The following is a 115,343-nucleotide window of genomic DNA, read 5'->3' as shown; positions in this document are numbered from 1 at the left end:
ACTGCCGCCACCGCGGTCAAAGTACGTTTCAACATGAAATATTCCTTACTGAGGGCAATAAGCCATAAATACAACGCTGATTGTAAATAGGCACTTACCAACGCGCCAGCGTTTTACCTTTATTTACTCAGGAAGAAATCACGGTAGAACGGGCTGTCTGATGAATAAATGTGACAAAAATCACACTAACAATGAAATTCGAAAATTATTATTTCATTAAATATTCATGCAGATCACGAATATGGTTAAACTCCTACGGCATATCTCAGGTACTTCGCCTGAGGAACTTCCTTCCAGACAGGTTTCCACAATGACAAATCGCGATCGAATCGGACTTACCTGGATCAGCTTCTTCTCTTATGCGTTGACCGGTGCAGTGGTTATCGTTACCGGTATGGTACTGGAGAATATAGCAGAGTACTTCCAGCTTCCCGTGGCTCAGATGAGCAACACCTTTACATTCCTCAACGCCGGGATCCTGCTGGCGGTATTCCTTAACGCCTGGCTGATGGAAATCGTGCCGCTGAAGCGTCAGCTGATGTTTGGCTTCGTGCTGATGGTTCTGGCGATACTGGGGCTGATGACCAGCCACAGCCTGAGCGTGTTCTCGCTCTGCATGTTCGTGCTGGGCGTGGTGAGCGGTATTACCATGTCGATCGGTACCTTCCTGATCACCCATCTTTATGAAGGACGCCAGCGCGGTTCACGCCTGCTGTTTACCGACTCCTTCTTCAGCATGGCCGGTACTATCTTCCCGATTATCGCTGCCGCTCTGCTGGCGCGTGCGCTGCCGTGGTACTGGGTTTACGTGTGCATCGGCGTGATCTACGTGGCGATCTTTGTTCTGGCGCTGTGCTTTGAATTCCCGGTACTGGGCAAAAAAACGGCCAGCGGCGAGCCGGTCAAAAAAGAAAAATGGGGCGTGGGTGTTGGCTTCCTCGCGGTGGCCGCTCTGTGCTATATCCTCGGCCAGCTGGGCTTTATCGGCTGGGTTCCTCAGTATGCAACCAAAAGCATGGGCATGGATATCGGCCAGGCCGGTAGTCTGGTGGGCAACTTCTGGACCGCCTATATGGTTGGCATGTGGGCGTTCAGCGCCATCCTGCGCTTCTTCGATCCACAGCGTATCGTCACCCTGCTGGCCCTGCTGGCTACCGCGCTGATGTACTGGTTCATCACTACCACCGACGCCTCAATGCTGAAATGGATCATGCTGAGCCTGGGCTTCTTCTCCAGCGCGATCTACACCACCATCATCACCCTGGGTTCCCTGCAGACCAAAGTCTCTTCACCAAAACTGGTGAACTTTATTCTGACCTGCGGCACCGTAGGAACCATGCTGACCTTCGTGGTCACCGGCCCTATCGTGGAAAAAGGCGGCGCTCACGCAGCGCTGGCAACGGCTAACGGCCTGTACGCGGTGGTGTTTGTGATGTGTCTGCTGCTGGGCTTCGTCAGCAAGCACAAGCTGCATGGCCATATGAACTCGCATTAATTCTCGACCTTAATGCAGCTAACAAGCCGGTGCCTGTGCACCGGCTTTTTTTATATGTCATTCCGGTAAATCATCCGTTAACCCCCCTCAATACCCGACCGACTTTCCTCTCACGTTAAAAATCATAAAAGCTATGATTTCATAATGTTATGTAGCTAACATTTTTTCTGCCGCCTACCCACTAATGGGTATTTGCCGGGGGGGATTGATACACATCAATAACCTCGATATCCGAGAGGTTATCGTACGATCAGAATCTTATTAATGAGGCAAAGCATGAGTATCAAACTCGCCATCATTGGCAACGGTATGGTCGGCCACCGCCTGATCGAAGAACTGGTGGAAAAGTCACAGCCCGGACAGTTTGAGATCACTGTCTTTTGCGAAGAACCTCGCGTGGCCTACGACAGGGTCCACCTTTCCGCTTACTTCTCTCACCACACCGCCGAAGAGCTGTCGCTGGTGCGGGAAGGTTACTATCAGAAGCACGGCATCAATATCCTGATTGGTGAACGCGCTATCCTGATTAACCGCGAAGAAAAAGTGATTCACGCCAACAGCGGCCGCCTGGTGCCCTATGACAAGCTGGTGCTGGCTACCGGATCTCGTCCGTGGGTGCCGCCGATCCCCGGCGCGGAAGGTGCAGACTGTTTCGTTTACCGCACAATTGAAGATCTGAACGGCATTGAAGCCTGTGCCCGCCGCAGTAAACGCGGTGCGGTCGTCGGCGGCGGCCTACTGGGCCTGGAAGCCGCTGGCGCACTGAAAAACCTCGGTATTGAAACCCACGTTATCGAATTTGCCCCGGTGCTGATGGCCGAACAGCTCGATCGCATGGGCGGCGAGCAGCTAAGACGTAAAATCGAGAGCATCGGCGTGCAGGTGCATACCGGGAAAAATACCCGGCAGATTGTGCACCATGTTCCGAGAGGTAAAATCCTGCAGTTTGCCGATGACAGCCAGCTTGAGGTCGATTTTATCGTCTTCTCTACCGGCATCCGCCCGCAGGATGCGCTGGCGAAACAGTGCAATCTGGCCACCGGTACGCGCGGTGGCGTGGTGATTAACGACAGCTGCCAGACCAGCGATGCGGATATCTATGCCATCGGCGAATGTGCCTCATGGCGTGAGCATGTCTATGGTCTGGTCGCACCGGGCTATAAAATGGCGCAAATCGCCGCCGACCATCTGTTAGGCGGCAGCAGCCACTTCGAAGGCGCGGACATGAGTGCCAAACTCAAGCTGTTGGGCGTGGACGTGGGCGGTATCGGCGATGCCCACGGTCGGACGCCCGGCGCACGCAGCTACGTTTATCTCGATGAGAGTAAAGAAGTCTATAAACGCCTGATCGTCAGCGCGGATAACAAAATGCTGCTGGGCGCGGTGCTGGTAGGCGACACCAGCGACTATGGCAACCTGCTGCAGCTGACGCTGAATGCGATCGAACTGCCGGCCAATCCGGATGCCCTGATCCTGCCTGAGCACGCCGGAGCAAAACCGTCGATTGGCGTTGAATCGTTACCGGACAGCGCGCAGATCTGCTCCTGCTTTGATGTCACCAAAGGCACAATTGTGCAGGCGGTACAAAATGGCTGCCACAGCGTTGCCGCGCTGAAAGCGGAGACCAAAGCCGGCACCGGCTGCGGCGGCTGTATCCCGCTGATTACTCAGGTGTTGAATGCCGAACTGAGCCGCCAGGGCATCGAGGTAAACCATCATCTGTGCGAACACTTCCCGTGGTCACGCCAGGAGCTGTATCACCTGATCCGCGTCAATAACATCCGGTCGTTTAATCAACTGATTAACAAATATGGCAAAGGCTACGGCTGCGAAGTGTGTAAGCCAACGGTGGGATCGCTGCTGGCATCCTGCTGGAATGAATATGTGCTGAAGCCGGAACATACGCCATTGCAGGACAGTAACGACCTGTTCCTCGGTAATATTCAGAAGGACGGCACCTACTCGATTATCCCTCGCTCGGCGGGTGGCGAGATTACGCCAGAGGGCCTGATGGCGATCGGCAACGTTGCCCGTCAGTACAACCTGTACACCAAAATCACCGGCTCACAGCGTATTGGCCTGTTTGGCGCACAGCAGGACGATCTGCCGGCCATCTGGGAGCAGCTGATTGCCGCCGGGTTTGAAACCGGCCACGCCTACGCCAAAGCGCTACGTATGGCGAAAACCTGCGTGGGCAGCACCTGGTGTCGTTTCGGCGTCGGCGACAGTGTCGGCTTCGGCGTCGAGTTGGAAAATCACTACAAAGGCATCCGTACGCCGCACAAGATGAAATTCGGCGTTTCCGGCTGTACCCGCGAGTGTGCCGAAGCACAGGGTAAAGACGTGGGGATTATCGCCACCGAAAAAGGCTGGAACCTTTACGTCTGTGGTAACGGCGGCATGAAGCCTCGCCATGCCGACCTGCTGGCTGCCGATCTCGACCGCGATACGCTGATGCACTATCTGGACCGCTTTATGATGTTCTATATCCGTACCGCCGATAAGCTTCAGCGCACTTCGGTGTGGCTGGATAATCTGGAAGGCGGTATCGACTATCTGCGGCAGGTGGTGATTCACGACAAACTGGGTATCAACGCGCAGCTGGAAGAAGAAATCAATCGTCTGCGCGCACAGGTGGTTTGCGAGTGGACTGAAACGGTTAATGATGCGCAGCAGCGCGCTCGCTTTGCCCACTTTGTTAACAGCAGCATGCGCGATCCACTGGTGCAGATGGTGCCGGAGCGCGAACAGCATCGTCCTGCTCGGGTGCAGGAACGCATTGAGATTATCCAACTGGAGGAAAATGTATGAGCCAGTGGCAGGAGATTTGCCCGTTGACCAGTATTCTGCCCGCAACCGGCGTTTGCGCGATGGTTGGTAGCCAGCAGATTGCCATTTTCCGCCCGGGTGAAGATGAGCAGGTGTTCGCGTTAAGCAATATCGACCCGTTTGCCCACGCCAGCGTGCTGTCGCGCGGTATCATCGCCGAGCACCAGCAGGAGCTGTGGGTGGCCAGTCCGCTGAAAAAACAGCGTTTCCGTCTGCGCGATGGCCTGTGCATGGAAGATGAAGGCCACTCAGTTCCGAGCTATCCGGCTCGGATCAGTCACGGAATGATTGAGATAAACCTTGCGGCGGAAACCTCCGCCGCCTGACACATCCCTTACCGGCCGCACGCACCTTCGCATGCGGCCATCCTGCCGTTTTCTTTTGTGAGTCTTTATGGATTTTCTTCCTCTGTTCTGTCAGCTGCGTGATAAACCCTGCCTGCTGGTTGGCGGTGGCGACGTCGCCGAGCGTAAAGCCCATCTGCTGTTGGCGAGCGGTGCCCTCCTGCGCGTCTGCGCCCGTGAGTTTTCACCGCAGTTCCAGCTCTGGCAGCAGGCGGGTAAAGCCACGCTGATTACCGATCCGTTTAGCCCGTCGCTGCTGGATGACTGCTGGCTGGTGATTGCCGCCACCGACGATGAGGCGCTGAACCAGCGGGTCAGCCAGAGTGCCGACGCGCGGCGGATGTTCTGCAACGTAGTCGATGCGCCGCAGAGCGCCAGCTGCATTATGCCGTCGATTATCGATCGGTCTCCGCTGATGATCGCCGTCTCTTCCGGCGGGAATGCACCGGTCATGGCCCGGATGCTGCGTGAAAAGCTGGAAGCCCTGCTGCCTCTGCATCTTGGCAGGCTTGCAGCCTGGGGCGGTGCTCAGCGGCAGCGAGTAAAACAGCAGTTCAGCAGCGGGCAGCGCCGCCGCTTCTGGGAAAAACTGTTTAACCACCAGCGGCTGGCGCAGTCGCTGGCCAACGGCGACAGCCAGCAGGTAGAGCGGCTGAGCGAACAGTTATTTAACGAACCGCTGGAGCAGCGGGGCGAAGTGGTGCTGGTCGGCGCTGGTCCGGGTGATGCCGGGCTGCTAACCCTGAAAGGACTGCAACAGATCCAGCAGGCCGACGTGGTGGTTTACGATCGGCTGGTGTCCGATGAGGTGCTGGCCCTGGCGCGGCGCGATGCTGAGCGCATCTTTGTCGGTAAACGCGCGGGGCACCACTGCGTACCCCAGCACGAAATCAACCAGATCCTGCTCCAGCAGGCGCAAAGCGGCAAACGGGTGGTTCGTCTCAAAGGCGGCGACCCGTTTATTTTTGGCCGCGGAGCGGAAGAGCTGGAGGCACTACAGGGGGCCGATATCCCCTTCTCCGTGGTGCCAGGTATCACTGCCGCATCGGGCTGTTCGGCCTACAGCGGCATTCCGCTGACCCACCGTGACTACGCACAGAGCGTACGGCTGGTCACCGGCCACCTGCAGCAAAACGGCGAGCTGGAGTGGCGGCATCTGGCCGCAGAGCGGCAAACCCTGGTCTTTTACATGGGGCTGGCCCAGGCGGCAGAAATACGTCAGCAGCTGATCGCACACGGTATGTCACCGGAGATGCCGGTGGCACTGGTAGAAAACGGCACGTCAACGCGACAGCGTGTGGTCACGGGTTCACTGGCTGAGCTGGCTGAACTGGCTGAAGAAGTGGAAAGCCCGGCGCTGATTATCGTCGGCGAGGTAGTGGCACTGCGCGAGAAGCTGAACTGGTTCTGACAAACAAAAACGGGTGGCGGGAAGCCACCCGTTTTTATATTCAGGATTACGGCTGGGCGACGAAACCGACGGCAGCGTAAACCTTTTTCAGGGTTTCCTGCGCGCGGGCACGGGCTTTCGCCGCACCGTCACGCATAATCTGATCGAGGAAGGCTTCATCGTTGCGATAACGATGATAGCGCTCCTGCAGCTCGCTCAGCATACCGGATACCGCATCCGCTACGGCCCCCTTCAGGTGACCATACATCTGACCGTCGAACTCTTTTTCCAGATCGGAGACGGACTTACCGGTTACGCCCGCCAGAATATCCAGCAGGTTAGAGACACCCGGTTTGTTTTTCACATCGTAACGTACGACAGGTGGCTCATCGCCATCGGTCATCGCACGCTTAATTTTTTTCACCACCGACTTCGGATCTTCCAGCAGGCCGATGACGTTATTACGGTTGTCATCAGATTTGGACATTTTCTTGGTCGGTTCCAGCAGCGACATCACGCGCGCACCTGATTTCGGAATAAAGGGCTCAGGAACCTTGAAGATATCACCGTAGATGGCGTTAAAGCGTGCGGCAACGTCACGGCTCAGCTCCAGATGCTGCTTCTGATCTTCACCCACCGGCACCTGGTTGGTCTGATACAGCAGAATATCTGCCGCCATCAGCACCGGATAATCAAACAGCCCGGCGTTAATGTTTTCTTCATAGCGCGCGGACTTGTCCTTAAACTGGGTCATACGGCTCAGTTCGCCGAAGTAGGTATAGCAGTTAAGGATCCAGCCCAGCTGAGTGTGTTCCGGCACGTGCGACTGCACAAAGATAGTGCTTTTCTGTGGGTCGATCCCACAGGCAAGATATAGCGCCAGCGTATCCAGCGTTGCCTTACGCAGCGCTACGGGGTCCTGGCGTACAGTGATCGCGTGCAGGTCAACGATGCAGTAAACACAGTGATAGTCATCCTGCATCTGTACCCACTGACGCAGCGCTCCCATATAGTTACCGATGGTCAGTTCACCTGAAGGCTGTGCGCCGCTAAATACAATGGGTTTACTCATGTTTCCGTCCTGATAATTACAGCCCTAACGCGGGCATTAAATCGTTAAAGTGATCGAGCGTGATGTCAGGCTGACTGGCGGCCACGGGCTCACCGTAGTTGTAGCCGTAATTCATGCCGATACAGGGACATCCTGCCGCCTGTGCCGCCAGAATATCATTGCGAGAATCCCCTACAAACAGCAACTCACCGGGTAGCAGACCAAATTTTCCCAACACCATAAACAGCGGCGCAGGATGCGGTTTTTTGGCGGCGACGTCATCTCCGCCGATAACCAGCGAGAAGTAGTCCGCTATACCTAAAGACTGCAACAGCGGTGCGACAAACGGCGTCGGTTTATTCGTGACGATCGCCATCGGCAGATTCTGTGCCGCCAGCTTCGCCAGCGTCTCCTGCACATGGGGATAGAGCAGGCTGCCGCTTTCTACGGTGTCGGCATAATGCTTATCAAACAGAATACGCGCTTCACGCAGCGCCTCTTCACGCGGGGCATGGCCCTGCGCCCAGCTCAGGGCGCGCTCGATAAGAATGTCTGCACCGTTACCAATCCAGGTCGCAACACGCTCAACCCCTGCGGCAGGAAGCTGCAGCTCGATTAAAGCTGCATCGACCGCGCTCGCCAGCCCTGGTGCGCTGTCTACCAGCGTACCGTCGAGATCGAATGCCAGTGCGCGAATATCAGTGAAATGAGCCATGGCGGGATTTTTCCAGTTCAGTGCGCATATCGTCGATCACTTTCTTGTAATCGGGATGACCAAAAATTGCTGAACCGGCCACAAACATATCGGCACCGGCCGCTGCAATTTCGCCAATGTTATCGACCTTCACGCCACCATCGACTTCAAGGCGGATATCGTAGCCGCTGTCGTCAATCAGCTTACGAACCTCACGCAGCTTGTTCAGCGTGCCGGGAATAAACGACTGGCCGCCGAAGCCAGGATTTACCGACATCAGCAGAATGATGTCCAGTTTATCCATCACGTACTCAAGAATGCTGAGTGGTGTAGCCGGATTCAGTACCAGGCCCGCTTTACAGCCGTGCTCTTTGATCAGCTGCAGCGTGCGATCGACGTGTTCAGAGGCTTCAGGGTGGAAGGTGATGTAGTTAGCACCCGCTTTGGCAAAATCAGGGATCAGACGATCGACCGGCTTAGCCATCAGATGCACATCGATCGGCGCAGTAATGCCATAATCGCGCAGGGCTTTTAAGACCATCGGTCCCATCGTCAGGTTGGGAACGTAATGATTATCCATCACATCGAAATGTATCACATCACCACCGGCAGCCAGCGCCTTCGCCGTATCTTCACCCAGGCGGGCAAAATCTGCGGCAAGGATTGATGGGGCGATTAAAAACTGTTTCATCCGTTTCTCCCAGGCTAAACCCCTGATAGCCGTGGCGGCAGCCGATGCGACTGCTGCTCGGGCCAAAGGGTCAGATCATTGTTGTTCACCGGCCAGTATAGAGCGCCAGTAATTCACTCACTTTACTCCGCGTGTTGCCACTGCGGCTAATCGAGCGGCGTACCTCAATCTCATGCAGTACCGCTCCCTGATACCAGTTCCGCGTGAGCGGCGTATCATGGTTAGAAATCAGCACCGTAATATTACTGTCCTGCGACAGCGTAGAAGCCAGCTCCGCAAGATGCTGCTGTTCGCGCAGGCTGAAGCTGTTCGTGTGATAAGCCGTAAACTTAGCGGTAGCCGACAAAGGGGCATACGGCGGATCGCAATAGACTACCGAGCCCGTCTTCGCCTTAGCCAGGGTAACATCATAAGATTCACAAACAAAGGTGGCGTTCTGCGCACGTTCGGCAAACCAGAACAACTCGTCTTCAGGGAAATAAGGTTTACGATAGCTGCCAAACGGCACGTTGAATTCGCCGCGCAGGTTATACCGACACAGGCCGTTGTAGCAGTGACGATTAAGATACAGAAACAGCATCGCCCGGCGATACGGGTCCTGGCTGAGGTTGAACTCCTGTCGCCTGGCGTAGTAGACGACTGAGTCATTCGACTCAATTGTAAACAGCTTACGCACATCCTCAACAAAAGCCTGGGGACGCTCCTTGACGATATTGTACAGATTGATCAGGTCGCTATTGATATCAGCAAGGATATAGCTTGGATAGTGGGTGTTAAGGAATACCGATCCGGCACCGACAAACGGCTCGATCAGGCAATCACCTTCTGGCAGATGGCGTCTAATATCGTCAAGCAATGGATACTTGCCGCCTGCCCACTTAAGAAAAGCGCGATTCTTTTTCATGCCGTCGTTAATTTTTTACTCATCAGGCTGTGGCTACACCGACAGCATATCTGCGCTTTAAAAGGTCTGCGTGTCGTCACACACTCACACTTCGTGATTAGCCGGGTTACCCCGGCACGGGATTAATGCCCTGCTTCTTTTTTAACCTGGCTAACCGGTTTTACCCAGGGATTCTGAGCACGTACTTCAGCAGGCAGTGATGCCACTGCGCGTTTCGCATCAGCGGACGTATTATAAGAACCACTCACCAGGACATACCAGGGTTGTCCGTTGCGTGTTGTCTGATACACGTGATAACCGCTCAGGTTCTGTTTTCTCGCCCACGCATTTAGCGTGTCAGATCGCGAGGCACTGCTCAGTTGTAACGTATAGTTACCACCGGGTTTGGCCGCACTGGAAACACTGGTCGGCGTTTGAGCTCGCGGTACAGCACTATGGCTGGCGGTCGCGGAAGGCTTACTCTCCTTAACTACCGGCTTAGCTGCTGAAGGTTTGCTGTGTACGGCAGCAGGTTTATTCTGCGGCACGGCGTTTTGATGCGGAACATTGGCAGTTTTGGTCGCAGCAGGTTTGCTGCCGGAACCCCCAACAGTGGCCTGCCCGGTAGGCAACGAAGACGAGCCGATCCCGGCCTGAGAAGCCGCATCAACCTGCCCCTGCTGATTGTTCAGGGCGTTGTTAAGGTCACCAGGCAGCTCAACCCGCTGTTGATTCTGCGGTGTCTGCAACGGCGCGGCTTCAGTCGGCGTCGATGAAATTTGCGGAGCGCTAAGTTCCTGCGGGGACGACGTTTGACCAGCGGCGTTCGGCTGGCCAGCAGTTTGCCCACTCATGGAAGACGTACCGGAAAGATCGATATTTTTCTCACCACCTGAACTCCCACCGGCAGCAGGCTGCTGAGCCGTCTGGCCGCTCGGTGCATCAGGGGATTTCAGCGCTGAACCAATACCCAGCACCAGGAGCAGCAGCACCAGAATACCCACGCCCATCATCATATGCTGACGTGAAACCGGGACTTTCGGTAGTGAAGACGTTTTGCGCGACCGCGGTGGTCGGCGGTCGCTGGTGTCAGGTTTTAACTCGTCTTCCGGTTTAAACTCGTCCATTTAGCCTCCTCCCATAGAGCGGTTACGCCATTCACGTCCTTTGAAAGGCGATAACTTCAGAATAGCAGCCATCAGGCCGATCTGATAATAACATTATGAGTCAAGGCTTTTGGCAATCCTGAATGGATGCCAGCACCATATCATGAGGTACTCCGCTGCGCACTTCGGCTTTACCGATAGCGAGAGGCAGCACCAGGCGCAGTTTACCTGCCAGCACTTTCTTATCGCGCATCATATGCGGCAGATAGTCTTCAGCAGCCATACTTTCAGGGCCATTGACCGGTAATCCGGCACGCTGCAACAGTGCGATAATACGATCGGTATCAGCCGGGTCGAACTGCCCAAGACGTTCGGCATTTCGTGCCGCCATCACCATTCCGGCAGCGACTGCTTCACCATGTAACCAATTACCGTAACCCATATGCGCTTCAATCGCGTGACCGTAGGTGTGGCCTAAATTCAGCAGCGCCCGCAGCCCGTGTTCATGTTCATCGGCAGCAACCACTTCGGCTTTCAGCTCGCAGCAGCGGCGAATACAGTACGCCATTGCGCTGCCATCCAGTGCCAGTAGCGCATCCAGATTATCTTCCAGCCAGTTGAAGAATTCACCGTCAAGAATGATGCCATATTTGATCACTTCCGCCAGTCCGGAAGAGAGCTCACGTGACGGTAGCGTCTTCAGACAATCCAGATCAACCACCACGGCAGCGGGCTGATAAAACGCCCCAATCATATTCTTGCCCAGCGGGTGGTTAACAGCGGTTTTACCGCCAACGGAAGAGTCTACCTGTGCCAGCAGTGTGGTAGGGACCTGGATAAAACGCACGCCACGCTGATAGCTGGCTGCGGCAAATCCCGTCAGATCGCCAATAACACCACCACCCAGTGCGATGAGGGTCGTATCGCGGCCATGAGGTTTTTCTAACAGTGCGGTGAAGACCTGGTCCATAACGGCCAGACTTTTAAACTGTTCGCCATCGGGCAGGATAACCTGATCGACAACCACGCCAGCCTCTTCAAGGCGCTTACGCATTGCATCAAGGTAAAGAGGGGCCAGCGTTTGGTTTGTCACCAGCATGGCCATATCGCCAGCCTTAAGCGGCCAAAAAGAAGCCGGATCTGCAAACAACCCGGCGGCGATAGTGATGGGGTAGCTACGTTCCCCAAGAGTAACGGTAATCCTCTCCATGACGCTGTATCACCTTTTCTGCTTTGCCCGCAGGCGAACAATCAGAGCATTAATCAGCTCTTTTCCAACATATTGATAATTTGGTTAGCCACCACTTTCGCGCTCTGATCGTCAGTGCGAATTGTCACGTCGGCAATCTCCTCATACATTGGATTGCGTTCGCCAGCTAATGCTTCAAGCACTTCACGGGGTGGAGAATCAACCTGCAACAGTGGGCGCTTTTTGTCGCGCTGTGTCCGTGCCAGCTGCTTCTCGATCGTGGTTTCAAGATAAACGACAACACCGCGAGCAGAAAGACGATTGCGCGTTTCACGAGATTTGACGGAACCGCCACCTGTCGCCAGCACAATGCCCTGCTTTTCAGTGAGTTCATTGATAATTTTTTCTTCGCGATCGCGGAAGCCTTCTTCGCCTTCAACGTCGAAAACCCAGCCTACATCCGCTCCGGTACGTCGCTCAATTTCTTGATCGGAATCGAAAAATTCCATATTGAGTTGCTGAGCCAACTGACGCCCAATAGTGCTTTTGCCGGCACCCATAGGCCCAACCAGAAAGATATTGCGTTTCTCTGCCATTTTTTCGGTATTACTAAGACAATTCGTGGATGATACCCCGCCTAAACCAGACAGGACATGAACTGAAACCTCATGAGCTAAAGTGCGAGAGTCAGACGAAAAATTATCTCAACACTGAAGGGGTTTTGGCAACCGATTAAATTTACCTTGCTCATTGCACGCAGTAATCTGGCACGTTTCAGTCCGCTTCATTTATCAGCCGGATATGGTTGCATCGGCTACGCCGTTTGCGCGCGATAAAAAACGGTTAAAATGTATTCGCTACTTAAGGCCACAGGCCTGATATTCAAAATCGCTAAACCTTGTAAGCTAATTCAGCCCTTGCGTCAAACGCAACCGTAACCAATTCAGGAAAAAACATACTGCCTATGTTTTTTGTCGCAAAAATCCTTAATCACTTCGAATTAGCCGAGGTGTGATGAAGATCACTAATTCTCTCCTTTTCTGCTCCCGTACGCTGTGACGAAACAGTCCACCCAGCAACGGAATTTCCCCCAATAGAGGAACCCGAGTCTGCCCGGTGGCACTCTGCTGCTGGAAAATACCACCCAGCGCCAGCGTCTGCCCGTCCTTTAGCGCCACCTGCGTATCGATTTCCTGTTTATCAATCGTCAGCACCTCGTTTTCGCCGCTGCGCATGGTGCGGCCCGGCACATTCTGGCTGATGTGCAGCTTCAGTAAAATCCGGCCGTTGCCCTGAACCACGGGCGTCACTTCCATCCCAAGCACCGCTTCTTTAAATTCCATGGTCGTTGAACCACTGTTACCGGTAGCCACTTCGTAAGGGATCTCGGTTCCCTGTTTAATGCTGGCCGTTTGCTGATGGGAAGTGAACAGGCGCGGGCTGGCGATAATATCTGCCTGGTGTTCGCGTTCCAGCGCGCTTAATTCCAGATCCAGCAGCCGTCCGTCCAGCTTCGCCAGGGTCAATCCCAGCATACCTGCGGGGCGCGCAACGCCAAGATCCACGCGAAGCTGGCTGGCGCGCAGCGCACCGGCGACCTGCTCTTCGCCATTCAGCCCCCAGTTCACCCCCAGCTCACGCAGGCTCTCTTCGCTGATAGTGACAATCTGTGCAGCGATCTCAACCTGTTCCAGCGGCACGTCCAGCTGCTGCAGCCAGCGGATGGTTTGATCCAGCGCCTTCTGGGTATCGCGAAGTAAAAGCGCATTGGTACGGGTATCTAAGGTCACGCTGCCACGTGCGGTCATCAGCCTGCTGCGCTCATTTTGCAGGCTGGTATTTAACGCAGCAGCATCGGCATATTTGAACATCACAGTCTTCGTATGCAGCGGGCTGTTCAGCTCTGCGGCTTCCCGCTCTGCCTCTGCACGCTGCTGTTTCTCCTGTTCACGCTCTTCCGGGAACACCAGCATCACGTTGCCTTCCCGTTCAATACTGAGCCTGCCCATTTTCATCACCAGCTCCAGTGCCTGCTGCCATGGAACATCGTGCAGCCGCAGCGTCAGCGAACCGTCTACTTCAGGAGCCACCATCAGGTTCAGCTGCTGGTACTCTGCCAGAGCCTGTAATACCTGGCCTATCGGTGCATCTTCAAATGCCAGAGAGATGGGCGCTGCGCCTCTGCACAACCCGCTAATCAGAATCAACACCCACGCTATTTTCCTTAACAAGATGTTCTCCTTTAAATGTCAGCTTCTGCAGTGGCTGGCAGGCCTGTTCATCTGTCAGGGTGATGCCCCGCAGATCGATATGCTTAACCTGCCACCCCGCCCCAGCAGGCCAATCGTTAACGCTGACGTGCAGCCGCTTTCCTGAAAGAGAGATCAGCCAGCCCTCAAAGCGATCCGGCCGCCCGATAATGCCCTGAAGCCGCCAGGGCACCGTAACCGCATTGCCTGCCGGGCAACGCCCCGCACCGGCGGGTAAAAACGGGTCCCTTGCCCCGACATCCATCGCCAGGAGTAAAAACAACAGTGCGCTAAATTTCATAGTGAAGTTGAATCAGCAAATGTAACCGTGGAGATTGCCCCTGTAGCGTCATCAAAGGGATCGTTACCGCTGGTCTCAACGTCATCAGATAGCCGAGAAGATCGGTAAACTGCTGCCAGCGAAGAGAAATCGACAGTTCACCGCCGCGTTCATTCGGTTGCCAGTGTTCAAGCTCCCCGCCGCAGGCTGCCAGCAGTGCAGGTAAAGAGAAATGATGGTTATCTTCCACAGCAGCCTGCTCACCCATCTGTTCAATCTGCTTTTCCAGCGTTGAAAGTGGCGGCAGACGGCGCAGTACCGCAATTCGCTGCTGATAGCGAGATACAGACTCGTCAGCCTGTTTGTCCAGCTGGTGCGATTTTTGCCCGGCCGGGTATAGCCAGAACTGCCACATCAGCAGTGCCATTAGTGCCCCCACGCCGATAACGCTGAACATGCGAAGCCGGATATCCGCTTCCAGCCACCCCGCCAGCCAGCGATTACTCATTGTTCCAATCCTTGTTACCCAGCGTGAGTTGCATACTGAAACTCACATCGGCAGACGACTCACGACGAAGAGCGCCAAGCTTTACGGACGGTATTTCCTGTTGCTGATGCAGCCGGTCGCGAAAATGATGAAGCTCGGCGATACTGCGGCTGAACCCCTTAAGTGAAACGCTCTGCTGATGCTTCTTCAGGTCGCTCAGCCAGATATTCTGCGGGATTTCCGCACTCAGCCGCTGGATAAACGCCGACCATCGGGAAAGATCCTGCCGCTGTAGCATCTGCTGTCGTTGTGACTCTCGCAGCTGTTCGAGCCGCTTTTGCGCCGCCAGAGTACGATTGTGCAGAGCAGCAACATCCTGCTGTACGACGGGCCATAAGCTGAGCAGCTCCGCTCGCTGATGATTAAGCCGCTGCTGCCAGTATCCTTTTTGCATACCGAGGAAAATCAGCGCCAGCGTCAGCGCCCCCAACAGCCGCCATTTCTGCCACTGCTGCCGCTGTCGGCGGTCTCGCCATGGCATCAGATTAATACAAACCATCAGCGATCCTCTGGGCGTAATGCTAACCCTGCCGCAATGGTATAAGCCCCACCGCAGACCGGCAGCGGCGGCTGAAGAAAGTGCAGGGCGGTAAAAGGCGAAAGCGCCGTGGTCCCTTCCGGCGGCGCATCATCCAGCGCAGAGCTGTACCAAACCGCGCTCTGCGGCGGCAGGTAGCGCTGCTGAAGTACAGAAAAATCCGGAATATCTTCCCGCGGGCACCATCCCCAGGGGCGTTCAGCATGCTGTGGCGAATACCACAGCCAGTGGTCGCTTAGCCGATGTACCAGCGAAGCATCGGGTGCCAGCGTCAGTGCCCGGGCCAGCACGGAGAGCGCCGACGGCGTCAGATCCATCACATCCGGAACCAGCCCAACCTGCTGCAGGCAGTCCAGCCAGCCCTGTAGCGCTTCCCGGCGGGTTGCGGTTAACGTCAGCTGGTTTTCGCCCCCGTCGCTCAGGCGAAAATCCAGCGCCAGCGCTTCCGGCTCAATCGGGAAAAAACGCTTTGCCGCCGCGTGAATATAGTCACTACGCGCGGCTTCACGCAGGTGTGTAGCGGGCAGGCTCAGCTGCCGCTGCATCACCAGCTGGGGCGGGAATCCTACGCGCAGCGCAATCCTCGATGGCAGCAGCCTGCGCCAGCGCTGCAAAATGGAGATGAGGATCTCTGGCCGTTGCACCAGGCCATTTCTTAACGTATCTTGCGGCAACGTATGCTGCCACCAGTGGCGCAGCTGCCAGCCGTTGCGGCGGCGCTGGATAGCGATGGCGCAGAGCTGCCCGTTTTGTATATCCAACCCGACCTGCCATGTCTGAAAAGCCATTGACGAAATCTCCTTATCGTCAGTTACAAAAGGACGTATCCAAGGTACTGGCTTGCCTTTATACTACCGCGCGATTGTTTATAAACTGCCCAATCGACTCTTAATGGGAAATATCAGGTGAAGTTCGTAAAGTATTTATTGATCCTTGCAGTGTGTTGCATCTTGCTGGGAGCTGGCTCGATCTATGGTTTATACAAATACATAGAGCCGCAGCTTCCTGACGTTGCCACGCTGAAAGATGTGCGTCTGCAGACGCCAATGCAGGTCTACAGTGCCGATAACGAGCTTATCGCGCAGTACGGCGAAAAACGCCGTATCCCGCTGACGCTGCAACAAATCCCCCCAACGATGGTGAAGGCGTTTATCGCCACCGAAGATAGCCGTTTTTATGAGCATCACGGTGTCGACCCGATTGGTATTTTCCGTGCTGCCAGTATTGCGCTGGTCTCCGGTCATGCCTCACAGGGTGCCAGTACTATTACTCAGCAGCTGGCGCGTAACTTCTTCCTCAGCCCGGAAAAAACCCTGCTGCGTAAAATCAAAGAGGTCTTTCTTGCCGTTCGCATCGAACAGATGATGAGCAAAGATGAGATCCTTGAGCTTTACCTGAACAAAATCTACCTCGGCTATCGCGCCTACGGCGTGGGCGCTGCGGCTCAGGTTTACTTCGGAAAAAATATCGATCAGCTGTCGCTGAGTGAAATGGCGATGATTGCCGGTCTGCCAAAAGCACCGTCAACCTTCAACCCGCTTTACTCCCATGAACGTGCCGTGCAGCGCCGTAATACCGTGCTGGCACGTATGCTGGACCAGCATTACATCACCCAGTCGCAGTATGATGAGGCCCGCAATACCCCGCTGGTGGCAAACTATCACGCGCCGGAAATTGCCTTCTCTGCCCCGTATCTGACCGAAATGGTGCGCCAGGAAATGGTGAAACGTTACGGTGAAGATGCCTATAACGACGGCTACAAGGTCTATACCACCGTCACCCGCAAGCTGCAGCTGGCGGCGCAAAAGTCAGTGCAGGATAACGTGCTGGCTTACGATATGCGTCACGGCTATCGCGGACCGGCCAGCGAACTGTGGAAAGCCGGTGAGCAGGCCTGGGGCAAAACGGAGATTATGAAAACGCTGAAGTCTCTGCCGGTATACGGTCCGCTGTTCCCTGCGGTTGTTACGCAGAGCAATAGCGACTCCGCAACGGTACAGATGCGCGATGGCAGCACCACGGACCTGAATCTGGATGCCGTTCGCTGGGCGCGCCCGTTCAAATCCGATACGTTGCAGGGCGCAACTCCACGCGCCGTGAATCAGGTTCTGCAGCCGGGCCAGCAGATCTGGGTTCGCCAGGCGGACAACGGCTGGATGCTGTCGCAGGTGCCTGACGTTAACTCATCGCTGGTCTCACTCGATCCCCATGACGGTTCGGTGCGGGCGCTGGTCGGTGGATTTGATTTCACCCTGAGCAAGTTCAACCGCGCCACCCAGGCACTGCGCCAGGTGGGCTCGAACATCAAACCGTTCCTCTATACGGCGGCGATGGATCGCGGGCTGACGCTGGCGTCGATCCTGAATGACCTGCCGATTTCCCGCTGGGATGCCGGTGCAGGTGCCGACTGGCGTCCTAAGAACTCACCCAACACCTACGCTGGCCCGATTCGTCTGCGTCAGGGGCTGGGCGAGTCGAAAAATGTGGTGATGGTTCGTGCCATGCGCGCGATGGGCGTTGACTATGCGGCAGAATACCTGCAGCGCTTTGGTTTCCCGTCGCAAAACATTGTCCATACCGAGTCACTGGCGCTGGGTTCTGCATCCTTCACACCGTTACAGATGGTGCGCGGCTATTCAGTAATGGCCAACGGCGGCTTCCTGGTTGACCCTTACTTCATTACCCGCATCGAGAATGAAGCCGGTGATAAGGTGTTTGAAGCGAAACCAAAAGTAGCCTGCCCGGAGTGCAATCTGCCGGTTATCTACGGTGAAACGCAAAAAGCCGTCGCACTGAGCGAAGACAGCGTGGAAAACGTCGCGGTTTCGCAGGAAGGGAAAACCGATGCCGTACCGCAGCCTCAGCTGGAACAGGTAACGCAGCAGCAGGTTCAGCAGGACGGCGAGCAGCAGTACGCACCGCACGTCATCAATACCCCGCTGTCGTTCCTGATCAAGAGCGCGCTGAACTCAAACATCTTTGGTGAACCGGGTTGGATGGGGACCGGCTGGCGTGCCGGGCGCGATCTGAAGCGTAACGACATCGGCGGGAAAACCGGGACCACCAACAGTTCGAAGGATGCCTGGTTCTCTGGCTACGGTCCGGGCGTTGTAACGTCGGTATGGATAGGTTTTGACGATCATCGCCGCGATCTGGGCCGCACGACGGCTTCCGGAGCCATTAAAGATCAGATTTCCGGCTATGAAGGCGGAGCGAAGAGTGCCCAACCGGCCTGGGATGAGTATATGCAGTCAGCGCTGGATGGCGTACCGGTACAGCCGCTTACGCCACCGGAAGGTATCGTGTCGGTGACCATCGATCGCAGCACCGGCAAGCTGGCCAATGGCGGAGGCAACACTCGCCAGGAGTACTTTATCGACGGTACTCAGCCGACTGAATACTCGGTACATGATGTGGGCACCACGCTGATGGATAATGGCGAAACCCACGAACTGTTCTGACAGATATTAACGCCTTAAAACGAAGAAGCCGGATTAATCCGGCTTCTTTTTTTGGTCAGAACAGCGAGAAGATCGCTGGCGGTCAGTAGCTGAGCCGCCCCTGCTTCACCAGCCATTCACGCACAAGGAACAGCGCACTGACGTTACGCGCTTCACGAAAATCCGGCTCATCCAGTAAAGCCAGCAGGTTATCCAGAGGCCAGCGCAGCTGCGGCAGCGGCTCCGGTTCATCCCCTTCCAGCTTTTCCGGATAGAGGCCCTCGGCCACCACAATGTTCATCTTGCTGGAGAAATAGGAGGGAGCCATGGTGAGCTTACCCAGCGTTTCAAGCTGCTGTGCTCCGAAACCTGCCTCTTCTTTCAGCTCGCGATTTGCTGCTTCAAACGGTGTTTCACCCGGATCAATCAGCCCTTTGGGGAAACCCAGTTCATAACTTTCCAGGCCAACGGCATACTCCTGAATCAGGATCAGATGATCGTCAATAATCGGTACAATCATCACCGCTTCGCGGTCGGAGGGACGCATCCGCTCATATACCCGGCGGGCCCCGTTGCTGAAGACCAGATCCACGGCTTCAACGGTAAACAACCGCGAGCGGGCAACGGCCTCAACATTGAGGATTTCAGGTTTCTGTAATTGTCTGGTCATAAGGGCCCCAGGAATAAGCCGAAGATTAAACGTCATCGCCCGCACAAGGCAGAACGCTGACCATATTTACACTATTGTGCGGTAGCCGCATCAGGATGCCAATCATCGCACGGATCATTTTGCTTATTTATAACAAATCATTGTTAATATGAGGAAAATCTTTTAATAAAAGTCAATCTTAGTGCTGGGAAATAGGATTATACCGATTCTTAATACTGCAAATGCCTGGTAAGATTTAGGCAAGGAAAGGCATGCTATTATTTTATCATTATGATTTTAATAACTATTTATAATTTCAACGCGGATTGTCAGCACAATCTGAGCCCACCGTCATTGGTTTAGATATGACCGAAGCCGTTCGCCAGAACCGTAACAGGAGCACCGTGGCAGGAATGAGGGAAGCATGGGCACACTAGTTAGCATATTGCTTGCCATACTGGCCTGCTCAATTGTAGCGGGTTGTGTATTTTGGTATGCACTACGCCGTCGCTCACCGCTGGCTAAGCCTCTACCATTCTTAAGCCCACCCCAACGTAAGCTGAGCGACGAAGAACGCGCGGCCGTTGAGCGCTACCTGTCATCTCTGGCCCGCAGCCGTTCCACCGTCTTACCTACCGGTGCCAGCAGCGCGCAGGAACAGCTGGTGCTGACTTCACAAAGTAATAACGTCTATCCCGTGACGCGTGCCATCACACGCTACGGGCTCTCCACGGACGAACCGCATAAGTGGCGCTACTATCTTGATTCGGTCGAAGTTCACCTCCCGCCGCAGTGGGAACAGTACATTACCGACGAAAACTACGTCGAGCTGATCAAAACGCAGACCATCCCACTGGTGATCTCGTTGAACGGGCACCAGCTGACTCAGTACAACTGGGATATGCCCGTTTTAGCGCCCGCGCTGCGAACAACGACGCCGAATGCCTCCATCCGCAAAGCGGAAAGCGAACAAATTGAACTGCTCAGCGTCCGTAAAGAAAGCCCGGAAGAGTATGCACTCAGCCGCCCGGAAGGTACGCGCGAGGCGCTGGTGATTGGCACCGCGCTGCTGCTGTTCTTCTTCAGCCTTATCAGCCCAATCATGCTGACACCGTGGCTGGTACTGGCCGGAATAACCATGATACTGGTGAGCGGATGGTTCCTTTACCGTCGCCCTGCCGACAGCGATCTGCGGGAAATACACTGCCTGAGGGGTGCGCCAAAGCGCTGGGGGCTGTTTGGTGAATCAAACCAGGGGCAGGCGAGTAATATCTCTTTGGGCAGTATTGATCTGATTTATCCCGCGCACTGGCAGGACTATCTGGCCCAGGATCTCGGGCAAACGACTGAAATTGATATCTACCTTAACCGGCATGTTGTTCGTCAGGGGCGCTTTCTGTCGTTACAGGATGAGGTGCGTAATTTCCCTATACAGCGCTGGCGAAAAAACCTCGTGCTTGCCGGCTGTTCACTTGTGGTGATGGTGCTGTTGATTGCCCTTATCCCTTTGAGTATGCCGCTTAAGCTCAGCATGGCCTGGATCAAAGGTACAGACAGCTTACAGGTTACCCGAATTGCCGATCTGGAAAAAACAACGCTGCACATTGGTGACAGTCTGAAGGTTCAGGGGACGGGTATGTGTTCCATCCCTGCGGCCTACCAGGGCAATCGTAGCTACGCTTTCATGCCGTTTGATTGTTCTGCACTCTACTGGAATAACGCTCCGGCCCTGCCTCTGCCGCAGTCGGATATTATCGATAAGGCAACGGCACTGCTGGATACCACTCGCCAGCAGCTCCATCCGCAGACTAACACCGACCCCAAGCTGAATCCGCAGTTGGCCACGGCAATTCAGAAATCCGGCATGATCCTGCTGGATGATTTTTCCGATATCGTGCTGAAAACTCAGGACCTGTGCAGCCAAAAGCTGGATTGCGTACGGTTGAAAAACGCGCTGGTTAACCTCGGTAATGCCAAAGACTGGACCACGCTGGTGCGCCGTGCCAATTCCGGGGCACTGAGCGGTATGAACGTCCTGCTGCGCCCGGTCAGCGCCGAGGCGCTGGAAAATCTGGTGAATACCGCCACATCAACGTTTTTCTATCGCGAAACGCGCCGCGCCGCGGAGATGCTCAACAGCCCGCCACCGGGAGGTTTTTTAATCTATAGCGATGAAGGCCGTTCTCTGGTCAGCCACCCGGCACCGTCCGTGTCGCTGTTTGATTACAACGCTCCCGACCAGTGGCCGGAGTTGCGGCGGCTGGCCGGTATGCTGCTGCAAACGCCGTTTACCGCCAACGGCATCGTCACCAATATCTCAACGGATGCTAATGGGACCCGGCATATTGCTCTTCACAGCGAACCGAATTCAGTGACTCTCTGGCGCTATCTTGGCACCAGTCTGCTGCTGCTGATCCTGGCGGCAATGGTGACGATCAATCTGCTGTTAGCGCTACGCAGGATGAACCGCAATCGCATTCGCCTGCAGGAGATCCAGCGTTATTACGATACCTGCCTTAATCATACCTTGGGTAATATCCGCTCCGTGCGGCCAATGTTTTGACCCGCGCATCTGTGCTATTTTTAAGGCTGTTTATGACCAGCCTCAACGCTTACCAATCTGCAGCTTGAAAGTAACGGGGTTGGCCCATACATAAGGGGCTTCCCGACAGGAGCAGCGATGAAAGAAAAACCCACAGAAGGGGTCAGACTCGATAAATGGCTCTGGGCTGCGCGTTTTTATAAAACCCGTGCCGTCGCGCGTGAAATGATCGAAGGTGGCAAAGTCCATTACAACGGTCAGCGCAGCAAACCCAGCAAACTGGTTGAAGTGGCCGCTGAGCTGACCCTGCGCCAGGGTAACGATGAACGTACGGTTGTTATTCAGGCAGTTAGCGACAAGCGAGGCCCCGCAACGGAAGCACAGCTGCTGTACCGCGAAACGGAACAGAGCATTGAAAAACGGGAAAAAGTGGCACTGGCGCGAAAAATGAACGCGCTCACCATGCCGCATCCTGACCGGCGACCGGATAAAAAAGAGCGCCGTGACCTGATGAAATTTAAAAATTCTGGCGACGAGTAATCCGCCATTAAGAGAGAAAAATTATGTCCCAGCAAGACCAAATGCACCGTTACCTGTTTGAAAACCACGCCGTGCGTGGCGAGCTGGTCACCGCTTCCCAGACCTGGCGCGATATCATCGACGGCCATGATTATCCGCAGCCGGTGCAGCAGCTCCTCGGCGAACTGCTGGTAGCGACCAGCCTGCTGACCGCAACGCTGAAATTTGACGGCGATATTACCGTTCAATTACAGGGTGACGGTCCGCTGAATCTGGCAGTGATCAACGGGAATAATCAACAGGAAATGCGCGGCGTAGCCCGCACTCAGGGCGAGATCGCTGAAGGCAGCAGCCTGAAAGAGATGGTCGGTAACGGCTACCTGGTGATTACCATTTCTCCGAAAGAAGGCGAACGCTATCAGGGTGTGGTTGGCCTGGAAGGCGATACGCTTGCTGCCTGCCTGGAAGACTACTTCATGCGTTCTGAGCAGCTGCCAACACGACTGTTTATTCGTACCGGTGAGCACAATGGTTTACCGGGTACGGCAGGAATCCTGCTGCAGGTGCTGCCAGCTCAGGATGCAAGTCTTGATGACTTTAATCACCTCACCACCCTGACCGAAACCATCAAAACCGAAGAGCTGCTTGGCCTGCCGGCCAACGAGGTGCTGTGGCGTCTGTATCACGAAGAAGAGGTGACCGTTTACGATCCGCAAAGCGTGGTCTTCAAATGCTCCTGCTCCCGTGAACGCTGTGGTGAAGTGCTGCTCTCCCTGGCGCAGGATGAAGTGAATCAGATTCTGGAAGAAGATGGCCAGATTGATATGCACTGTGACTACTGCGGCAGCCATTATGTTTATGATTCTGTAGATATTGCAGCAATTCGCAATGGTTCAGCGGGCGAGGCGGAACAGGTTCATTGATTCTCCGCAATGGATAATAATCCATTGAAATATAAAGGAGCAGCTACGTTAGCTGCTCTTTTTTTTGGCTTTTTAACCTCGTTACATCCAATTTTAAAGTCAACGTCGAGGCAATCAGCATCGGTACTACAACGGGTTATAAATCCGCTTCCGCTGTATTGGTGATGCAATGGCAATAAGTCAATCTACTCACCCGATGTTGTCGTTTCCCGTCATCCACTGTCGTAGAAAAGTGAACTGCGCTGACATCGGGTAAAAAACCATCTAATCAATACTTACCACTCATTAAAATCCCATAAACACTCTTTTAATGCGTTACGTTACGGTACTTTTCAGTGATTTATGCTCCTCCTCTCATTTCTGTCTTCCGCTCCTTTCCCTCCCGGGTGAGAGGAGTAAACTGCGCGCGATCGTGATGGCTACCCCCTCCCGCATCAGGAACCTGCGGGTTATCACGGTGAAGCAATCGAAATACCCTTACACTTTGCTGTAGTAAAAAACCGAGATAAGGAGCAGTAATATGCGCACTAACGACCTGACCGGCCTGGACCTCGTCGCTTATGGCATCACTGATACGGTTGAGGTGGTTCATAATCCCGATTATGACACGCTGTTTAAGGAAGAGACCCAACCCGGTTTAACCGGCTTTGAGCGCGGCACGGTCACGCAATCCGGTGCAGTTGCCGTTGATACCGGGATTTTTACCGGCCGTTCGCCGAAAGATAAATACCTGGTGCGTGATGACACCACCCGCGACACGCTGTGGTGGAGTGACGAAGGGAAAGGTAAAAATGACAACCACCCTCTTTCACCGGAAACCTGGCAGTCGCTGAAATCGTTAGTTTCCCGGCAGCTTTCCGGCAAACGTCTGTTCGTGGTGGATACCTGGTGCGGTGCTAATGCGGATACCCGCCTCAGCGTGCGTTTTATTACTGAGGTCGCCTGGCAGGCCCACTTCGTCAAAAACATGTTTATCCGTCCGGATGACGAAGGACTGGCTAATTTCGTGCCGGATTTCGTGGTGATGAACGGAGCTAAATGTACCAACCCGAACTGGCAGCAGCAGGGGCTGAATTCAGAAAACTTTATTGCGTTTAACCTGACCGAGAAGATACAGCTGATAGGCGGTACCTGGTACGGTGGCGAAATGAAGAAAGGACTGTTCGCCATCATGAACTATCTGCTGCCGCTGAAGGGGATTGCTTCCATGCACTGCTCGGCCAACGTCGGTGAAAAAGGTGATGTTGCGGTGTTCTTCGGCCTGTCGGGTACCGGAAAAACCACCCTCTCCACCGATCCGCTGCGCAGGCTGATTGGCGATGATGAGCACGGCTGGGATGATGATGGCGTATTTAACTTCGAAGGGGGCTGCTACGCGAAGACCATCAAGCTCTCCGAGCAGGCTGAACCGGAGATCTATCACGCTATCCGCCGCGACGCGCTGCTGGAAAACGTCGTCGTGCGTGCTGACGGTTCGGTTGACTATGACGATGGCAGTAAGACGGAAAACACCCGCGTTTCTTATCCGATTTATCATATCGATAATATCGCCAAGCCCATTTCAAAAGCGGGCCATGCGAAAAAAGTGATATTCCTCACCGCTGATGCCTTTGGTGTGTTGCCGCCGGTATCACGTCTCACGGCCGATCAAACCCAGTACCACTTCCTTTCCGGCTTTACGGCTAAGCTGGCCGGCACCGAGCGCGGTATTACCGAGCCAACGCCAACCTTCTCTGCCTGCTTCGGTGCAGCCTTCCTGACGCTGCATCCCACCCAATATGCTGAGGTGCTGGTAAAAAGAATGGAAGCCGCCGGAGCGCAGGCGTGGCTGGTCAATACCGGCTGGAACGGCAGCGGTAAACGTATTTCGCTGAAGGATACTCGGGCGATTATCAATGCGATTCTGAGCGGTGAGATTGATAAAGCCGATACCGTCACGCTGCCCGTCTTTAATCTGGAAATCCCGCTGTCGCTGCCGGGCGTCGATGCCAGCCTGCTGGACCCTCGCCACTCGTGGGGCGGCGAAGCCAAGTGGGAAGCGAAGGCACGCGACCTGGCGCAGCGGTTTATCGATAACTTCGATAAATTTACCGACACTAAAGCCGGTGCAGCGCTGGTGAAAGCGGGACCGAAGCTGTAAAAAAGCAAAAAAATGGACCGCATGGCGGTCCATTTTCTACTCATCAGCTACGATGCTGTGGCAGGCCACCCGCACCGGGTGCAGGAAACTCAGGTAGGGGAAGCCAGGCACGAACCGACAAGCCCCCTTTTTCACTTTTACCAATCTCCAGTCCCCCCTGGTGGGCATCAATAATGCGCTGCACTATCGCCAAACCCAACCCGGTTCCGCTGGTACTGCGGGCACTGTCACCCCGTACGAAAGGCTGGAACAAATGCTGAAGCTGATCGGGTTCAATACCCGGACCATCGTCCTCAATCTGGAACCAGGCACGCTGGAGTTCCCGACCTGAACTGACTTTAATCCAGCCGTTACCATACCGCGCAGCGTTGACCACCAGGTTAGCTACCGCACGTTTGATCGCCAGCGGGTTGATATCGACCATCAGTTCGACCGGCATCACCGAGCTTTCAATCTCTCTTTCGTAGCCACTTTCTGCCGCAATGACTTCACCCAACACGCCGTTAAGATCGGCGTATTCAAACTGCATTTCCTGCCCGGTGCGCAGATAGTCGATAAACTGTTCGATAATCGCATTACACTCTTCGATATCTTTGTTGATCGACTCGGCCAGATAGCCATCCTGCTCCGACATCATCTCCGTTGCCAGACGAATACGCGTCAGCGGCGTGCGCAGGTCGTGGCTGACACCGGCCATCAGCAGCGTACGATCGTCAGCCAGCTGCTTGACCCCTGCGGCCATCTGATTAAATGCACGCGTGACCGAACGGACTTCAGAAGCACCGTATTCACGCAGCGGTGGCGGGATCACGCCTTTACCCACCTGCAGGGCGGCATGCTCCAGCTCGACGAGGGGTCGGTTTTGTATTCGTATAAACAGCCATGCGCCGCCTATCGCCAGTAACATGATCGCCAGCGTATAGCGGAACAGCGGAGAGAAGTCTCCCTGATGTATTTCGGTCAGCGGCACACGTACCCAAATATCCGGAGACAGCCAGGTTTTCAGCCAGACAACCGGGGAATTCTTGTTAACTTCAACGCGCACATCGGTCGGGCCGCCCAGCTGCTGCGCCATCTGCTGGCTAAGGAACTCGTAATGCTGCGCCCAGCGTAATCCGCTCTCTTCCGCCGCCGCATTGGTGTACAGCGAAATGCCCAGCTCGCGATAAATCTCACGACGGAACGCAGGCGGGACTTCCAGCTGCGTGCCATCCTCAAGCTGCAACCTGTCGGTCATCAGCATGCGCACTTCGTAAGCCAGCACCTTATTAAACTGCTGCAGGCTCGGCAAAATGGCAAAGTTCAGAACGACCAGATAGGTCGTTACCAGGCTGACGAACAGCAGGGTAACGATCAATAACAGGGTTCGGGCAAATGAACTGCGGGGTGAGAAGCGGATTCGCCTCATGCTTTACTGCCGTCCGGCACGAATACGTAACCCAGGCCCCAAACGGTCTGGATGTAACGCGGGTGCGCAGGATCTTCTTCCACCATACGGCGCAGACGTGAAATCTGCACGTCGATAGAACGCTCCATCGCGCTGTACTCGCGGCCACGGGCCAGGTTCATCAGCTTATCGCGTGAAAGCGGCTCACGCGGGTGGCTGACCAGGGCTTTCAGCACCGCAAACTCACCGCTGGTCAGCGGCATGGGTTCATCTTCGCGGAACATTTCGCGGGTGCCGAGGTTCAGCTTAAACTTACCGAAGGCGATAACCGCTTCTTCCTGAGATGGCGCACCCGGCAGCTCGTTAGCCTGACGGCGTAACACGGCACGAATACGGGCCAGCAGCTCGCGCGGGTTAAACGGTTTTGGAATATAGTCATCGGCACCGATTTCCAGGCCAACGATACGATCCACTTCTTCCCCTTTTGCCGTCACCATAATGATCGGCATCGGGTTGCTCTGACTGCGCAGACGGCGGCAGATAGATAATCCATCTTCACCAGGTAGCATCAGGTCCAACACCATAAGGTGGAAGGATTCCCGGGTCAGCAAGCGATCCATCTGCTCGGCATTCGCCACGCTACGTACCTGGAAACCCTGCTCGGTTAAATAACGCTCCAGCAACGCACGCAAACGCATGTCGTCATCTACTACCAGAATTTTGTAGTTCTCTTGCATTTCGATACTCCCAAGGCGCTATTGCCTGAAGCTGATATTTTCGAAAAATAAGCCTGAATGTAACAGCCAATAATGGTTTATATTGTAGCTGAAATTGTTACAAAGCATATTAAACAGTAGGTTATCCTTAAAATTCTTCGTTAAACGCGCTACCGATCACGTACGTAAATAAAAAATTCTTAGCGCAAACAGCGGCTAAAGTGCTCATCCCTCAGAGGTTCGCTGTTTCGAATCATGCTACCGCAGGTTTACATTATCGGGCATTAAAGCTTGTCTTCTGCCTCGCGACTGTTACCATCAATAATGATTCTCATTAACATTCAATAATGTCACCGCAGCCCCCTCCTCCGTGCTGACGCCAGGGCTGAATTTATTCTGATAATTGCCAATTAATTTCACAGTGGGAAAGAGTCAATGGCGGGTACTGCAAGGCGTTTTTTTCGTGTAAAACGGCATAACCCCGCCGCACTCAAGGAACTGAAAGCGCTGTCAATTCCCGAAAGCTGGGCGCGAATCATGCAGGTGGATCATCCGCGGGAAGGGGTCAATATTTGCTGTATGAACGGGCGACCCGATGCGCCATGGACTTTCCCGGTCGAAGGTGGCGCATCGTTTTCAATGAGTATTTTGCAAAAAGGCTGCATTGAAGCGGGTTTTGACAATGGTGAGCGGTTCCGTCTTGAAGGCGGCTACGTCAGCCTGACTGCCACCGGAGAACATCTCTCCGGCTGGGATACTTTTACTGCCGAACAGGGATTTCGCCTGGTGAATATTCATCTGACGCCGGAGGCACTTTGCGGCCTGACCGGGCTGAACATGGATGATGTGCAAAGGTATATGAAATCCGCAATCGGCGTAATGCCGCATATCAATGCCAGTGTCGCGATGATGCCGATTTTTAGCAATCTGCAAAGGCTGGCCGCCGAGATTGCCCAGTGTAGCTATCTGGACAGCAAAGCGAGAAACGTCTTTCTCTGCGCTAAAGTCTGCGAGGCGATTGCCGCGATGCTGGACACCTGTTCCCGTGAGCAGGGCAGTGCCTCAACCCTGAAGGCGGTTCCGTCCGATCGCCTGCGACTACTGCAGGCGCGCGCCATGCTGGAAGATCGTCATCATGAATCATGGAGCGTGCAGTCCCTGGCCCAGGCCGTTGGGCTGAATGAAAAACGACTGCAGGCAGGTTTTAACGCGCTTTACGGCAGCACTGTGCACGAATCTCTGACCCGAATCCGCCTTGACGTTGCGCTGGCAATGCTCTCTTCCGGTGCTAACGTGACGGATACTGCCCAGGCGGTGGGCTTTGCCAACGTCAGTCACTTCAGCAAAGTGTTTCGCAACACCTTTGGCATCTCCCCTAAGCGCTGGGTCCACGGCCACCGCGCCACGGAATAATCCCGATCTAACCCCGATTTTCTACAGAATAATCCCCACATTCCCGCATCGCGGCGTAAGCAACATGTAAAAATGTTGCCGGATTAGACAACTTTTGTCTGAAATGCGGTAGCAGCGATTTTCGCCTTCCCCTAGCATCCTGGCTTCGGCAAAAAATGTGCGAGTCAATTACGAAATAATTCTAATTATCACTATCACTCGTATTTTCATAACCATGCAAAAGGTTATTCCTCTTCTTAACAGGCTGATAAAGACATGACTCGGGATCGTAAAGAGGCCAAAGACGGCGGCACTCTCACCAAAATCACCTTTCTTACTCTGATTTCATTATCCGGCGGACAGGCGCTGGCACAGCAAACCACCGCAGATAGCTCAGCAGAATCGCCTGCAAAGCTTGCCACATCGGCACCTGCGGATACCCTGACCGTGACCGAAAGCACCCCGGCCCCCCTGCCGCCTAAAAGCGGGATAAACGCCGGAGCCAGCAGAAAAGATATTGAGCGCCGCAATGCCAGCCATCTGAGCGACATCGTGGACCAAATCTCCGGGACCTCGATGAACAGCCTGTATGCACGCCCCGATGTGTCGATCGGTATTCAGGGCGTTGCCGGTTTTGGTCGCGTTTCCCAGCAGTTGGAAGGGGTCTCACAGAACTTTACCGCTTTCACTAAAGACATCGGCCAGACCGGTTCGATTTATGTAGAGCCGTTATTCCTGCAGTCCATCGATGTCAGCCGTGGCGTCAACACGTCAACCAGTACTCTGGGCAGTCTTGGCGGCAGCGTGAACTTCCGCTATCTGGATATGGATGACGTGCTGCGCCCGGGTAAAAATCTGGGTGGTCTGGTACGGGGTTCCACCGGCTTCAGCCAGTACGGTAACGGGCAGGAACCCTCAGGAGCGGCTTTCCTCGCCGGGCGCGATGAAAACTGGGACGTACTGTTGGGGGTATCCCGCAGTAAAAACGACGCCTACCGCATCGGCAGCCATTTTAATCAGGGCGCAATGTTGAATGGCTTTCACGCTACCAACATGCAGTTCTCTGACGATCAAAACAATACCTATTATTCTGCAGAAAACTGCCGCTACGGTAGCATCAACGGTATTTCAGGCGGCTATCAGGACGGCCTGAGCAACTGCATGCTTACCCCGCAGCGCCTGCAATGGCTACAGCAGGCGGCCAAATCCGGCGCATTAAAAGGCACCGAGCGCAAAGCCGATTCACAGATGCTGAGACTGCGCCATTTCTTCAATGATGAGGCCACCCAAAGTCTGGAACTGTTCGCCTCCGCCAGCCATTCCCGCTATGAAAGCGATCAGCAGCCGAACGTGAAAGCGCTGAATGACGGTACGGAAGCGGAATGGGGCAGTAGCCCCTGGTCGGTAAAAAACGATCTCGACAGCCGGATGCTCAGCCTGAAGTATCAGGCGGCGTTCACCGATCTGTTCAATCCAAGCGTGCAGATTTATCACGAACAGCAGCGGCGTAAACAGGGGTGGCTGGGATCGGCAGGCTCTTACGCTTATAACCAGGACATGCACTACAACGTTGATAACAAGTCCAACGGCATCAAACTGGCCAACAGCAGCCATTTCAGCCTGCCGGTTGTCGGGGACTGGCGGCTGGATAGCGGCGTGGAATACCGCAGCGAAAAGAAAAAGGTCGACGCCTTCACCGAAGAGGATGCGTTACACAAGCAGTATCTGAGCTGGGGCTACGACTACCCGATCCCAAAGTGGGATAACGATTCCCGCACCACCACCAAAAGCCTTGCACTGGCACTAAGCACCGATGATAACGGCCCGCTACAAATCAGCGCAGGGGTGGGCTATCAGCGGGTGGATATGACGATCTACGACCCACACTATCGCAGCGGTAACACCAGCAAGGCTGGCACGATCGCCAGTTTCGGTACATTGATCGACGGTTATGTTGGGCAGGGTTATGACTACAATCAAGCCTACGATCTGGCTTTTCAGGATCTCAGTACCCAAACCAATGACCTGAAGATTGATCCAGAAGAAGGCACCACGCGCTGGGTCACCGATAATCAGAAACAGCATTACAACCTGAAATCCGGCAACCTCGCGGTGCAGTATACCCTTGCGGATACCGGGCTGACTCCTTACGCCTCATTGGGCTACAGTGAACGCGCGCCCACCAGCAGTGAAATGTATGTTTCCGGAGTCTGGATGCGGCAGGCATTTCTGGTTAATCCCGACCTGAAACCGGAAAAAAACCTGTCGTTACAGCTGGGCGTCAATTATCACCGCCCTGCGCTGTTTATCGCTGCGGATGAGTTTACCGCCGGCGTGGGCTTCTATCGCAACCGGATCAAAAATTATATCGGCTACGGTCCGCTATGGATGCGTGATGATGTTATCGGGGAAAGTGGCGGCAGCACCGGCCAGAGCGTCGGTAACGTGAATAACCTCAACGCCGTGATCCGCCAGGGTTTTGAATTTAATCTGGCATATAAACAACCGCTGTTCTATATCCGCAGCAATTTGACGGTTCCACTTCGCCACGACAATAAGATGTGCAGCGCGAATTCGCCAAGCGGAAGTTACTATCATCAGAGCTATAACGAAGCGGGTGACACCATCTATACCCAGGGCGGCGACAACGGCGGGTCGCAGTGCTATTCCGGCTGGAACTGGATGGAAACCAGCCTGATCGAGCCAGTGCGGGGCAGTATCACCGCCGCAATCACCCCATATCACGGTAAGTTAGAGCTGGGAACCACCCTGCAATATCGCGGTAAACAGCGCGCTTCCTACTGGTATGTCAAAGATGCGCAGGCCGGTCCTTATGCGGAGCAAAATTCTCAGCTGCCGCTACCCGATGGCGACGGCTGGCTCACCGCCAACCTGTGGCCAAAAACCGTTAAGGTCGATCTGTTTGCCAACTACCAGGCCACGGAAGATTTGAAGCTGGGAGTATACCTGGCCAACCTGACCGACCAGATGGACGGCACCCCGACCAGCATGGGCTACAACTTCTACCCGGGCCGCACGTTAACGGCGAATATGGAGTATCGCTTCTGATCGCATGGCCGGGTGGATTCCCGGCCTGATTCTTTTTTGGGGAGATCCATCCCCCTGCTGCTTTCTCATCACCCTGTGGGTTGCATCCCCGCCTCATCTCATCACAAAATAGCGTTTTCTCTGGTTACGGCATGGGTTAACGATGAAAACCAAACTGATCACCCGCGGCGGCTACAACCTGCTGAAGCAGGAACTGGACTACCTGTGGCGTGAAGAACGCCCGGAAGTGACAAAAAAAGTCACCTGGGCTGCCAGCCTCGGCGACCGCAGCGAAAACGCCGACTACCAGTACAATAAAAAGCGCCTGCGTGAGATCGACCGCCGGGTGCGCTATCTGACCAAGTGCCTGGAGCAGCTGCGCATTGTCGACTACTCACCGCAGCAGGATGGCAAAGTGTTTTTCGGCGCGTGGGTTGAGGTGGAAAACGACGACGGCGACATCAAACGCTTTCGCATCGTCGGCTATGACGAAATCTTCGGGCGCAACGACTATATTTCTATCGACTCGCCGATGGCCCGTGCGCTGCTGAAAAAAGAGGTGGGCGATGCCGCCACCGTGCATACCCCGGTAGGTGACGCTCTCTGGTACGTGAACGATATCAGCTATATAGAAGAGTCCTAATTACGCGGCGATAACCGGTTGCATCACGATTACACCGCCTCAGGGTTGGCATTTTTCGCCTGCAATCCGTATAACTGTCCCCTATTTCTTAAGCCAAAAAAGTATCCCAATGATGAAAGATTCGCTGAGCCGCATTATTGCAGATGAACTCAAGGCCAGAGCAGAACAGGTAGAAGCCGCTGTTCGCCTGCTGGACGAAGGCAATACCGTTCCGTTTATTGCCCGCTATCGTAAGGAAGTGACCGGAGGGCTGGACGATACCCAGCTGCGTACGCTGGAGACGCGCCTCGGGTATCTGCGCGAACTGGAAGATCGCCGCCAGTCGATTCTGAAATCCATCGATGACCAGGGCAAGCTGAGCAACGAGCTTGCCGCCGCCATTAACGGCACGATGAGCAAAACCGAGCTGGAAGATCTCTACCTCCCCTATAAACCGAAGCGCCGCACCCGTGGGCAGATCGCCATTGAAGCCGGACTGGAACCGCTGGCCGATACGCTGTGGCAGGCCCCGTCGCAGGACCCAGAACAGCGGGCAGCGGGCTTTGTCGATGCGGATAAAGGCGTTGCAGATGTGAAAGCCGCCCTCGACGGCGCGCGCTATATTCTGATGGAACGCTTTGCCGAAGACGCGTCGCTGCTGGCGAAAGTGCGTGACTACCTGTGGAAAAACGCCCACCTGGTATCCCGCGTCATTGAAGGTAAAGAGGACGAAGGTGCCAAGTTCCGCGACTACTTCGACCATCATGAAGCGCTGGCCACCGTGCCTTCACACCGCGCGCTGGCGATGTTTCGCGGCCGCAACGAAGGTATTTTGCAGCTGTCGCTGAATGCCGATCCCCAGTTTGATGAGCCGCCGCGCGAAAGCCACGGCGAGCAGATCGTCACCGATCATCTCGGCCTGCGCCTCAACAACGCGCCTGCCGATGCATGGCGTAAAGCCGTGGTCAGCTGGACCTGGCGCATCAAAGTCCTGCTGCACCTGGAAACTGAGCTGATGGGCACGGTACGCGAGCGTGCGGAAGATGAAGCGATTAACGTCTTTGCCCGTAACCTGCACGACCTGCTGATGGCAGCACCGGCGGGCATGCGCGCCACCATGGGCCTTGACCCGGGCCTGCGTACCGGGGTGAAAGTGGCCGTGGTTGACGCCACCGGCAAGCTGGTTGCTACTGATACCATTTACCCACACACCGGGCAAATCGCCAAAGCGGCTTCCGCCGTTGCCGCGCTGTGTGCGAAGCACCATGTGGAGCTGACCGCTATCGGTAACGGAACCGCCTCCCGCGAGACCGAGCGCTTCTACCTGGATGTACAAAAACAGTTCCCACAGGTGCAGGGCCAGAAAGTGATCGTCAGCGAGGCCGGTGCATCCGTTTACTCGGCTTCCGAACTGGCAGCACAGGAATTCCCCGATCTGGATGTATCGATTCGCGGCGCGGTCTCCATTGCCCGCCGCCTGCAGGACCCGCTCTCTGAGCTGGTGAAAATCGACCCGAAATCCATCGGCGTCGGTCAGTACCAGCACGACGTCAGCCAGAGCCAGCTGGCGAAAAAGCTGGATGCCGTGGTGGAAGACTGTGTTAACGGCGTCGGCGTGGATCTCAACACCGCCTCAGTACCACTGCTGACCCGCGTGGCGGGACTGAGCAAAATGATTGCCCAGAACATTGTCAGCTGGCGCGATGAAAACGGCCGCTTCCAGAACCGCCAGCAGCTGCTGAAAGTCAGCCGTCTGGGGCCGAAAGCGTTTGAGCAATGCGCCGGCTTCCTGCGCATCAGCCAGGGGGATAACCCGCTGGACGCCTCTACCGTTCACCCGGAAGCCTATCCGGTCGTTGAACGAATTCTGGCGTCAACCGGACAGTCGCTGGGCGACCTGATGGGCAACCCCAGTGAGCTACGCAACCTGAAAGCGGTGGATTTCACCGATGAGCGTTTCGGCGTGCCTACGGTCAGCGACATCATCAAGGAGCTGGAAAAACCAGGCCGCGACCCGCGCCCTGAGTTTAAAACCGCCCAGTTTGCTGAAGGCGTGGACACCCTGAACGATCTGCTGCCGGGTATGGTACTGGAGGGTTCAGTGACCAACGTGACTAACTTTGGTGCCTTCGTTGATATCGGTGTTCATCAGGACGGACTGGTGCATATCTCCTCGCTGTCGGATAAGTTTGTCGACGACCCGCACAAAGTGGTGAAAGCCGGGGATATTGTCAAAGTGAAGGTCATGGAAGTGGATTTGCAGCGCAAACGCATCGCCCTGACCATGCGTCTTGACGAACAGCCGGGGGAAACCAACGCCCGTCGCGGCGGCGGCAACACTAACAGCAACACCAATAACCGGGACAACGCCCGCCCGGCGAAAAGCACTAAACGCCCTGCCGCACAGCCTGCGGGTAACAGCGCAATGGGCGATGCGCTGGCTGCCGCATTCGGTAAAAAACGCTAACAGCTCCACGGGCGGATCGGCCGATCCGCCCTCTTTGCTACGATCTGCTGTCACTTGCAGTGCCAACATTGCGCCATATCAATACCAGCGATAATCACTCTCATTAAAATTTGCATCGGTTGATTATCACTCATTTTTATCCATGTGGCGGGCACAGGCATGCAACTGATACCAAAACAGCGTTATCGCATTCTTCGTTTTTCTCCCGAAGTCAGCCCGGTATTTCGACAGAAACTGATGTCCCTGGGCTTGCTACCCGGTTCCACATTTCAGCTGGTTCGCATCGCGCCACTCGGCGATCCATTACAAATCAAAACATCGCGAATCAGCCTGATGCTACGTAAGAAAGATCTCGCCCTGCTTCAGCTCGAAAGCCTGGCCGCCGCCGGGGCAGAAATATGAAATCCTGTACTATCGCACTCACCGGTAACCCAAATGTGGGTAAAACCACCCTTTTTAATCAGTTGACCGGATCGCGGCAGCGGGTCGGTAACTGGGCGGGCGTCACCGTTGAGCGCAAGGAGGGGTTGTTCAGCACCCCACAGAATCAGGTGCGGCTGGTGGATCTTCCCGGTACCTATTCACTGACGACGCTGTCCACACAGGCGTCGCTGGACGAGCAAATTGCCTGCCATTACCTGCTTGGCGGAGAAGCAGACCTGGTGATTAATGTGGTGGATGCCAGCAATCTGGCGCGCAATCTGTATCTCACCACCCAGCTGCTGGAAATGGGGCAGCCCTGCATCGTTGCGCTGAATATGCTGGATATCGCCGATCGTCAACAGATCAATATTGATAGCAACGCGCTCTCGCTGGCGCTGGGTTGCCCGGTCGTACCGCTGATCTCTACCCGAGGTCAGGGTATTGATGCACTTAAACAGGCTATCGATCGTCACGATCGCAGCGCACCCAATCCAATCGTCGACTATCCACAGGCGCTACAGGACGCGATCGCTAAGCTTGCGGATGCTCAGCCCGAAGCAATACCGAAAAAACAACAACGTTGGCTGGCGCTGCAAATGCTGGAGGGTGATATCTGGAGCCGGCAGCAGGCAGGAGAAGCGACCGCACTGCTGGCGGATCTTCTCCTTAAGATCGATGACGATGCCGCACAGTCTATCGCCAGCAGCCGTTACCAGAGAATCGATGAACTCTGCATGGGTGCGATGGTTCACGGTACCACCGGCATCAGTTTTTCGCAGCGGCTCGACCAGCTGGTAATGAACCGCTGGCTGGGGCTGCCGATATTTTTCCTGGTGATGTATCTGATGTTCTTTCTGGCGATCAACCTGGGCGGCGCGCTACAGCCGCTGTTCGATCTCGGTTCCGCCGCTATTTTTATTCAGGGTACTCAGTGGCTGGGGATCACTCTGCATTTTCCGGACTGGCTGACGCTTTTCCTGGCTCAGGGAGTTGGCGGCGGGATCAATACGGTGATGCCGCTGGTGCCGCAGATCGGCATGATGTTTCTGTTCCTGTCGCTGCTGGAAGACTCCGGCTATATGGCGCGCGCCGCCTTCGTCATGGATCGCCTGATGCAGGCGCTGGGGCTACCCGGTAAATCCTTTGTGCCGTTGATTGTCGGCTTTGGTTGTAACGTTCCTTCCGTAATGGGAGCCCGCACGCTCGATGCACCGCGCGAACGCTTAATGACCGTCCTGATGGCGCCGTTTATCTCCTGCGGTGCGCGTCTGGCGATTTTCGCCGTTTTTGCGGCGGCTTTCTTTGGTCAACACGGTGCACTGATTGTCTTCAGCCTTTATGTGTTGGGTATTGTGGTTGCTATCCTGACCGGACTGGTGCTGAAACATACGCTGATGCGCGGTACCGCCAGCCCGTTTGTCATGGAACTACCGGTCTGGCACATTCCGCATCTGAAAAGTCTGCTTTTGCAAAGCTGGCAGCGTCTGCGCGGATTTGTACTGCGCGCTGGCAAAGTGATCGTGCTGGTCAGCATGCTGATTGGTGCGCTGAATAGTTTTTCGTTAAGCGGAAAACCCGTCAGCGATTTGAATCAGTCCGCCCTTGCCAGCGTCAGCCGCACGCTGACACCGCTGCTTGCCCCTATCGGCGTGACGGACGATAACTGGCAGGCGACCGTCGGCCTGTTAACCGGTGCCATGGCAAAAGAAGTCGTGGTCGGTACACTGAATACGCTGTATACCGCAGAAGCCATCCAACAGCAGCCTTTTGATGCGGAGCAGTTCAGCCTGATCGATCAGCTGCGAGAGGCCGTTGACGAAACCTGGCAGGGCATCAAAGACACATTCAGTCTCAGCGTGCTTTCTAACCCGATAGAAGCCAGCAAAGGTGACGCTGAAATGGCCGGCGGCGCGATGGGGACCATGCACAGTAAATTCGTTAGCGATGCTGCGGCTTACAGCTATCTGATTTTTGTTCTGCTGTACGTTCCCTGCGTATCGGTGATGGGGGCAATCGCTCGTGAAAGCAGCAACCGCTGGATGCTGTTTTCCATTTTCTGGGGCTTAGATCTCGCCTGGTCGCTGGCCGCGATGTTTTATCAGCTAGCCAGCTTCCAGCAGCACCCGGGGAGCAGCAGCCTGATTATCGCTATCGTCGTGCTGGTCAATATTGTGGTGCTGGCGCTGCTGCGCAGGATCAAGCTTAAACCGACGCTAATCCCGGTTAAAAATATGACTCATGCCTGCAAAGGCTGCGAGCAAAGTAAAAACTGCCACTAATATTCTGCGGCGGGAAGGACAGAAGAAGTTGCGAATCTGATACCAGAGTCTACAGTGAAAAATAACGCCTGAACTCTTCGCCTGCGGTGGTCCGTTCACGACACATGGATATCATCAGTAGCTTAATCGATCGCATCTATGACGCTTCATTTCCCCCCGCCGCGCTGCATCGGCTGCGCGCGCAAATTGACGATGCGCGCGAGCGTATACGCTATCAGCGCAAGCCGCACTGGGATGAAAAAGATGTGGTACTGATAACCTATGCCGACCAGTTCCGCGAGGACGGCACCGCCACATTAACCACCTTTACCCGCTTCTATCAGCAGTATCTGCAAACAACGTTTAACCTGGTTCATCTGCTGCCCTTTTTCCCGTGGTCCTCGGACGATGGCTTTTCCGTTATTGATTACCACCACATCGATCGGCACTGCGGAGGCTGGCAGGATATTGCCCGGCTCCACCAGCATACCCGGCTGATGTTCGATTTTGTCTGTAATCATATTTCGGCAGAAAGCCGCTGGTTCAAAGGCTATCTGGCACAGGACCCGCGCTGGGATGATTTCTTTATCAGCATACCGCCTGCTACCGATCTGAGTGCGGTTACCCGTCCGCGCACCTCCCCGCTGCTAACGCCGTTCACTCTGGCCGATGGCGAAACGCGCTTTATCTGGACAACCTTTAGCGCTGACCAGATTGACCTCAATTTTGCCAACCCGGAAGTGCTGATAGACATGATGGCGGTGCTGCTGGACTATCTGCAAAAAGGGGCAGACTACGTGCGGCTGGATGCGGTTGGCTATATGTGGAAAACTCCCGGCACCTCCTGCATTCATCTGGAGAAAACTCATCAGCTGGTTAAACTGATGCGCGCCGTTGCCGATGAGGTCGCGCCGGGGACGGTGATCCTGACGGAAACCAACGTGCCGCACAAAGATAACATTAGCTACTTTGGCAGCGGCACGGATGAAGCGCAGATGGTTTACCAGTTCTCGCTGCCGCCGCTGGTACTGCACGCCATCCATTACGGGTCGTCACGCGCCCTGAAGCAGTGGGCCGCATCGCTCGACGCCAACAGCGGTAGCACCACCTTTTTTAACTTCCTTGCCTCCCACGACGGCATCGGTCTGAACCCGCTGCGCGGCATTCTGCCGGAAACCGAGATCGTCTCACTGGTGCGCGATCTGGCAAACGAAGGCGCGCTGATCTCCTATAAAAACAATCCCGACGGCACCACCAGCCCGTACGAAATTAACGTCACCTATATGGATGCGTTAAATAAAAAGGATGATGACGACGACACCCGCCTGCGGCGCTTTATGCTGGCGCACGCGCTGCTGCTGGCGTTTCCCGGCGTACCGGCGGTCTATGTGCAAAGTCTGCTTGGCTCGCGCAACGATGTTGAAGGGGTAAGGCGTGCCGGCTACAACCGGGCCATCAACCGAGAGAAGTATTCACTGGGTGATATCGAACAGGCCCTAGCCGATCCCGCCACGCTGCGGCATCGGGTGTTTAATGCGATGCGTGAACTGATTCAGGTTCGCCAGCGGCAGCCTGCTTTCCATCCCGATAATCCACTAAAAATTCTGGAAAGCGAAAACACGCTGCTGGTGATGCAACGCGAAGCACCGGGCAGCGGAGATACCCTGCTATGCATCTACAATTTGAGTGAGAAGGCGATGAGCTACGCGCTACCGGATGACAGATCCTATCGCAACGTGATTAACGGAAAACAGATGAACAAAGCGGGGCCACTCAGTCTGGCCCCGTGTGACTATTACTGGCTGCAGGCGGAATAAAGCGCCATGCAACGGGGCTTATTTATAAACTTCAGCTTCTGCCAGCGTACGGCCACGCTCTTCAGCGGCGATAATCACGTAGTAACGGCCGCCTAATTTATCCGCCTTGGCAGACAGATCCGCTTTAGCATCCATTGGCGCATTGGTGCCGGTAGTGGTAATCACACCAATTTTATCCAGATTCATCTCCTGAACCTGCTGGCGGCTGATTTCTTCGGCGGCTGAAGCATTAAATGCTAACGTTGCTGTGAATAATAATGCAGTAACAGAAATAATTTTTTTCATGATTTGTCCTCTCCTTAGGCTAGATCCGAATAACTTCGGCAGCGTAAAGACTCTCACGCCGCCGACTTCATTATTAACCGGATCTGACAGACAAACCAACCGGGTAACCTACGAAATTTTGGGCAAAAAGTGGCATTTCCCTGCCCATCATTCGCTTGTTTTTTTACACTCACCATTATTGGCCATCTGAGAGCAAAAAATGGGTTATCAAAAAGTTAAATCACATGATGAATGTTTATATTATTTCGTAAAATCAATAACATATTGGCTAAACTCTTCCGGGTGAGAAATAAACGGCGCATGTGCGGCTTTTTCCATGATAACGCTGGGACTGGCTGGCCATAGCGTATCCAGCAGCGGGGCAACCTTACGCGGCACCAGGCCATCGAGTTTACCGTACAAACGCAGCAGCGGAAGATTCAGTGAAATCAGATCCGTTCTTAAATCAACATCCCTGAGTATTTCCAGCCCGGCATTCAACACCTCAACTGACGGCATCGGATGATCCAGTACTACACTTTTCAGCGCACGGGCGTCCTGACGTGCGCTCTCAGTGCCGAGGGTTTGCAGGGCAAGGAAGCGTTCAACCGTTCGCTGGAAATCTTCACTGAGCTGCTGCTGAAAGCCGCTCAGCGTTTCAGGTCGGATACCCGGCCAATCCTCTGCTGCGCTGAAACGTGGTGAAGACGCTACCGTAATCAGGGCTTCAACCCGCTCGGGATGCAGGAGCGCAAGTCTGCTGGCAACCAGTCCGCCCAGCGACCAGCCAAGCCATACCGCCTTCTCGGGTGCTTGCGGCAGTATCGATGCCACCATTTCATCCAGCGACATCGCCGGAAAGCCCTGGCTGCGGCCATATCCCGGCAGATCCACCAGGTGCAGACAAAAATGCGCGCTGAGTCGATCGCTGATGCAATGCCACACGCTGGCATTCAGCCCCCATCCGTGCAGCAGCACAAGATGACGATCGCCCTGGCCAATAGTCTGCCAGTAAAGCTGCTTCATAGGTTATGGTCCTGTGTTTAACGTCGATGAGGTGATCATGCTACCAATGCCAGCCGCCTGTTGGCTATGCCAGATGCCGCTGAATCTGGCACACCACGGCGTGTGCAGCGTCTGCCTGCGTACGTTACTGCGGCAATACCCCAGCTGCCCGCGCTGTGGTTTAGCCAGCGGCCATTCATCACGCCCCTGCGGGCGCTGCCTGCTGCGCCCGCCAATCTGGCAGCATCTGCTGGCCGTCACGCCGTGGCAGCCGCCGTTAAAGATCTTAGTGAACCGGCTAAAATTTTATCGTGCCACCGCACAGGCGGTGATGCTGGCGCGGCTGATTTTGTTAAGGTGGTTAGATGCACGCCGCAATAACGGGCTGTTACGCCCTGATTTATTACTGTGTGTGCCGTTGCATTCCCGCAGAGCGTGGCATCGCGGCTATAATCAGTTAGATGATATGGCGCAGTGCCTGGCCCACTGGACGCGCTGCCGCTACGACCGCCAGGGCCTGATGCGCATCCGCAAAGGGAAAATCCAGCATCGACTCAATGCGCTGGCCCGCCGCCGCAACCTGCGCGGTGCTTTTCGGGTCATGGCGGAGGTCAGCGGGCGTCATATTGCCCTGCTGGATGATGTCGTGACTACCGGCAGCACGGTTGCCGAAATCAGCCGTATACTACTGGCCGCCGGTGCCGCCAGTGTACAGATATGGTGCCTGTGCCGAACCTTGTAGCGGGTCGGAGATGGGCGTATTATAACCAATGAATTTTGTTAACTATTGAGCAATCGCCATGATCGTTATTACTGACTCTGCACAAGAGCACTTTGCAAAACTGCTGTCAAAGCAGGAAGATGGCACCCAGATTCGCGTATTCGTTATTAACCCGGGTACGCCCACCGCCGAGTGCGGCGTCTCCTACTGCCCGCCCGATGCAGTAGAAGCAACCGACACTGAACTGAAGTTCGACAAGCTGTCGGCATTCGTTGATGAACTCAGCGCACCGTACCTGGAAGATGCTGAAATTGACTTCGTCACCGATAATCTCGGCTCACAGCTGACGCTGAAAGCGCCTAACGCCAAAATGCGTAAAGTGAACGATGATGCCCCTCTGGTTGAGCGCGTCGAGTATCTGCTCCAGGCGCAAATCAACCCGCAGCTGGCAAGCCACGGCGGTAAAGTTTCGCTGATGGAAATCACCGACGAAGGCTTCGCCATTCTGCAGTTCGGTGGCGGCTGTAACGGCTGTTCAATGGTTGATGTCACCCTGAAAGAAGGGATTGAAAAAGAGATGCTGCAGGCCTTCCCTGAACTCAAAGGCGTGCGCGATCTGACCGAGCACCAGCGCGGCGAACACTCGTTCTACTGATCGCAGCCGGTTATTCTCTCTTCCCGGGCGGCCTTATGGCCGCCTTTTTCATTTACACCCTCGCTATTTCGCTCACTTTTGCATCTTAAAAAAGTTCGTTATACAGAAAGAGCTTAACGCAGGTTTAGCTATGGATCTTTCAGCTTACACGTGTACACTGAAATTTCCTTTCGTAACCCGGGTGAAAGCATTATCTATGAATAATATAAGAGTGGTTATTACCGGCATGGGGCTAACTGGCCCTCTGGGAAACGGCGTGAACGGCAGCTGGCAGCGTCTGGTTGCAGGTAAGTCAGGTGTTTCTGCACTGCCAGCAGATGCCTACGGCGACACTGCCATACGCGTGGGTGGACAGGTTCCCGATGTGAATCAGGACCCTGAGTATGGCTTAGATCTTGATGCTTTAATCCCGCAGAAAGAACAGCGAAAATCCGATCGTTTTATTCATCTGGCGCTGGCTGCGGCCGAAGAAGCGATAAACCAGGCTAACCTGCGTAACCTTAGCGAAGCGGCACGGGTGCGGGTTGCCACCATTATTGCCACCGGTATCGGCGGTTTCCACGCTATCAGCAGCGCGGTAAAAACCGTGGCGGAAAAAGGCAGCCGTCGCCTCTCTCCCTTCACGATTCCTTCGTTTATTGCCAACCTTGCCGCGTCACAGGTAGCGATAAAATATGGCTTTAAAGGCATGCTGGGCACGCCGGTTTCCGCCTGCGCCGCCAGCATTCAGAGCATAGGCGATGGCCTGCGTGCCATTCGCTGCGGCGAAGCCGATATCGCCGTGGTCGGCGGCAGTGAGTCCTGCATCAATCCGGTTTCGCTGGGCGGTTTCCAGGCCGCGCGCGCACTTTCTACCGCCTGGAACGAACATCCGGAACGGGCATCAAGGCCGTTTGATGCCGGGCGGGACGGTTTCGTGATGGGTGAAGGGGCAGGCATGCTGGTGCTGGAAGAGCTGGAGCACGCTCGCCAGCGTGGCGCAACCATCCTCGGCGAGGTCGTTGGCTATGGCACTACCTCAGACGCTTATCATATTACTTCCGGGCCGGAAGATGGCGAAGGCGCAGTCAGATCGATGCAAATTGCTCTCGCACAGGCGAAAATGACGGGCAGTGATATCGACTATGTTAACGCCCATTCCACCTCAACGCCGGTGGGCGATCTGGCGGAAATTAACGCCCTGCTGAAAGTGTTGGGAGAAGGGGCGAAAACCGCGATTTCTTCCACCAAGTCGGCAACCGGTCACCTGCTGGGTGCCGCCGGAGCGGTAGGGTCGATCTTCTCTCTGATGGCAATACGTCAGCAGATAGCGCCACCGTCGCTGAATATTGATCGACTGGATGACGCGGCGAAAAGATTAGACGTGGTGCAGAATACCGCCCGTCCGATGGCGATCCACACCGCGCTGGTGAATGGATTCGGCTTCGGCGGGGTGAATGCTTCGGTAATTTTTAAAGCTTTCAAAGAGTAACCTGCGGCCGCCTCCGTCACGCTAAGTGGCGGAGGCGGCAGTTCAGGCGGTTTTTCCTGCCTTACGGCGTCGATCGAGGTCACTAATCAACCGGTTAATCCCCTCATCAGCAAACATGTCCTCTATGCTGAGGCTGAGTTTTCTCCGCCAGTTGGGGTACTGATCGGTGGTGCCGGGTACGTTGACCGGCTTCGCCATATCCAGCCAGTCCTCGGGTTGCAGTCCCAGCAGCGCGCTGTTGCTGTCGGCAATGTAACGCTGCATCCCGCGATTCAGGGTGGCATCCATTTCACGTTTTTCCGCCCGCTTCGCGTAGCGTTTTGGCACGCAGCCGAAGCGATGTAATGCATCCAGCAGCGCCTGCTTCTGCTTTGCGCGATCGGCAAACAGCCCGCTTAGCACCATTTTATCCGGATACAGGCCCAGCGTTTCCCCCAGGGTTAAATCTCCCACGTTCCAGAACCCACGCAGCGTCGGCAGATCGTGTGTGGTGGCGCTGGCCATCGACTGTCGTGGCCAGTCGGCCGGAGCCCGCCAGGTGTCTTTGTCCTGCTGTTCGAAGTACAGCACCTTCCATGAGTAGATCCCGCTGTCACGCAGCTTACCGACGATTTCAGCAGGAACGGTGCCCAGATCCTCACCGATCACCATGCACTGATGACGCTCGCTTTCCAGCGCGAGGATCGCCATCAGATCGTCAACCGGATAGTAAACGTACGCGCCAAAATTGGCGGTTTCACCATAGGGTATCCACCACAGGCGCAGCAGCGACATCACATGATCGATACGCAGCGCGCCGCAGCTGGCCATATTGGCCCGCAGGAGATCGATAAAGGGCTGATAGCCGCGGGCCGCCATCACATGCGGGTCCATCGGCGGCAGCCCCCAGTTTTGCCCCAGCGGCCCGAGAATATCCGGCGGAGCGCCTACCGATGCCTTCAGACAATACAGCTCGCGATCGCACCAGGTTTCCGAACCGCCCTCGGCGACTCCAACGGCGAGGTCACGATAAAGGCCAATCGGCATGCCCTGCTGCTGGCTAAACTGCCAGCATTCATCAAACTGGCGATGCGCCTGCCACTGCAACCACAGCCAGAAGCGCACCTCATCCTCGTGGCGCTGGCAGAATTGCTGCACCGCATCGCTGTCGCCATGCTGCCAGGCTTCCGGCCACACTGGCCAGCCCCAACGGCTGGCATCCTCTTGCAGCATATAAGCGTGGATAGCATCGTAAGCGGCCTGGTTAAACAGGCTTTCCCCGCCGCAGGTAATAAACTGCTCAAACTCAAGGCGCGTCCGGTCCTCGGGCAGCCGGCTGCTGAAGTGCTGCCACGCATAGCGCAGGCCCTGAATTTTTAACGCACCCACCGGGCCATAATCCACCCAGTCGGCTTCGCGTACCGCCGTCAGCGTGGCCTGAGTTTCACTCTGCTGCCACCAGCGCTGTGTTTCCTCGCTCTGCTGGAAATCAACTATCGCCGCAACGTCGATATACATCACGTTCAGCCAGCGACGGGAAGACGGGCTGTACGGACTGGCATTCTCCGGCGCGGCCGGATACAGGGCGTGAACGGGGTTCAGCCCGATAAACGCGCCGCCTCGCTGGGCCACTTCGCCGACCATCCGCTTCAGATCGCCAAAGTCGCCCATCCCCCAGTTATAGGCGGAACGCAGAGTATAAAGCTGGACGCAGGACCCCCACAGCTTCTCGCCCTGCTTCAGGGCGGCAGGCTCATAGCAGCGCTTCGGCGCGATAATCACTCGGCACAGCCACTGTTTTTTCCCCTGGCTAAGCAGCAGCTGATGGTAGCCGTTCGGCAGGCGTGACGGCAGCGTCAGCGTTTCTCCCGCCGCAATTCGCCCGTGAAACTCTTTGCCCTTTTCCGTATGAAAATGCCACTGGTACTCACCGCTGCCGCCGATGCTGAGACGCTGCTCGCGCTTGCTGAGCAGCACTTTGCACGGCGGCAGCGGCACACGATCGGCTTTTGGCACTTCGTGCATCGCCGCCAGCAGCTTTTGCCGCGTCGCCAGCGGAATCACCTCCGGCTCGCCTTTGGCGTTGATGTATTCCGCCGCGATACCTGCGGCAGCGGCGGCCTGTTCAAATTGCTGATGATCCATAGGCCGTCCTTAGCGTTTTGCCTGCCAGATGCGCTGCTGATAATCGCGGATTGAACGATCGGAGCTGAACATTCCGGTACGCGCGGTGTTGAGAACGGCCGCGCGGCTCCAGGCTTCCTGGTCGCGATACAGTGCTTCCACCCGCAGCTGCGCCTCGCAGTAGCTGGCAAAGTCCGCCAGCACCAGCCACGGATCGCCGCCTTTCGTCAGGCTGTGCAGCATCATATCGAAGGCGTGTTTATCGCCGCCGCTAAAGAAGCCGTTCTCCAGCTCTTTCAGCAGGCTGTCCAGGTGCTTATCTTTTTTACGCAGCTTCAGCGGATCGTAGCCTCCGGCCTTCAGCGCCTTCACATCGTCCACGCGGTTACCAAAGATAAAGATGTTCTCTTCGCCGACCTGCTCGGCAATTTCAACGTTAGCGCCGTCCATCGTGCCGACGGTCAGCGCACCGTTCAGCGCCAGCTTCATATTGCCGGTACCGGAAGCCTCATATCCCGCCGTGGAGATCTGCTCGGAAAGATCCGCCGCCGGGATCATCAGCTCCGCCGCCGTAATGCGGTAGTCGGGAATAAACACCACTTTCAGCTTATCGCCGATTAGCGGATCGTTATTGATCTTCTCCGCTACCTTATTGATGGCAAAGATAATATTTTTTGCCAGATAGTAGCCCGGCGCGGCTTTGGCACCGAACAGGAAGACCCTCGGCACCCAGTCCTGCTTCGGATTGTCGCGCAGGCGCTTATAGCAGGAGAGGATATGCATCAGCCCCAGATGCTGGCGCTTGTATTCGTGCAGGCGTTTGATCTGTACATCAAACAGTGCGTCCGGACTGACCACAATGCCGGTGCGCTGCTTAATGTATTCCGCCAGGCGCACTTTGTTGTCGTGCTTGATCTGCCGATAACGCTGACGGAAGGCCTTATCATCGGCGTACTTTTCCAGCCCGCGCAGCGCGTCCAGATTGTCGGCCCACTCTTCCTTCAGCGTCTCGTCGATCAGCGCAGAGAGCGCCGGGTTACACTGTTTCAGCCAGCGGCGCGGCGTAATGCCGTTGGTGACGTTATGGAACTTCTCCGGCCACAGCTGGTGATACTCAGGGAACAGATCCTTAACCACCAGATCGGAGTGCAGCGCCGCTACGCCGTTAACGGCAAAGCCGCTGACCACGCACAGGTTCGCCATCCGCACCTGCTTGTCATGAACGACAGCCAGCTTCGCCCAGACTTTTTCATCCCCCGGCCACTGCTTCTCAACCTGCTTTTTAAAGCGGCGATCGATCTCTTTGATCAACGTGAAGTGGCGCGGCAGCAGGCTGCGAACCAGACGCTCGTCCCAGCGTTCCAGCGCTTCAGGCATCAGAGTGTGGTTGGTGTAGGCAAACGTGTTGCTGACGATCGCCCAGGCGTCATCCCAGCCGAGCTGGTGATCGTCAATCAGCACCCGCAGCATTTCCGGGATAGCGATGGTTGGATGGGTATCGTTGAGCTGGATCACTTCGTAGTCCGGCAGCTCGTGCAGCTTGCGGCCGGCCAGATGATGGCGACGCAGAATGTCCGCTACCGAACAGGCGCACTGGAAGTACTGCTGCATCAGGCGCAGGCGCTTGCCTTCCTGATGGTTATCATTCGGATAAAGTACCTTGGTCAGCTTCGCGGCATCAATGCCCTGCTGTTCCGCCTTGAGGAATTTGCCGTCGTTAAACAGGGTCAGATCGAACGGATGGGCATGCGTCGCCTGCCACAGGCGCAGCGGCTGGACCACGCCGTTGCGATAGCCGGTGACCGGCAGATCCCACGCCTCGCCGCGCAGGGTAAAAGCGGGCTGCCAGCTAAAGCCGCCGGAACCGTTTTTCACCACCTTACCGCCAATGCCGACATTCACATCCAGCGCCGCGTTGTGGCGGAACCACGGATAGCTCTCACGATGCCAGTCGTCCGGGGCCTCTTTCTGCTGACCGTCGGCAAACGACTGCCGGAACAGGCCGTACTGATAGTTAAGGCCGTAGCCGGTTGCCGACTGCCCCATTGTAGCCATTGAGTCAAGATAACAGGCCGCCAGGCGTCCAAGGCCGCCGTTGCCCAGCGCCGGATCGACCTCCTCTTCCAGCAGTTCGCTCAGGTCGCGCTGGTGTTCCGCCAGAGCGGCTTTTACCTCGTCATACCAGCCGAGATTCAGCAAGTTGTTACCGGTCAGTCGTCCAATCAGAAATTCCATCGAGATATAGTTAACGTGCCGCTGCTTTTTATCCACTTTTTCCACCGGCTGCGCCGCCAGCAGCTCGGCCAGTGCATCGCTAATCGCCTGCCACCACTGGTGAGAATTCATCTCAGCGGCGGAGGAATAGCCCAGATGCTGCCACTGACGCGTCAGAGCCGCGTCAAAACGTGCTTTATTGAATTGCTGTTGCGACATAACTTCCCTCACAAAATGGTTTCAAATTGACCAACTGCCGTCATGACCCGAAATACTGTGGTAGACCAATGCGCACATGCTAACGACGCCGGATGACAGAGCATCATCCCCGGGCAATTTTTACCAGGGAGGAGCCGTGGGGCGTAGGTGAAAATGTGATCGCCAGCACCTTACAGTTAAGACGCCAATGCGAAAAAAAGCTCATCGCATAATGCGATGAGCAAATAAATAACAAGAATGACAATGAGAGGGTATAGCTCGCCGGACCCGCGGCCCGGATGAAACGCACAATCAATCGGCAGAGCGCACTGCATGGCTAAAAAAAGGTGAGGGAGGTGTGTGTTAAAAGTAATGCGATGTAATTAAGTATGAGTCAATTCATTAAACGCGCCAGTGTCGCACGATGTAAAAAATCATAAGGAAATGTGATGCAGTGCAACTTACAGAACCTCCATTTACGCTGCGTCTTGCAATACACGTTATCCTGGTCAAAGGTACTTTAATTACACGCTGCGAAATAATTCATTTTATTTCTTCTTTCGCCATCACACAGTGAAGTGTTCGCCATGCTGATACCCTCAAAACTAAGCAGACCGCTAAGGTTAGAGAATACGCTGGTACGCGATCGCCTGATCGCCAGGCTGGCCAACAGCCATCTGTACCGCCTGGTGCTGGTCACCAGCCCGGCAGGCTACGGTAAAACCACACTGATGGCCCAGTGGGCAGCGGGGAAAAATAACCTGGGCTGGTATTCTCTCGATGAGAGCGATAACTATCCCGAACGCTTCGCCAACTATTTTATGGCGGCGGTGCAGCAGGCGACCGGCGGGCACTGCGTACGCAGTGAAGCCCTGGCGCAGAAACGTCAGTATGCTTCACTTAATGCGCTATTCTCGCAGCTGTTTATTGAGCTTGCCGAATGGCAGACGCCGCTGACCATCGTGATTGATGATTACCACCAGCTGAACAATGACGTAATTCATCAGGCGATGCGCTTTTTCCTGCGCCATCAGCCGGAAAACCTGACGCTGGTGATCCTCTCCCGTAACCTGCCGTCGTTGGGCATTGCCAATCTGCGCGTGCGCGAGCAGCTGCTGGAAATTAACAGCCAGTCGCTGGCCTTCACCCATGAAGAAACCCGCGCCTTTTTCGCCGGGCGCCTGCTGCAGCCCATCGCCGAACAGGAATCGCAGCGGCTGTGTGATGAAGTCGCCGGATGGGCCACCGCACTGCAGCTGATCGCCCTCTCCGCCCGCCAGTCCAATACGCCAACCCATCAGTCCGCCCAGCGTCTGGCCGGGATTAACGCCAGTCACCTGGCAGATTATCTGGTGGATGAGGTGCTGGACTGCGTCGACGACGCCACGCGAAACTTCCTGCTGCGCAGTTCGGTGCTGCGCTCGATGAACGACGGGCTGATTGCCCGCCTGACCAGCGAAGAGTGCGGCCAGCGACGGCTGGAGGAGACCGAACGCCAGGGGCTGTTTATTCAGCGCATGGATGAACGCGGCGAGTGGTTTAACTTCCACCCGCTGTTTGCTTCATTCCTGCGGCAGCGCTGTCAGTGGGAGCTGGGCAGCGAACTCCATGCGATCCACCGTGCTGCCGCCGAAGGCTGGATGGCGCAGGGTTACGCCGGTGAGGCGATCCATCACGCGCTGGAAGCGGAAGATATTCCGCTGCTGCGCGATATCCTGCTGCGCCACGCGTGGACCCTGTTTAACCACAGCGAACTGACGCTGCTGGAAAAAGGTTTACATGCACTGCCCTGGAAACAGCTGGTCGAGAATCCCCGGCTGATCCTGCTACAGGCGTGGCTGGCGCAGAGTCAGCACCGTTATAACGAAGTCGATCGCCTGCTGGCGCGTGCCGAACAGGAAATGGCGCTGGAGCAGGTAGTGGTCGACGATCTGCTCAGCGCCGAGTTTAACGCCCTGCGCGCTCAAGTGGCGATCAACGCCGGTCGCCCGGACGAAGCCGACCGGCTTGCGCTGCTGGCGCTGGACACCCTGCCGCTGAGCTGCGCTTTCAGCCGTATCGTTGCCACCTCGGTGCGCGGCGAAGTGCTGCACTGCCGCGGTGAGCTGGCTATGGCGCTGATGATGATGCAGCAGACCGCGCAGATGGCACGGCAGGAGAACGTCTGCCACTACGCGCTGTGGGCGCTGCTGCAGCAAAGCGAGATTCTGATTGCCCAGGGCTATCTGCAAACGGCCTGGGATACGCAGGAGCAGGCTTTCCGCCTGATTGCGGAAGAAGGGCTGGAACAGCTGCCGATGCATGAATTCCTGCTGCGCCTGCGTGCGCAACTTTTGCTCTCGTGGGCACATCTGGACGATGCGGAGAAAGCCGCCCGCGCCGGGCTGAAGGTGCTGGAGAACTTCCATCCGCAGCAGCAGCTGCAGTGTCTGACGGTGCTGGCGAAATGCGCCCTGGCGCGCGGCGATCTGGATAACGCCCGCCGCTATCTGACCCGCTGTGAGAATCTGCTCAGCAACGGCCACTACCACAGCGACTGGGTGACCAACGCCGATGAGGCGCGGGTGATCTACTGGCAGATGACCCACGACGTCACCACCGCTGGCAGCTGGCTGGGCCTGACCCTGAAACCGGCAGATGCGGATAATCACTTCCTGCAGGGTCAGTGGCGCAATATCGCCCGCGCGCAGATCCTGCTCGGTCAGTTCAGTCAGGCGGAAGTGGTGCTGGATGAACTGAATGACAATGCACGCCGCCTGCTGCTCACCAGCGATTTAAACCGCAATCTGCTGCTGGCCAACGCGCTCTACTGGCGGGAAGGCCGTAAAGCCGAAGCCCAGCAGGCGCTGATTGAGGCGCTTACTCTGGCCAACCGTACCGGCTTTATCAGCCACTTTGTGATTGAAGGCGAACCGATGGCGCAGCAGCTCCGCCAGCTGTTACAGCTCAACACGCTGCCGGAAATGGAGCAGCGGCGCGCTCAGCGCATCCTGCGCGATATTAATCAGCACCATCGCCACAAGTTCGCCCACTTCGACGAAAGCTTTGTCACCCGCCTACTGACCCATCCGCAGGTGCCGGAACTGATCCGCACCAGCCCGCTGACTCAGCGCGAGTGGCAGGTACTGGGGCTGATTTATTCCGGCTACAGCAACGAGCGCATCGCGGGCGAGCTGGACGTGGCGGCCACCACCATCAAAACCCATATCCGCAATCTGTATCAAAAGCTTGGCGTGGTACATCGTCAGGAGGCGGTACAGCAGGCACAGCAGCTGCTGCAGCTGATGGGGATGGGCGTAAGTAACTGACAAAGAAACCGGGCCGAACGGTTTACGTCGGCCCGGCTGCTGTCAGTATCCTGCCGTTAAATCATCAATCGTACGCGGATCGGAAGCACCATAGCGCATGCCGTCCGGTCCCAGCATAATGCTCTGGGTACTGCCCATCGCCGGCATCACCTTCACCTGCTGACCCTTCTCACCCAGCAGCTTAAGCGTATCCGGGCTGAAGCCCTTCTCCACCCGCAGCTGATCCGGCAACCACTGATGGTGGAAGCGCGGCGCGTTGGTGGCTTCCGCCACGTTCATACCAAAATCGATGCTGTTGACCACCATTTGCAGCACGGTGGTGATAATACGGCTGCCGCCCGGGCTGCCGGTCACCAGCCAGGTTTTACCGTCCTTCGCCACGATGGTCGGCGACATGGACGAGAGCGGGCGCTTGTACGGCTGCACCGCATTGGCCTCACCGCCGACCAGACCATAGACATTTGGCGTACCGGGCTTGGCGGAGAAGTCATCCATCTCGTTATTCAGCAGAATGCCGCTGTCGCTGGCCACGATGCCGCTGCCGAAGTTGGTGTTCAGCGTGTAGGTCACCGCCACCGCATTGCCGTCTTTATCCACCACCGAGAAATGCGTGGTCTGATCGCTTTCATATGGGGCCAGCTTGCCCGGCTTGATCTCCGACGACGGGCGCGCCTTCGCCAGGTCGATCTGCTGCGCCAGGGTTTTCGCATAGGCTTTGCTGGTCAGCGCCTGAGTCGGCACCTTAACGAATTCCGGATCGCCGAGGTATTCCGAGCGGTCGGCGTAGGCATATTTCTCGGCTTCCGCCATCACCTGGATCGCATCCGCACTGCCGAAGCCCATTTTCGCCAGGTCAAAGTTTTCCAGGATATTGAGGATCTGCACGATGTGGATACCGCCGGAGGACGGTGGCGGCATGGAATAGACTTCATAGCCGCGATAGCTGCCGCTGACCGGTTTACGCTCGATGGCACGATAGTTGGCCAGGTCCGCTTTGCCAATCAGCCCGCCGTGCTGTTCCATTTCCGCCGCGATTTGATCGGCAATTTTCCCTTTATAAAACGCATCCGGCCCCTGGCGGGAAATCAGCTCCAGGCTGTTCGCCAGATTACGCTGCACCAGCTTCTCGCCTTTCTGCCACGGCGTGCCGTCGGCCTTAAAGAAGATCGCCTTGCTGTTCGGATGGCTGAGCAGCACCTCTTTGCCGTAGACGCTGAGATCGTCAGCCAGCGATTCGTTGACCACAATCCCCTTGCGCGCCAGCTCCAGCGCGGGCTGGATTAACGTGCTCAGCGGCAGCGTGCCGTACTTTTGGTTCGCCAGAGAGAAGCCCGCCACCGTGCCTGGAACGCCGGATGCCAGGTGGGAAGTCAGTGATTTTTTACTGTCGGCATTCCCCTGCGCATCGAGGAACATATCGCGGCTGGCGCGCACCGGAGCCATTTCCCGGAAATCAATCGAGGTGGTGTTACCGGAGGCGGTACGCAGCAGCATAAAACCGCCGCCGCCCAGGTTACCCGCCTGTGGATGAGTCACGGCCAGCGCATAGCCGACGGCCACCGCCGCATCCACCGCGTTACCGCCCTGCTCAAGGATCTTCACGCCGACCGCCGTGGCGGTAGCATCCACCGAGGCCACCATGCCGTGCGCCGCTTTCACCGGATGGAAGGTATCCGCGCCTACTCCGTAGGAAACCGGTGCCGCCGCCGGAGCAGGCTGCGCCGTCGGCGTGTCTGTGGGTGCTGCACCTGCCCCCTGCCAGACCAGTAACCCGGCCAGCAGCGACCAGGACAGGCGACGCATCTTACCTTGTGTCATCATTGTTACATCCTTTAAGTTTATTTACGTTATGTTTGCCATTGATAAATATGCACAAAAATGACAGGTTCGCGAACTTTGCGTGAAATCAGGAGCACTCCTGGCCTCAGGGCATTGCGTCTGACGTAAAATAAGGGAAGTAACACGGAGGAATCACAATGAAAACGAAAGTGTTAGTGATGCTTGCCGCCCTGCTGCCGCTGAGCGGTATGGCGAATATGTTAAACAACGGCAATAACCCGAATCAGCCGGGCTACAACCCCAGCACCCAACGCATGCAGCAGCAGATGCAGATCCAGCAGTCTCAGCAGAAGTTGAAACTTCAGCAGGATCAGCAGCGGCAGCAGCAGGAGCTACAGCGTAAAATTCAGGAGCAGCGCGACAGCGCCTCGCAGCGTACGCTGAACAATCAGCCGGGCCACAGCAACAACACGCTGCCGTCTAACTAACCCCGTGCGATATTGCCCGTTTTCTTTAGTCTCATGCCCTGTCGGTTAGCCGCCAGGGCATTTTTTCGTGGCAAACAGGCAGAGCGTCGTCGCTGACGGCAGGCTTAGCTCAGGCTTTTTTCAAACGGCAGCTCGCCGCCCTGGGCTTCGGGGTCGCCCTCAAGATCGAACAGCGGCGTATAGCCCGCGGTACCCTCAGCGGAAATCCGGCCCGATTACGTCAATACGGTCGGTACAAATCGCATCCACGCCCCACTGCAGCAGCTGATGCGCGCGCTCCGGCTCGTTAACCGTATACACCAGAATCCGCAGCCCGGCCTGCTTCAGCTCGGCGGTGCGCCGTTCATCCAGCAGCTTGTGATTCAAATGGATGGAGAGGCACCCCAGCGCGTCGGTCATCTGCCGCCAGTTATCATCCCACTCATGCAGCAGCAGGCCACGCGGCAGCTCCGGCGCAGCTTTCTGCGCCGCTTCCAGCGCTTCGTAAGAGAACGAGGAGAGCAGCGGTGCCACCTGATCCTGCCACAGATCGCGTGCGGCCAGCGCCACTACCCGACCGGTTTCAACTTCAAGGCCGGTAGTCGGCTTGATTTCGATATTCGCCATCAGTCGGTGCTGGCGGCAGCGATCCGCCACCTGCGCCAGCAGCGGCAGGCGCTCGCCGTCGAAGGTTTTGCCAAACCAGCTCCCGGCATCCAGCTGCACCAGCTTATCCCAGGGCAGCTGCCCGGCCACGCCCCAGCCGTTGCTGGTGCGGTCGAGCGTGTCGTCGTGCAGCAGGAAAATCTCACCGTCCTGCGACAGTTTGGCGTCAAATTCAATCATCAGGTGGCCCAGTTGCGCGCCAAGATCGATAGCGGCCAGGGTATTTTCCGGGGCCAGTTTGCCGCCGCCGCGATGGGCGACAATCGGTGGGTAAGGCCAGGCACGATTAATCATTCAGTACGTTGTCCATTTTGGTCAAAGAAGTGCAGCGCATGCGGTGGCAGATGCAGCCACAGCGTGCTGCCTGCGGCCGGGCGCAGCGAGTGCGGCAGGCGCACCACCAGCTTATGCTGGCCCCATTTGCCGTGCGCCAGGTTGTCTGCTCCCAGCATTTCCAGCGTGTCCACCACCAGCGGGATCCCGCCGGCTTCGGCAGAAGACAGCTCAATATGCTCCGGGCGAATACCCAGCGTCAACGCCTGCCCGGCCTTGCCTGCCGATGGCGCACTAATCGGCAAGGCAAAACACTCATCCAGGCTAAAGCGAGAGCCGTCGGCGCTAAACTGCCCGTCCAGCAGATTCATGGCGGGCGCACCGATAAAACTGGCGACGAAGCGCGTCGCCGGTCGCTCGTAAATTTCGGTCGGCGTGCCCAGCTGTTCCAGCACGCCTTTATTCATCACCATCACCCGCTGCGCCAGCGTCATCGCTTCCACCTGGTCGTGGGTAACGTACAGGCTGGTGGTTTGCAGGCGGCGATGCAGTTGCTGTAGCTCAAGGCGCATCTGCACGCGCAGGCGGGCATCCAGGTTCGACAGCGGCTCATCAAACAGGAACACCGCCGGTTCACGAACGATAGCGCGCCCCATCGCCACGCGCTGACGCTGGCCGCCGGAAAGCTCACGCGGGCGGCGCTTCAGCAGCGGTTCCAGCTCCAAGCTACGCGCCGCTTCCAGCACCTTTTGCCGGATCTGCTCTTTACCCATGCCGCGAATTTTCAGGCCCCAGGCCATATTCTCTTCCACGCTCATATGCGGATAGAGCGCGTAGTTCTGGAATACCATCGCGATGCCGCGATCTTTTGGCTCTTCATCGGTAACACGACGGGAATCGATATAGATATCGCCCGTGGTCACTCGCTCCAGCCCGGCCACCATCCGCAGCAGGGTCGATTTCCCACAGCCGGACGGCCCGACCATCACCATAAATTCGCCATCCTGCACGGTCACGTCCAGCGGTTGAATAATCTGGTTTTTCCCGTCGTAGGATTTGGTTACTGCCTGAAGTCTTACACCTGCCATAGGTTATTTCTCACTCTCTACCAGGCCGCGCACGAACGCACGCTGCATGACTAATACGATCACCACCGGTGGGATCAGGGTTAACAGCATCGCCGCCATCACTTCATTCCACTGCGTTGGCGAACCGCTGGTGGAGATCATGCTTTTAATGCCCGCCACGGCGGTGCTCATCGACGCATCGTTGACGATCAGCAGCGGCCACAGATACTGGTTCCAGCCGTAGATAAAGGTAATGACAAACAGCGCCGCCAGATTGGTTTTCGACAGCGGCAGCACGATGTCGCGGAAGAAACGCATCGGGCTGGCACCGTCGATGCGCGCCGCTTCCATCAGCTCGTCCGGCATCGACATAAAGAACTGGCGGAACAGGAAGGTGGCCGTGGCGGAAGCCATCAGCGGCAGCGTCAGGCCGCTGTAGCTGTCGAGCATATTCAGATCGGCAATCACCTGCACCGTCGGGAAAATACGCACCTCAACCGGCAGCATCAGGGTGATAAAGATCATCCAGAAAAACAGACTGCGCAGCGGGAAGCGGAACCACACCAGCGCAAATGCCGAAATAATGGAGACGCTGATTTTGCCGATGGTGATCGCCAATGCCATAAACAGGCTGTTCATCAGCATCAGGCTGAAGGCCGGTCCACTGCCGTTCACCCCCCGCACCCAGATATTGCTGATGTTTTCCCACAGGTGGCTGCCGGGGATCAGCGTCATCGGCACCTGATAAACGGCATTGTTATCCAGCGTGGCGGCCACAAAGGCCACATACAGCGGGAACAGGATAGTCAGGATGCCGAGGATCAGCAGGGTATGGCTGAAGATATCCAGCCCGCGACGATTTTCAATCATTGGTAGCGCACCTTACGCTCAACAAAGCGGAACTGAATCACCGTCAGCACAATCACCAGCAGCATCAGCACCACCGACTGGGCGGCAGAGGAAGAGAGATCCAGCCCGGCAAAGCCTTCGCGGTAAATTTTATAAATCAGCGTGGTGGTGGCCTGCACCGGGCCACCGCCGGTGGCGGCATCGATCACCGGGAAGGTATCGAAGAAGGCATAGACCAGATTCACCACCAGCAGGAAGAAGCTCACCGGGGTAATCAGCGGCAGCGACAACGCGAAGAAGCGCCGCACCGGGCCAGCACCGTCAATCGCCGCCGCCTCAACCAGCGACTTCGGAATCGACTGTAATGCGGCAAAGAAAAACAGGAAGTTGTAGCTCATCTGCTGCCAGATGGAGGCTAGCACAATCAGAAACATCGCCTGCCCGCTGTTCTGCGCGTAGTTCCAGTTGTAGCCCCACTGGTTCAGCAGGTGGCTGAACAGCCCCAGCCCGGGGTTAAACAGAAACATCCACAGCACCGCCGCCACGACCGGTGCCACCGCGTAGGGCAGCAGCAGCAGCGTCTGATAGGTTTTTTTCAGGCGGATAACATAGTCCACCAGCGCCGCCAGCAGCAGCGACAGCCCCATGCCGAAGAACGTCACCAGCCCGCTGAATTTGATGGTGGTCCAGAATGACTCGAGGTACAGACCGTCGCTGAACAGCCGCTCAAAGTTCTCCATACCCACAAACGTACTGGAGATACCAAACGGATCGATACTTTGCAGCGAATACCAGAGCGCTTCGCCCGCTGGCCAGATAAAGAAAATCGCCGTAATTACCAGCTGCGGCAACAGCAGCAGATAGGGCAACAAGCGATTGCGAAAGACGGGACGGGGCTGAGCCATAGTGGATTATCTCGTGCGGAACGGGGTCGGTATTAACGGGCACATCACCGATCGCCCCACGGGAGAGATCGGTGATGTGCCTTTGCAGGCAGACCGCCGCCCGGCCCGGAGGCGAGCAGCGGTCTGCACCGGCAACAGGTTACTTCGTCTGCTGCTCGAAGCGGCGCAGCAGCTCGTTACCACGCTTAACGGCGTTATCCAGCGCGGCCTGCGGCGTTTGCTTACCGGTCCATACGCCTTCCAGCTCTTCGTCAACGATGGTACGGATCTGCGGCATGTTGCCCAGACGCATCCCTTTGGTAAACGGCAGCGGATCTTTGTTCAGCATCTGGCGAGTCGCGATATCCGCGCCCGGGTTCTTGTCGTAGAAGCCCTGCTGTTTGGTCAGCTCGTAAGCCGCCGTGGTGATCGGCAGGTAGCCGGTTTTCTGATGCCACTCGGCAGCGATTTCCGGCTTAGCCAGGAACTGCATAAACTCGGCGACGCCCTTATAGGTGGCATCGTCTTTGCCCTTCATCACCCACAGGCTGGCTCCGCCGATAATGGCGTTCTGCGGCGCGTTCGGCACGGTTTCGTCGTACGGCATCATGCCCACGCCGAAGTTAAACTTGGCGTATTTGCGGATGTCGGCCAGCGAGCCGGAAGAGGCGGTGGTGATCGCACAGTCGCCGTTGTAGAACTTGGAAGTGGATTCATCTTTACGGCCGAAGTAGGTGAAATCACCCTTCTTGTTCAGATCTTCCAACATCTGGATGTGGCGCACCTGTACCGGCTTGTTGAACTCCAGCACGGCATCGGTGCCGTCGAAGCCGTTATTTTTGGTGGCGACCGGCAGACCGTGCCAGGCGCTGAAGTTTTCAATCTGAATCCAGCCCTGCCAGCCGCTGGCGTAGCCGCAGGACATGCCCGCTTTACGCAGCGCGTCGGTATCCTTCGCCAGTTCCTGCCAGGTTTTTGGCGGCTGATCCGGGTTCAGGCCGGCTTTTTTGAAGGCGTCTTTGTTGTAGTACAGCACCGGCGTGGAGCTGTTAAACGGCTGGGAAATCAGCTCGCCTTTCGAATCGCTGTAGTAACCGGCTACCGCAGGCACGAACTGCTTCGCATCCATCGCGATACCGGCTTTTTTAAAGACTTCATTAACCGGGACGATGGCTTTCGATGCCATCATTGTGGCCGTACCCACTTCATATACCTGCAATACGGCCGGTGCTTTGCCGGTACGCACGGCAGCAATACCCGCCGCCAGGCTCTGTTCGTAGTTGCCTTTGTAGGTCGGCACAATTTTGTAATCGGGGTGAGTTTCGTTAAAACGCTTCGCCAGTGAGTCAACCTCTACGCCCAGCTCGCCTTCCATCGAGTGCCAGAACGGAATTTCGGTAGCGGCCAGCGCGCTGCCGCTGAAGGTCAGTCCCAGCACCATGCTGAGAGCGGTACGACGGAATGCGGTAGATGACATATCGGTTTCCTGTGCCCGTTTTAATGATGCGCGATTCCGCGCACTGTGTGAGTCGGCAAGTAACATGCCACGGCTAAATGACAGATTAATAATAGTGATGTGACGGAAATGTGACGGACGAATGACGGGAATTTCGAAACGCGACGGCAGAAGTGAGAGGAATGTAACAACTTTGGTAATCAACAGAGAGAAGACGATCACAGATTTAGCGCACAGTTGGCTGCACGTTCGGGGCAAAAAAAGGGCAGCCGCGTGGGCTGCCCTGGGTATTTATCCGCCGAGGTAGGCGCTTCTGACCGCCTCGTTGGCGAGCAATGCCTCACCCGTGTCTTCGAGCACCACATGACCGTTTTCGAGCACGTAGCCGCGATCCGCCAGCTTCAGCGCCTGGTTAGCATTCTGCTCAACGAGGAAGATGGTCATCCCCTCTTTGCGCAGCTGTTCGATGGTGTCGAAAATCTGCTGAATGATAATCGGCGCCAGCCCCAGCGACGGTTCATCAAGCAGCAGCAGTCGCGGCTGGCTCATCAGCGCACGACCAATGGCCAGCATCTGCTGCTCGCCGCCGGACATGGTTCCGGCGCGCTGAATACGCCGCTCCCACAGGCGCGGGAACAGTTCGTAAACGCGCTTGATGCGTTCCTGATACTGCTGACGCTCGGCAAAGAAACCGCCCATCGCCAGGTTCTCTTCCACCGTCATGCGGGAAAATACCCGGCGGCCTTCCGGCACAATGGCGATGGCTTCACGCATAATGCGCGCGGTCTGCCAGTCGGTAATATCCTGGCCATCGAAGACGATGCTACCTTGAGTCGCGCGCGGCTCGCCGCACAACGTGCCCAGGATAGTGGTTTTACCCGCACCGTTGGCCCCAATCAGGGTGACAATTTCCCCCTGATTGATATGCAGGCTGACGTTATGCAGCGCCTGGATTTTCCCGTAGTGCGCGCTGATATTATTCAGAGAAAGCATGGGGTTACTCATCTTATGCCTCCCCGAGGTAAGCACGGATCACATCCGGGTTGTTACGAATTTCTTCCGGCGTACCGTTCGCCAGCGGCGTACCCTGGTTCACCACGTAAATACGGTCAGAAATACCCATTACCAGTTTCATATCGTGTTCAATCAGCAGTACCGAGACTTTATGCTCGCCGCGCAGTTCTGCAATCAGCTCATCCAGCTCGTGAGTTTCTTTCGGGTTAAGCCCCGCCGCCGGTTCGTCCAGCATCAGGATTTCCGGGCGCGTCACCATGCAGCGGGCGATTTCCAGACGGCGCTGCTGGCCGTACGCGAGGTTCCCCGCCTGGCGGTTGGCCAGCTCAAGCAGCCCGACGCGCTTCAGCCAGGTGGCGGCGCGGTCCAGCGCATCGCTTTCAGCACGGCGGAAGGCCGGCGTTTTCAGCAGGCCGGAGAAGACGCCGCTTTGCAGATGCTGATGCTGTGCCACCAGCAGGTTTTCAATCACCGTCATTTCACGGAACAGGCGCACGTGCTGAAAGGTACGCACCACGCCCATGCGGGCGATCTGCTGCCCCGGCAAACCGGCCAGCTGTTTATCGCCCAGCATGATAGAACCGCCGGTTGGCTTATAGAAGCCGGTCAGGCAGTTGAACACCGTGGTTTTACCTGCCCCGTTCGGGCCGATAAGCGAGACGATTTCCTGCGGACGGAGTTCAAGCTGGACGTTGTTGACCGCCAGCAGACCGCCAAAGCGCATCATCAGGCCATTGACTGCTAACAAAGGCTGACTCATGCCTGCTCTCCTTTTTCCGCATTTTTCAACTTCAGGTGCGGACGCTTCATCGGCAACAGCCCCTGCGGACGCCAGATCATCATCAGTACCATCAATCCACCGAGCACCAGCATGCTGTACTCGTTCAGGTCACGCATCAGCTCACGCGATACCACCAGCAGTATTGCCGCAAGGATGACCGCAAACTGCGATCCCATGCCGCCCAGTACCACGATCGCCAGAACAAAGGCGGATTCGGCAAAGGTGAAGGATTCCGGGCTGACGAAGCCCTGACGGGCGGCGAACAGGCAGCCGGCAAAACCGGCAAACGCGGCGCTGATGGTGAACGCGGTCAGCTTGATGCGCGTCGGGCTGAGGCCCAGCGAGCGGCAGGCGATTTCGTCTTCACGCAGCGCTTCCCATGCGCGTCCCAGCGGCATACGCAGCAGGCGGTTGATCACGAAGAGGGTGATCACCACCAGCAGCAGCGCCACCATGTACAGGAAGATAATACGGTCGCTCGGGTCGTACTTCAGGCCGAAGAAGTTATGGAAGGTGTCCCAGCCGCCGTCGCGCACGCTGCGGTTGAACTCCAGACCGAAGAAGGACGGTTTCGGAATCTGGCTGATGCCGTTCGGGCCACCGGTGATTTCGGTGTTGTTCAGCAGCAGAATACGCACGATCTCGCCGAAACCGAGCGTCACAATCGCCAGATAGTCACCGCGCAGACGCAGTACCGGGAAGCCCAGCAGCAGGCCGAATCCTGCGGCGACCATACCGGCCAGCGGCAGCGACTGCCAGAAGCCCAGGCCGTAATAGTGATTCAGCAGCGCAAAGGTGTAGGCTCCGATGGCGTAGAAACCGCCGTAACCCAGCACCAGCAGGCCGGATAGCCCGACGACCACGTTCAGCCCCAGGCCGAGCATCACATAAATAAGCGTCAGGGTGGCGATATCCACCGTGCCGCGTGAAACGATAAACGGCCACACCGCCGCAGCGACGATCAGCGCCAGCAGGAACAGCTTCTGCTTCGGCGTTGAGCCATCAATGCCCGGCAGCACCAGCGAAGGGCCGGAGACTTTTTTCAGGCTGCTCTGCACCAGCGGGCGCAGCATCTGGAAGATAAACACCACGCCGCAGCCGACGGCGATCCAGTTCCAGCGCACGTCTCCGGCGTTGTTTACCACCAGATGTGTACCGTCGAGATTCAGCCGCAGGCCCATAAAGAACGCGGCCAGCACCAGCAGCATCAGGGAGGAAACGAGCGCATTCAACAGGTTAAGCTTTTTCATACTTTCTCAACCTCCGGACGGCCCAGAATACCGGTTGGCATCACCAGCAGCACCACAATCAGCAGCGCAAATGACACCACGTCTTTGTACTCGGTGCTCAGATAGGCGGAGGTCAGCGCCTCGGCAATACCGAGAATCAATCCGCCCAGCATCGCGCCAGGGATACTGCCGATGCCGCCCAGTACCGCAGCGGTGAAGGCCTTCATCCCGGCCATAAAGCCGATGTACGGGTTGATTACACCGTAGAACTGGCCCAGCAGTACGCCAGCCACCGCCGCCATCGCCGCACCAATAACAAAGGTCAGCGAGATCACGCGGTCGGTATTAATACCCAGCAGGCTGGCCATTTTCAGATCTTCAGCACAGGCGCGGCAGGCGCGGCCCATGCGGGAATAGCGAATAAACAGCGTCAGTGCCAGCATGGCGAGGAAAGTCACCGCCCAGATCACCATCTGCATGGTAGAGATGGTGGCGGCAAAGCCGTTGCTTTCTCCCAGCGTCCACTGTCCGGTGACCAGGCTTGGCAGCGCGAGGTCGCGCGAGCCCTGAGTCAGGCTGACGTAGTTTTGCAGGAAGATGGACATCCCGATAGCGGATATCAGCGCGATCAGGCGCTTGGAAGAGCGTACCGGCTTGTAAGCCACGCGCTCAATGCTCCAGCCGTAGCAGCTGGCGATCACCACCGCCACCACAAAGCCGCAGCCGATCAGCAGCCAGCTGGCATCGATCCCCATCATCATCAATGCAGCGATGACGATAAACGAGACGTAGCTGCCGATCATATAGACTTCGCCGTGGGCAAAGTTAATCATGCCGATGATGCCGTACACCATGGTGTAACCGATGGCGATCAGCGCATAGGTGCTGCCCAACGTCACACCGTTGAACATTTGTTGCAGGAAATAGAGAAACTGCTCGGACATACCTGAATACCTTACGATTCCTCCTGCGCAGGCAGGGCAGAAGGATGAATACAACAAAGGGCCGGGCAGGCCCGACCCCAACGGGGGATAGTCATCTCGCCGCAGGGGCCAGGCTGACCTGGCCCGCAGACGGGTTTATTTCACCGCCGAGGAAGAACCATCAGCATGCCATTTGAAAACGCCGAACTCGAAGCCTTTCAAATCGCCCTTCTCATCCCAGTTGAGATCGCCCATTACGGTTGGAACCGCCGCACCGGTTTTCAGGTTGTTGGCGATATCGGCTGGCTCTTCGCTCTTGCTGCGCTCCATACCGGCAGTCAGAGACTGTAGCGCGGCATAGGTTGTCCAGACGAATGGACCGGTTGGGTCCAGTTTTTTCGCTTTCAGCGCATCAACGATTGGCTGGTTAGCCGCAACCTGATCGTAACGCTTAGGCAGCGTCACCAGCATGCCCTCTGATGCCGCACCGGCAATGTTAGACAGTGAAGAGTTGCCCACGCCTTCCGGACCCATAAACTGAGTTTTCAGGCCTGCCGCACGCGCCTGGCGCAGGATCTGGCCCATTTCCGGGTAGTAGCCGCCGAAGTAAACGAAGTCGACGTTCTCTTTCTTCAGACGTGCAACCAGCGTAGAGAAGTCTTTATCACCGGCGGTGATACCTTCAAACATCACCACGTTGCCGCCGGATTTTTTCAGGCTGTCCTGAACGGAACGCGCCAGGCCTTCACCGTACTGCTGTTTGTCGTGAACCACGGCGATGCGCTGCGGTTTGATGTCGTTCAGGATGTATTTGGCGGCGGTTGGGCCCTGATCGGAGTCCAGACCGGTCGTACGCAGAACCAGCTTATAGCCACGGCTGGTCAGATCCGGTGCGGTAGCCGCCGGGGTGATCATCAGCACGCCTTCATCTTCATAGATATCTGAAGCAGGCTGGGTAGAAGAAGAGCACAGATGGCCGATCACGTAGCGGATACCGTCGTTGATCACTTTGTTAGCGACCGCAACGGCCTGTTTCGGGTCGCAGGCATCATCGTATTCCACACCGACCAGCTTGTTGCCGTTCACGCCGCCTTTGGCGTTAATATCAGCAATTGCCTGCTTAGCGCCGGTAAACTCCATGTCGCCATACTGCGCCACCGGACCGGACATCGCACCCACGATCGCCACTTTGATATCTTTTGCTAACGCAGCGTGGCTCATCGCCAGGGCTACGCAGCCCGCCAGGAACGCACTACCTTTACTGATTTTCATCCGAACTTCCCCATCTGTTGTGATTTGGCTATTTTCTGCCGTCATTTTTCCTAATCGCTTTACAAAGAAAGGCTTAGGGATTAATGCGGCATTTTTTTGGTATAAAGGCGTTAAATTTCAGGTTATTAAACAGGAATATTCTGCTGTAAATCAACTGACATATTCACTAAATCGCGGATGCAGCAGCATAATAAGCTGGCATTAACGATTGCTTTTAAGCCAGTTAACCAGCTTTTTATGCTGGACAATTACTAACCGAATAATGATTTACTCGGTAAATTGTTTAAATCAGAAACAGAACAGCTCGTTTTTGTACAGAAAAACTTCCACGCTTTAGTATGGTCAACTTCGCTACAATATGCCTTTCTGACCGACGAGTTTTTACAATGAAACTAACCATCATTCGCCTGCAACAATTCTCACTTCAGGACCACAGCGATCTGCAAAAAATCTGGCCGCAGGCCGATAGCCATGCGCTGGAACAGCAGCTGGATGACCAACATCAGCTCTACGCCGCACGATTTAATGAACGGCTGCTGGCGGCGGTACAGGTTGTGATTACCGGAAATGAAGGCAGGCTGTCGCAGTTGATGGTGCGGGAAGTGACGCGCCGACGCGGCGTCGGGCTGTATCTGCTGGAAGATACGCTGGCGCAGAATCCGCATATTACCCGCTGGCAGGTGGCAAACGACGGTGACGACAGCGCAGAGGCTATCGCCGCCTTTATGCAGGCGGCGGGTTTTCAGTTTGATGCGGAGCTACAGCACTACATCCACCAGCAGAGTAAATAGAACACCGCCAGAATCAGCAGCACGCTGAGCACCATATTGCGCACCTGCGCGGCAATGAGCACGCCCGCCAGTGCGCCATACAGATAGGGATTATCGCTCAGGGCGCGGACTTCACCGTGATTCAGCAAAATAATCGGCCCGCAGATTGCGGTCAGCAGGCAGGGCGCGGAATATTTCAGCGCTTCGCGGATTGCGGCGGGCAGCCTGACCGGCACCGCCGGTTCAAGGAACAGATAGCGGTTAAAAAACACGACCGCCGCCAGCGTTAACAGTAAAAACCAGCTCATCATGCCTCCTGCCGCAAACGGGCAATCATTACCGAACAGAACATGCCGCACACCCCGGCAATCGCAATGGCCCCTTCTATCTGATACAGGCTGAGCACCATCGACAGCAGCAGCGAAACGATCACGCCGCACAGCACGTTAAGGTTTTTTATCATCGGCACCACGATGGTGATAAAGGTGGCGACGATCGAGAAATCAAGATGGTAGCGATCCAAATCCGGGATCGAGGACGCCATAGCGATCCCCATCAGGCTGAACAGCGCCCAGCTGAGATAAAACGTCAGCCCTGCGCCAATCAGATAGCCCGGCGTCAGCTTCTCTTTCGGCTGCGCGCAGCTCAGAGCAAACAGCTCGTCGGTCAGCAGAAAACCGATCGGCAGGCGATAGCGCGCTTTCAGCACTGACACCGTTTCGCGCATCGTCAGGCCGTACAGAAAATGTTGGGCGGTGATAAAAAACACCGAAATGACAATGGTCGCCACGCTGGCACCGGACAGCATCAGTCCGAGCGTCACCAGCTGCGCCGCGCCGGCGAAAATCACCGTCGACATGGCGATACTTTGCGACAGGCTCAGCCCGCTCTGAACGGCCATCGATCCCGCCAGGATGCCCCACGGCACCACAGACAGGCAGAGCGGCAGCATGCCGCTGGCTCCGCGCCAGAAGCCGGACCACGGCGCGGGCTGCGGGGGAGAAAGGGAAGTAACGGGATGATTCATCTGACGGCTCCTGAGTAAATTCAGCAGCAGTGTGGCAGGCAGCGTCGGCGGAGGATTGAATAAAATTGCCTGAAGAGGCTGTGCTTCTGTTTATCCCCGGCGGCCCCGTTTCAGCGCCTGCACGTATTCGCCCGGCGTAACGCCCATCGAGTTTTTGAAATGGCGGGTAAAATGGCTTTGATCGGAGAAACCGCACAGGCTGGATACCTGAGCAATAGTCTCACCCTGCTTTAGCCGCACCTGCGCCTTCTGCAGCCGCGCCTGCACCAGCCAGGCGTGCGGCGTCATGCCGATGCTTTTCTTAAACTGGCGCAGGAAGTGCCACGGGCTGAGATGCGCGACGTCAGCGAGCTGCTGCAGCGACCAGTTCTTTTCCGGGCAGCTGGCCATCAGCTCCTGCACCGGCAGCACCGCGCGGCAGGCATCGGCCAGGTCGGGCGGCACAACGCGCGTGCGGCTGTAGCGCATCACCAGCCAGGAGAAGGCCGTCAGCAGCAGAGACTCTTTCAGCAGGCTGTTGCCCTGCTCCGGCAGCAGCGAGAACACCAGCCGCAGCTGGGCGGACAGCAGCGGATCGTGCAGCACCGCATCGGGGAACCACGGCACCGGGCCTGGCTCACTGCCTGCCGACAGCCGGGCGAAAAGATCGGGATGAGGATAGATAGCGCGATAAGACCAGCCGCCCGCCACTTCCGAACAGCCGGTGTGCACTTCGTCGGCGTTAACCAGAATGATATCGCCGCTCGGCGCTACGTGATCGCCCCCGGATCGCCAGAAGCGCTGCGCGCCGGTCTCAATCACCCCAACGCAGAAGGTGTCATGCACGTGGCGGGGAAAGCGGCGATGGCGATAGCTGGCATCCAGCATATTCATGCCGTTGAATTCCTCCACGCAGAACAGCGTGGCGCGCTCCTGCGGCGTATTCAGCGTCTCCATTTTCCCTCTCCCACTTTAGAATAAAATTGCTGTGCTGGTTGGTTTATTCTGACAACAAAAAACCGCCCCTGGAGGCGGTTTTTTTGTCTGGGCATCGCAGACGCCCGAAGCATTATGCTCAGGCTTCGATAGCCATACGCAGTTTCTTCATGGCGTTCTTTTCCAGCTGACGAACGCGCTCTGCGGAAACGCCGTAGCGATCGGCCAGCTCCTGCAGCGTGGTTTTGTTGTCGTCGTCCAGCCAGCGTGCGCGAATGATGTGCTGGCTGCGTTCGTCCAGCCCCTGCATCGCGTCGGAAAGCTTATCGGCCGCGTGATCTTCCCAGTTATCTTCCTCGATGCCGTTGGCAAAGTCAGAAGTTTTATCCTGCAGATAGAGCATCGGTGCCATAGAACGACCTTCGCCTTCATCTTCCGGCGTTGGGTCAAAGGTCATGTCCTGCGCGGCCATGCGTGATTCCATTTCGCGAACGTCTTTGCTGCTCACGCCCAGCTCGCGTGCCACCATTTCCACTTCGTCCTGGTTAAACCAGCCCAGACGCTGCTTGGTTTTACGCAGGTTAAAGAACAGCTTACGCTGAGCTTTAGTGGTAGCGACTTTGACAATACGCCAGTTGCGCAGCACGTATTCATGAATCTCGGCTTTAATCCAGTGCACGGCAAAGGAAACCAGGCGCACACCCACTTCCGGGTTAAAACGGCGCACGGCTTTCATCAGGCCGATATTACCTTCCTGAATCAGGTCTGCCTGCGGCAGGCCGTAACCGGAGTAGTTACGAGCAACATGAACAACAAAGCGCAGGTGAGACAGGATCAGCGTCTTAGCTGCTTCCAGATCGCCCTGGTAATGCAGCCGTTCAGCCAACGCTTTTTCCTCTTCTGCCGTCAGCATAGGCCAGGCATTAGCCGCCCGGATATAGGAATCCAGGTTGCCTAAAGGAGCAATAGCTAAAGTTTGCATTTCTTTGGTCATTCAAACCCTCTCAGTGTTTAGCATCGTGACTACGTCAGATCCTGACGCGACTGATACCCTACGCGAAGTACAGCGCTAAATAGAAAGCATTCCGTGCGAATATCAATCTCTACAGGGATAAGACGCCGAAGTTATCCACAAGTTCAATTTTAATCAGGGATAATTTATACACGTTCTTAATGCCGTTGGCGAGTGCCGGATGAACAGCGGGAAGCGATGCGTTTTAACTTCCTCTGCGGCAAACGCTGATGCAGCAGAGGAAGATTATATCAAAAAAACGTGTAGAGGGGTTACTGCGGCGTAAATCGACGTAAATGTTGTACCGTCGCCAGCCAGGCGGCAATCCAGCCGATCATCGCAGCAATCAGCAGCAGCAGCAGGCTTTCATCCCACGTCATGCCGTGCAGAACAAAGGTGGTGCCGAACACCGTCGCAACCTGAGCTACCACGGACTCCAGCCGCATGACCAGCACACCGGAAAGCACCAGCGACAGCAGTGCACCGCTGAAGCCCAACAGCGCCCCACCGTACAAAAACGGGCGCAGCACAAAGCCATCGGTCGCGCCGATCAGCTTCTGCACGTTAATGGTATCGCGGCGGGCAAAGATGCTGAGCCGCACGCTGTTGCCGATCACCAGGAACACCGCCACAATCATCAGGATACCGATCATTGCCGCTACCTGCCCGACCAGTCCGGTCAGCGCAGCCAGCCGCGCAAACCAGCTGTCATCCATCTTAACTTCGTCCACGCCTTCCACTTTCGACACCCGCTCGCGCAGACTGTCCATGGTGTTGGAGCTTTGGAAGTTGAGCTTCGGAGTAATAATCGCCACCGCCGGTAGCGGATTTTGCTCCAGCATATCCATCGCACCGCCGAAGCCGGACCAGTTACGGAACTCGCCCAGCGCCTCTTCGCGCGACAGATAATTCACTTTATCCACGCCGTCTTCGGCTTTGAGCTTCGCCACCACGCCTTCAGCGGCATCGTCATCCAGCGTTTTACTGAAATAGACGGTCAGCTGCGGGGCCGGATACCACTGATCCGCTGCGGTGCTGACGTTTTTCCACACCATATAGCACACGCTGGGCAGGGTCAGCGAAATGGCGATCACCATCACCGTCAGCAACGTAGCCAGCGGCTGACGCCACATTTCAGACAGCGATCCGCGCATCGCATAGCGCCACTGTTCCTGCCAGCCGCCCTTCAGCGCTTTGCTTTTTGACGGCATTTTAGGCTTTGCGGCTTTCGCAGCGGCCGGGCGGGCGTTACGTTTATTCACCACGATAACCTCCGTGCAGACGGCCCTGGTTCAGCGTCATCAGGCGGTAGTTACGGCGGGCAATCAGCCCCATATCGTGGGTGGCCATTAACACGGTGACGCCCACGCGGTTGAACTCTTCAAACAGCCGCAGGATATCCTCAGACAGCGCTTCATCAAGGTTACCGGTCGGCTCATCCGCCAGCAGCACCGCTGGCTTGTTCACCACGGCACGGGCAATGCCCACGCGCTGCTGTTCACCGCCGGACAGCTGAATGGGAAAACTCTTCGCTTTGTCGAGCAGGCCAACCTTATCCAGCGCGGCCGACACGCGGCGGCGAATATCTTCCCCGCTGGCACCGGCGATAATCAGCGGGATCGCGACGTTGTCATAAACCGAACGATCCATCAGCAGATGGTGATCCTGGAATATCATGCCGATCTGGCGGCGCAGAAACGGCACTTCGCGGCTTTTCAGACGGCTGATATCGTGGCCGCTGAACCAGATATGCCCGGCGCTCGGGCGCTCAATGCCACAAATCAGCTTCAGCAAGGTGCTTTTCCCTGCCCCGGAATGTCCGGTCAGAAACGCCATTTCGCCGGGGCGCAGATGAAAATCTACCCCCTGCAGCGCTTGCCGACCGCCGAGATAAGCCTTACTGACTTCTTCAAAGCGAATCATCCTAAATTAATCCTCTCGGGCAAATAGTGCCTCTATAAAATCGTCAGCCTTAAACGATCGCAAGTCTTCAATACTTTCACCTACGCCAATATAGCGGATAGGAATGTTAAACTGGTCGGCCACCGAGAAGATCACCCCCCCCTTTGCCGTGCCGTCAAGCTTGGTCAGCGTAATGCCGGTCAGGCCAACGGCTTCATGGAACAGTTTAGTCTGGCTGATAGCATTCTGTCCGGTGCTGGCATCAATGGTCAGCATAACCTCATGCGGCGCATCCTCATCCAGCTTCTTCATCACGCGGGTGATTTTCTTCAGCTCTTCCATCAGATGCGATTTATTCTGCAGACGACCGGCGGTATCGGCAATCAGCACGTCCACGCCGCGCGCCTTCGCTGCCTGAATGGCGTCAAAGATCACCGAGGCAGAATCCGCACCGGTATGTTGCGCCACCACCGGAATATTGTTGCGCTGGCCCCACACCTGCAGCTGTTCCACCGCCGCCGCACGGAAGGTATCCCCCGCCGCCAGCATCACCGATTTGCCTTCGGCCTGGAACTGGCGCGCCAGTTTACCAATCGTCGTGGTTTTACCCACGCCGTTAACGCCCACCATCAGGATCACAAACGGTGTCTTGCCGCTGACGTCCAGCGGCGACTCTACGGTAGACAGGATGCTTGCCATTTCGGTTTTCAACAGACCGTACAGCGCTTCCGCATCACGCAGATCCTTACGGCTGGCCTGAGCGGTCAGGTTAGCAATAATACGGCGGGTGGTTTCCACACCCACGTCGGCGATCAGCAGCTGTTCTTCCAACTCTTCAAACAGATCGTCATCAATTTTTTTGCCGCGGAACAGGCCGATAAAGCCGGAACCGAGGTTCTGGCGGGTTTTCACCAGGCTGCGCTTCAGGCGGGCGAAGAAGCCTTCCTTCGTCGGGCGAACCTGCTCGGCGGTAGCAGCGGCTTCTGCTTCAGCACGGGCAGCCGCTTCCGCTTCAGCGCGGGCGGCGGACTCTGCCTCAGCGCGGGCGGCAGCTTCCGCTTCAGCACGGGCAGCGGCTTCCGCTTCAGCACGGGCGGCGGCTTCGGCTTCAGCGCGGGCAACGGCTTCGGCTTCAGCGCGGGCAACGGCTTCTGCTTCAGCACGAGCGGCAGCTTCGGCTTCGGCACGGGCAGCAGCTTCGGCTTCAGCACGGGCGGCAGCTTCCGCTTCAGCGCGGGCAGCAGCTTCCGCTTCAGCACGGGCAGTGGCTTCCGCTTCGGCACGGGCGGCGGCTTCCGCTTCAGCACGGGCAGCGGCTTCAGCTTCGGCACGGGCGGCGGCTTCCGCATCAACACGGGCAACGGCTTCAGCTTCAACACGAGCGGCAGCTTCGGCTTCGGCACGGACAGCGGCTTCCGCATCAGCACGAGCGGCAGCTTCTGCTTCAGCACGGGCAGCCGCTTCGGCTTCGGCGCGAGCGGCAGCTTCGGCTTCCGCCGTAGAATCAGCAGCAGGTTGCGGGTCTAACGTTTCTTTTACGTCTTCCTGCTGCGCCTTGTCTTCACGCCCCAGACCAAGCCAGGAAAAAAAGCCACGTTTTTTATTCTTTGCCATGGTGCAACCACACTCCTCGCGGGAAAAACCGTACCGGTCCGAAAATAAGCGAAAACTGTCTCTCGCAACCGCACGCGGGCGTCACAGTGCGGTTGCGGGAGACAGCCTAATCAATCCCTTAGTCTAACACTTTCTGCTGAGTGCATTACAGTTCCCTTTTTACGTTTCCTCAGCCCGGTTAGCCCGTTAAACTGTGCAACAAATTATTAAGAGTTCAGTACGATGATCAAGAAAACCCGCAGCGGCGCAGCCGGGCAAATACGCATTATTGGGGGCCTTTGGCGAGGCCGTAAGCTGCCGGTTCCGGACAGCACTGGCCTGCGCCCCACCACGGATCGCGTTCGCGAAACGCTATTTAACTGGCTGGCCTCCGATATTCAGGAAGCGCGATGCCTGGACTGCTACGCCGGGAGCGGCGCACTGGGGCTGGAAGCGCTGTCGCGCCATGCGGCCAGCGCCACGCTACTGGAACTGGAGCGTCCGGTGGCGCAGCAGCTGGAAAAAAACCTCGCCACGCTGGGGGCTAAAAACGGCCGGGTGGTGAATACCAACACGCTGCAGTTTCTCGCGCAGAAAGGCGACGCGCATCAGCTGGTGTTTATCGACCCCCCTTTCCGTAAAGGACTGCTGGAAGAAACCGTCACTCTGCTGGAAAACAACGGCTGGCTGAGTGATGAAGCACTGATCTACGTTGAAAGTGAAGTTGAACATGGCCTGCCGCCGGTGCCAGTAAACTGGCAGCTGCATCGGGAAAAAGTTGCCGGCCAGGTGGCGTACCGTCTCTATATCCGGCATGCCGTTGCAGAACTTTCGTCCTCAGAGGCGTAATCAATACTATTGCCTGCAACACAGGCTCGGAGAATTAACATGTTAATTAATGCAGGCCGTCTGCTGATGGTCTTTGTCTGGGGATTTTTGCTGCTGAACGTTGTTCACCCGTTCCCTAAACCGCTGACCCACTTCGTTAACGTCGCGCTGTTCTTTATGGTGATTATGCACGGCTTACAGCTGGTGCTGATGCGCTCAACGCAGCCGAAAGAGTCCCCGAAGCTGAGCGGTTTTACCCAGGCGAAAATTTTCTTCTTCGGCGTGTTTGAGCTGCTGGCCTGGCAGAAGAAAAACTTCCCAAAACAGTAATCTCCCGCTCGGAAAATCAGCCGCAGGTTTCAGGCGGCGTTCCACCTTCTGTTAACAGTCGGAAGCCGAACAGGGAGTAAAGCGGATAAAACGTGTTCCCTGTACCTGTAGCTCACCACGGCTGCCTTTATCGATCTGATGATAATCACTGGCGTCCAGCGCCAGCTTGATGTCCTCTGCGCCATTCAGCGGATGAAACCACGCCTCATAACGCATGTCTTCCACCGGGATCTGGTCACGCTGGCGCGAGCGCCGATCCGGTGCCAGATATTCCCGTTTCGTTTTCACTTCCACCATCAGGCTGCGCACGGGGGAGGCATCATTGGCGGCATTTTCCCGCCGCTGCTTGATAAATTGCCGTGTTGCCAGCACGGCGATCAGCGCAACCACAACCAGAAAAATTATCGGTGGCTTCATAGAACGGTTTTCTCCAGGGATACGGGGAACAGCACGCGATAAGCATACAACCGGACCAGGATGATTGTCACACCGCTGTCGGGTGGCCTAAACTGGGCGGAGTTGTGGAGTTTTTCGTCAATACAGGGAAAAATTATGATCTGGTCTTTTCTCGCAGTGCTTTTTTCCGGCTGGTTATACGTCGATGCCTCTTACCGCGGCCCGCAGTGGCAGCGCTGGGTGTTTAAACCCGTCACGCTACTGTTACTGCTGGCCTGGGCCTGGCAGGCACCCGTACTGAAAACCACCGACTATCTGATCCTGCTTGGCCTGCTGGCAACGCTGCTGGGCGATGCCCTGACCCTGCTGCCTGAACGCCGCATGCTGTATGCCATCGGCGCGTTTTTCCTTTCTCATCTACTGTACACCCTGTTCTTCGCCAGCCAGATGACGCTGAGCTTTTTCTGGCCTCTGCCGCTGGCGCTGCTGATTATTGGCGGCCTGCTGATTGCTACGGTCTGGAGCAGACTGGAGGAGCTGCGCTGGCCGGTGTGCACCTTTATCGGCATCACCCTGCTGATGGTCTGGCTGAGCGCCGAGCTGTATGTCTTCCGCCCAACCGACTACAGCTTCACGCTGATGGTGGGTGCCTCCCTGCTGCTGCTGGCTAATATCGTCTGGTTGGTCAGCCACTATCGCTTCCGCTTTAACGCCGATCGGGCGATTATTGCCGCCTGCTATTTTGCCGGTCACTTTATGATTGTGCGTTCGCTGTGGCTGTAGGGCTTGACTCTGGAGTGGACTCCAAAGTGTAAGATAGCTTTATGGCGGGCACTCACGCCCGCCGCTATCTTTCAGGAGGCGCTATGCACTCGCATTCTACTTGCAGCTGTGGTCACGACCACGCCCCCCATCAGCACGGTTGCAGCACTTCGGCCAAACGTCCCGTTATCCGCAAGATCACCGCGATTAGCGCAGCCAGCGTAGAAACGCCCTGCTGCGGTGATGCCTCCTGCAGTTCGGGAGACACCGCCGACGACGAGGGCGACAGGCGAGCGGGACTCTCCCGCTTCAGCTGGCAGGTTCAGGGTATGGACTGCCCAAGCTGCGCGCGCAAAGTCGAAACCGCCGTACGGCAGCTAAGCAGCGTGGATCGGGCCCGCGTGGTCTTTTCCAGCGAAAAGCTGGTGGTTGATGCCAACAGCGATGTGCGTAATGACGTTGAGAAAGCCGTGGCCCGCGCCGGTTTCCAGCTTCAGCGCAGCGATGCGCCAGACGCCGCTAAAACCGCCCAGCCCGTCCCCGGATTTTGGCAGGAGAACCGCAGCCTGATCCTGCTGGCCGTTCTGATGGCCGCCAGCTGGCTGCTGGACAGCGTCAACCCCGCAGCAGGCCAGCTTGCCTTTATTGCGACTACGCTTGTCGGCGTCTGGCCGATTGCACTCAGCGCACTGCGCCTGATGCGCAGCGGTTCCCCCTTCAGTATCGAAACCTTAATGAGCGTGGCGGCGATTGGCGCACTGTTTATTGGCGCAACGGCCGAAGCGGCGATGGTACTGCTGCTGTTTATGCTGGGTGAACGACTGGAATCCTTTGCCGCCAGCCGGGCGCGTAAAGGCGTAACGGCACTGATGGCGCTCAAGCCAGACCAGGCGGTGCGGATTACTGGCTCCCACCGCGAGAACGTACAGGTCAGCGCCCTGCGCCCGGGCGATTGCATTGAAGTTGCCGCCGGGGCGCGTCTGCCTGCGGATGCCCGGCTGCTTAGCCCGTTTGCCAGCTTTGATGAAAGCGCGCTTACCGGTGAATCAATCCCTGTTGAACGGCAGCAGGGAGAATCCATTGCCGCCGGTAGTCTGAGCGTGGATCGTCTGGTGCAGCTGGAAGTGGTGTCGAAACCGGGCGAAAGCGCCATCGACCGCATTCTGCATCTGATTGAAGAAGCGGAGGAGCGACGTGCACCGATTGAACGCTTCCTCGATCGCTTCAGCCGTGTCTATACCCCGGTGATTATGGCGCTGGCGCTGGCCGTTGCCGTTATCCCGCCGCTGCTGATGGGCACGGAATGGCAGCCGTGGATCTATAAAGGGTTAACGCTGCTGCTGATCGGCTGCCCGTGTGCGCTGGTGATCTCCACCCCTGCCGCGATTACGTCCGGACTGGCGGCGGCAACCCGCCGCGGTGCGTTAATTAAGGGCGGCGCAGCGCTGGAAAGCCTGGGTAGCGTTCGCACCATCGCCTTTGATAAAACCGGTACGCTCACCGAGGGTAAGCCCCGGGTCACCGCCATTCAGCCGTTTGCACAGCAGGATGAAGCGTGGCTGCTGTCAACGGCAGCGGCGATTGAGCAGGGTTCCTCGCATCCGCTGGCGCAGGCCATTGTCGCTGCCGCCGCAGAGCGCAGGCTAACTTTACCTGCCGCCACGGAACAGCGGGCGCTTGCCGGTAGCGGAGTAGAAGCAATAGTGAGCAATCGCTTACTTTCAATCAGCGCGCCGTCAAAAGTCGATGCAGAACGACTGGCTCAACATCGATCCGCCGTTGAGGCGCTGGAAAGCGCGGGCAATACGGTGGTGATCCTGCACGATACAGAGCAGCTTTATGGCCTGATCGCGCTGCGCGATACCCTGCGTGAAGATGCCAGAAACGCGCTGGCAGAACTAAAAGCAATGGGCATTCAGGGTGTGATGCTGACCGGAGATAATCCACGGGCTGCGGCGGCTATTGCCGGTGAACTGGGCATTGACTACCGCGCCAGCCTGCTGCCGGAAGATAAGGTGGCGGCGGTCAGCGCGCTTAACCAGCAGCAGCCGGTGGCAATGGTTGGCGACGGCATCAACGATGCGCCAGCCATGAAGGCAGCAACGATTGGTATTGCAATGGGCAGCGGCAGCGATGTGGCGCTGGAAACGGCTGACGCGGCGCTGACTCATAACCGGCTTACCGGGCTGGCGGCGATGATTGGCCTGTCGCGTGCCACTCACGCCAATATTCGCCAGAACATTACCATCGCGCTGGGGCTGAAGGCGGTGTTCCTGCTGACCACCCTGCTGGGGATCACCGGGCTGTGGCTGGCGGTGCTGGCGGATTCGGGTGCAACGGCATTAGTGACCGCTAACGCCCTGCGGCTGCTGCGCCGCAGATCGTAACTGTAGCCAGGGCGATAGCTATTCGCCCAGAGCCGTTAATTCAGGGGAGCCGAAAAGGCTCCCTTAAACGCCTTTCTTCAGCAGATAACGATACGGTAGCGCGTCGGTATTCTGTGCCAGCAGCGTATGCTCCATAAATCGGCAGAAACCGGGGATATCGCGCGTAGTCGCCGGGTCGTCAGCAATAATCAACAGCGTTTCGCCCTCCTGCATATGGCGCACGGTTTTACGCACCATCATGACCGGTTCCGGGCAGCGCAGGCCCAACGCATCAAGGGTCTTATCGGGGTTAGCGAAAAGGTCGCTCATGAGATTCTCAACAGTAATGATAACAAACAGCCGCTATTCTACCGCCGGACGGCCGGGGCGCAACAGCGCTATCGGACGATAACGTTTGCGCTAAAATTAACCATTGCAATAGCAGCACAACCGGGTAATATGCCGCAAAATCGCGCAAGCGACTGATGTGCGGCCGTCAATACGGCCAGTGCGTCTTAAATTTAAACTGGGTTCCCTCACCCCATTGATCTTAAAAAGGCTCAATATGATCGCATTTACTTCGCGTCAGCGTACCCACGCGCTGATCTGGCTCAGTCTGTTTCATCTGCTGGTGATCACCTCCAGCAACTATCTGGTCCAGCTGCCGGTTTCCATTTTTGGTCTGCACACCACCTGGGGCGCGTTCAGCTTCCCGTTTATCTTCCTTGCCACCGATCTGACGGTACGAATTTTCGGTGCCCCGCTGGCGCGTCGCATTATCCTGGCGGTGATGATCCCGGCCCTGTTTATCTCCTACCTGATTTCCGCGCTCTATTTTCAGGGGGAATGGCAGGGAGTGGACTCACTGAAAGAGATGAATATCTTTGTAGCCCGCATCGCCTGTGCCAGCTTTATGGCCTACGCGCTGGGTCAGATCCTCGATATTTATGTCTTTAACCGCCTGCGGCAGAAAGCCGCCTGGTGGATGGCACCGGCGGCGGCGATGTTCCTTGGCAATATCAGCGATACGGCAGCCTTCTTCTTCATTGCTTTCTACCAGAGCACCGATCCGTTTATGGCAACCCACTGGGTAGAGATCGCCATGGTGGATTACTGCTTTAAAGTCATGATCTGCATGATTTTCTTCCTGCCTGCCTATGGCCTGCTGCTCAACGCCACGCTGAAGCGATTAGCAGAAAAATCCAATGGTCCACAGGTTAATTTTGGGTAAGCTGGTTACACACAATGTCACGCAAGATAAGTTGCTTTTACACGCTGAATGCTATTGTATAAGTGCCTGATATCTTAAGTGATGACTAACAAAGGGACCCTGATGCGTAACCTACTGAAATATGCCGGAGTAAGTTTACTGGTAGTTGGCCTGGCCGCCTGCGATGGCAAGAGTGACACCGCCGCTGCGGATAAAAATGCCAGCAGCCAGGCAAGTCAGAGCAGCCAGACCGTTTCACTGATGGACGGCAAACTGAGCTTCGCGCTGCCTGCCGGCATGAGTGACAAAAGCGGCAAGCTGGGTACTCAGGCCAATAATATGCACGTTTACGCCGATGAATCAGGCCAGAAAGCGATCATTGTCATCGAAGGCGACAGCAGCAACGATACGCTGGAAGACCTGTCAAAACGCATGATCGAGCAGCAGCGTAGCCGCGCGCCTCAGCTGCAGGTGGTGACCAATAAAGAAATTACCGTTAACGACCAGCAGCTACAGCAGCTGGATACGGTGATCTCCGCTAACAATCAGACCGTCTGGTCTTCGCTGGTGATGGGCAAAGTAGATGGCAAACTGCTGACCATGCAGATCTCCCTGCCGGGAGACGATCAGCAGGCCGCGCAGACCGAAGCGGGAAATATCCTGAAAACGCTTCAGCTGAAGTAATACTGCGCTCACAAAAAAACCTCCCATCTTCGTCATCGGGCTTCAACAGAAGCCCGTTTCAGAAGTGGGAGGTTTTTTTACGTCAGGCGCTTACAGACCGGCCGTTTCGCGAATGTATTTACGTGCTTTTACCGCGTATTCAAACGGGTTAGCCAGCGCAGGGTCCTGCTCGGCTTCCACTACCATCCAGCCTTTGTAGCCGAAATCGTCGAGGATTTTGAACACCGGTTTGAAATCAATCACGCCGTCGCCCGGAACGGTAAAGGTGCCTTTCTTCACGCCGTCCAGGAACGACAGCTTCTGGCTTCTGACCTGATCGACGATTTCATCACGCACGTCTTTCAGGTGTACGTGGTTAATACGCGGCAGATACCTGGTCAGAATCGCCAGCATCTTCTCCTGGCTGCCTTCTGAGTAATAGGCGTGGCCGGTATCGAACAGCAGATAAACGTCGTCATTGGTTTCCGCCATAAAGCGATCCACTTCTTCCGTGGTCTGAATGCCGGTACCCATATGGTGATGCAGACCCACCGTCATGCCCTTCTCAGCGGCCAGTTTTGCCAGCTCGTTGTAGCCTTCGGTAGTCAGACGCCACTGCTCATCGGTAAAGATCGGCTTCTCTTCCAGTACCGCTTTGGTGGTGCCCTGAATGCTCAGGCTCTGCTCGGAGCAGCCAATCACTTTCGCCCCCATCGCATGCAGGAAGTCGCGATGGTTGATGAACTCGTCGATGGTCTTCGCTTTGTCGCCGTTGGCGAAGAAGGTGCTGAACCAGGCGTTAACGATCTGAATGCCACGAATATCCAGCATCGGCTTCAATACTGCCGGGTCGCGCGGGTATTTGCTGCCCACTTCGCTGCCGACAAAACCGGCCAGCGCCATTTCGCTGACGATCTGCTGGAAGGTGTTCTCTTTACCCAGCTCCGGCATGTCATCGTTAGTCCAGCCGATCGGGGCAATAGCCAGTTTGACGTTATCTTTGTTCATGATCCTACCTCTGGTGTTCACCGGGCGGCCACAACCGCCCGCTGTTATTTCCGCAGCAGTTCACGCTCGATCAGTTCGCGCGTAGCAACCGCTTCAACGTTCATTTCTTCCGGATAACCGAACAGCGCTGCGGCGATAATCGGATCGCCGCCGACCTTGAAGGTTTGCTCAGCAAACTTCATATCGCGCAGAGTCTGGAACAGCGTCGGGAAATCAACCTCACCTTTACCCACGGCAACGTGCTGGTGAATCGTGGCGTCCACACCCGGTGGGTTCACGATATAGCGGCAGTGCTTGGTATGGTTCATGGTGTCAGCAATCAGCACGTGGGACAGATCGGCACCGGCGTACTCCAGCATTGGCTTCACATCGCCCTTGCCTTTGTCGTAGAAGAAAGTGTGCGGTGCGCTGTACAGGTACTTCACGTTCTCACTGCGGAACGATTTCACAATATCGGCCGTTTCATTGCTGTTTTCGCAGAAATCCCACGGATGTGACTGGATTTCGATGCGAATGCCTTCGCGTTCAACGATAGGCAGCAGCTCTTCCATGGAGCGATAGAACATCTCTTCACAGATTTCTGGTTCGTTCGGGTTACCGGAAAGTTCGGTATTAATAACCTGCACACCGGTCTCTACCGCGATCTCAATCATACGTTTCCAGTTGCGAACGGCAGCCTGGCGGCGTGCCTCGTCGGGACCGGACCAGCGATAAACCACGATGTATGAGGAGATCTCTAACCCGGTAGCACGCAGCGCGTTTTTGTACTCGGTGATAATTTCGCGGCTGGCTTTAGGATGCTTGTAGAACGGGTTGATCTGTGGATGCGGGGACTGCTCAATATATTTGTAGCCCCAGTCAGCCACCTGGTGAACCATTTTTGTGATGCCCAAATCTCGAATGACATCCACATCAAAGGCAATTTTCATCAGACTCTCCGTGATTAAATCAGTACGCTGTTTTACGGTTTCCCCTGCTCACCGGCAGGGGAAGGTGCGGTAGCAGCGCGGCGATTAGTTGTAGAACGCCGGGCGCTCTGGCAGTTCCACCGGCTCAATCGCCCCGCTGTTCTGCGCTTTATGGCAGGCATCAGCGGCAACGGAAGCGGCATAACCGTCCCAGGCGGATGGCCCGGTCAGCTTGCCTGCGGTGGCATCATTAATAAACGCCTGCAACTCAACGTCATAGGCATCGATAAAGCGGTCTTTCCAGTCGGTCAGAATGGCGGTAGAAAGCTGCGCGTTCTTACGCATCTGCACGGCAGACGGCTCTGGCAGCTTAGCAATCCCTTCTTCACCGACCACTTCGCACTGGATGTCGTAGCCGTATGCGCAGTTAACGAAGATTTCAACGTCAATGCGGATACCTTTACGGGTTTCAAACAGAACGATCTGCGGATCTTTCAGTTTTGCATGGGTTTTGGAGGTTACGCGTGGGAAGACAACCTGTACAGATTTGTAGTCGTCTTCGGTCAGCCAGCGCAGTACATCCAGCTCGTGGATCAGCGTGTTAGTAATCGCCATATCGGTAGTGTAGTTCTCCGGTACGGTCGGGTTACGGTGCGCGCAGTGCAGCATCAGCGGCTCGCCGATTTCACCATCGGTAATCACTTTTTTCAGCGCGCGGTAGCCGGCGTCGTACGGGCGCATAAAGCCAACCTGCACCAGGCGCTTGCCGAATTTAATCTCTGCATCCACCACGCGGCGGCAGCCTTCAGCGGTCATCGCCAGCGGCTTTTCACAGAACACAGGCTTACCGGCAGCGATTGCAGCCAGCGTGTACTCTTCGTGCGTTGGGTCCCATGAAGTCACCAGCACGGCATCCACGTTGGAAGAGTTCACGACGTCGTGACCGTCTGCGTAAACTTCAGCATTCAGACCCAGACGCGCAACGGCCGCTTTCGCGCCTTCCACGTTGATATCAGAGACGGCCACAACCTCTGCACCCTGCAGTACTTTGCTGCAGCGACGGATATGTTCCTGACCGATGGCACCAGCACCAATAACACCTAACTTTAACGTCATGATCGATCCTTACTTGAGTAGGGGGTAAAAGCGGGCTAAGCAGCCCGCGCTTTAAAGGCAAAAAAGAACAGCAAAAGGAACAATAAAAAATGCGTTATTAATATTCGCGAGCCTGGTCGATATGCTCGTTAAGCTTACGGGCAACGGCGTCCACTCGCTCAGAGTCGGAAACCTGTGCTCCGCCCACGCGCCACCAGCTGAAATACTTGTGGATCATGGTTTTCGGCAGAACTTTAATATCGAACAGGGTGGAAACAGTCTGCTTCTGCGCATCAATCAGCGCGGCCTTCAGCTCTTCCAGCGTGGTAATACGGTAAGTTTTGCAGCCGTAGCCTGCGGCAATCGCGGCGAAATCAATCGGTACAAAGCCACCGTTCAGCTTGCCGGTTTCCGCGTTACGGAAGCGGAACTCGGTGGTGAAGCTGTCCATACCGTGTTCCATCTGCAGGTTGTTAATGCAGCCGTTGGTCATGTTATCCAGCAGCACCACGTTGATTTTGGCGCCTTCCTGAATCGAAGTAACCAGTTCGGAGTGCAGCATCTGGAATGAACCGTCGCCTACCATGGTGTAAACCTCACGGTGCGGCTCGGCCAGCTTAACGCCGAGAGAAGCGTTGACCTCGTAGCCCATGCAGGAGTAGCCATACTCGACGTGATAGCTGTTGTAATCTTTGGTGCGCCACATGCGCTGCAGATCGCCCGGCAGGCTGCCCGCGGCGGCGACAATCACCGAATCCTTTGGGAGGTGCTCGTTGAGCGTCCCCAGTACGCTGCTCTGCGTCAGGAATGAACCGGTCAGACGGTTGAACTCGGCAAACAGCGCTTCGCGGTCAATGTGGTCAGCGATTTCCGGCACAAAGTTCTCTTCGCTGTACACCGCCGAGTAAACGCGCTGAGTTTCTTTCAGCAGCTTGCTCTGTGCCTGGCTTACCTGCTCACCCCAGCCGTTGCGGATCGTTTCCACGCGGCTGTTCAGCGCGTTCAGCGCTTCCTGGGCATCGGCCACAACCTGCACCGCATCCAGCTTGTAGGCATCAAAATTGCTGACGTTGATGTTGATGTAGTTCACGTCCGGGTTCTGGAAGATCCATTTTGACGCGGTGGTAAAGTCGGTGTAGCGCGTACCGATACCAATCACCAGGTCGGCCTCTTTCGCCAACAGATTAGCGGCCAGGCAGCCGGTTTCACCCACGCCGCCCACGTTCAGCGGATGGTCGGAAACGATGGTGCCTTTACCGGCCTGAGTTTCAGCAAACGGGATACCGTGACGCTCGGCGAAGGCCAGCAGCGCTGCGCCCGCGCCGGAGTACTTCACCCCGCCGCCGCAGATGATCATCGGCTTGTGTTTTTCAGCAATCAGCTTCAGCGCGTCGGCCAGCTGGCCTTCGGTTGGCAGACGGCGCTCAATGCGGTGCACACGCTTCTGGAAGAAATATTCCGGGAAGTCATAGGCTTCACCCTGCACATCCTGCGGCAGAGAAATGGTCACCGCGCCGGTTTCTGCCGGGTCGGTCAGCACGCGGAAGGCGTTGATACAGGCGGTCATCAGCTGCTCAGGACGGTTAACGCGGTCCCAGTATTTGCTGACGGCGCGGAAGGCGTCGTTGGTGCTGATGCTCAGATCGTGGCTCTGCTCAATCTGCTGTAGAACCGGATCCGGCTGGCGGGTGGCAAACACATCGCCCGGCAGCAGTAATAAAGGAATGCGGTTAGCGGTGGCGGTCGCCGCAGCGGTAATCATGTTGGCCGCGCCCGGTCCGACGGAAGAAGTACAGGCGATAATCTCGCGGCGCAGCTTCTGCTTGGCATAGCCCATTGCCGCATGCGCCATACCCTGCTCGTTACGGCCCTGATACACCACCAGATCGCCGTTGTTGTGTTCCAGAGCCTGGCCCAGACCCAGCACGTTGCCGTGGCCAAAGATGGCAAAAATGCCCTTAACGAATTTGGTCTCAACGCCGTCTACCGACAGATACTGGTTGTCCAGGAATCTGACCAGAGCCTGTGCTGTAGTTAATCTGATCTTGCCCATTTGCTCTTCCTTTATTTGTCGGGGACGCAACTCAGGTCCACCGGTATTCGCATTTTTGGTCGCCATGGTGAGAAATCGGCGACAGCTATAAGTGAAACGTGAGCCGATTATAAACAAATATTTTTTTCACTAAACAGAATTACAGAAGAAACATTTCATTTTGCGAGTGAGATCAAATTCTGCGGTGAAACGGGGATGAATGGGGGGATCGGAGGGGGGGAAATGAAACGCTTACCCTCATCCAGACATAAAATGATAAAAACCCTTTCACTTCAATACGTTTACTCTGGTTATCTAAGAAAGTTGAGATATCGCTCACATCTCCTGAGCCGCCTGAAACGGCATGACATCTGCCGTACGGATATTCCGCTGTGCAAGAGTTTTAACCACCTCACACTTTTGGGGCAATAATTTCATTTCATATTGAAATTGGAATTTTTATTCCTCATACTCGTTGGCATGTTAGATCCGGATTCGATCGGGCTGGCGTGCCACCGATCCGCTGGAGAAGCTCAAACAGAGTCGGCTTTACCCGAAACCACCGGCGGCTAATCAACCGCGAAAAAACGCCGATGACCAGGGTACATCACAGAAGGAAAAAACAGGTATGAGTACACAACAGAAGCGGCTTGATGTGATTTGTATCGGGCGCATCGCCGTCGACCTTTATGGCCAGCAAATCGGTGCGCGCCTTGAAGATGAAACCACCTTTGCCAAATATCTGGGTGGCTCATCCGGTAACGTGGCTTACGGTACTGCAATCCAGGGACTGAAATCAGGCATGCTGGCGCGCGTTGGTGATGAGCATATGGGCCGCTTCCTGCGGGAAGAGCTTCAGCGCGTAGGTTGCGACACTCAGAGCCTGATCACCGATAAAAAGCGTCTGACCGGTCTGGTCATCCTGGGGATCAAAGATCAGGAAACCTTCCCGCTGGTGTTCTACCGTGACAACTGTGCCGATATGGGCCTGGTGCCGGACGATATTCAGGAAGACTACATCGCTTCTTCCCGCGCCGTTGCCGTGACCGGCACGCACCTTTCCCACGCGGATACCCGTGCAGCCGTGCTGAAAGCGCTGGAAATCGCCCGCCGTCACGGCCTGCGTACCGCGCTGGATATCGACTACCGCCCGGTGCTGTGGGGTCTGACCTCACTGGGCGATGGTGAAACGCGTTTCGTTGAGTCCGACCGTGTTACCCAGCAGCTGCAGGAAGTTCTGCACTATTTCGACCTGGTGGTGGGAACGGAAGAAGAGTTCCACATTGCCGGTGGCAGCACCGACAGCCTGACTGCGCTGAAAAACGTGCGTAAAGCGACCAAAGCGACGCTGGTCTGCAAACGTGGCCCGCTGGGCTGCGTCGTCTTCGAAGGCGATATCCCGGACAGCTGGGAAGAAACACAGCTGCAAAGCGGCGTGCGTGTGGAAGTGCTGAACGTACTCGGCGCGGGCGATGCTTTTATGTCAGGCCTGCTGCGCGGCTGGCTTAACGACGAAAGCTGGGAACAGGCATGCCGTTACGCGAATGCCTGCGGTGCGCTGGTAGTTTCTCGCCACGGCTGTGCGCCAGCCATGCCAACGAAAGAAGAGCTGGATGATTTCCTCAGCCGCGATAAAGACGTTAAGCGCCCGGATCTGGACGCACGTCTGAACCACCTGCACCGCGTCACCACGCGTAAGCAGGAGTGGACCGAACTGAACATCTTCGCCTTCGACCACCGCAAACAGCTGGCCGACATGGCTGCCGAAGCGGGCTTCGACGATTCACGCATTCCAGAACTGAAAACGCTGCTGTTGCAGGGTGCACAGGAAGCGGCTCGCGAAGCCGGTCTGGACGATGGCCGCTGCGGTATTCTGGCGGACACGACTTACGGCCAACCCGCGCTGAACGCGATTACCGGTAAAGGCTGGTGGATTGGTCGCCCGATCGAGCAGCCAAGCTCTCGTCCGCTGCGCCTTGAGCACGGTAACATCGGTTCCCAGCTGGTGGACTGGCCGCAGGAACACGTGGTCAAGTGTCTGACCTTCTACCATCCGCACGACAGCGCGGAAATGCGTAAAGAGCAGGACGACCTGATCCTGGATGTGTGGAAAGGCTGTAACAAATCTGGCCATGAGCTGCTGCTGGAAGTGATCCTGCCGGAAAGCAACCCGGATAAAGATGAGAAGTACTATCTGGAAATTCTGACCCACTTCTACAGCATGGGCATTCAGCCTGACTGGTGGAAACTGCCGCCGCTGTCACACGCATCATGGGAAGCAATCAGCGCGCTGATCGAGAAAAACGATCCGCACTGCCGCGGTATCCTGCTGCTGGGCCTGGACGCGCCGGAAGCCGAATTGAAAGCGGGCTTTGCCGCTGCGGCGAAGAGCCCATGGGTCAAAGGCTTCGCGGTAGGCCGCACCATCTTCGGCCAGCCGTCACGCCAGTGGCTGCAGGGTGAGCTGGATGATGCCTCGCTGATTGCCAAAGTTAAAAGCAATTACCTGACGCTGATTGGCTACTGGCGCGAAGCGCGCCCGGCTAAGTAATCAGTAACACACTCCCTGACGGATATCAGAATTCATTCTGGTTCTGTCGGGGAGTTTTCATATGGCGAGCACATCACTTCCAATACTTCTTTTTATTACATGACGCTACCAAAAGCATTCGATTGATTTATTTCATGAATTGATTATTGATATAAAAAGCAAAGGGTAAATGATGAAGATAATAAGCCATAATGTTCCAAAATCACGAAGATTTTCACTTCATTTTGAAGTACCAGTAGCCAGGCATATTCTCACTGAGCCCCAGCCCTCTGATCTATATTTATTATGAAAATGACTACGTTATTTTAGGCGTCTTTTTAGAGAAAATTTTCCGCCAGCATGCCACGTCAAGATTAAAAACTCAGGAATCACGAAAAAAATCAAAAGAAAAAATAAGAGGGGTAAACACCCCCCGAAAAACGGATGAATTTAACTATTCACACTGAACGTTTTATAATTGCCCAATAATAAGTACTGCTGACCCATTAAAATCACCGGCCGCGGGTTTTGAACCATTTCCTACCACAGCAAACTTGACATAATCGCTACCTGAGCCATTGTATAACGTAGTCTGAAAACCGTCATTCGGCTTTACCGGCTTATTATTATATAGCATGACAACACCAATCCTCGGGTTTGAGGTTCTTATGGCATCGCCGAAAGATGCACTTTCTGCGATAAGGTTAACTTTAATATTTTGGCTCAGCGTGGTATTACATTTGTACTTAAGCTGACGGTTATCCTGATAGGGTGATGACAGTGCCGACGTTGTTAACACGGAGCTGTCAATCAGGCCAAAATTAATGTCCATCGTTTTCCCCTCATTAATACTACATTCGACAGGAATAGGGATGATGGCCTGTTGCGTTATAAGACGATATATCGGTATATTTGGGCGCTCGCCTGAATAGACATAGCGGTATAAACTAGCCAGCTCCAACCCTGCGGGAATATGGAATGCACCACCTATTAATTTCCGGCGAAGTTTAAAATAAACTTTTCCATTATTACCTACATAAGCATCAGACAGCTTGGTAACGCCTTTTCCCGTAGGGCCCATCAGTGAACCAAAGTATTCATTCACAAGAGGAGGATAATACTCACCAGAAAGCCCAGTACTGGCGTCCACGAAAACAATACCGATACGGAAATCAACATCATCCGTCAGTTTATTATATCCCGAGTACTTCCCTGGTGTGTTTATACCTTTATCCACTGAAAAATAAGATGCACTCCTTGCTCCATATTCACTATAGCACCATCCTGGATAATGATTGGGTTGTGTAATGAATGGGACCGTTGCCGTCGCACCTGCCAGATTTGAACTAAACATAGATGCATTTAATGATACATTTAAATTGTTCATTGGATCGGCCCAGCATCCACCATTCGGCATTCCCGGTGGTACAGAGGGGACAGCATATGCCGTTGAAATGGTCAATGTCAGAAGCGTCAATACCTTTATCGGAAAAATGCTACCGAAAATAATTTTGATTAATTTCATGATTACCATCGCGAATTTATTAAATTTAAGATAAACGTTATTACAAGAAAAGATCGCGGATATTAATCAGATGGAACCCGATTGGTGATGACATTACAGCGTTCCTGGCTACATTTAAAAGTAACTTCTGGGCGGCCGCCATAGTCATTCAAATAGGTAAATACCGGAGCATTTCCATAATCGCCGATATCACCCGGCAACATTTCACTGGACCCCGGCGCCAACATGAATGGCGTAAAATCAGCGATTTTTTGTCCTTTATGATGGGTCTGTGCATCCACCAGCGTGATGTAATACGGGCTTGGATTCGTAATCTCCCAGCGATTATCCCGTCGGGTTAATACAAGCTGTGACTGCCATGGACTGGCAAGATCCCCATTTTTCAATCCCACAGGGCGATAGAAGACCTTGATACGATTTTGCAGAGCAATCTGGAAGGTATTCCCTCCCTCAATCCGAGGAGGGATCTCCCGCAGGTTTAAGTAAAACAACGTTTCCCGGTCCTGCCGCAACAATCTTACCGAAGGTAACGCCTGTATTTTAATCTGCGAGTTTTCCCCAGGTTCTAAACGCTGAATAGGAGGCAGTATCAACAACGGCCCCTGGACACGCTTGCCATTTTCGTCCTCTATCCACCCCTGTGCAAGGTAAGGGTCATGAGGATTTTGATTAATCACCAACAGGCTTTGTGATAGTTTATCACCGTCGAAAATGACTCGTGACTTCTGTATGGCAATCGCTGCATAAGTCATTGGGGAAAATATAAATGCCAACAGAAAAAGAAGGCGACTTACTGATAAAAACATAACGTATCCATCTGTTTTTTCATCATCATCTAAAAATTAATCTACGACACTCATGTTAAATCTCGATCATCATAAATTTTTTAAATAATGCCTATTGAATATTAACTAGCAAAGTTGCTAATGCATTAAAATCACCGCCAGTTGAAATATTTTCACCAATAACATCAGGAGATGCTGCCAATATCAGACTGTCTGCAGGAACAGGTAAATTGAACCATGTATTAATATCAACCCGGCTTCCATTTTTATAAAAAACAATCCCCATACCCTTCATGCTGGTATCAAGAATGTAGCCATAGGTATTTGATGAACCTACGATTTTCATTCTTAATCCGTCACCTGAACTCAAGCCGGTACATTTCACACTAACATTCAGATTCTTTTTAATCGTTACACCATCGGCGTCTTTCTTTGAAACATTTCCAAAAGGTACGATAATCTGTTCATCATTGTTGATAGTGCATGGGTTTTTATCAACAACGCGCCCTCTGAAATTAACAGTCATCGCTCCCTTATCAACAGCGTAACCGGGTAGGCAAACACCGAATAGAAACGCTATTGCAGCTATCTTCCATGCGCACATATATCTTCCAGTTTTTACTATTTCAGCAGTGGCAAGTAATCATCCAGATAAGATTATTATATACTGACGATAATAAATTCCATCTAAGAAAAAAACGAAATTAGCCAAGTTAGATTTAATTATAATCAATTATGCTTTAGCCTGGAAATGTTAAATCATCCATGGGTTAATTTCGATAATTTCCTTTTTTGATAAAATCAGCAAATAATACATACGATATAAAAAAACATAATTTCTAAAAAAAACAGTTAATAACACTACAATTTTACCATAAATGCATATTATATCAATAGGATAAATGCTGAAACCGCGCATCTGGTAGTCAAGACCCGCGCCATAACGGGAAAATTGTCAAGGACATGATCAGATTTGAACAGCGGTTCTGTCATCACCAACAACGTATCTTAACGCTGACAAATATGCAGCATAAAATGCTGAAACAGAGATTTCGCCACCTCATTCCAGGAGATATACTGCCGCTGAGTTTTTGCCAGTTCGTTGCAATTTTGTGAACCAATTCCCAACCCTGATGAAATAAAAGGCGCTGCTTTCTTCATCAAGTGAAATTTTTTGTTCATCTGGTAGAATGGCGTTCAGAAGAACATCAATTTTGAGATTAGCGAGCCGCTTAATGACCAACAATCCAACACAGCTTTCACTGCTACAGGACGACATCCGTCGCCGTTATGACACCTTAAGCAAACGCCTGAAGCAGGTGGCTCGCTATATTCTGGATAACAGTAACAGTATCGCCTTCGACACCGTCGCTTCCATTGCACAGCAGGCAGACGTACCGCCTTCCACCTTAATTCGTTTCTCGAATGCCTTTGGCTTCAGCGGCTTCAATGAAATGAAGCAGGTGTTCCGTCAGCACCTGATGGAAGAAACGGTCAACTACACCGAACGTGCACGTCTGTTCCGCCAGACCGCGACAGATGAAACGCCAACTGCACCGGAAAATCCGGCTGAGATCCTGAATGTGTTCACTATGGTGAACTCGCAGGCGCTTCAGCAGCTGGCAATGCAGATTAACCCCGAGCAGCTGGAAAAAGCGGTCAAAATGCTCGATGAGGCCGATAACATCTACGTGATTGGTCTGCGCCGTTCGTTCAGCGTGGCCTCCTACCTGACCTACGCTCTGCGCCACCTTGAGCGCCGTGCATTTTTAATCGACGGTCTGGGTGGCATGTTTGCCGAACAGCTGAGCATGGTAAACCCAAAAGATGTGGTGATTGCCATCAGCTACTCGCCTTACGCGCGTGAAGCGGTTGAACTGGTTGAGCTGGGAGCCAAACGCGGTGCCCATCAGATCGCCATTACCGACAGCCAGGTGAGTCCGCTGGCCGCCTTTAGCGACGTCTGCTTCGTGGTGCGCGAGGCGCAGGTTGACGGATTCCGTTCTCAGGTGGCTTCCCTGTGCCTGGCACAGACGCTGGCAGTTTCGCTGGCGCTGAATAACGCCAACTAAATGCATACCGGCGCTCGCCTCCTGCCAGCGCCGGTTACACCTCATATCCGCTGATTCTTCCCGGCAGGCAGGCAAACCAGCAGTTCAAGTACCAGCAGCCCGGCCACCAGCAGCAGCGGCAGATCCCAGCTACCGACAAATTTCCACAGATAGCCCACCAGCAGCGGCCCCAATCCGGCGATCAGATAGCCGACGCTCTGTGCCATCGCAGAGAGCCGGGCAGCACTTTCACCACTGGCGCTGCGGACAACAAACAGATAAGTTCCCAGTCCCGGTCCGGCTCCCTGACCAAACCCCAGCAGCAGCACCCACACCATCGCGGTATTCGCGGGGGCATACAGGATCCCGAGCGTGCCCACCAGGCAGCACAAAATGGTGAGGACCATAAATCCGCGCTGATCGCGTGCGCGCGCCGCCAGGAACGGCACCAGGAAGCCGCCAATCATCAGGCTAAACTGCGAAGCGGAAAACAGCAGCGCAGCACTTTCAGGCGATGAGCCCCGGCTGGTGAAAATGGTCGGCATCCACGCAAGGAAGACATACAGATTCAGCACCTGCAATCCAAAAAATAGCGTCACCGACCACGCCACGCGTTGGCGATACAGATCGTTCCCCACACCGTTGTGCCCCCCGGAAACCTGCCCCGCCGCAACGGAGTGACGCAGCTGCGGCAGCCAGATCAGCAGCGCCAACAGCGCCGGGATCGCCCACAGCCCAAGAGATTGATAAGCGGCCATCTCATCCGCCCCCAGCGAAAGGAACAGTGGGAAAGCGCCACCGGCACCGATTACCGCCCCGACACCCAGCATCAGCGCATAAATCCCCATTACCGACCCCATCTGCTGCGGCAGAAAACGCTTACGCGCCAGCGCGGGCATAATGACGTTCATCACCGCAATACCCACACTGCCAATTGCCGTACCCAGCAGGAGCATGGCTTCTCCTCCTCCGCGCATAGCACACCCGAGGCACAACAGAACCAGCGCCACAAACAGCGCCCGCTCTTCCCCCATTCGCTGGCGCAGCTTCACGCCGGTAATAGAGAAAACGCTCAGCAGCACCAGTGGCAGAGTGGTCACCAGCAGCGTTGAGGTAAAACTCAGGTCCAGCGCCGACAGCAGCGGCCCCACCGTTGCAAAGATCAGCCGCATATTCAGCGACACCATGATGAAGCCCAGCCAAAGCAGCCAGAGCTGTCCTGGCCGCGCCATCGCGCCCCCGGCGAGGCGGCGATTGCCGTCCGATAATTCGTTCATTTCTCACTCCGAATTGGTGATTTCTATCCTCGCCCCGTTTGTGGCGCGATGCTGAGTCAGGCCGTGAATAGCCCGCGGGTCACTATAAGTTCTTAATGAGATTGTGTATCATTCGCTTCTTAGGCATAACGGAGCTTTGTTTAGGCAAGGCGGAGCCAACCCGCGGCAAGAAGAGGGCAAGATGAATTCAGCACCACGTTTCTGCTGGCAAAGACAGCCGAGCGCGCACGCTTCCTGCCGAGGGTTTGTTGATCGCTTACAGCTGGATGAAGGGCTGTCCATGGCCTACTGCCACTACCAACCCCGCAGGGAACTCCGCGAGCCGGGTATTGCAGAGCGGGATATACGTAGCCTGACTATCGCCATTGCGCTGGAAGGCAGCACCGTCACCCATGCCCGCGACGGCAGTCAGTATCATTTTCGTGCCGGTCACAGCACCGTTGCCCTGTTTTCCCGTAGCCACGGCGAGCGCTTTTTCCCGGCGGGCCAGCAGGTGCGCCAGCTACGGCTGATTATCGATGAGCCGCTAATGGAACAGTATGCGCTGACCGGTCTGCTCAGCGGTCGGCAGAGAGATAATCAGGTCCACTCTTTATTCTCCGGCCAGCACGGCAGCAGCATTCAGCAGCTGGCCGAGCGGATTGTGGCACTCCATGGCAGTGCGTCCAGCGGTCTTGAAATACAGATTGCGGCGCTGACGCTGCTGGCGGAACAGGCCCGATTGCTCTCCCCTCCGCCAGTCAATTCCCGGGAACTAAACGGTGTGGCCCAGGACAGGCTGGTACGCGCACGCAAATTGCTGCAACAGCATTACGACCGTCCACTCACCGTTGCCTGGCTCTGTACCCAGGTCGGCACCAACGAATTCGCGCTGAAACAGGGGTTCCGGGCGCTGTTCAATACCACCCCGCACCGTATGCTGACGGAAATCCGCATGGCTCACGCCTGGGAACTGCTAGAAAGCGGACTGCACGTCTCCACCGTGGCGTGGAAGGTTGGCTACCAGCATCTTTCCAGCTTCAGCGCTGCCTTCCAGCGCTTTTATGGCCGCACGCCCACTTCGGTCAGCGGCAAACGGTAAACGGTAAACGGCAGACATAAAAAAACGGGCAGCCCGTAGGTGGCCGCCCGTTTATTAGCTTGTTTTCAACATCAACCTTTTCCTTCGGGCTTCAGACTGCATCGCTACAGCCGGAATCCCTCCGGGGTACATCACTACAACTAAACCAACTTACTTCTTGCGCGGATACTCATCGCTGTTCACCCAGGCGTGAGCTTTCTCCCAGGTAAATTTCCATAAACGTACCGGCCCGGCCATTACGTTCAAATAGTAGTTGTCGTAACCGGCGATGGTCGCTACCGGGTGGTAGCCACGCGGCACGGTAACAACGTCGCGGTTATACACCGCCATGCACTCATCCAGCGAGCGATCGTCGGTATAGACGCGCTGCAGGGCGAAGCCACGCTCCGGATCGAAACGGTGATAATACGTCTCTTCCAGATAGGTTTCGTCTTCTGAATCTTCCTGGTCATGCTTGTGGCTTGGGTAGGAGCTGGTATCACCTTCGTTGGTGTACACTTCCACCACCAGCAGGCTGTCGGCAGGCTTGTTGTCCGGCAGGATGTTATGCACCAGACGCTTGTTGTGGCCTTTACCGCGCTGCTCCACGCCCACATCTTCAGGCGCGATCAGACGTGCCGGCAGATTGCCCTGGCTTGGCGAATTACATACCGCCAGTTCCAGATCGGACTCTGCCACCACTTCAATTTGTTCGTTGTGCGGCACGTAGACGGAATACGGCGGCGTGCGCTCAAACGGCGACATACGCTTACCGATATTCGGGAACTCGGCCTGACGGGTTTTCACCGAAGCCAGACCCGCAACCAGCACCAGACACAGCTCTTTATCACCGCTTTCAAGCTGGAGGGTCTGCCCTTTCTTTAGCAGATAGGCATCGAAGCCAACATAACGCCAGCCGGCACTTTCCGGGGTGACGTTCTGAATACGGCCCTGTGCATCGGGCTGTTTTGCTTTATTTAATAATGACATGCTGCTTTGTCCTTTGCCCGCGCCGCCGCAAACTGCCCGGCGGCGCGGATTGTTGGTGAAAAGGATTAGCCCAGTGTAGGCATGCTGAACTCAGACACGGTTTTCTGACCGCTCGGCCAGCGAACGGTTGCAGTCTTCATGCGGGTGTAGAAACGCACGCCGTCCGGACCGTGCACGTTCAGTGCGCCAAAGACAGAACGTTTCCAGCCGCCGAAGCTGTGGAAGGCCATCGGTACCGGAACCGGTACGTTAACGCCAACCATGCCCGCCTGCACTTCACGTACGAAGTCGCGGCCGGTGTGGCCATTGCTGGTGAAGATAGCGCTGCCGTTACCGAATTCGTGGCTGTTAACCAGGTCCAGTGCGGTTTTGTAGTCAGGTGCGCGTACGATGCTCAGAACCGGTCCGAAGATCTCTTCACGCCAGATAACCATGTCGGTGGTGACGTTATCGAACAGGGTGCCGCCAACGTAGTAACCGTCCGGGTTGCCTTCAACCTGAATGCCACGGCCGTCAACAACCAGCTTCGCGCCTTCCGCTTCGCCTTTGTCGATGTAGCCCAGCACTTTCTTCTGGTGCGCAGCAGAAACCACCGGCCCCATTTCGTTTTCGTCTTTACCTTTGTGAATGCCAGGACCCACGCGCAGGGCTTTCACCAGCGGAGTCAGTGCGGCAATCAGTTTATCAGCGGTGTCGTCGCCCACGGCAACGACGACTGGCAGCGCCATGCAGCGCTCGCCGGCAGAACCAAACGCGCCGCCCATGATGGCGTTCACGGTGGCATCCAGATCGGCATCCGGCATCACGATAGCGTGGTTTTTCGCCGCGCCGAACGCCTGCACGCGCTTACCGTGTGCGCTGGCGGTGGTGTAGATGTGTTCGGCAACGCCGGAAGAACCCACGAAGCTCACTGCCTGAACGCGCGGATCTTTGTACAGCTGCTCGGCGTTTTCGTTAGAGCTGTGGATCACGTTGAACACGCCATCCGGCAGGCCCGCTTCGGCCAGCAGTTCAGCCATACGAACAGACGCTGACGGGTCCAGAGCCGGTGGCTTCAGAACGAAGGTGTTACCGCAGGCCAGCGCGATTGGGAACATCCACAGTGGCACCATCGCCGGGAAGTTGAACGGGGTGATACCCGCAACCACGCCCAGCGGCTGCATCAATGAGTAGCTGTCAACGCCGGTACCGACGTCCGCTGAGTTCTCACCTTTGATCAGGTGTGGGATACCACAGGCGAACTCAACCACTTCCAGACCACGGGTCAGTTCACCCAGCGCATCTGACCAGACTTTACCGTGCTCGCTCACGATCAGCGCGGCCAGTTCGTCACGATGCTGTTCCATCAGGGTTTTAAAGTTGAACAGGATACGGGCGCGGCGCAGTGGAGAAGTGCGTGACCAGCTATCGAAAGCGTTGTGGGCTACTTCAATGGCGTGTGCCACTTCGTCGCTGGTGCTCTGCGTCAGTTCACGGATGACTTTGCCGGTCGCCGGATCGTAAACCGGGATGGTTTCGTTGCTGGCGCTCAGGGAAGTTTTACCGCCAATAAAGTTTCCTACGATAGTCATGTTCTGGCCTCTTTGATGTGATAGTTCCCATGCAGGCAGTCTGAATCACAACGCTACCTGGCCGGGCAAAACTCTAATGCGTGGGATGACAGTATAATATTGGAATAAATTTTTCAAATATTTCACTTTAGAAAATTCGGTTTTAGCGGCATGGATCGCATTTTTCACGGTCAGGCTCTGCCGGGTAAATGGTCCTGCCTGCTGGCATCGCTATAAAGCCCCCAGCGCAGGCCACATGCGGAACAGTGGTTTTACCACGTAACGATAACGCCCCCGGAATTGTTCGCGCTTTTCGCGGCGATTTCTCCGTGTTTTTGCTGGTGTTTTTTTATGCGCGGTGAAATTTTGAGAGGCGGATCTAAAAATTTAAATTTCATTATTCACTAACTATGAAATAAATGTTTTCTTATGCGTACTTTTACTGCACCATGCGGATCGGGTAAGACTGGCCCTGTGGTGGAGTTTTTTTTATTACCCTACTGAAACAGGAGCCATCACATGGCTATCGATCCAACCCGCATTTGCATTAACCGTAAAATTGCCCCAGCCCTGAGCATTGAAGCCTTTTTCCAGCTGGTGCAGAAGCTGGGTCTGAGCAAGGTTGAACTGCGTAACGATATGAAAGGCGGCAGCGTGACTGACGATCTCAGTCATCAGCAGGTGAAAGACCTGGCGGAAAAGTACGGCATGGAAATTATTACGATTAACGCCGTTTATCCGTTCAACCAGATCAGCGACGATCTGCTGGCTCGCGCTGAAGGGCTGCTGAAGGATGCGCAGGGTATCGGCGCAAAGGCGCTGGTCATGTGCCCGCTGAACGACGGTACGCCGGTTTCTGCCGAAGATACGGTTAACGCGCTGCGTACGCTGGCACCGCTGTTTGAACGCTACGGCGTGAAAGGACTGGTTGAGCCGCTGGGCTTCCCGGTCAGTTCGCTGCGCTCGGCAGGCCAGGCGTTAGCGCTGATCGACCAGGCGGACGTGCCGTTTACCCTGGTGCTGGATACCTTCCACCACCATCTGTATGAAGGCGCGGAACAGGACTTCGCCGCCGGTCTGGATGTCAATCGCATCGGGCTGGTACACCTGTCCGGCGTTGAAGACGATCGCGAAACCAGCAAGCTGACCGATGAAGAACGCATCATGCTGAGCGAAAGCGACCGCCTGAAGAGCGTGTCGCAGGTACAGCGCCTGGAGAAGCTGGGCTACAAAGGCATCTACGCCTTCGAGCCGTTCGCTTCCAGCATGGACAACTGGACCGCTGCGGACATCGAGCGTGAAATTCGCCAGAGCATCGCACTGCTGCAGGGCTAAACATCCCGTGGCCGGGTTTATCCGGCCAACGGAAAATCCGGCAAATCTGCCGGATTTCACTTCTTATCTGTGTCACTTAGCGGCCTTCCAGGGCCGCATTTTTTTATGCGGTCGTCACCCGTTTTAACCGGAGCGTCGCCAGTATCGCCAGACACACCAGCAGGCTGCTGAGCAGATAAATCACCGGCACCCCGGCATAGCTCATAATCAGCCCGGCCAGCGGACCGGTTATTCCCAGCGCCAGATCCATAAAGGCCGTATAGGTCGCCAGCGCACTGCCCTGATTCTGCGGCGGCACAACTTTCACCGCCACCACGCCAATCGCCGGGAACACCAGCGAGAAGCCGGCACCGGTCAACAGCGCACCCACTTTCGCCATCCATGGCTCCCACGAGCCCCAGACCATCAGCAGCCCGAACGCCTCTACCGCGAAACAGACCAGCGCCACGTTCAGTCCGCCAAAGCGGTTGATGGCATTGGGGAACAGCATACGCGTACCAACAAACGCCACGCTGAACAGCGTCAGGGCGAAGGCCGCACCCTGCCAGCCTTTATCCTGATAAAACAGGGTAATAAAGGTGGCGATCACCCCGAAACCGACCGAGCCCATCGCCAGGATTAGCCCATAGCCCCAGATACGCCCGAGCACCGCACGGAACGGCAGCGGTTTTCCCTTGTTGGTTTTCACCGCAGGCCGGGGGAACGCCAGCACAATCGCCACCAGCGCAATGGCGATCACTATCGCCGCCAGCAGCAGCAGGCCGCCCCACATATAGATTGCCACGCCCAGCGGCGCACCGATCGCCATCGCGCCGTAGGTGAAAATCCCGTTCCACGAAATCACCCGGCCAATATGCAGCGATCCCACCACACCCACGCCCCACAGCGTGGCACCCGTTCCGGCAAAGCTCTGCCCCACGCCCAGCACCACGCGGCCGAGGCATAACAGCAGTAAACTCACGAGGGGAATGGCGCTGCTCAGTGCCGCCAGCGCGTAGCAGATGCCGCAAATCAGCGCGCCGAACAGGCCAAAGATCACCACTTTCTTGGGTCCCCAGAGATCGGCAAAACGCCCGGCATGAGGGCGGCTAAGCAGCGTGGCGAAATATTGCAGACTAATCACCAGACCGGCCCAGAAGGCGCTGTAGCCCATCACGTCATGGACGTATCCGGGCAGTACCGCCAGCGGCAGCCCGATGGTCAGATAGCTGGCAAAGTTGAAAATAACAACGGAGATAATGCGCAGATTTAAGCGCAGGCCGGATTGCGCGGAGTCGCCTGCTGACGGGTCTGACATTGAAATTACGGCTCGCAAAGCTAAAAAGTCGAGGCCTCACTATACCTGAACCGTTAGCGTCCTACGGATATTTATTCGCCGCAGCGGGCACGAATACCGCCATATTTTCGTCACAAAGCCTCTCTATACTCCGCCCCACAGAGTCCCAAAGAGGATAACAATATGGTCTTTACTCCCCTGAACTTCATTCAGGTGAGCACATGCTACCGGCCCTGGCCGGCGGCTGGTCAGGCACGCCCGCGCAATAACGGAGTGTCGCCATGACCCGCTCACCCGTCGCCGTTACGCTGAAAGGTATTGGTTATGCCTTTGGCGAACACCGCGTACTCAATCACATCGATCTGGATATCGAACCCGGTTCTATCGTAGCCCTGCTCGGCCCTTCCGGCTGCGGCAAAAGCACGCTGCTGAAAATTCTCGCCGGGCTGCTGGAGCCACAGCAGGGCACGCTGCATTTTGGCGAACGGCTGATTGCCAGCGCCGCGAAAAGCACGCCGCCCGAACAGCGCGATATCGGCATGGTTTTCCAGGATTACGCCCTGTGGCCGCATATGACGGTGGCGCAGAACGTGGCATTTCCCCTGCTGATGCGGCGGGTCTCCGCCCATGAGCGCCAGCAGCGGGTAATGCAGGCGCTACAGCGCGTCGGACTCGGCGATTTCGCCGCACGCAAGCCGTCCGATCTGTCGGGGGGTCAGCAGCAGCGTGTCGCATTGGCACGCGCGATTATCGCTGAACCCAAAATCCTGCTGTTCGATGAGCCGCTATCCAATCTTGATACCGATCTGCGCGAGTCGCTGTGTCTGGAGATGGCCACGCTGCTGCGCCAGCTCGGCACCACCGCGGTGTACGTCACCCACGACCGGCGCGAGGCGGAGATCCTGGCGGATCGCATCGTCTGGCTGGCCGCGGGCTCCGTTTCTGCTATTCAAACCGTTACTTCACTCTCTGGGGAACCCGCATGACATTGTTTAATCCGATGAAGACAGGAGCTATTTTCGCCATGTTGTTGACTTCTGGCATGATGATCGCCGACGCACAGGCACTGACCGTTTATACCGCCGGGCCGGGATCGCTGGCAAAAGGCCTGGCCGCGGGCTTTGAAAAACAGACCGGCGTAAAAGTGAATATTTTCCAGGCCACCACCGGTAAGGTGATGGCACGACTGGAGGCCGAACAGGCCAATCCGCAGGCGGACGTACTGATTTCCGCCTCCTGGGATACCGCCGAAGAGCTACAGCAGCGCGGCTGGCTGCTGCCGTACCAAAGCCCGAACGCGGAAAAAGTCCCGGCTGAGTTCAAAACCGCCGACTATGTGGCGCAGGGGATCTCCGCGCTGGGGATCGTCTGGAACACCAAGAGCGGCACCCCGGAGCCAAAAGAGTGGCAGGATCTGACCGCAGAAGCCTTTAAAGGTAAGGTGACCACGCCGGACCCGTCCCTGTCAGGTGCCTCTCTCGATCTGCTGATTGGCCTGCAAAACAGCATGGGCGATCGTGCATGGCAGCTGTTCAGCAAGCTGAAGGATAACGGCATGGTGATTGCCGGCCCTAACGCCCAGGCGCTGACGCCGGTGCTACAGGGTGCGAAAGCCGCTGTGTTTGGCGCGGTGGACTATGTTTCCTACGGCAGCATCCAGGATGGCGAAGCGATCAAAGTGATCTTCCCGGCCAGCGGTACAGTGGTGGCTCCACGCCCGATGATGATCCTGAAAAGCAGCCAGAATGCGGCGGATGCCAAAGCCTTTGTCGACTACGTGCTGTCTGAAGAAGGCCAGCAGAAAGTGGCCGATGCCTGGCTGATGCCTGCCCGTTCAGACGTCGGTGCCAAACGCCCGCTGCTGAGCGACCTGAAAATCCTTCCGGCACAGAGCAGCGGCAGTGCCGATCGCGGCAGCGTGTTAAAACGTTTCGCCGACCTGTTTAAACAACCTTAATCCCTACCCGGTGGCACCCTCAGCGGTGCCACCCTCCAGGATCGCCCATGAATTCTCGTCTGATGCCACTGCTCACGGTGGCGCTGCTGGTGGTGCTGGTTGCGCTGCCGCTGCTGTTTATTCTGTTACAGGCGCTGTTCCCGCATCTGGCCCAGGGTTCGCTGGCCGGGGCGTTCAGCCCGATTCCGGCACTGCTGCGCGACCCGCAGCTGCCTGCGCTGTTAAGCGGTACGCTTAAAATTGGCCTGGCGGTGGCGCTGCTCAGCGCGCTGGTCGGCATTCCTCTTGGCACCCTGCGCGGGCTGTTCGATCTGCCGCTGGCGCGCCTGTGGGATCTGGTCATGCTGATCCCGTTCCTCACGCCGCCCTACATTGCCGCACTCAGCTGGATGCTGGCGCTACAGCACAACGGCTATCTGTATCAACTGATCGGCTTCGATCTCAACGATCTGCTGTTCAGCCAGAACGGCATTGCACTGGTCATGACCCTGAATATCTTCCCGGTGGTCTATTTTGCCGTGTCGCGCAGCCTGCTCGCCAGCGGGCAGCACCTGGCAATCGTGGCGCGGGTTCACGGTGCCAGCGCGCTGCGGGCCTTCTGGCACGTTACATTACCGATGATGCTGCCCGCGCTGGCGGCCGGAGTTCTGCTTTCATTTACCCTGGCAATTGAGGAGTACGGCGTTCCGGCCGCGCTCGGCTCCCGCGCTGGAGTGGTGATGCTGACGGTCGGCATCGAAGAACGCCTGGCGGACTGGCCTATCGATCTGCCCGGTTCATCGCTGCTGTCGATGCTGCTGGTGCTGGTGGCGCTGGCGGCTTACACCCTGCAACGCAAGCTGGTGGGCAATAAAGAAGTCACCAGCATTACCGGCAAGCCCGCGCTGAACAAAGGCGCGCAGCTGGGCCACTGGCGCTGGCCCGCGCTGCTGCTGTTCAGCCTGGTGGCCTTCGTCGTGGTGATCATGCCGATGTCTTCGATGCTGCTCAGCGCCCTGCTTTCCACCCTTTCCGGCGGTATCCGGCTGGAGAACGTGACCCTGCGCCACTTCAGCGCGCTGTTTGCCCAGCACGGTGATGCGCTGGATGCGCTCTCCACCAGCCTCGGACTGGCCTTTGCCGCCGCGCTGATTACCGGCGTGATTGGCTTTCTTGCCGCCTGGCTGGTGGTGGTGCGCAAAATCCGCGGTGCGGTCTTTATCGACGGGCTGTCGCTGCTGCCCGCCGTGCTGCCCGGGGTGGTGGTCGGCGTCGGGTTAATTCTGCTGTGGAACCAGCCGTTCTGGCCGGTAACGCCGTATAACAGCTGGCCGATCCTGCTGCTCTCCTACTGCTGCCTGCTGCTACCGTGGCCGGTGCGCTACGTGGGCAGCGCGCTGAAGCAGCTGGGCGGCAATCTGGAACCGGCGGCGCGGGTACACGGCGCCAGCCAGTTCCAGGCGCTGCGCTACATCGTGCTGCCGCTGGTGTTCCCCAGCCTGCTGGCGGCGATGCTGATGGTGTTTGCTATCGGCTCGCGCGAGCTGGTGACCTCGCTGCTGCTGGCTCCGGCGGGTATGCAGACGGTATCGGTGTTTATCTGGCGGCAGTTCGAACAGGGTTCCGTCGGCCAAGGTATGGCGATGGCGACCATTGCCATTACCACCGGGCTGGTGCTGATGCTCAGCGCGCTGGCGCTGATGCAGCGCGGGGAACGTTCTTAGCAGGCGATCATTCCTAAAAACGGCGGACTCACTGCCGCAGCCGCTACACTTGCTGCACAGCAGTTAATAACGGAGGCGCAATGAGTCCACTGCCACAGGAGAAAATCGGGCAGAACATCCTGCTAAAACTGGCCACCCTGGTGGTTATCCTCGCCGGACTGAAGCTTTCGGCGGAGATCGTGGTGCCCTTCCTGCTGGCGCTGTTCCTCGCTATCGTACTGAATCCGCTGGTGACCGCACTGATGCGGCGGGGGCTGCGGCGCGGCATGGCCATCAGTCTGGTGGTGGTGGTGATCCTGCTGATCATCGCCATGCTGGTAGGAATGATCGCCAGCTCGGCGGATGAATTCAGCGCGATCTATCCGCAGCTCCAGTCACAGGCGGAGCAGAAACTCGCGGTGTTACAACACGCCGCCGCGCGTTTTCACATTCGGCTTTCCAGCGAAGCGCTGATGCAGCGGCTCGATCCGGGAGCGATGGTCAACATGGCCACCAGCATGTTTACGCAGATTTCCGGCGCGATGACCCAGCTGGTGCTGGTGGTGATGACGGTGGTGTTTATGCTGTTTGAGGTCCATCACCTGCCCTACAAGCTGCGTAACGCGCTGGTGAATCCACAAATTCGCATTGCCGGTCTGCACCGGGCACTGAAGGGCGTTACGCATTATCTGGCCTTAAAAACGCTGATTGGGCTGATTACCGGCTTCGCCGTCTGGCTGGTGCTGCTGACGCTGGAAGTGAAATTTGCCCTGCTGTGGGGGGCGGTAGCCTTCCTGCTTAACTACATTCCCAACATCGGCCCGGTGATTGCCGGTATCCCACCGGTATTGCAGGCGCTGCTGCTGAACACGCCGCTGGATGCCGGGCTGGTAGCCGCACTGTTTATCGCCATTCATATGCTGTGCGGCAATATGCTGGAGCCACGGCTGATGGGCCGCGGACTGGGGCTGTCGAGCCTGGTGGTATTTCTGTCTTTGATTTTCTGGGGTTGGCTGCTTGGGCCGGTGGGGATGCTGCTCTCCGTGCCGCTGACCAGCGTCTGCAAGATTCTGATGGAAACGACGCCGGGCGGCAGCAAGCTGGCGATACTGCTGGGCAATGGCCGCCCGGTCAAATAATCAGTCGACGATAAACAACTGTGCGCCGTGCTCGGTCCAGGAGCGGTGTGCTTCCGCATTATCGGCAACCTGATAGCTCATACCCGCGCGCAGGGTAAAGACGCGGCCATCGTCAAGCTCGGTATGCAGCTCGCCGGACAGGCACAGCAGAATATGCCCTTTACTGCACCAGTGATCGGCCAGATAGCCGGGGGTATAGTCCACCCTACGCACGCGCACGTCGCCAAACTGCTGCGTGCGCCACTGCGCGCTGCCGGTTTCCCCTGGATGCTCGGTTGCCTCGATCGTCGACCAGTCCGTTATGCCGAAAGGAATATCGCTTAATTTCATTGCCAAACTCCATGGAGTTAAACATTGAAATTACCCGGTTTATTCAAACATGCACACCGATTTCAGTCGAAAAAAATCCACCAGAGGGCAATTTTCGACGCGAAAGGTCGATTTCAACAATAATCGGCCCGTCGCCGGTCGCTTAAAATACATCATAAGAAATCCAGGCATTGACTAAACATTTAAGGCGAATTTTTCTACTTAAATCAGCCGCAGCCGCTGCGCATCAACGTAAAGTTGCTGCCATAATACTCACTTGCCTCATTCACCTTTTTTGCTGCTGTTGTTTTACCGCCGCCAGACACCACGGGAGAACACTTTGCTCGCGACTGAAAAAACCAGGCACGGCCTGCGCTGGCTGGTTGCCGCAGGACTGATACCGATCCTGCTTTGCCTGATGTTCACACTGCTGGAAGCGGGGCAAATGGTGAAGCGGCAGCTTGCCGTCACCAGTTCAATGCTGATGTCCCAGGCGGAGAATATCAGCGACAGAGCGCGGGTAATGACCGCCTCCCTGCAGGAATACAAAAACCATCGCTGCGCGGATATCAAAGATGAGCTGCAGGAATATGGCTCGATGCATCCCTACTTTCGCTCGGTGGGTCTGGTTCAGGACGGTAATGTTGTCTGTTCATCTACCTTTGGCGAACGCCAGGATTCAATAGAAGACATTATTCGTCGCCCGTTGCCGCCCGAACATAAAGACCTGTGGAGCCTCTCCGTTGCCGGAACCAGCGGAGTCAGAAATCGCCCTGCGGTACTGTTTATGCATGAAGACCGTGACGGATTCGCCAGCTACGCGCTGGTCGACGGGCAGTATTTCATTGATTTTATCTGGGCGGCAGGTATGCGCCACGATTACGACATTTCGATGAAATTTGGCGACGGATTTGCCATGTTTAGCGGCGTTCCTGCCACCCGCCAGAGTGATAAAAAGTGGGGGAACTACACGCTGAATACTCACTCTGAACGTTATGCGATCACCCTCAGCGTTACCTCTTCCCGCAGTGAGCTGCTTTATAACTGGCAGCAGGTGCTGTTCAGCCTGATGCCGATGGCGCTGATCCTTTCCCTGCTGTTTGTTGCGCTCACCAGCAACTGGCTGAAACGCAAAAGCTCGTTCCGCGATGAAATTCGCCGCGGCATAGAACGCAACGAATTCTCCGTTCACTACCAGCCGGTCTTTAATCTGCAAACACAGAAATTTAGCGGCGCTGAGGCGCTAATGCGCTGGCAGCGCCCTGACGGGCACTGGGTGCGGCCGGATGTGTTTATTTCCGCCGCCGAGTCCGAAGGTATGATTGTGCCGCTGACCCGCTACCTGCTGCAAAGGGTGATTCAGGACAGCGCGCAGTGGCAGCTGGAACCGGGTTTTCATCTCAGCGTGAATCTGGCCGCAGAACATTTGCAGCATGATGAGTTCATGTCGGATATTCGGGCCTTTGCCGCCGGGATGGATCATCTCAAGCCGACGATCACCCTCGAACTGACCGAGCGCAGCCTGATCGGCGAAGATCGGATGGTTTCCCAGCGACTGGCCGAACTGCGCCGTGAAGGGATCATTATTGCCATCGATGATTTTGGCACCGGCCACTGCGCACTCTCCTACCTGCAAACCTTCCCACTTGATTACCTGAAGATCGACCGTGGATTTGTTAACACCATCGAATCCGTGGACGGCGAAACCCCGGTGCTGGATGCGATTATTTCCCTGGCCGATAAGCTGGCGTTAAAGGTGGTGGCGGAAGGGGTGGAGAACGAAATGCAGCTGTGCTATCTGCAAAACCACGGCGTCTCGTTGATCCAGGGCTACTACTTCGCCCGCCCGATGGAAAGCGCGGCCCTGTCAGAGTGGCTGCAGGAGCACAACGGCAGTGGCCCCCAGGAGCCCACCACACGTTAATTCCGCTTATGGTGGAATATTCACCAGGTCGGGCGCGAATTAAGGCGCTCGATCGACCACCATTTCCCCTGGCTTCTGTACATCCTGCTTCCATCAATTTCTGATTTTTTTACCCGAAAAAATGCGACATCGCGCAGAGGTTCTATAATAAACGGTGGTGAAGTGCGTGATTGGGCCGTGTGAGTGCGCCATTGAAGCCCGCCGCCGACGCATTTTGCCGCTGGATTTTTCCCACATTATTGCTCCGCCAGCTCGTCTGGCCCGCTCGATGATGTAGGAATTTTGGGATTAAAAACAGAAAATTACAGGGTGCTTGATATGATTTCACGTAGGAAGCGTGTCAAACCAATTGGTTTAAAAGACGTCACTATCATCGATGATAGTAGATTACGCAAAGCAATTACCGCGGCCTCACTGGGCAACGCCATGGAATGGTTCGATTTCGGCGTTTACGGCTTCGTAGCCTATGCCCTTGGTCAGGTATTTTTCCCCGGCGCCGATCCCGGCGTACAGATGATCGCCGCGCTGGCGACGTTCTCCGTACCGTTCCTGATTCGCCCGCTTGGCGGATTGTTCTTTGGGGCTCTGGGCGATAAATACGGTCGCCAGAAAATCCTTTCCATCACCATTATCATCATGTCGGTCAGTACCTTCTGTATTGGCCTGATCCCTTCCCATGCCTCTATCGGCATCTGGGCACCGATTCTGCTGCTACTGTGTAAAATGGCACAGGGCTTCTCGGTGGGCGGTGAATATACCGGTGCATCAATCTTCGTTGCCGAATACTCCCCGGACCGCAAACGCGGCTTTATGGGCAGCTGGCTGGACTTCGGCTCTATCGCCGGTTTCGTGCTGGGTGCGGGCCTGGTGGTGCTGATTTCAACCGTCGTGGGTGAGGAGAAATTCCTCGACTGGGGCTGGCGTATTCCGTTCTTTGTTGCCCTGCCGCTGGGCATCATCGGTCTGTATCTGCGCCACGCGCTGGAAGAAACCCCGGCGTTCCAGCAGCACGTCGATAAGCTTGAGCAGGGCGACCGTGAAGGCCTGGCCGACGGTCCGAAAATCTCCTTCAAAGAGATTGCCACCAAACACTGGCGCAGCCTGCTGTCCTGCGTCGGGCTGGTGATTGCCACCAACGTCACCTACTACATGCTGCTGACCTATATGCCGAGCTACCTGTCACATAACCTGCACTACTCGGAAGATCATGGGGTGATGATTATTATCGCCATCATGCTGGGTATGCTGTTTGTGCAGCCGGTGATGGGGCTGATGAGCGATAAATTTGGCCGTCGTCCGTTTGTCATTATCGGCAGTATCGCGCTGCTGGTGCTGGCGGTTCCCTGCTTTATGCTGATTAACAGCGGCGTGATGGGGCTGATTTTTGCCGGTCTGCTGCTGCTGGCGGTGATCCTCAACAGTTTTACCGGCGTGATGGCATCGACTCTGCCCGCCATGTTCCCGACCCACATCCGCTACAGTGCCTTAGCCAGCGCCTTTAACATTTCGGTGCTGATTGCGGGCCTGACGCCAACGCTGGCCGCCTGGCTGGTTGAAGCGACCAGCAATCTGTATATGCCGGCTTACTACCTGATGGTGGTCGCGCTGGTGGGTCTGGTGACCGGTCTGAAGATGAAGGAGACGGCGAACATGCCGCTGCGCGGTGCCACTCCGGCGGCGTCGGACATTACCGAGGCAAAAGAGATCCTGCAGGAGCATCACGACAACATCGAGCAGAAGATCGAAGACATCAACGAGCAGATTGCCGAGCTGGAAGCGAAGCGTACGCACTTGATTAATCAGCATCCGCGGATTAACGAGTAATCATTCAGGGCCGGGAATACCCGGCCCTTTTGCTATGTACCGATAACCGCCACTCAGCATATTGTTGCCCGGCTTTAGTATTTCCAACCCGCTAAGTTTTCTACTCTGGCCCGGACCGCAATTTATGCGGGCCAGACAGTGTGAAATATCGCGCTGTTGCCCATTTTCCCCGCAGTCAGTTGTTCAGATAAACCTTACGTGCGGCGCAGACACCATTTTGACTCACTAAACGGCTACACTTGCCCTTCGACCGAAAACTGAATCTGAGGTAAGAAACATGAAAATCAAAAGCTATGCGGCACTGGCAGCAGGACAGGCTCTGGAACTGTATGAGTACGAAGCCGGTGCGCTGGGCACAGAGGAAGTGGAAGTCGAGGTGGAATACTGCGGCGTCTGCCATTCTGACCTGTCGATGATCGATAACGAGTGGGGCATCTCACAGTTCCCGACTATTGCCGGACATGAAGTGATCGGTCGCGTGGCGGCACTCGGCGAAGCGGCAAAAACCAAAGGCCTGAAAATCGGCCAGCGCGTGGGTATTGGCTGGACGGCCAAAAGCTGCCAGCACTGCGATGCCTGTATTAACGGCGAGCAGGTCAACTGCCAGCAGGGCAGCACGCCAACCATTCTGAACCACGGCGGCTTTGCCGAGAAACTGCGTGCCGACTGGCAGTGGGTGATCCCGCTGCCGGAGAACCTGGATGCAGCCAGCGCCGGTCCACTGCTGTGCGGCGGCATCACGGTCTTTAAGCCGCTGCTGATGAGCAACATCACCGCCACCAGCCGGGTCGGGGTAATCGGCATCGGCGGTCTGGGCCATATTGCGATTAAAATTCTGCGTGCGATGGGTGCCGAAGTGGTGGCGTTCAGCTCCACTCCGGCCAAAAAGCAGTCGATCCTCGACATGGGTGCGGACGAAGTGGTGAACAGCCGCGATCCTGAAGCGCTGAAGGCGCTGGCAGGCCGTTTCGATCTGATTATCAGCACCGTGGCCGTTGACCTCGACTGGCAACCCTACTTCAATGCGCTGGCGCCGCAGGGCAAGTTCCACACGGTGGGCGCGGTCATGAAGCCGTTCCAGGTCAGCGCGTTTGACCTGATTATGGGCGATAAGGCGATCACCGGTTCTTCTACCGGTTCTCCGGGCCAGCTGCGTTCGCTGCTGAAACTGGCCTCGCGCCGCGATATCGCCCCGAAAGTGGAGTTCTTCCCGATGTCGAAAATCAACGACGCGCTGGACCACGTACGCGCCGGTAAAGCCGATTTCCGCGTGGTGCTGAAAGCCGACTTCTGACCCCCGCGTCACGGTTGGCCGCAGGCCACACTGCCGCAGTGAGCCAACCCGTCATCCCCCTTCTTTAGCCACCTCCAGCAGGTGGCTTTTTCTTTTCAGCGCTTTGGGAATTGTTAAGATTTCGTAATTCCGGAACTTACCGAAATTTTAATTGTCATTCGCGCCTGATAATCGTTTACAGCTACAACGCTAATACATATAGTTCTCATTCTCTTTTTTAATAAAGATGAAAACTGCGGCGCGGATTGGGCCGTAAAAGCGCCTCACCGGTTAATACAGGGATAAATTAACACGCCAGAATCACCTGCCATTTATTGGGATTTAACAGCGCGCGGTGCGGGAAAGCGTCAATAAATAACTGATAAATGAGGCCCGATTTTGTCTTCTTCGCGTACCCTGCCGCACCACCGTACAGCAGCATCCTCTGCCCGGTCCCTGTTTAAACCAACCCTGGCCGCCCTGCTGGTGCTCTCCGCACTTCAGCCCGTATTTGCCGCCGAGACCAGTGAAAACACCCTGACCGTAGAAGCAAAAGCGGGGGACAGCGCAGCATCACCTACCGCTGACACCGACTACAGCGTTCCGGTCACCACCGCCGGGACCAAAATGCCGCTGGCGCTGCGTGATATCCCGCAGTCCGCAACCATTGTCAGCAAACAGCGTATGCAGGATCAGGCGCTGCAAAGCATCGGCGATGTGCTGACCAATACCACCGGCGTTTCCGCCTTCAATATCGACTCCGATCGCGCCTCCTACTGGTCACGCGGCTATCTGATCAATAACTACCTGACCGACGGCATTCCGACCGTAGTGGACGATATCTGGGACTTTGGCGACACCGCCGCCGATACCGCCATCTACGATCGCATTGAAATCATTCGCGGTGCCAACAGCCTGATGACCGGCTCCGGCTACCCGTCGGCCTCCGTCAACATGGTGCGCAAGCACGCCGACAGCAAGGTGCTGACCGGCAGCCTGTCTGCGGAAACCGGCAGCTGGGATAAACAGCGCTACGTCGGCGATGTCACCGTACCGCTGAATGAAGAAGGCACCGTACGCGCTCGCGCCATCGGCGGCTATCAGGAGAACGACAGCTGGCTGGACCGCTACCACAAGCGTAAGCGCTTCCTGAGCACCGTGCTGGATGCAGACTTGACCGATTCCACCACGCTGTCACTCGGTTGGGACTTCCAGCAGACCGAAGCCCGCGACCCGAGCTGGGGCGGTATCCCGACCTGGTACAGCAACGGCGATCGCACCCACTACGACCGCAGCTTTAACGCCGCGCCGGACTGGTCCTACAGTGATAAGCAGAGCAATAAGATCTTCGCCACCGTCGCGCAGAAATTCGATAACGGCTGGCAGGCGCAGGTCACCGGCACGCACAGCAAAACCACCTTCGACACCAAGCTGATGTACCCGTACGGCTACCCGGATAAAGACACCGGCCAGGGCGCGGTGCTGTACAGCGGCTGGAACAAAGGCACGCGTAACGTGAACTCGGTGGATCTGTACGCCAACGGTCCGTTTGAACTGCTGGGCCGCAGCCACGAGCTGATGGTCGGCGGCAGCTACAGCCGCCAGCAAAACTACTTTATGAACTCGTCCTTCACCGCTGCCACCTATGACGGTAACTACAACGACTGGGACGGCAACACCGCACAAGGCGACTGGAGCGACTGGGCCGTGGAAGATGACGATACCATCCGTCAGAAATCCGCCTACGCCGCTGCGCGCTTCTCGCTGGCCGACCCGCTGTCGCTGCTGGTGGGCGCACGCTACACCGACTGGAGCGCCGTGGGCACCTCCGGCACCAAGAGCGCCGACAAGATCGCGCCTTACGCCGGTCTGACCTACGACATCAACGACACCTATTCGGCCTACGCCAGCTACACCACGATCTTCCAGCCGCAGAGCACGCGTGACACCAACGCAAACTACCTCGGCCCGGTGAAAGGTAAGAGCTACGAAGCGGGTCTGAAAGGCGACTGGGCCAACAGCCGCCTGACCGCTACCGTGTCGGTGTTCCGCACCGAGCAGAAAAACCTGGGTGTGAACACCTACGGCTTCGTGACCGGCACCACTGAATACGCCTATGCGGCGGTAGACTCTGTCAGCCGCGGCGTGGAGTTTGAAGTGAACGGCGCGCTGACCGACAACTGGCAGATGACCTTTGGCGCATCGCGCTATGTTGCCGAGCAGCCGGACGGCACGGCGGTGAAACCGGAAGTTCCGCGTACTACGGCGAAGCTGTTCACCAGCTACCGCCTGCCGATGCTGCAGGATCTGACCGTCGGCGGCGGCGTGAACTGGCAGAACCATACCTGGCAGGACGACGTGTACGGCCCGCAGGGCTACACCTATGTTGAACAGGGCAGCTACACCCTGGTCAACCTGTTCAGTCGCTACCAGGTGACTAAACAGCTTTCCGTACAGGCCAACATCAACAACCTGTTCGATAAAGAGTATTACGACTACCTGGGCACCTACGCCGTTTACGGTGCGCCACGTAACTTCTCCGTGTCGGCAAACTACACCTTCTGATGCGGTAAAAAACCTGCCTTTTGATGCCAGTCCGCTTCGGCGGCTGGCATTTCTCAGCACGATAAGCAAAAAAACGATCCGCATTATTGGTTTCCCGATACACTGCACTATGGACCGGATAAACACTGCTTATTCATGCACTATAATTCACCCGATCACAGCCATCTGAAATTGCGCTCAACGCGCTTTATCCGCCGCATGTTTGCCATGCGTCAGCTGGGTACATTTCTCTGTTTTAACCCGATCATCTCGGTGCTGCTGGAACTACAAAAAGGCAACGCCTTTTACGTTCTGCTGTTTATCAACGCCTTTGTCTGGCCCTGGGTGGCCTACCGCGTGGCGATGTCCTCCGCCGATCCGACCGCCAGCGAGCGGCGTAATCTGACCATCGATGCGGCCCTTGGCGGCTTCTGGGTGGCGATGATGGGTATCAGCCCAATGCCGTCGCTGATCATCATGGCCGTGCTGGCCTCGGATCGTTATGCCGTTGGCGGCTGGCTACAGCTGCAGTCGGCGATGCGGGCATTTTTACTGATCTTTATCCCGATGTGGATGCTGAACGGCATGCCGTGGCAGACCAGCTTTAGTACCCGTACAGTCTGGTTAACGCTGCCGCTGGCCGCTGGCTATATGTTCGTGCTTAGCGCCGTTTCATATAAGTTAACCCTGACGCTGCGGCGCAAAAATCGCGAACTTGAACGCATCTCACTGATGGACCCCAGCCTGGGCATCCCCAACCGCCGCCTGTTCGATCGCCGGCTGGAAAGTGAATATTTACGTACCCGGCGCGGTGAATGCCGTGCCTGGCTGCTGCTGCTTGATGTCGATAATTTCAAAACCGTGAACGACACCTTTGGTCACGAGGCGGGGGATTTCCTGCTGGCGGAAATTTCCGCCCTGCTGCGCAACGAGGCGGGTGAGCAGGATATTCCGGCACGCTTTGGCGGTGATGAGCTGGGGGTTATCGTCCACGATGCGGATGAAGTGGGCATACTCGCGCTGGCCGAAACCCTGCAACAAAAAATTACCCGGCTGCGGCTACCGGCCTCGGCGGATTTTCACTGTTCGATCAGCATCGGCATTGCCGCCGCCAGCGAGGCGGAGAGCCTGCAACAGTGGTTGAGCCGCGCCGACCTGGCCCTGTACAGCGTGAAGCGAGCGGGCAGAAACGGCGTTCAGCTGTGGCGACCCGCGCCGGAGAACCCGACGGCATAAAAAAAGGTCCGGCCCCCCCTTACAGAAGCCGGACCCGATATCCTTACGGATAAAACGTCATGGGATTTTTGCGACGCTCAGGAATCACCCCTCTTCCTTGAGCCATAATTTTTTGTACTTTATCGGGGGGATGCCGACTATCTGCTTAAAAACCCGATGGAAATTGGTCACGTTTTCAAAACCCACCTGCGTGGCAATCTGCGCGATACTGTCGTCCGAGCTGAGCAACAGCGATTGCGCTTCACCAATGCGGCGGCGAATCAGGTACTGCTTGGGTGAATATCCCGAATAGGCCTTAAGCTGTGGATCAGATAAAAACGGTTGATATTCAGATCGCGCGCAATCGACTGTAGCGTCAGTTCCTGATTGTAGTGCGCATCGATAAACGTTTTTATTCGCTTGCCTAATACCTTGTTTTCACTGGTCGGGTCCGCTGCGGATTCCTGCCAGACTTTTTTGCAGGAAAGCAGCAGCGCTTCCACCGCGCTGTTGATTATTGCCAGCGTCCTCTGCTCTTTGCGGCTCACCTGCAGCCAGAGCAGCTCAAAAATACACAGCAGCTCATTGTAACGATCGCCGCTGGGGAGCACGCCCGGCTGCTTGCGATCTTCCAGCTGGTTGAGTTTCAAACCGTCAATATGCAGCCCGTCCAGACCGCAGCAGTAGATCAGCGCATCTCCGCTGACGTGCGGGCGTTCTTCATGAGTGATCCCGGCATTAAAGATCAGGATATCTCCCTCTTTCACCAGATAATGGACCCCGTCAATGCTGTAATCACCGCTGCCGCGCGCCATAAACATGATTTCCAGGCGCTCATCATGCTTGTGCATCACGCGCGGAATACCGGATTCCTCGCCGCCGATCTTGCACACAAACAGCAGGCGTGGAAGGCGCCATGCATCGGTGCAGAGCCGATCGCTTTCACTCTCTTTCAAAAAAACCAGCATCGCTACCTCGCCAGGCGGAGTGGAGCTTCAGATATCATCTGCCGTGGTTGCCAGCGAAGTCCCAATCTTTTACTGATTGAGTCAGTATTACCGCCGGGCGGCCCGCAAACAATCACAATGGTTGTTTTAGTGATCAACATAAATACATGTAATAATTAAATAAAATTTTCCACACCGCCAATTTATCGCGAAAATTGCTTTTTTTAAGTCGCGGATAGCGAAAATCAGAGCGGCTTCGCAACCCGCCGCCTGTACTCTGCCGGAACGACAGGCTACCCGGCCTCCGCAATAATAGCGGCTGCCAGCCAGCGTACCGCCTGCTCCATTGCATCCCCGGTGAATCCCCCCAGACCGAGGATCAGCCCCGGACGACGGCTGGCATCAGCATACATATGCGAGATGGCCCGCACCGAAACGCCCGACGCCAGCGCCCGCCTGACGACCTGACGATCGTCCAGATCCTGCCGCAGCCACAGCAGCAGGTGCATCCCCTGATCGCCGGGTTGCACCGACGCCAGATCCGCCGGAATGAATCGCGCGATCGCCGCGATCAGTACGCTACGCTTTTCGGCATACACGCTACGAATGCGGCGAATGTGCCGATCCAGATGCCCCTCCCGCATAAAGTGGGCCAGCACGTACTGGTCAGCGTTTGGGGGATGGCGATCCATCAGCATTCGGGCTCCCCGCCAGGCGTCCACCATGCCTTCCGGCACGACGGCATAGCCCAGGCGCAGCGACGGAAACAGGATTTTGCTAAAAGTCCCCAGGTAGATAACCTGCTCCGGAGCCAGCCCCTGTAGGGCAGGAAAAGGATGGCCGCCGTAGCGCAGCTCGCTATCGTAATCATCCTCAACGATCCAGGCCCGGTGCTCTTTCGCCCAGTTAATCAACATGCTGCGGCGGGCCATAGACAGCGGCATGCCCAGCGGATACTGGTGCGAGGGCGTCACAAATACCGCACGGGCTTCCGCACAGCGTGCAATCCCTTCTGCGACATCCAGCCCGGCATCATCGACCGGCACTCTGACCATCTGCTGCTGACGACCATGGCACTCAAAAATAGAGGTAATGCCGGGATAAGCCGGGTCCTCAACCCAGGCTTTATCCTCCTCCTCCAGCAGGACCTGTGTCGCCAGATACAACCCCTGCTGAGTGCCGGAGGTAATAATGACCTGTCCGGCATGACAGCGTACCGAACGGGATTTTCTGACGTATTCGGCGATAGCCTCACGCAGTTCAGGTGCGCCAGCGGGCTCGCCATAGCCGGAAGGTGCACCGGGGCCTCGAGCCCGTATGCGATTGCCAATTCGCCGCCAGATATCGTCAGGCAGCGTGTCACCGGCAGGAACCGACACCGCAAACGGCACGGCCGGCATCGGTGAGATTTGCCCGGCGGCACGCGCGAAGCGCTGCGCTCTGGCAGAAAGCGGAGGGAGCGCCGAGTCCCGCTGCCGATCGGCAGGTGATTTATCCGGCAGGGTGAGATCGCTCGCTACCCGGGTGCCAGCCCCGCGCTCTGCCTGAAAAAATCCTTCAGCAATCAGCTGCTCATACGCAAGGGTCACCGTGCCCCGGGATAGCCCCAGTGCGGCGGCCAGTACGCGCGTGGAAGGCAGACGATCGCCCGCCTTAAGTTCCCCTCGCTGAATCGCCCTCTTCAACGCCCGAGCCAGCTGCTGGCTGAGCTGCCCCGACTGGCGATCTAACTCGCCAATAGAGGGAATTTCCACTACTGCTACGGTTCTGGACATGATTGTGGCCTGGTAATTTTGCGTGATACTGGCCCTTAATTGCAGGCCACTATTGGCGTAATTTAGCACGACCTTCTGCGGCAGGTCAGTAGCCAGCCACGCCCGTTCTCTTTCATGTTTACCAGGAGTGAACAATGTACCCTTCTTCTTTTTTCAGCGAAAAACGGCCTGAGGTTCTCCATAGTCTGATCGCGGAGTATCCGCTGGGGATGCTGGTCAGCGCTCAGCAACAACTTGAAGTACTGCATATCCCTTTTGAGTTTCAGCCGCGCGAGGGCGATATGGGGAGCCTGTATGCCCATATCGCCCGCGCCAATCCGCTGTGGCAAAGGGTGGCAGCGGATAGCGATGTGCTGGTGGTGTTTCGCGGCGCGGAGGGCTATATCTCCCCCAACTGGTATCCCTCAAAGCAGGAAACGCACCGTGAAGTCCCCACCTGGAACTATCAGGCGGTGCACGTCCGTGGACGCATCTCATTCCGTGACGATGAGGATTTTTTACGCCAGATGATTGCCAGCCTGACCCGGAAACAGGAGTCGGCGATGCCGCAGCCGTGGCAGCTTTCCGACGCGCCGGAAAATTTCCTCAGCGCCATGCTGAAAGCGGTCGTGGGAATTGAGATCCGCATCAGCGAAATTGACGGGGTGATGAAACTGGGGCAGAACAAGAAAACCACCGACCGGGAAGGTGCCGTAACGGCACTCTACGATCGCGGCCGGCAGGAGATTGCCGGAGCGATGCGGGCGGCGGGCAGGGAAAAACGCTAAACCGGCCCGCTGCGGGTCAATGCGGAGCGGCGGCGCAGAGCTACTCTGCTGGTGTCAGCAGCGCAAGCGCGATAAAGGCTTCAATATCTTCCGTTGCCTGCTGGCGTGCACTGGCGGAAGGTTCAACGATCAGCAGGTCGCTGTAGCCGTTGATCATCGCGCCCAGTTGGCGGGCTGTACGGAGCGGATCGGCGCTGCTGAACACGCCTTCCGCAATACCGGCGTTAATAATGCCGTCCAGCAGCAGCTGCCATTTATCCACCATCTGCCGGGCCAGCGCTGCCCAGGTTTCGTCGTGAATGGCCAGCTGCCACAGCGAACCGTAAAGCTGCCAGACCGCGTCCTGCACATCGGGCAGATAGGTTTGCATCAGCATCCGCAGCTGTTCCCTGGCGGGCTGACCGACGATCCTCGCTTTCAGATTATCCAAATCGGCCTGCAAAAATACGGTCAGCGCCTCCAGGCACAGCGCCTGCCAGTCACGAAAGTAGTGATAGATATGACTGCGGGAGAGGCCAAGATGCTCTGTCAGCTCGCGCGTGGTCACTTTTTCCACGCCTTTC

98 protein-coding genes (2 of these 98 only partly in view) are annotated in these 115,343 nt (G+C 56.1%); 42 read left to right on the top strand and 56 right to left on the bottom strand.

The features are described from left to right. Positions 1-35: the beginning of a peptidylprolyl isomerase A gene (gene ppiA, locus OMR58_RS07900; protein ID WP_264545638.1), read on the bottom strand. Its footprint begins 538 nt before the window's first position; the window shows 35 of its 573 coding nt (coding positions 1-35); its start codon is at positions 33-35; its stop codon lies off the left edge, out of view. 275 nt (positions 36-310) lie between these two features. Between ppiA and tsgA the strand changes: the two genes are divergently transcribed. The 4 genes from tsgA (at position 311) to cysG (ending at position 6,079) form a co-directional block, all read left to right on the top strand. After that, positions 311-1,495 carry an MFS transporter TsgA gene (tsgA, locus tag OMR58_RS07895; protein ID WP_105594029.1) on the top strand — a complete coding sequence of 395 codons (1,185 nt, stop codon included), beginning with the start codon at positions 311-313 and terminating at the stop codon, positions 1,493-1,495. Between the two features lie 276 nt (positions 1,496-1,771). Then, positions 1,772-4,306, top strand: a complete 2,535-nt coding sequence (gene nirB / locus OMR58_RS07890; protein WP_264545637.1) for a nitrite reductase large subunit NirB — start codon at positions 1,772-1,774, stop codon at positions 4,304-4,306. Continuing rightward, a complete protein-coding gene (gene nirD / locus OMR58_RS07885) occupies positions 4,303-4,650 on the top strand; it encodes a nitrite reductase small subunit NirD (RefSeq protein ID WP_264545636.1) in 348 nt (115 codons plus the stop codon). The genes nirB and nirD overlap by 4 nt, the downstream gene beginning before the upstream one ends. Before the next feature lie 67 nt (positions 4,651-4,717). After that, positions 4,718-6,079, top strand: coding sequence for a siroheme synthase CysG (gene cysG, locus OMR58_RS07880; protein ID WP_264545635.1), 1,362 nt, complete (start codon positions 4,718-4,720; stop codon positions 6,077-6,079). A 46-nt stretch (positions 6,080-6,125) separates the two neighbouring features. Here cysG and trpS read toward each other — a convergent pair whose 3' ends face one another. The 12 genes from trpS to pilM form a co-directional block, all read right to left on the bottom strand. After that, the gene (trpS, locus tag OMR58_RS07875; protein ID WP_105594033.1) at positions 6,126-7,130 is read right to left on the bottom strand and encodes a tryptophan--tRNA ligase; all 1,005 of its coding nucleotides are present in this window, start codon (positions 7,128-7,130) and stop codon (positions 6,126-6,128) included. Between the two features lie 16 nt (positions 7,131-7,146). Next, on the bottom strand, positions 7,147-7,824 hold the full coding sequence (locus OMR58_RS07870; RefSeq protein ID WP_200560889.1) for a phosphoglycolate phosphatase: 678 nt from the start codon (positions 7,822-7,824) through the stop codon (positions 7,147-7,149). Continuing rightward, positions 7,808-8,494 (bottom strand): ribulose-phosphate 3-epimerase, encoded by a 687-nt coding sequence (gene rpe, locus OMR58_RS07865; RefSeq protein ID WP_105594035.1) that lies wholly within the window; start codon positions 8,492-8,494, stop codon positions 7,808-7,810. The genes OMR58_RS07870 and rpe overlap by 17 nt, the downstream gene beginning before the upstream one ends. A gap of 85 nt (positions 8,495-8,579) precedes the next feature. Continuing rightward, positions 8,580-9,398 carry an adenine-specific DNA-methyltransferase gene (gene dam, locus OMR58_RS07860; RefSeq protein WP_200560890.1) on the bottom strand — a complete coding sequence of 273 codons (819 nt, stop codon included), beginning with the start codon at positions 9,396-9,398 and terminating at the stop codon, positions 8,580-8,582. A 122-nt stretch (positions 9,399-9,520) separates the two neighbouring features. After that, positions 9,521-10,504, bottom strand: a complete 984-nt coding sequence (locus OMR58_RS07855) for an SPOR domain-containing protein (protein ID WP_200560891.1) — start codon at positions 10,502-10,504, stop codon at positions 9,521-9,523. 100 nt (positions 10,505-10,604) lie between these two features. Further along, a complete protein-coding gene (gene aroB, locus OMR58_RS07850; RefSeq protein WP_200560892.1) occupies positions 10,605-11,693 on the bottom strand; it encodes a 3-dehydroquinate synthase in 1,089 nt (362 codons plus the stop codon). A gap of 53 nt (positions 11,694-11,746) precedes the next feature. Continuing rightward, the gene (gene aroK, locus OMR58_RS07845) at positions 11,747-12,268 is read right to left on the bottom strand and encodes a shikimate kinase AroK (protein ID WP_105594039.1); all 522 of its coding nucleotides are present in this window, start codon (positions 12,266-12,268) and stop codon (positions 11,747-11,749) included. 390 nt (positions 12,269-12,658) lie between these two features. Beyond that, entirely contained in the window at positions 12,659-13,879 is a 1,221-nt protein-coding gene (hofQ, locus tag OMR58_RS07840) for a DNA uptake porin HofQ (protein ID WP_444861306.1), read from the bottom strand. Continuing rightward, entirely contained in the window at positions 13,866-14,222 is a 357-nt protein-coding gene (locus tag OMR58_RS07835) for a DUF2531 family protein (RefSeq protein WP_264545633.1), read from the bottom strand. Before OMR58_RS07835 ends, hofQ begins: the two co-directional genes overlap by 14 nt. Continuing rightward, on the bottom strand, positions 14,212-14,709 hold the full coding sequence (locus OMR58_RS07830; RefSeq protein WP_264545632.1) for a HofO family protein: 498 nt from the start codon (positions 14,707-14,709) through the stop codon (positions 14,212-14,214). The genes OMR58_RS07835 and OMR58_RS07830 overlap by 11 nt, the downstream gene beginning before the upstream one ends. Then, entirely contained in the window at positions 14,702-15,247 is a 546-nt protein-coding gene (locus tag OMR58_RS07825) for a PilN domain-containing protein (protein ID WP_200560896.1), read from the bottom strand. Before OMR58_RS07825 ends, OMR58_RS07830 begins: the two co-directional genes overlap by 8 nt. Next, a complete protein-coding gene (gene pilM, locus OMR58_RS07820) occupies positions 15,247-16,074 on the bottom strand; it encodes a type IV pilus biogenesis protein PilM (protein WP_200560897.1) in 828 nt (275 codons plus the stop codon). The genes OMR58_RS07825 and pilM overlap by 1 nt, the downstream gene beginning before the upstream one ends. A 117-nt stretch (positions 16,075-16,191) precedes the next feature. Here pilM and mrcA point away from each other — a divergent pair, with 117 nt between their 5' ends. Then, complete coding sequence (gene mrcA, locus OMR58_RS07815; protein WP_200560898.1) at positions 16,192-18,747, top strand: peptidoglycan glycosyltransferase/peptidoglycan DD-transpeptidase MrcA; 2,556 nt, start codon at positions 16,192-16,194, stop codon at positions 18,745-18,747. An 82-nt stretch (positions 18,748-18,829) separates the two neighbouring features. Here the strand turns inward: mrcA and nudE are convergent, their stop codons facing one another. Then, positions 18,830-19,396, bottom strand: coding sequence for an ADP compounds hydrolase NudE (gene nudE, locus OMR58_RS07810; RefSeq protein WP_105594046.1), 567 nt, complete (start codon positions 19,394-19,396; stop codon positions 18,830-18,832). Between the two features lie 403 nt (positions 19,397-19,799). Between nudE and OMR58_RS07805 the strand changes: the two genes are divergently transcribed. From OMR58_RS07805 to pckA, 4 genes are all read left to right on the top strand, one after another. Then, positions 19,800-21,938 carry an intracellular growth attenuator family protein gene (locus OMR58_RS07805; RefSeq protein ID WP_264545631.1) on the top strand — a complete coding sequence of 713 codons (2,139 nt, stop codon included), beginning with the start codon at positions 19,800-19,802 and terminating at the stop codon, positions 21,936-21,938. A 117-nt stretch (positions 21,939-22,055) separates the two neighbouring features. Beyond that, positions 22,056-22,457, top strand: a complete 402-nt coding sequence (hslR, locus tag OMR58_RS07800) for a ribosome-associated heat shock protein Hsp15 (RefSeq protein ID WP_105594048.1) — start codon at positions 22,056-22,058, stop codon at positions 22,455-22,457. Between the two features lie 23 nt (positions 22,458-22,480). After that, a complete protein-coding gene (hslO, locus tag OMR58_RS07795) occupies positions 22,481-23,359 on the top strand; it encodes an Hsp33 family molecular chaperone HslO (RefSeq protein WP_264545630.1) in 879 nt (292 codons plus the stop codon). 520 nt (positions 23,360-23,879) lie between these two features. After that, positions 23,880-25,499 carry a phosphoenolpyruvate carboxykinase (ATP) gene (pckA, locus tag OMR58_RS07790; RefSeq protein ID WP_200560901.1) on the top strand — a complete coding sequence of 540 codons (1,620 nt, stop codon included), beginning with the start codon at positions 23,880-23,882 and terminating at the stop codon, positions 25,497-25,499. 43 nt (positions 25,500-25,542) lie between these two features. Here the strand turns inward: pckA and envZ are convergent, their stop codons facing one another. Together envZ and ompR are read right to left on the bottom strand one after the other, a co-directional pair. Continuing rightward, positions 25,543-26,907, bottom strand: a complete 1,365-nt coding sequence (envZ, locus tag OMR58_RS07785; RefSeq protein ID WP_105594053.1) for a two-component system sensor histidine kinase EnvZ — start codon at positions 26,905-26,907, stop codon at positions 25,543-25,545. Next, on the bottom strand, positions 26,904-27,623 hold the full coding sequence (gene ompR, locus OMR58_RS07780; RefSeq protein WP_001157751.1) for an osmolarity response regulator transcription factor OmpR: 720 nt from the start codon (positions 27,621-27,623) through the stop codon (positions 26,904-26,906). Before ompR ends, envZ begins: the two co-directional genes overlap by 4 nt. Positions 27,624-28,037: 414 nt before the next feature. Between ompR and OMR58_RS07775 the strand changes: the two genes are divergently transcribed. The 7 genes from OMR58_RS07775 (at position 28,038) to OMR58_RS07745 (ending at position 39,629) form a co-directional block, all read left to right on the top strand. Continuing rightward, complete coding sequence (locus OMR58_RS07775; protein ID WP_264545629.1) at positions 28,038-29,015, top strand: helix-turn-helix transcriptional regulator; 978 nt, start codon at positions 28,038-28,040, stop codon at positions 29,013-29,015. Positions 29,016-29,270: 255 nt separating this feature from the next. Further along, entirely contained in the window at positions 29,271-32,063 is a 2,793-nt protein-coding gene (locus OMR58_RS07770) for a TonB-dependent receptor domain-containing protein (protein WP_200560902.1), read from the top strand. Between the two features lie 142 nt (positions 32,064-32,205). After that, positions 32,206-32,685, top strand: a complete 480-nt coding sequence (greB, locus tag OMR58_RS07765; RefSeq protein ID WP_105594056.1) for a transcription elongation factor GreB — start codon at positions 32,206-32,208, stop codon at positions 32,683-32,685. 109 nt (positions 32,686-32,794) lie between these two features. After that, positions 32,795-35,131, top strand: a complete 2,337-nt coding sequence (locus OMR58_RS07760; RefSeq protein ID WP_264545628.1) for a Tex family protein — start codon at positions 32,795-32,797, stop codon at positions 35,129-35,131. 159 nt (positions 35,132-35,290) lie between these two features. Then, on the top strand, positions 35,291-35,533 hold the full coding sequence (gene feoA, locus OMR58_RS07755) for a ferrous iron transporter A (RefSeq protein ID WP_200560904.1): 243 nt from the start codon (positions 35,291-35,293) through the stop codon (positions 35,531-35,533). Continuing rightward, positions 35,530-37,833 carry a Fe(2+) transporter permease subunit FeoB gene (gene feoB, locus OMR58_RS07750; RefSeq protein WP_264545627.1) on the top strand — a complete coding sequence of 768 codons (2,304 nt, stop codon included), beginning with the start codon at positions 35,530-35,532 and terminating at the stop codon, positions 37,831-37,833. Before feoA ends, feoB begins: the two co-directional genes overlap by 4 nt. Positions 37,834-37,937: 104 nt before the next feature. Then, a complete protein-coding gene (locus OMR58_RS07745) occupies positions 37,938-39,629 on the top strand; it encodes an alpha-amylase family glycosyl hydrolase (RefSeq protein WP_200560906.1) in 1,692 nt (563 codons plus the stop codon). Positions 39,630-39,647: 18 nt separating this feature from the next. Here OMR58_RS07745 and OMR58_RS07740 read toward each other — a convergent pair whose 3' ends face one another. Continuing rightward, positions 39,648-39,914 (bottom strand): YdgH/BhsA/McbA-like domain containing protein, encoded by a 267-nt coding sequence (locus OMR58_RS07740; protein WP_200546748.1) that lies wholly within the window; start codon positions 39,912-39,914, stop codon positions 39,648-39,650. Positions 39,915-40,154: 240 nt separating this feature from the next. Then, the gene (gene bioH, locus OMR58_RS07735) at positions 40,155-40,919 is read right to left on the bottom strand and encodes a pimeloyl-ACP methyl ester esterase BioH (RefSeq protein WP_200546749.1); all 765 of its coding nucleotides are present in this window, start codon (positions 40,917-40,919) and stop codon (positions 40,155-40,157) included. Between the two features lie 37 nt (positions 40,920-40,956). On the opposite strand from bioH, the gene gntX reads away from it, so the two are divergent. The 3 genes from gntX (at position 40,957) to fabF (ending at position 43,745) form a co-directional block, all read left to right on the top strand. Further along, positions 40,957-41,640, top strand: coding sequence for a DNA utilization protein GntX (gntX, locus tag OMR58_RS07730; protein WP_200560907.1), 684 nt, complete (start codon positions 40,957-40,959; stop codon positions 41,638-41,640). A gap of 58 nt (positions 41,641-41,698) precedes the next feature. Next, positions 41,699-42,274 carry a Fe-S biogenesis protein NfuA gene (nfuA, locus tag OMR58_RS07725; RefSeq protein ID WP_105594063.1) on the top strand — a complete coding sequence of 192 codons (576 nt, stop codon included), beginning with the start codon at positions 41,699-41,701 and terminating at the stop codon, positions 42,272-42,274. A gap of 196 nt (positions 42,275-42,470) precedes the next feature. Continuing rightward, complete coding sequence (gene fabF / locus OMR58_RS07720) at positions 42,471-43,745, top strand: beta-ketoacyl-ACP synthase II (RefSeq protein ID WP_264545626.1); 1,275 nt, start codon at positions 42,471-42,473, stop codon at positions 43,743-43,745. 42 nt (positions 43,746-43,787) lie between these two features. On the opposite strand, the gene malQ is transcribed toward fabF, so the two are convergent. Both malQ and malP read right to left on the bottom strand, forming a co-directional pair. Beyond that, positions 43,788-45,869 carry a 4-alpha-glucanotransferase gene (gene malQ, locus OMR58_RS07715; protein WP_264545625.1) on the bottom strand — a complete coding sequence of 694 codons (2,082 nt, stop codon included), beginning with the start codon at positions 45,867-45,869 and terminating at the stop codon, positions 43,788-43,790. 9 nt (positions 45,870-45,878) lie between these two features. Continuing rightward, positions 45,879-48,281, bottom strand: coding sequence for a maltodextrin phosphorylase (gene malP, locus OMR58_RS07710; protein ID WP_264545624.1), 2,403 nt, complete (start codon positions 48,279-48,281; stop codon positions 45,879-45,881). A 566-nt stretch (positions 48,282-48,847) separates the two neighbouring features. Here malP and malT point away from each other — a divergent pair. Continuing rightward, a complete protein-coding gene (gene malT, locus OMR58_RS07705) occupies positions 48,848-51,568 on the top strand; it encodes an HTH-type transcriptional regulator MalT (RefSeq protein WP_200560911.1) in 2,721 nt (906 codons plus the stop codon). Positions 51,569-51,610: 42 nt separating this feature from the next. On the opposite strand, the gene ggt is transcribed toward malT, so the two are convergent. Next, a complete protein-coding gene (gene ggt / locus OMR58_RS07700) occupies positions 51,611-53,389 on the bottom strand; it encodes a gamma-glutamyltransferase (protein WP_105594068.1) in 1,779 nt (592 codons plus the stop codon). 155 nt (positions 53,390-53,544) lie between these two features. On the opposite strand from ggt, the gene OMR58_RS07695 reads away from it, so the two are divergent. Continuing rightward, positions 53,545-53,835 (top strand): DUF2756 domain-containing protein, encoded by a 291-nt coding sequence (locus OMR58_RS07695; protein WP_200560912.1) that lies wholly within the window; start codon positions 53,545-53,547, stop codon positions 53,833-53,835. Between the two features lie 195 nt (positions 53,836-54,030). On the opposite strand, the gene ugpQ is transcribed toward OMR58_RS07695, so the two are convergent. The 10 genes from ugpQ to OMR58_RS07645 all read right to left on the bottom strand — a co-directional run bounded on the left by ugpQ (position 54,031) and on the right by OMR58_RS07645 (position 64,228). After that, positions 54,031-54,771 (bottom strand): glycerophosphodiester phosphodiesterase, encoded by a 741-nt coding sequence (gene ugpQ, locus OMR58_RS07690; protein WP_200560984.1) that lies wholly within the window; start codon positions 54,769-54,771, stop codon positions 54,031-54,033. Then, positions 54,771-55,841, bottom strand: a complete 1,071-nt coding sequence (locus OMR58_RS07685) for a sn-glycerol-3-phosphate import ATP-binding protein UgpC (RefSeq protein WP_264545623.1) — start codon at positions 55,839-55,841, stop codon at positions 54,771-54,773. Before OMR58_RS07685 ends, ugpQ begins: the two co-directional genes overlap by 1 nt. 3 nt (positions 55,842-55,844) lie before the next feature. Beyond that, on the bottom strand, positions 55,845-56,690 hold the full coding sequence (ugpE, locus tag OMR58_RS07680; protein ID WP_200560914.1) for a sn-glycerol-3-phosphate ABC transporter permease UgpE: 846 nt from the start codon (positions 56,688-56,690) through the stop codon (positions 55,845-55,847). Continuing rightward, a complete protein-coding gene (gene ugpA / locus OMR58_RS07675; RefSeq protein WP_105594073.1) occupies positions 56,687-57,574 on the bottom strand; it encodes a sn-glycerol-3-phosphate ABC transporter permease UgpA in 888 nt (295 codons plus the stop codon). Before ugpA ends, ugpE begins: the two co-directional genes overlap by 4 nt. Positions 57,575-57,713: 139 nt before the next feature. Continuing rightward, a complete protein-coding gene (gene ugpB, locus OMR58_RS07670) occupies positions 57,714-59,030 on the bottom strand; it encodes a sn-glycerol-3-phosphate ABC transporter substrate-binding protein UgpB (protein ID WP_205067683.1) in 1,317 nt (438 codons plus the stop codon). Between the two features lie 270 nt (positions 59,031-59,300). Further along, entirely contained in the window at positions 59,301-60,014 is a 714-nt protein-coding gene (gene livF, locus OMR58_RS07665; RefSeq protein ID WP_105594075.1) for a high-affinity branched-chain amino acid ABC transporter ATP-binding protein LivF, read from the bottom strand. 1 nt (position 60,015) lies between these two features. After that, entirely contained in the window at positions 60,016-60,783 is a 768-nt protein-coding gene (gene livG, locus OMR58_RS07660; RefSeq protein WP_105594076.1) for a high-affinity branched-chain amino acid ABC transporter ATP-binding protein LivG, read from the bottom strand. Next, on the bottom strand, positions 60,780-62,054 hold the full coding sequence (locus tag OMR58_RS07655; protein WP_105594077.1) for a high-affinity branched-chain amino acid ABC transporter permease LivM: 1,275 nt from the start codon (positions 62,052-62,054) through the stop codon (positions 60,780-60,782). The genes livG and OMR58_RS07655 overlap by 4 nt, the downstream gene beginning before the upstream one ends. Next, positions 62,051-62,977, bottom strand: coding sequence for a high-affinity branched-chain amino acid ABC transporter permease LivH (gene livH / locus OMR58_RS07650; protein WP_123334125.1), 927 nt, complete (start codon positions 62,975-62,977; stop codon positions 62,051-62,053). The genes OMR58_RS07655 and livH overlap by 4 nt, the downstream gene beginning before the upstream one ends. Before the next feature lie 135 nt (positions 62,978-63,112). Continuing rightward, the gene (locus OMR58_RS07645; protein WP_264545622.1) at positions 63,113-64,228 is read right to left on the bottom strand and encodes a branched-chain amino acid ABC transporter substrate-binding protein; all 1,116 of its coding nucleotides are present in this window, start codon (positions 64,226-64,228) and stop codon (positions 63,113-63,115) included. A 386-nt stretch (positions 64,229-64,614) separates the two neighbouring features. Here OMR58_RS07645 and panM point away from each other — a divergent pair, with 386 nt between their 5' ends. After that, complete coding sequence (gene panM, locus OMR58_RS07640) at positions 64,615-65,019, top strand: aspartate 1-decarboxylase autocleavage activator PanM (protein ID WP_200560915.1); 405 nt, start codon at positions 64,615-64,617, stop codon at positions 65,017-65,019. On the opposite strand, the gene OMR58_RS07635 is transcribed toward panM, so the two are convergent. The 7 genes from OMR58_RS07635 to ftsY all read right to left on the bottom strand — a co-directional run bounded on the left by OMR58_RS07635 (position 64,995) and on the right by ftsY (position 71,468). Then, the gene (locus OMR58_RS07635) at positions 64,995-65,306 is read right to left on the bottom strand and encodes an AzlD domain-containing protein (protein ID WP_200560916.1); all 312 of its coding nucleotides are present in this window, start codon (positions 65,304-65,306) and stop codon (positions 64,995-64,997) included. The two genes, panM and OMR58_RS07635, sit on opposite strands and share 25 nt — an antisense overlap. Continuing rightward, the gene (locus tag OMR58_RS07630) at positions 65,306-66,025 is read right to left on the bottom strand and encodes an AzlC family ABC transporter permease (RefSeq protein ID WP_200560917.1); all 720 of its coding nucleotides are present in this window, start codon (positions 66,023-66,025) and stop codon (positions 65,306-65,308) included. Before OMR58_RS07630 ends, OMR58_RS07635 begins: the two co-directional genes overlap by 1 nt. Positions 66,026-66,115: 90 nt before the next feature. Then, positions 66,116-66,961: a helix-turn-helix transcriptional regulator gene (locus OMR58_RS07625; RefSeq protein WP_264545621.1), complete on the bottom strand. Its 846-nt coding sequence runs from the start codon at positions 66,959-66,961 to the stop codon at positions 66,116-66,118. Positions 66,962-67,079: 118 nt separating this feature from the next. Continuing rightward, on the bottom strand, positions 67,080-67,934 hold the full coding sequence (gene rpoH, locus OMR58_RS07620; protein ID WP_105594083.1) for an RNA polymerase sigma factor RpoH: 855 nt from the start codon (positions 67,932-67,934) through the stop codon (positions 67,080-67,082). Between the two features lie 290 nt (positions 67,935-68,224). After that, positions 68,225-69,217 (bottom strand): permease-like cell division protein FtsX, encoded by a 993-nt coding sequence (ftsX, locus tag OMR58_RS07615; protein WP_200546764.1) that lies wholly within the window; start codon positions 69,215-69,217, stop codon positions 68,225-68,227. Continuing rightward, positions 69,207-69,875, bottom strand: a complete 669-nt coding sequence (gene ftsE / locus OMR58_RS07610; protein WP_105594085.1) for a cell division ATP-binding protein FtsE — start codon at positions 69,873-69,875, stop codon at positions 69,207-69,209. Before ftsE ends, ftsX begins: the two co-directional genes overlap by 11 nt. A gap of 6 nt (positions 69,876-69,881) precedes the next feature. After that, complete coding sequence (ftsY, locus tag OMR58_RS07605; protein WP_264545620.1) at positions 69,882-71,468, bottom strand: signal recognition particle-docking protein FtsY; 1,587 nt, start codon at positions 71,466-71,468, stop codon at positions 69,882-69,884. 222 nt (positions 71,469-71,690) lie between these two features. On the opposite strand from ftsY, the gene rsmD reads away from it, so the two are divergent. Beyond that, positions 71,691-72,296, top strand: coding sequence for a 16S rRNA (guanine(966)-N(2))-methyltransferase (gene rsmD / locus OMR58_RS07600; protein ID WP_264545619.1), 606 nt, complete (start codon positions 71,691-71,693; stop codon positions 72,294-72,296). Between the two features lie 39 nt (positions 72,297-72,335). Beyond that, positions 72,336-72,605 (top strand): DUF1145 family protein, encoded by a 270-nt coding sequence (locus tag OMR58_RS07595; RefSeq protein WP_200546767.1) that lies wholly within the window; start codon positions 72,336-72,338, stop codon positions 72,603-72,605. Positions 72,606-72,656: 51 nt separating this feature from the next. Here the strand turns inward: OMR58_RS07595 and OMR58_RS07590 are convergent, their stop codons facing one another. After that, positions 72,657-73,022 carry a DUF2500 domain-containing protein gene (locus tag OMR58_RS07590; protein WP_264545618.1) on the bottom strand — a complete coding sequence of 122 codons (366 nt, stop codon included), beginning with the start codon at positions 73,020-73,022 and terminating at the stop codon, positions 72,657-72,659. A 135-nt stretch (positions 73,023-73,157) separates the two neighbouring features. Here OMR58_RS07590 and OMR58_RS07585 point away from each other — a divergent pair, with 135 nt between their 5' ends. Next, positions 73,158-73,784, top strand: coding sequence for a lysoplasmalogenase (locus OMR58_RS07585; RefSeq protein WP_200560923.1), 627 nt, complete (start codon positions 73,158-73,160; stop codon positions 73,782-73,784). An 83-nt stretch (positions 73,785-73,867) separates the two neighbouring features. Beyond that, positions 73,868-76,150 (top strand): zinc/cadmium/mercury/lead-transporting ATPase, encoded by a 2,283-nt coding sequence (locus tag OMR58_RS07580; RefSeq protein WP_264545617.1) that lies wholly within the window; start codon positions 73,868-73,870, stop codon positions 76,148-76,150. A gap of 63 nt (positions 76,151-76,213) precedes the next feature. Here the strand turns inward: OMR58_RS07580 and tusA are convergent, their stop codons facing one another. After that, a complete protein-coding gene (gene tusA, locus OMR58_RS07575; protein WP_105594092.1) occupies positions 76,214-76,459 on the bottom strand; it encodes a sulfurtransferase TusA in 246 nt (81 codons plus the stop codon). Positions 76,460-76,694: 235 nt separating this feature from the next. Between tusA and OMR58_RS07570 the strand changes: the two genes are divergently transcribed. Further along, positions 76,695-77,360 (top strand): 7-cyano-7-deazaguanine/7-aminomethyl-7-deazaguanine transporter, encoded by a 666-nt coding sequence (locus OMR58_RS07570; protein WP_105594093.1) that lies wholly within the window; start codon positions 76,695-76,697, stop codon positions 77,358-77,360. 102 nt (positions 77,361-77,462) lie between these two features. Continuing rightward, on the top strand, positions 77,463-78,023 hold the full coding sequence (locus OMR58_RS07565) for a DcrB family lipoprotein (RefSeq protein WP_200560929.1): 561 nt from the start codon (positions 77,463-77,465) through the stop codon (positions 78,021-78,023). 90 nt (positions 78,024-78,113) lie between these two features. Here OMR58_RS07565 and iolE read toward each other — a convergent pair whose 3' ends face one another. The 4 genes from iolE to iolD all read right to left on the bottom strand — a co-directional run bounded on the left by iolE (position 78,114) and on the right by iolD (position 83,066). Beyond that, positions 78,114-79,010, bottom strand: coding sequence for a myo-inosose-2 dehydratase (gene iolE / locus OMR58_RS07560; protein ID WP_105594095.1), 897 nt, complete (start codon positions 79,008-79,010; stop codon positions 78,114-78,116). A gap of 44 nt (positions 79,011-79,054) precedes the next feature. Continuing rightward, on the bottom strand, positions 79,055-79,939 hold the full coding sequence (locus OMR58_RS07555; protein WP_105594096.1) for a sugar phosphate isomerase/epimerase family protein: 885 nt from the start codon (positions 79,937-79,939) through the stop codon (positions 79,055-79,057). Positions 79,940-80,023: 84 nt separating this feature from the next. After that, entirely contained in the window at positions 80,024-81,034 is a 1,011-nt protein-coding gene (locus OMR58_RS07550; protein ID WP_105594097.1) for a Gfo/Idh/MocA family protein, read from the bottom strand. Between the two features lie 97 nt (positions 81,035-81,131). Then, positions 81,132-83,066, bottom strand: a complete 1,935-nt coding sequence (gene iolD, locus OMR58_RS07545) for a 3D-(3,5/4)-trihydroxycyclohexane-1,2-dione acylhydrolase (decyclizing) (protein WP_200546772.1) — start codon at positions 83,064-83,066, stop codon at positions 81,132-81,134. Positions 83,067-83,673: 607 nt separating this feature from the next. Here iolD and OMR58_RS07540 point away from each other — a divergent pair. Then, complete coding sequence (locus tag OMR58_RS07540; RefSeq protein ID WP_264545616.1) at positions 83,674-85,596, top strand: bifunctional 5-dehydro-2-deoxygluconokinase/5-dehydro-2-deoxyphosphogluconate aldolase; 1,923 nt, start codon at positions 83,674-83,676, stop codon at positions 85,594-85,596. A gap of 451 nt (positions 85,597-86,047) precedes the next feature. On the opposite strand, the gene OMR58_RS07535 is transcribed toward OMR58_RS07540, so the two are convergent. From OMR58_RS07535 to OMR58_RS07525, 3 genes are all read right to left on the bottom strand, one after another. Further along, complete coding sequence (locus OMR58_RS07535; protein WP_200560935.1) at positions 86,048-87,100, bottom strand: fimbrial protein; 1,053 nt, start codon at positions 87,098-87,100, stop codon at positions 86,048-86,050. 62 nt (positions 87,101-87,162) lie between these two features. Then, positions 87,163-87,906, bottom strand: a complete 744-nt coding sequence (locus tag OMR58_RS07530; RefSeq protein WP_264545615.1) for a fimbria/pilus periplasmic chaperone — start codon at positions 87,904-87,906, stop codon at positions 87,163-87,165. Between the two features lie 91 nt (positions 87,907-87,997). Beyond that, positions 87,998-88,489 (bottom strand): fimbrial protein, encoded by a 492-nt coding sequence (locus OMR58_RS07525; RefSeq protein WP_264545614.1) that lies wholly within the window; start codon positions 88,487-88,489, stop codon positions 87,998-88,000. A 631-nt stretch (positions 88,490-89,120) separates the two neighbouring features. On the opposite strand from OMR58_RS07525, the gene OMR58_RS07520 reads away from it, so the two are divergent. Beyond that, entirely contained in the window at positions 89,121-89,957 is an 837-nt protein-coding gene (locus tag OMR58_RS07520) for a MurR/RpiR family transcriptional regulator (protein WP_105594105.1), read from the top strand. Between the two features lie 41 nt (positions 89,958-89,998). Here the strand turns inward: OMR58_RS07520 and OMR58_RS07515 are convergent, their stop codons facing one another. Further along, on the bottom strand, positions 89,999-91,213 hold the full coding sequence (locus OMR58_RS07515; protein ID WP_264545613.1) for an MFS transporter: 1,215 nt from the start codon (positions 91,211-91,213) through the stop codon (positions 89,999-90,001). A gap of 181 nt (positions 91,214-91,394) precedes the next feature. Here OMR58_RS07515 and OMR58_RS07510 point away from each other — a divergent pair, with 181 nt between their 5' ends. After that, the gene (locus tag OMR58_RS07510; RefSeq protein WP_264545612.1) at positions 91,395-92,294 is read left to right on the top strand and encodes a helix-turn-helix transcriptional regulator; all 900 of its coding nucleotides are present in this window, start codon (positions 91,395-91,397) and stop codon (positions 92,292-92,294) included. A 150-nt stretch (positions 92,295-92,444) separates the two neighbouring features. Here OMR58_RS07510 and iolB read toward each other — a convergent pair whose 3' ends face one another. Continuing rightward, complete coding sequence (iolB, locus tag OMR58_RS07505; protein WP_264545611.1) at positions 92,445-93,263, bottom strand: 5-deoxy-glucuronate isomerase; 819 nt, start codon at positions 93,261-93,263, stop codon at positions 92,445-92,447. Between the two features lie 65 nt (positions 93,264-93,328). Beyond that, positions 93,329-94,834: a CoA-acylating methylmalonate-semialdehyde dehydrogenase gene (locus OMR58_RS07500; RefSeq protein WP_264545610.1), complete on the bottom strand. Its 1,506-nt coding sequence runs from the start codon at positions 94,832-94,834 to the stop codon at positions 93,329-93,331. Between the two features lie 498 nt (positions 94,835-95,332). Between OMR58_RS07500 and OMR58_RS07495 the strand changes: the two genes are divergently transcribed. Continuing rightward, positions 95,333-96,148 carry a TIM barrel protein gene (locus OMR58_RS07495; protein ID WP_264545609.1) on the top strand — a complete coding sequence of 272 codons (816 nt, stop codon included), beginning with the start codon at positions 95,333-95,335 and terminating at the stop codon, positions 96,146-96,148. Between the two features lie 103 nt (positions 96,149-96,251). Here OMR58_RS07495 and OMR58_RS07490 read toward each other — a convergent pair whose 3' ends face one another. Next, entirely contained in the window at positions 96,252-97,445 is a 1,194-nt protein-coding gene (locus OMR58_RS07490) for an MFS transporter (protein WP_264545608.1), read from the bottom strand. A gap of 260 nt (positions 97,446-97,705) precedes the next feature. Between OMR58_RS07490 and OMR58_RS07485 the strand changes: the two genes are divergently transcribed. From OMR58_RS07485 to OMR58_RS07470, 4 genes are all read left to right on the top strand, one after another. Further along, the gene (locus OMR58_RS07485; RefSeq protein WP_200560951.1) at positions 97,706-98,410 is read left to right on the top strand and encodes an ABC transporter ATP-binding protein; all 705 of its coding nucleotides are present in this window, start codon (positions 97,706-97,708) and stop codon (positions 98,408-98,410) included. Continuing rightward, positions 98,407-99,381: an ABC transporter substrate-binding protein gene (locus OMR58_RS07480; RefSeq protein WP_200547165.1), complete on the top strand. Its 975-nt coding sequence runs from the start codon at positions 98,407-98,409 to the stop codon at positions 99,379-99,381. The genes OMR58_RS07485 and OMR58_RS07480 overlap by 4 nt, the downstream gene beginning before the upstream one ends. A 47-nt stretch (positions 99,382-99,428) precedes the next feature. After that, positions 99,429-101,084: an ABC transporter permease gene (locus OMR58_RS07475; RefSeq protein WP_264545607.1), complete on the top strand. Its 1,656-nt coding sequence runs from the start codon at positions 99,429-99,431 to the stop codon at positions 101,082-101,084. 80 nt (positions 101,085-101,164) lie between these two features. Continuing rightward, positions 101,165-102,202, top strand: coding sequence for an AI-2E family transporter (locus OMR58_RS07470; RefSeq protein ID WP_264545606.1), 1,038 nt, complete (start codon positions 101,165-101,167; stop codon positions 102,200-102,202). Here the strand turns inward: OMR58_RS07470 and OMR58_RS07465 are convergent, their stop codons facing one another. Further along, the gene (locus OMR58_RS07465) at positions 102,203-102,532 is read right to left on the bottom strand and encodes a DHCW motif cupin fold protein (protein WP_200547168.1); all 330 of its coding nucleotides are present in this window, start codon (positions 102,530-102,532) and stop codon (positions 102,203-102,205) included. 319 nt (positions 102,533-102,851) lie between these two features. Between OMR58_RS07465 and OMR58_RS07460 the strand changes: the two genes are divergently transcribed. The 5 genes from OMR58_RS07460 to OMR58_RS07440 all read left to right on the top strand — a co-directional run bounded on the left by OMR58_RS07460 (position 102,852) and on the right by OMR58_RS07440 (position 111,312). Further along, positions 102,852-104,435: an EAL domain-containing protein gene (locus OMR58_RS07460; protein WP_200560959.1), complete on the top strand. Its 1,584-nt coding sequence runs from the start codon at positions 102,852-102,854 to the stop codon at positions 104,433-104,435. A gap of 318 nt (positions 104,436-104,753) precedes the next feature. Then, the gene (gene proP, locus OMR58_RS07455; RefSeq protein ID WP_234471902.1) at positions 104,754-106,259 is read left to right on the top strand and encodes a glycine betaine/L-proline transporter ProP; all 1,506 of its coding nucleotides are present in this window, start codon (positions 104,754-104,756) and stop codon (positions 106,257-106,259) included. A 277-nt stretch (positions 106,260-106,536) separates the two neighbouring features. Continuing rightward, positions 106,537-107,553 carry an NADPH-dependent aldehyde reductase Ahr gene (ahr, locus tag OMR58_RS07450; RefSeq protein ID WP_200560964.1) on the top strand — a complete coding sequence of 339 codons (1,017 nt, stop codon included), beginning with the start codon at positions 106,537-106,539 and terminating at the stop codon, positions 107,551-107,553. A gap of 396 nt (positions 107,554-107,949) precedes the next feature. After that, positions 107,950-110,097 (top strand): ferric-rhodotorulic acid/ferric-coprogen receptor FhuE, encoded by a 2,148-nt coding sequence (gene fhuE / locus OMR58_RS07445; protein WP_444861305.1) that lies wholly within the window; start codon positions 107,950-107,952, stop codon positions 110,095-110,097. Between the two features lie 135 nt (positions 110,098-110,232). Continuing rightward, the gene (locus OMR58_RS07440; protein WP_200560968.1) at positions 110,233-111,312 is read left to right on the top strand and encodes a sensor domain-containing diguanylate cyclase; all 1,080 of its coding nucleotides are present in this window, start codon (positions 110,233-110,235) and stop codon (positions 111,310-111,312) included. 84 nt (positions 111,313-111,396) lie between these two features. Here the strand turns inward: OMR58_RS07440 and OMR58_RS26045 are convergent, their stop codons facing one another. From OMR58_RS26045 to pdxR, 3 genes are all read right to left on the bottom strand, one after another. Then, a complete protein-coding gene (locus OMR58_RS26045) occupies positions 111,397-111,561 on the bottom strand; it encodes a helix-turn-helix domain-containing protein (RefSeq protein ID WP_444861304.1) in 165 nt (54 codons plus the stop codon). Between the two features lie 11 nt (positions 111,562-111,572). Continuing rightward, positions 111,573-112,259, bottom strand: a complete 687-nt coding sequence (locus OMR58_RS07435) for an AraC family ligand binding domain-containing protein (RefSeq protein ID WP_264545604.1) — start codon at positions 112,257-112,259, stop codon at positions 111,573-111,575. A gap of 272 nt (positions 112,260-112,531) precedes the next feature. Then, on the bottom strand, positions 112,532-114,013 hold the full coding sequence (pdxR, locus tag OMR58_RS07430) for a MocR-like pyridoxine biosynthesis transcription factor PdxR (RefSeq protein ID WP_264545603.1): 1,482 nt from the start codon (positions 114,011-114,013) through the stop codon (positions 112,532-112,534). A gap of 134 nt (positions 114,014-114,147) precedes the next feature. Here pdxR and OMR58_RS07425 point away from each other — a divergent pair, with 134 nt between their 5' ends. Then, entirely contained in the window at positions 114,148-114,780 is a 633-nt protein-coding gene (locus tag OMR58_RS07425) for an FMN-binding negative transcriptional regulator (RefSeq protein ID WP_264545602.1), read from the top strand. Positions 114,781-114,820: 40 nt separating this feature from the next. Here OMR58_RS07425 and OMR58_RS07420 read toward each other — a convergent pair whose 3' ends face one another. Further along, positions 114,821-115,343 carry the 3' portion of a TetR/AcrR family transcriptional regulator gene (locus OMR58_RS07420; RefSeq protein ID WP_105594123.1) on the bottom strand. Its footprint extends 65 nt past the window's final position, so 523 of the gene's 588 nt are visible here — the last part of the coding sequence; its start codon lies off the right edge, out of view; its stop codon occupies positions 114,821-114,823.

The sequence above is a fragment of the Erwinia sp. INIA01 genome (assembly GCF_025947915.1).
Lineage (GTDB): Bacteria > Pseudomonadota > Gammaproteobacteria > Enterobacterales > Enterobacteriaceae > Erwinia > Erwinia coffeiphila.
The sequence above is the reverse complement of the archived record's forward strand: the minus strand, read 5'-3'. Positions and strand labels throughout refer to the sequence as shown.

Excerpts from the sequence above, each read along its gene's own strand:
- tsgA (WP_105594029.1), top strand. The coding sequence starts at position 311 with ATGACAAATCGCGATCGAATCGGACTTACCTGGATCAGCTTCTTCTCT.
- nirB (WP_264545637.1), top strand. The coding sequence starts at position 1,772 with ATGAGTATCAAACTCGCCATCATTGGCAACGGTATGGTCGGCCACCGC.
- nirD (WP_264545636.1), top strand. The coding sequence starts at position 4,303 with ATGAGCCAGTGGCAGGAGATTTGCCCGTTGACCAGTATTCTGCCCGCA.
- cysG (WP_264545635.1), top strand. The coding sequence starts at position 4,718 with ATGGATTTTCTTCCTCTGTTCTGTCAGCTGCGTGATAAACCCTGCCTG.
- trpS (WP_105594033.1), bottom strand. The coding sequence starts at position 7,130 with ATGAGTAAACCCATTGTATTTAGCGGCGCACAGCCTTCAGGTGAACTG.
- OMR58_RS07870 (WP_200560889.1), bottom strand. The coding sequence starts at position 7,824 with ATGGCTCATTTCACTGATATTCGCGCACTGGCATTCGATCTCGACGGT.
- rpe (WP_105594035.1), bottom strand. The coding sequence starts at position 8,494 with ATGAAACAGTTTTTAATCGCCCCATCAATCCTTGCCGCAGATTTTGCC.
- dam (WP_200560890.1), bottom strand. The coding sequence starts at position 9,398 with ATGAAAAAGAATCGCGCTTTTCTTAAGTGGGCAGGCGGCAAGTATCCA.
- OMR58_RS07855 (WP_200560891.1), bottom strand. The coding sequence starts at position 10,504 with ATGGACGAGTTTAAACCGGAAGACGAGTTAAAACCTGACACCAGCGAC.
- aroB (WP_200560892.1), bottom strand. The coding sequence starts at position 11,693 with ATGGAGAGGATTACCGTTACTCTTGGGGAACGTAGCTACCCCATCACT.
- aroK (WP_105594039.1), bottom strand. The coding sequence starts at position 12,268 with ATGGCAGAGAAACGCAATATCTTTCTGGTTGGGCCTATGGGTGCCGGC.
- OMR58_RS07835 (WP_264545633.1), bottom strand. The coding sequence starts at position 14,222 with ATGAAATTTAGCGCACTGTTGTTTTTACTCCTGGCGATGGATGTCGGG.
- OMR58_RS07830 (WP_264545632.1), bottom strand. The coding sequence starts at position 14,709 with ATGAGTAATCGCTGGCTGGCGGGGTGGCTGGAAGCGGATATCCGGCTT.
- OMR58_RS07825 (WP_200560896.1), bottom strand. The coding sequence starts at position 15,247 with ATGGTTTGTATTAATCTGATGCCATGGCGAGACCGCCGACAGCGGCAG.
- pilM (WP_200560897.1), bottom strand. The coding sequence starts at position 16,074 with ATGGCTTTTCAGACATGGCAGGTCGGGTTGGATATACAAAACGGGCAG.
- nudE (WP_105594046.1), bottom strand. The coding sequence starts at position 19,396 with ATGACCAGACAATTACAGAAACCTGAAATCCTCAATGTTGAGGCCGTT.
- OMR58_RS07805 (WP_264545631.1), top strand. The coding sequence starts at position 19,800 with ATGGGCACACTAGTTAGCATATTGCTTGCCATACTGGCCTGCTCAATT.
- hslR (WP_105594048.1), top strand. The coding sequence starts at position 22,056 with ATGAAAGAAAAACCCACAGAAGGGGTCAGACTCGATAAATGGCTCTGG.
- hslO (WP_264545630.1), top strand. The coding sequence starts at position 22,481 with ATGTCCCAGCAAGACCAAATGCACCGTTACCTGTTTGAAAACCACGCC.
- pckA (WP_200560901.1), top strand. The coding sequence starts at position 23,880 with ATGCGCACTAACGACCTGACCGGCCTGGACCTCGTCGCTTATGGCATC.
- envZ (WP_105594053.1), bottom strand. The coding sequence starts at position 26,907 with ATGAGGCGAATCCGCTTCTCACCCCGCAGTTCATTTGCCCGAACCCTG.
- ompR (WP_001157751.1), bottom strand. The coding sequence starts at position 27,623 with ATGCAAGAGAACTACAAAATTCTGGTAGTAGATGACGACATGCGTTTG.
- OMR58_RS07775 (WP_264545629.1), top strand. The coding sequence starts at position 28,038 with ATGGCGGGTACTGCAAGGCGTTTTTTTCGTGTAAAACGGCATAACCCC.
- OMR58_RS07770 (WP_200560902.1), top strand. The coding sequence starts at position 29,271 with ATGACTCGGGATCGTAAAGAGGCCAAAGACGGCGGCACTCTCACCAAA.
- greB (WP_105594056.1), top strand. The coding sequence starts at position 32,206 with ATGAAAACCAAACTGATCACCCGCGGCGGCTACAACCTGCTGAAGCAG.
- OMR58_RS07760 (WP_264545628.1), top strand. The coding sequence starts at position 32,795 with ATGATGAAAGATTCGCTGAGCCGCATTATTGCAGATGAACTCAAGGCC.
- feoA (WP_200560904.1), top strand. The coding sequence starts at position 35,291 with ATGCAACTGATACCAAAACAGCGTTATCGCATTCTTCGTTTTTCTCCC.
- feoB (WP_264545627.1), top strand. The coding sequence starts at position 35,530 with ATGAAATCCTGTACTATCGCACTCACCGGTAACCCAAATGTGGGTAAA.
- OMR58_RS07745 (WP_200560906.1), top strand. The coding sequence starts at position 37,938 with ATGGATATCATCAGTAGCTTAATCGATCGCATCTATGACGCTTCATTT.
- OMR58_RS07740 (WP_200546748.1), bottom strand. The coding sequence starts at position 39,914 with ATGAAAAAAATTATTTCTGTTACTGCATTATTATTCACAGCAACGTTA.
- bioH (WP_200546749.1), bottom strand. The coding sequence starts at position 40,919 with ATGAAGCAGCTTTACTGGCAGACTATTGGCCAGGGCGATCGTCATCTT.
- gntX (WP_200560907.1), top strand. The coding sequence starts at position 40,957 with ATGCTACCAATGCCAGCCGCCTGTTGGCTATGCCAGATGCCGCTGAAT.
- nfuA (WP_105594063.1), top strand. The coding sequence starts at position 41,699 with ATGATCGTTATTACTGACTCTGCACAAGAGCACTTTGCAAAACTGCTG.
- fabF (WP_264545626.1), top strand. The coding sequence starts at position 42,471 with ATGAATAATATAAGAGTGGTTATTACCGGCATGGGGCTAACTGGCCCT.
- malQ (WP_264545625.1), bottom strand. The coding sequence starts at position 45,869 with ATGGATCATCAGCAATTTGAACAGGCCGCCGCTGCCGCAGGTATCGCG.
- malP (WP_264545624.1), bottom strand. The coding sequence starts at position 48,281 with ATGTCGCAACAGCAATTCAATAAAGCACGTTTTGACGCGGCTCTGACG.
- malT (WP_200560911.1), top strand. The coding sequence starts at position 48,848 with ATGCTGATACCCTCAAAACTAAGCAGACCGCTAAGGTTAGAGAATACG.
- ggt (WP_105594068.1), bottom strand. The coding sequence starts at position 53,389 with ATGATGACACAAGGTAAGATGCGTCGCCTGTCCTGGTCGCTGCTGGCC.
- OMR58_RS07695 (WP_200560912.1), top strand. The coding sequence starts at position 53,545 with ATGAAAACGAAAGTGTTAGTGATGCTTGCCGCCCTGCTGCCGCTGAGC.
- OMR58_RS07685 (WP_264545623.1), bottom strand. The coding sequence starts at position 55,841 with ATGGCAGGTGTAAGACTTCAGGCAGTAACCAAATCCTACGACGGGAAA.
- ugpE (WP_200560914.1), bottom strand. The coding sequence starts at position 56,690 with ATGATTGAAAATCGTCGCGGGCTGGATATCTTCAGCCATACCCTGCTG.
- ugpA (WP_105594073.1), bottom strand. The coding sequence starts at position 57,574 with ATGGCTCAGCCCCGTCCCGTCTTTCGCAATCGCTTGTTGCCCTATCTG.
- ugpB (WP_205067683.1), bottom strand. The coding sequence starts at position 59,030 with ATGTCATCTACCGCATTCCGTCGTACCGCTCTCAGCATGGTGCTGGGA.
- livF (WP_105594075.1), bottom strand. The coding sequence starts at position 60,014 with ATGAGTAACCCCATGCTTTCTCTGAATAATATCAGCGCGCACTACGGG.
- livG (WP_105594076.1), bottom strand. The coding sequence starts at position 60,783 with ATGAGTCAGCCTTTGTTAGCAGTCAATGGCCTGATGATGCGCTTTGGC.
- OMR58_RS07655 (WP_105594077.1), bottom strand. The coding sequence starts at position 62,054 with ATGAAAAAGCTTAACCTGTTGAATGCGCTCGTTTCCTCCCTGATGCTG.
- livH (WP_123334125.1), bottom strand. The coding sequence starts at position 62,977 with ATGTCCGAGCAGTTTCTCTATTTCCTGCAACAAATGTTCAACGGTGTG.
- OMR58_RS07645 (WP_264545622.1), bottom strand. The coding sequence starts at position 64,228 with ATGAAAATCAGTAAAGGTAGTGCGTTCCTGGCGGGCTGCGTAGCCCTG.
- panM (WP_200560915.1), top strand. The coding sequence starts at position 64,615 with ATGAAACTAACCATCATTCGCCTGCAACAATTCTCACTTCAGGACCAC.
- OMR58_RS07635 (WP_200560916.1), bottom strand. The coding sequence starts at position 65,306 with ATGAGCTGGTTTTTACTGTTAACGCTGGCGGCGGTCGTGTTTTTTAAC.
- OMR58_RS07630 (WP_200560917.1), bottom strand. The coding sequence starts at position 66,025 with ATGAATCATCCCGTTACTTCCCTTTCTCCCCCGCAGCCCGCGCCGTGG.
- OMR58_RS07625 (WP_264545621.1), bottom strand. The coding sequence starts at position 66,961 with ATGGAGACGCTGAATACGCCGCAGGAGCGCGCCACGCTGTTCTGCGTG.
- rpoH (WP_105594083.1), bottom strand. The coding sequence starts at position 67,934 with ATGACCAAAGAAATGCAAACTTTAGCTATTGCTCCTTTAGGCAACCTG.
- ftsE (WP_105594085.1), bottom strand. The coding sequence starts at position 69,875 with ATGATTCGCTTTGAAGAAGTCAGTAAGGCTTATCTCGGCGGTCGGCAA.
- ftsY (WP_264545620.1), bottom strand. The coding sequence starts at position 71,468 with ATGGCAAAGAATAAAAAACGTGGCTTTTTTTCCTGGCTTGGTCTGGGG.
- rsmD (WP_264545619.1), top strand. The coding sequence starts at position 71,691 with ATGATCAAGAAAACCCGCAGCGGCGCAGCCGGGCAAATACGCATTATT.
- OMR58_RS07595 (WP_200546767.1), top strand. The coding sequence starts at position 72,336 with ATGTTAATTAATGCAGGCCGTCTGCTGATGGTCTTTGTCTGGGGATTT.
- OMR58_RS07590 (WP_264545618.1), bottom strand. The coding sequence starts at position 73,022 with ATGAAGCCACCGATAATTTTTCTGGTTGTGGTTGCGCTGATCGCCGTG.
- OMR58_RS07585 (WP_200560923.1), top strand. The coding sequence starts at position 73,158 with ATGATCTGGTCTTTTCTCGCAGTGCTTTTTTCCGGCTGGTTATACGTC.
- OMR58_RS07580 (WP_264545617.1), top strand. The coding sequence starts at position 73,868 with ATGCACTCGCATTCTACTTGCAGCTGTGGTCACGACCACGCCCCCCAT.
- tusA (WP_105594092.1), bottom strand. The coding sequence starts at position 76,459 with ATGAGCGACCTTTTCGCTAACCCCGATAAGACCCTTGATGCGTTGGGC.
- OMR58_RS07570 (WP_105594093.1), top strand. The coding sequence starts at position 76,695 with ATGATCGCATTTACTTCGCGTCAGCGTACCCACGCGCTGATCTGGCTC.
- OMR58_RS07565 (WP_200560929.1), top strand. The coding sequence starts at position 77,463 with ATGCGTAACCTACTGAAATATGCCGGAGTAAGTTTACTGGTAGTTGGC.
- iolE (WP_105594095.1), bottom strand. The coding sequence starts at position 79,010 with ATGAACAAAGATAACGTCAAACTGGCTATTGCCCCGATCGGCTGGACT.
- OMR58_RS07555 (WP_105594096.1), bottom strand. The coding sequence starts at position 79,939 with ATGAAAATTGCCTTTGATGTGGATGTCATTCGAGATTTGGGCATCACA.
- OMR58_RS07550 (WP_105594097.1), bottom strand. The coding sequence starts at position 81,034 with ATGACGTTAAAGTTAGGTGTTATTGGTGCTGGTGCCATCGGTCAGGAA.
- iolD (WP_200546772.1), bottom strand. The coding sequence starts at position 83,066 with ATGGGCAAGATCAGATTAACTACAGCACAGGCTCTGGTCAGATTCCTG.
- OMR58_RS07540 (WP_264545616.1), top strand. The coding sequence starts at position 83,674 with ATGAGTACACAACAGAAGCGGCTTGATGTGATTTGTATCGGGCGCATC.
- OMR58_RS07535 (WP_200560935.1), bottom strand. The coding sequence starts at position 87,100 with ATGAAATTAATCAAAATTATTTTCGGTAGCATTTTTCCGATAAAGGTA.
- OMR58_RS07530 (WP_264545615.1), bottom strand. The coding sequence starts at position 87,906 with ATGTTTTTATCAGTAAGTCGCCTTCTTTTTCTGTTGGCATTTATATTT.
- OMR58_RS07525 (WP_264545614.1), bottom strand. The coding sequence starts at position 88,489 with ATGTGCGCATGGAAGATAGCTGCAATAGCGTTTCTATTCGGTGTTTGC.
- OMR58_RS07520 (WP_105594105.1), top strand. The coding sequence starts at position 89,121 with ATGACCAACAATCCAACACAGCTTTCACTGCTACAGGACGACATCCGT.
- OMR58_RS07515 (WP_264545613.1), bottom strand. The coding sequence starts at position 91,213 with ATGAACGAATTATCGGACGGCAATCGCCGCCTCGCCGGGGGCGCGATG.
- OMR58_RS07510 (WP_264545612.1), top strand. The coding sequence starts at position 91,395 with ATGAATTCAGCACCACGTTTCTGCTGGCAAAGACAGCCGAGCGCGCAC.
- iolB (WP_264545611.1), bottom strand. The coding sequence starts at position 93,263 with ATGTCATTATTAAATAAAGCAAAACAGCCCGATGCACAGGGCCGTATT.
- OMR58_RS07500 (WP_264545610.1), bottom strand. The coding sequence starts at position 94,834 with ATGACTATCGTAGGAAACTTTATTGGCGGTAAAACTTCCCTGAGCGCC.
- OMR58_RS07495 (WP_264545609.1), top strand. The coding sequence starts at position 95,333 with ATGGCTATCGATCCAACCCGCATTTGCATTAACCGTAAAATTGCCCCA.
- OMR58_RS07490 (WP_264545608.1), bottom strand. The coding sequence starts at position 97,445 with ATGTCAGACCCGTCAGCAGGCGACTCCGCGCAATCCGGCCTGCGCTTA.
- OMR58_RS07485 (WP_200560951.1), top strand. The coding sequence starts at position 97,706 with ATGACCCGCTCACCCGTCGCCGTTACGCTGAAAGGTATTGGTTATGCC.
- OMR58_RS07480 (WP_200547165.1), top strand. The coding sequence starts at position 98,407 with ATGACATTGTTTAATCCGATGAAGACAGGAGCTATTTTCGCCATGTTG.
- OMR58_RS07475 (WP_264545607.1), top strand. The coding sequence starts at position 99,429 with ATGAATTCTCGTCTGATGCCACTGCTCACGGTGGCGCTGCTGGTGGTG.
- OMR58_RS07470 (WP_264545606.1), top strand. The coding sequence starts at position 101,165 with ATGAGTCCACTGCCACAGGAGAAAATCGGGCAGAACATCCTGCTAAAA.
- OMR58_RS07465 (WP_200547168.1), bottom strand. The coding sequence starts at position 102,532 with ATGAAATTAAGCGATATTCCTTTCGGCATAACGGACTGGTCGACGATC.
- proP (WP_234471902.1), top strand. The coding sequence starts at position 104,754 with ATGATTTCACGTAGGAAGCGTGTCAAACCAATTGGTTTAAAAGACGTC.
- ahr (WP_200560964.1), top strand. The coding sequence starts at position 106,537 with ATGAAAATCAAAAGCTATGCGGCACTGGCAGCAGGACAGGCTCTGGAA.
- OMR58_RS07440 (WP_200560968.1), top strand. The coding sequence starts at position 110,233 with ATGCACTATAATTCACCCGATCACAGCCATCTGAAATTGCGCTCAACG.
- OMR58_RS07435 (WP_264545604.1), bottom strand. The coding sequence starts at position 112,259 with ATGCTGGTTTTTTTGAAAGAGAGTGAAAGCGATCGGCTCTGCACCGAT.
- pdxR (WP_264545603.1), bottom strand. The coding sequence starts at position 114,013 with ATGTCCAGAACCGTAGCAGTAGTGGAAATTCCCTCTATTGGCGAGTTA.
- OMR58_RS07425 (WP_264545602.1), top strand. The coding sequence starts at position 114,148 with ATGTACCCTTCTTCTTTTTTCAGCGAAAAACGGCCTGAGGTTCTCCAT.